At 64.8% G+C, this 114,591-nt stretch carries 103 protein-coding genes and 1 tRNA gene (2 of these 104 only partly in view); 35 read left to right on the top strand and 69 right to left on the bottom strand.

Annotated features, from left to right (window positions below; all coding sequences use genetic code 11):
• The 11 genes from ybeY to murJ form a co-directional block, all read right to left on the bottom strand.
• Positions 1-453, bottom strand: the 5' portion of a protein-coding gene (ybeY, locus tag IQ16_RS01475; RefSeq protein WP_020607940.1) for an rRNA maturation RNase YbeY. The gene continues 36 nt to the left of window position 1, outside the view; the window shows 453 of its 489 coding nt (coding positions 1-453); the start codon lies at positions 451-453; its stop codon lies beyond the left edge, outside the window.
• 82 nt (positions 454-535) lie between these two features.
• Positions 536-1,531: a PhoH family protein gene (locus IQ16_RS01470; protein WP_018644201.1), complete on the bottom strand. Its 996-nt coding sequence runs from the start codon at positions 1,529-1,531 to the stop codon at positions 536-538.
• A 64-nt stretch (positions 1,532-1,595) separates the two neighbouring features.
• Positions 1,596-2,981 carry a tRNA (N6-isopentenyl adenosine(37)-C2)-methylthiotransferase MiaB gene (miaB, locus tag IQ16_RS01465; protein WP_018644202.1) on the bottom strand — a complete coding sequence of 462 codons (1,386 nt, stop codon included), beginning with the start codon at positions 2,979-2,981 and terminating at the stop codon, positions 1,596-1,598.
• Positions 2,982-3,173: 192 nt separating this feature from the next.
• Positions 3,174-3,854: an HAD family hydrolase gene (locus IQ16_RS01460; protein ID WP_018644203.1), complete on the bottom strand. Its 681-nt coding sequence runs from the start codon at positions 3,852-3,854 to the stop codon at positions 3,174-3,176.
• 52 nt (positions 3,855-3,906) lie between these two features.
• Positions 3,907-4,362 (bottom strand): Fur family transcriptional regulator, encoded by a 456-nt coding sequence (locus IQ16_RS01455; protein ID WP_018644204.1) that lies wholly within the window; start codon positions 4,360-4,362, stop codon positions 3,907-3,909.
• 38 nt (positions 4,363-4,400) lie between these two features.
• A complete protein-coding gene (rimI, locus tag IQ16_RS01450; protein WP_018644205.1) occupies positions 4,401-4,886 on the bottom strand; it encodes a ribosomal protein S18-alanine N-acetyltransferase in 486 nt (161 codons plus the stop codon).
• Complete coding sequence (tsaB, locus tag IQ16_RS01445; protein ID WP_018644206.1) at positions 4,883-5,575, bottom strand: tRNA (adenosine(37)-N6)-threonylcarbamoyltransferase complex dimerization subunit type 1 TsaB; 693 nt, start codon at positions 5,573-5,575, stop codon at positions 4,883-4,885. Before tsaB ends, rimI begins: the two co-directional genes overlap by 4 nt.
• A 191-nt stretch (positions 5,576-5,766) precedes the next feature.
• Positions 5,767-6,336: a NifU family protein gene (locus tag IQ16_RS01440; protein ID WP_018644207.1), complete on the bottom strand. Its 570-nt coding sequence runs from the start codon at positions 6,334-6,336 to the stop codon at positions 5,767-5,769.
• A 297-nt stretch (positions 6,337-6,633) separates the two neighbouring features.
• Entirely contained in the window at positions 6,634-7,128 is a 495-nt protein-coding gene (locus IQ16_RS01435) for a universal stress protein (protein ID WP_026312176.1), read from the bottom strand.
• Between the two features lie 105 nt (positions 7,129-7,233).
• Positions 7,234-8,286: a tryptophan--tRNA ligase gene (gene trpS, locus IQ16_RS01430; protein ID WP_018644209.1), complete on the bottom strand. Its 1,053-nt coding sequence runs from the start codon at positions 8,284-8,286 to the stop codon at positions 7,234-7,236.
• 81 nt (positions 8,287-8,367) lie between these two features.
• Positions 8,368-9,900 (bottom strand): murein biosynthesis integral membrane protein MurJ, encoded by a 1,533-nt coding sequence (gene murJ, locus IQ16_RS01425; RefSeq protein WP_018644210.1) that lies wholly within the window; start codon positions 9,898-9,900, stop codon positions 8,368-8,370.
• A gap of 125 nt (positions 9,901-10,025) precedes the next feature.
• Between murJ and IQ16_RS01420 the strand changes: the two genes are divergently transcribed.
• A complete protein-coding gene (locus IQ16_RS01420) occupies positions 10,026-11,027 on the top strand; it encodes an adenosine kinase (protein ID WP_018644211.1) in 1,002 nt (333 codons plus the stop codon).
• A gap of 261 nt (positions 11,028-11,288) precedes the next feature.
• Here the strand turns inward: IQ16_RS01420 and IQ16_RS01415 are convergent, their stop codons facing one another.
• The gene (locus IQ16_RS01415) at positions 11,289-12,482 is read right to left on the bottom strand and encodes a serine hydrolase domain-containing protein (protein ID WP_018644212.1); all 1,194 of its coding nucleotides are present in this window, start codon (positions 12,480-12,482) and stop codon (positions 11,289-11,291) included.
• A gap of 344 nt (positions 12,483-12,826) precedes the next feature.
• Between IQ16_RS01415 and IQ16_RS01410 the strand changes: the two genes are divergently transcribed.
• Positions 12,827-13,147 carry a hypothetical protein gene (locus tag IQ16_RS01410; RefSeq protein WP_018644213.1) on the top strand — a complete coding sequence of 107 codons (321 nt, stop codon included), beginning with the start codon at positions 12,827-12,829 and terminating at the stop codon, positions 13,145-13,147.
• A gap of 110 nt (positions 13,148-13,257) precedes the next feature.
• Positions 13,258-14,751, top strand: coding sequence for an NAD-dependent succinate-semialdehyde dehydrogenase (locus IQ16_RS01405; RefSeq protein ID WP_018644214.1), 1,494 nt, complete (start codon positions 13,258-13,260; stop codon positions 14,749-14,751).
• A 188-nt stretch (positions 14,752-14,939) separates the two neighbouring features.
• On the opposite strand, the gene IQ16_RS01400 is transcribed toward IQ16_RS01405, so the two are convergent.
• The 3 genes from IQ16_RS01400 to IQ16_RS01390 form a co-directional block, all read right to left on the bottom strand.
• Positions 14,940-17,156 (bottom strand): SulP family inorganic anion transporter, encoded by a 2,217-nt coding sequence (locus tag IQ16_RS01400; protein ID WP_018644215.1) that lies wholly within the window; start codon positions 17,154-17,156, stop codon positions 14,940-14,942.
• 431 nt (positions 17,157-17,587) lie between these two features.
• A complete protein-coding gene (locus IQ16_RS01395; RefSeq protein WP_145831160.1) occupies positions 17,588-18,502 on the bottom strand; it encodes a phosphoribosylaminoimidazolesuccinocarboxamide synthase in 915 nt (304 codons plus the stop codon).
• Positions 18,503-18,579: 77 nt separating this feature from the next.
• The gene (locus tag IQ16_RS01390) at positions 18,580-19,497 is read right to left on the bottom strand and encodes a pirin family protein (RefSeq protein ID WP_018644218.1); all 918 of its coding nucleotides are present in this window, start codon (positions 19,495-19,497) and stop codon (positions 18,580-18,582) included.
• 298 nt (positions 19,498-19,795) lie between these two features.
• Here IQ16_RS01390 and IQ16_RS01385 point away from each other — a divergent pair, with 298 nt between their 5' ends.
• Positions 19,796-20,857: an AraC family transcriptional regulator gene (locus tag IQ16_RS01385; RefSeq protein ID WP_018644219.1), complete on the top strand. Its 1,062-nt coding sequence runs from the start codon at positions 19,796-19,798 to the stop codon at positions 20,855-20,857.
• A 320-nt stretch (positions 20,858-21,177) separates the two neighbouring features.
• Positions 21,178-22,605, top strand: coding sequence for a serine hydrolase domain-containing protein (locus IQ16_RS01380; protein ID WP_018644220.1), 1,428 nt, complete (start codon positions 21,178-21,180; stop codon positions 22,603-22,605).
• Between the two features lie 190 nt (positions 22,606-22,795).
• On the opposite strand, the gene IQ16_RS01375 is transcribed toward IQ16_RS01380, so the two are convergent.
• Positions 22,796-24,163 carry an MmgE/PrpD family protein gene (locus tag IQ16_RS01375; protein WP_018644221.1) on the bottom strand — a complete coding sequence of 456 codons (1,368 nt, stop codon included), beginning with the start codon at positions 24,161-24,163 and terminating at the stop codon, positions 22,796-22,798.
• Between the two features lie 124 nt (positions 24,164-24,287).
• On the opposite strand from IQ16_RS01375, the gene IQ16_RS01370 reads away from it, so the two are divergent.
• The gene (locus IQ16_RS01370; RefSeq protein WP_018644222.1) at positions 24,288-25,403 is read left to right on the top strand and encodes an FUSC family protein; all 1,116 of its coding nucleotides are present in this window, start codon (positions 24,288-24,290) and stop codon (positions 25,401-25,403) included.
• A 4-nt stretch (positions 25,404-25,407) separates the two neighbouring features.
• Here the strand turns inward: IQ16_RS01370 and IQ16_RS01365 are convergent, their stop codons facing one another.
• The 16 genes from IQ16_RS01365 to rpsT form a co-directional block, all read right to left on the bottom strand.
• Entirely contained in the window at positions 25,408-26,721 is a 1,314-nt protein-coding gene (locus IQ16_RS01365) for an SMI1/KNR4 family protein (protein WP_018644223.1), read from the bottom strand.
• Between the two features lie 71 nt (positions 26,722-26,792).
• Positions 26,793-27,452 carry a 2-hydroxychromene-2-carboxylate isomerase gene (locus IQ16_RS01360; protein ID WP_018644224.1) on the bottom strand — a complete coding sequence of 220 codons (660 nt, stop codon included), beginning with the start codon at positions 27,450-27,452 and terminating at the stop codon, positions 26,793-26,795.
• Positions 27,449-27,937 carry a DUF2867 domain-containing protein gene (locus IQ16_RS01355; protein ID WP_018644225.1) on the bottom strand — a complete coding sequence of 163 codons (489 nt, stop codon included), beginning with the start codon at positions 27,935-27,937 and terminating at the stop codon, positions 27,449-27,451. The genes IQ16_RS01360 and IQ16_RS01355 overlap by 4 nt, the downstream gene beginning before the upstream one ends.
• A complete protein-coding gene (locus tag IQ16_RS01350; protein WP_018644226.1) occupies positions 27,934-29,328 on the bottom strand; it encodes an MATE family efflux transporter in 1,395 nt (464 codons plus the stop codon). The genes IQ16_RS01355 and IQ16_RS01350 overlap by 4 nt, the downstream gene beginning before the upstream one ends.
• Positions 29,329-29,709: 381 nt before the next feature.
• Positions 29,710-31,005, bottom strand: a complete 1,296-nt coding sequence (gene murA / locus IQ16_RS01340; protein ID WP_018644227.1) for a UDP-N-acetylglucosamine 1-carboxyvinyltransferase — start codon at positions 31,003-31,005, stop codon at positions 29,710-29,712.
• Positions 31,006-31,272: 267 nt separating this feature from the next.
• Positions 31,273-31,740 (bottom strand): hypothetical protein, encoded by a 468-nt coding sequence (locus IQ16_RS01335; protein ID WP_018644228.1) that lies wholly within the window; start codon positions 31,738-31,740, stop codon positions 31,273-31,275.
• A gap of 167 nt (positions 31,741-31,907) precedes the next feature.
• The gene (locus IQ16_RS01330; protein WP_145831159.1) at positions 31,908-32,675 is read right to left on the bottom strand and encodes a phospholipid scramblase-related protein; all 768 of its coding nucleotides are present in this window, start codon (positions 32,673-32,675) and stop codon (positions 31,908-31,910) included.
• Between the two features lie 225 nt (positions 32,676-32,900).
• A complete protein-coding gene (gene gyrB / locus IQ16_RS01325; RefSeq protein ID WP_018644230.1) occupies positions 32,901-35,336 on the bottom strand; it encodes a DNA topoisomerase (ATP-hydrolyzing) subunit B in 2,436 nt (811 codons plus the stop codon).
• A gap of 284 nt (positions 35,337-35,620) precedes the next feature.
• Positions 35,621-36,355 (bottom strand): hypothetical protein, encoded by a 735-nt coding sequence (locus IQ16_RS01320; protein ID WP_018644231.1) that lies wholly within the window; start codon positions 36,353-36,355, stop codon positions 35,621-35,623.
• 30 nt (positions 36,356-36,385) lie between these two features.
• Positions 36,386-38,542 carry a hypothetical protein gene (locus IQ16_RS01315; protein WP_026312177.1) on the bottom strand — a complete coding sequence of 719 codons (2,157 nt, stop codon included), beginning with the start codon at positions 38,540-38,542 and terminating at the stop codon, positions 36,386-36,388.
• A 158-nt stretch (positions 38,543-38,700) separates the two neighbouring features.
• The gene (locus tag IQ16_RS01310; RefSeq protein ID WP_018644233.1) at positions 38,701-39,444 is read right to left on the bottom strand and encodes a hypothetical protein; all 744 of its coding nucleotides are present in this window, start codon (positions 39,442-39,444) and stop codon (positions 38,701-38,703) included.
• Positions 39,445-39,557: 113 nt separating this feature from the next.
• Positions 39,558-40,694: a DNA replication/repair protein RecF gene (gene recF, locus IQ16_RS01305; protein WP_026312178.1), complete on the bottom strand. Its 1,137-nt coding sequence runs from the start codon at positions 40,692-40,694 to the stop codon at positions 39,558-39,560.
• 87 nt (positions 40,695-40,781) lie between these two features.
• Positions 40,782-41,147: an endonuclease domain-containing protein gene (locus tag IQ16_RS01300; protein ID WP_018644235.1), complete on the bottom strand. Its 366-nt coding sequence runs from the start codon at positions 41,145-41,147 to the stop codon at positions 40,782-40,784.
• Between the two features lie 127 nt (positions 41,148-41,274).
• Positions 41,275-42,393 (bottom strand): DNA polymerase III subunit beta, encoded by a 1,119-nt coding sequence (dnaN, locus tag IQ16_RS01295; RefSeq protein ID WP_018644236.1) that lies wholly within the window; start codon positions 42,391-42,393, stop codon positions 41,275-41,277.
• A 368-nt stretch (positions 42,394-42,761) separates the two neighbouring features.
• Complete coding sequence (gene dnaA / locus IQ16_RS01290) at positions 42,762-44,174, bottom strand: chromosomal replication initiator protein DnaA (RefSeq protein WP_018644237.1); 1,413 nt, start codon at positions 44,172-44,174, stop codon at positions 42,762-42,764.
• A gap of 1,277 nt (positions 44,175-45,451) precedes the next feature.
• Complete coding sequence (gene rpsT / locus IQ16_RS01280) at positions 45,452-45,718, bottom strand: 30S ribosomal protein S20 (protein WP_018644238.1); 267 nt, start codon at positions 45,716-45,718, stop codon at positions 45,452-45,454.
• A gap of 372 nt (positions 45,719-46,090) precedes the next feature.
• Between rpsT and IQ16_RS01275 the strand changes: the two genes are divergently transcribed.
• From IQ16_RS01275 to IQ16_RS01265, 3 genes are all read left to right on the top strand, one after another.
• Complete coding sequence (locus IQ16_RS01275; protein WP_018644239.1) at positions 46,091-46,408, top strand: hypothetical protein; 318 nt, start codon at positions 46,091-46,093, stop codon at positions 46,406-46,408.
• 147 nt (positions 46,409-46,555) lie between these two features.
• The gene (gene msrA / locus IQ16_RS01270) at positions 46,556-47,212 is read left to right on the top strand and encodes a peptide-methionine (S)-S-oxide reductase MsrA (protein ID WP_018644240.1); all 657 of its coding nucleotides are present in this window, start codon (positions 46,556-46,558) and stop codon (positions 47,210-47,212) included.
• A 269-nt stretch (positions 47,213-47,481) separates the two neighbouring features.
• Positions 47,482-48,222 (top strand): polysaccharide biosynthesis/export family protein, encoded by a 741-nt coding sequence (locus IQ16_RS01265; RefSeq protein ID WP_026312179.1) that lies wholly within the window; start codon positions 47,482-47,484, stop codon positions 48,220-48,222.
• Between the two features lie 139 nt (positions 48,223-48,361).
• On the opposite strand, the gene IQ16_RS01260 is transcribed toward IQ16_RS01265, so the two are convergent.
• The 4 genes from IQ16_RS01260 to IQ16_RS01245 form a co-directional block, all read right to left on the bottom strand.
• Positions 48,362-48,838 (bottom strand): hypothetical protein, encoded by a 477-nt coding sequence (locus IQ16_RS01260; protein ID WP_018644242.1) that lies wholly within the window; start codon positions 48,836-48,838, stop codon positions 48,362-48,364.
• Positions 48,839-49,064: 226 nt separating this feature from the next.
• A complete protein-coding gene (locus IQ16_RS01255) occupies positions 49,065-49,739 on the bottom strand; it encodes a dienelactone hydrolase family protein (protein ID WP_018644243.1) in 675 nt (224 codons plus the stop codon).
• Positions 49,740-49,900: 161 nt separating this feature from the next.
• Positions 49,901-50,236 (bottom strand): hypothetical protein, encoded by a 336-nt coding sequence (locus tag IQ16_RS01250; protein ID WP_018644244.1) that lies wholly within the window; start codon positions 50,234-50,236, stop codon positions 49,901-49,903.
• Positions 50,237-50,255: 19 nt separating this feature from the next.
• The gene (locus tag IQ16_RS01245) at positions 50,256-51,020 is read right to left on the bottom strand and encodes an alpha/beta fold hydrolase (protein ID WP_018644245.1); all 765 of its coding nucleotides are present in this window, start codon (positions 51,018-51,020) and stop codon (positions 50,256-50,258) included.
• A 292-nt stretch (positions 51,021-51,312) separates the two neighbouring features.
• Between IQ16_RS01245 and IQ16_RS01240 the strand changes: the two genes are divergently transcribed.
• Positions 51,313-52,407 carry an HD-GYP domain-containing protein gene (locus IQ16_RS01240; RefSeq protein ID WP_018644246.1) on the top strand — a complete coding sequence of 365 codons (1,095 nt, stop codon included), beginning with the start codon at positions 51,313-51,315 and terminating at the stop codon, positions 52,405-52,407.
• 135 nt (positions 52,408-52,542) lie between these two features.
• Here the strand turns inward: IQ16_RS01240 and IQ16_RS01235 are convergent, their stop codons facing one another.
• Together IQ16_RS01235 and IQ16_RS01230 are read right to left on the bottom strand one after the other, a co-directional pair.
• Entirely contained in the window at positions 52,543-54,123 is a 1,581-nt protein-coding gene (locus IQ16_RS01235; protein WP_026312180.1) for an AMP-binding protein, read from the bottom strand.
• A 224-nt stretch (positions 54,124-54,347) separates the two neighbouring features.
• Positions 54,348-54,758: a VOC family protein gene (locus tag IQ16_RS01230; RefSeq protein WP_018644248.1), complete on the bottom strand. Its 411-nt coding sequence runs from the start codon at positions 54,756-54,758 to the stop codon at positions 54,348-54,350.
• Positions 54,759-54,882: 124 nt separating this feature from the next.
• Here IQ16_RS01230 and IQ16_RS01225 point away from each other — a divergent pair, with 124 nt between their 5' ends.
• From IQ16_RS01225 to IQ16_RS01200, 6 genes are all read left to right on the top strand, one after another.
• Positions 54,883-55,857: a Bug family tripartite tricarboxylate transporter substrate binding protein gene (locus IQ16_RS01225; RefSeq protein WP_018644249.1), complete on the top strand. Its 975-nt coding sequence runs from the start codon at positions 54,883-54,885 to the stop codon at positions 55,855-55,857.
• Positions 55,858-56,008: 151 nt separating this feature from the next.
• Positions 56,009-56,287 (top strand): DUF3551 domain-containing protein, encoded by a 279-nt coding sequence (locus IQ16_RS01220; RefSeq protein WP_018644250.1) that lies wholly within the window; start codon positions 56,009-56,011, stop codon positions 56,285-56,287.
• Between the two features lie 112 nt (positions 56,288-56,399).
• A complete protein-coding gene (locus IQ16_RS01215) occupies positions 56,400-56,654 on the top strand; it encodes a DUF3551 domain-containing protein (RefSeq protein WP_018644251.1) in 255 nt (84 codons plus the stop codon).
• Between the two features lie 100 nt (positions 56,655-56,754).
• Positions 56,755-57,207: an ArsR/SmtB family transcription factor gene (locus tag IQ16_RS01210; protein ID WP_018644253.1), complete on the top strand. Its 453-nt coding sequence runs from the start codon at positions 56,755-56,757 to the stop codon at positions 57,205-57,207.
• Positions 57,207-57,551 carry an SRPBCC family protein gene (locus tag IQ16_RS01205; protein WP_020607943.1) on the top strand — a complete coding sequence of 115 codons (345 nt, stop codon included), beginning with the start codon at positions 57,207-57,209 and terminating at the stop codon, positions 57,549-57,551. The genes IQ16_RS01210 and IQ16_RS01205 overlap by 1 nt, the downstream gene beginning before the upstream one ends.
• 18 nt (positions 57,552-57,569) lie before the next feature.
• A complete protein-coding gene (locus tag IQ16_RS01200) occupies positions 57,570-58,307 on the top strand; it encodes a DUF899 domain-containing protein (protein WP_018644257.1) in 738 nt (245 codons plus the stop codon).
• Positions 58,308-58,385: 78 nt separating this feature from the next.
• Here the strand turns inward: IQ16_RS01200 and IQ16_RS01195 are convergent, their stop codons facing one another.
• A complete protein-coding gene (locus IQ16_RS01195; RefSeq protein WP_020607944.1) occupies positions 58,386-59,627 on the bottom strand; it encodes a S1C family serine protease in 1,242 nt (413 codons plus the stop codon).
• 202 nt (positions 59,628-59,829) lie between these two features.
• On the opposite strand from IQ16_RS01195, the gene IQ16_RS01190 reads away from it, so the two are divergent.
• From IQ16_RS01190 to IQ16_RS01175, 4 genes are all read left to right on the top strand, one after another.
• Complete coding sequence (locus tag IQ16_RS01190; RefSeq protein ID WP_026312182.1) at positions 59,830-60,447, top strand: hypothetical protein; 618 nt, start codon at positions 59,830-59,832, stop codon at positions 60,445-60,447.
• Positions 60,434-60,808 carry a winged helix-turn-helix domain-containing protein gene (locus IQ16_RS01185; protein WP_018644262.1) on the top strand — a complete coding sequence of 125 codons (375 nt, stop codon included), beginning with the start codon at positions 60,434-60,436 and terminating at the stop codon, positions 60,806-60,808. The genes IQ16_RS01190 and IQ16_RS01185 overlap by 14 nt, the downstream gene beginning before the upstream one ends.
• 30 nt (positions 60,809-60,838) lie before the next feature.
• On the top strand, positions 60,839-61,579 hold the full coding sequence (locus tag IQ16_RS01180; RefSeq protein ID WP_018644263.1) for a di-trans,poly-cis-decaprenylcistransferase: 741 nt from the start codon (positions 60,839-60,841) through the stop codon (positions 61,577-61,579).
• A 102-nt stretch (positions 61,580-61,681) separates the two neighbouring features.
• Positions 61,682-62,167, top strand: coding sequence for a Crp/Fnr family transcriptional regulator (locus IQ16_RS01175; RefSeq protein ID WP_018644264.1), 486 nt, complete (start codon positions 61,682-61,684; stop codon positions 62,165-62,167).
• On the opposite strand, the gene IQ16_RS01170 is transcribed toward IQ16_RS01175, so the two are convergent.
• The 3 genes from IQ16_RS01170 to IQ16_RS01160 all read right to left on the bottom strand — a co-directional run bounded on the left by IQ16_RS01170 (position 62,106) and on the right by IQ16_RS01160 (position 65,321).
• The gene (locus tag IQ16_RS01170) at positions 62,106-62,933 is read right to left on the bottom strand and encodes a metallophosphoesterase family protein (protein WP_018644265.1); all 828 of its coding nucleotides are present in this window, start codon (positions 62,931-62,933) and stop codon (positions 62,106-62,108) included. The genes IQ16_RS01175 and IQ16_RS01170 overlap by 62 nt on opposite strands.
• 150 nt (positions 62,934-63,083) lie before the next feature.
• The gene (locus IQ16_RS01165) at positions 63,084-64,154 is read right to left on the bottom strand and encodes a hypothetical protein (RefSeq protein WP_018644266.1); all 1,071 of its coding nucleotides are present in this window, start codon (positions 64,152-64,154) and stop codon (positions 63,084-63,086) included.
• 3 nt (positions 64,155-64,157) lie between these two features.
• Positions 64,158-65,321: an MBOAT family O-acyltransferase gene (locus IQ16_RS01160; RefSeq protein WP_158646899.1), complete on the bottom strand. Its 1,164-nt coding sequence runs from the start codon at positions 65,319-65,321 to the stop codon at positions 64,158-64,160.
• A 507-nt stretch (positions 65,322-65,828) separates the two neighbouring features.
• Here IQ16_RS01160 and IQ16_RS01155 point away from each other — a divergent pair.
• The 3 genes from IQ16_RS01155 to IQ16_RS01145 all read left to right on the top strand — a co-directional run bounded on the left by IQ16_RS01155 (position 65,829) and on the right by IQ16_RS01145 (position 67,336).
• Positions 65,829-66,518, top strand: coding sequence for a DNA-3-methyladenine glycosylase I (locus tag IQ16_RS01155; RefSeq protein ID WP_026312183.1), 690 nt, complete (start codon positions 65,829-65,831; stop codon positions 66,516-66,518).
• 25 nt (positions 66,519-66,543) lie between these two features.
• A complete protein-coding gene (locus tag IQ16_RS01150) occupies positions 66,544-66,837 on the top strand; it encodes a DUF1330 domain-containing protein (RefSeq protein ID WP_145831157.1) in 294 nt (97 codons plus the stop codon).
• Between the two features lie 205 nt (positions 66,838-67,042).
• On the top strand, positions 67,043-67,336 hold the full coding sequence (locus IQ16_RS01145) for a hypothetical protein (RefSeq protein ID WP_020607946.1): 294 nt from the start codon (positions 67,043-67,045) through the stop codon (positions 67,334-67,336).
• Positions 67,337-67,392: 56 nt separating this feature from the next.
• Here the strand turns inward: IQ16_RS01145 and IQ16_RS01140 are convergent, their stop codons facing one another.
• Positions 67,393-68,805: a sensor histidine kinase gene (locus IQ16_RS01140; protein WP_020607947.1), complete on the bottom strand. Its 1,413-nt coding sequence runs from the start codon at positions 68,803-68,805 to the stop codon at positions 67,393-67,395.
• A 104-nt stretch (positions 68,806-68,909) separates the two neighbouring features.
• Positions 68,910-70,010, bottom strand: a complete 1,101-nt coding sequence (gene dinB, locus IQ16_RS01135; protein WP_018644271.1) for a DNA polymerase IV — start codon at positions 70,008-70,010, stop codon at positions 68,910-68,912.
• A gap of 483 nt (positions 70,011-70,493) precedes the next feature.
• Between dinB and IQ16_RS01130 the strand changes: the two genes are divergently transcribed.
• The 4 genes from IQ16_RS01130 to IQ16_RS01115 all read left to right on the top strand — a co-directional run bounded on the left by IQ16_RS01130 (position 70,494) and on the right by IQ16_RS01115 (position 73,477).
• A complete protein-coding gene (locus IQ16_RS01130; RefSeq protein WP_018644272.1) occupies positions 70,494-71,759 on the top strand; it encodes a glycosyltransferase family 2 protein in 1,266 nt (421 codons plus the stop codon).
• Entirely contained in the window at positions 71,756-72,802 is a 1,047-nt protein-coding gene (locus tag IQ16_RS01125; RefSeq protein WP_018644273.1) for an HlyD family secretion protein, read from the top strand. Before IQ16_RS01130 ends, IQ16_RS01125 begins: the two co-directional genes overlap by 4 nt.
• Before the next feature lie 31 nt (positions 72,803-72,833).
• Positions 72,834-73,091, top strand: a complete 258-nt coding sequence (locus tag IQ16_RS01120; RefSeq protein ID WP_145831156.1) for a TackOD1 domain-containing metal-binding protein — start codon at positions 72,834-72,836, stop codon at positions 73,089-73,091.
• Positions 73,092-73,267: 176 nt separating this feature from the next.
• Positions 73,268-73,477, top strand: a complete 210-nt coding sequence (locus IQ16_RS01115) for a hypothetical protein (protein ID WP_018644275.1) — start codon at positions 73,268-73,270, stop codon at positions 73,475-73,477.
• 27 nt (positions 73,478-73,504) lie between these two features.
• Here the strand turns inward: IQ16_RS01115 and IQ16_RS01110 are convergent.
• From IQ16_RS01110 to IQ16_RS01030, 16 genes are all read right to left on the bottom strand, one after another.
• Positions 73,505-73,581: transfer RNA gene (locus tag IQ16_RS01110), tRNA-Arg, on the bottom strand.
• A gap of 105 nt (positions 73,582-73,686) precedes the next feature.
• Positions 73,687-74,385: a metallophosphoesterase family protein gene (locus IQ16_RS01105; protein WP_018644297.1), complete on the bottom strand. Its 699-nt coding sequence runs from the start codon at positions 74,383-74,385 to the stop codon at positions 73,687-73,689.
• A 46-nt stretch (positions 74,386-74,431) separates the two neighbouring features.
• A complete protein-coding gene (locus IQ16_RS01100) occupies positions 74,432-75,343 on the bottom strand; it encodes a hypothetical protein (RefSeq protein WP_018644298.1) in 912 nt (303 codons plus the stop codon).
• Position 75,344: 1 nt separating this feature from the next.
• The gene (locus tag IQ16_RS01095; RefSeq protein ID WP_018644299.1) at positions 75,345-76,607 is read right to left on the bottom strand and encodes an MBL fold metallo-hydrolase; all 1,263 of its coding nucleotides are present in this window, start codon (positions 76,605-76,607) and stop codon (positions 75,345-75,347) included.
• 227 nt (positions 76,608-76,834) lie between these two features.
• The gene (locus tag IQ16_RS01090) at positions 76,835-77,896 is read right to left on the bottom strand and encodes a sensor domain-containing diguanylate cyclase (protein ID WP_145831154.1); all 1,062 of its coding nucleotides are present in this window, start codon (positions 77,894-77,896) and stop codon (positions 76,835-76,837) included.
• Between the two features lies 1 nt (position 77,897).
• Complete coding sequence (locus tag IQ16_RS01085; protein ID WP_018644301.1) at positions 77,898-81,008, bottom strand: bifunctional diguanylate cyclase/phosphodiesterase; 3,111 nt, start codon at positions 81,006-81,008, stop codon at positions 77,898-77,900.
• Between the two features lie 175 nt (positions 81,009-81,183).
• A complete protein-coding gene (locus IQ16_RS01080; RefSeq protein WP_026312186.1) occupies positions 81,184-82,269 on the bottom strand; it encodes a branched-chain amino acid ABC transporter permease in 1,086 nt (361 codons plus the stop codon).
• The gene (locus tag IQ16_RS01075; RefSeq protein WP_018644303.1) at positions 82,266-83,276 is read right to left on the bottom strand and encodes a branched-chain amino acid ABC transporter permease; all 1,011 of its coding nucleotides are present in this window, start codon (positions 83,274-83,276) and stop codon (positions 82,266-82,268) included. Before IQ16_RS01075 ends, IQ16_RS01080 begins: the two co-directional genes overlap by 4 nt.
• Positions 83,273-83,995 (bottom strand): branched-chain amino acid ABC transporter ATP-binding protein, encoded by a 723-nt coding sequence (locus tag IQ16_RS01070; protein WP_018644304.1) that lies wholly within the window; start codon positions 83,993-83,995, stop codon positions 83,273-83,275. The genes IQ16_RS01075 and IQ16_RS01070 overlap by 4 nt, the downstream gene beginning before the upstream one ends.
• Positions 83,992-84,756, bottom strand: coding sequence for an ABC transporter ATP-binding protein (locus IQ16_RS01065; protein WP_018644305.1), 765 nt, complete (start codon positions 84,754-84,756; stop codon positions 83,992-83,994). Before IQ16_RS01065 ends, IQ16_RS01070 begins: the two co-directional genes overlap by 4 nt.
• Before the next feature lie 169 nt (positions 84,757-84,925).
• Complete coding sequence (locus IQ16_RS01055) at positions 84,926-86,110, bottom strand: substrate-binding domain-containing protein (RefSeq protein WP_026312187.1); 1,185 nt, start codon at positions 86,108-86,110, stop codon at positions 84,926-84,928.
• A 105-nt stretch (positions 86,111-86,215) separates the two neighbouring features.
• A complete protein-coding gene (locus IQ16_RS01050) occupies positions 86,216-88,252 on the bottom strand; it encodes an acyl CoA:acetate/3-ketoacid CoA transferase (protein WP_018644307.1) in 2,037 nt (678 codons plus the stop codon).
• Positions 88,253-88,374: 122 nt separating this feature from the next.
• The gene (locus IQ16_RS01045; RefSeq protein ID WP_035666861.1) at positions 88,375-89,685 is read right to left on the bottom strand and encodes an MFS transporter; all 1,311 of its coding nucleotides are present in this window, start codon (positions 89,683-89,685) and stop codon (positions 88,375-88,377) included.
• A 196-nt stretch (positions 89,686-89,881) separates the two neighbouring features.
• On the bottom strand, positions 89,882-91,324 hold the full coding sequence (locus IQ16_RS01040) for a sigma-54 interaction domain-containing protein (RefSeq protein ID WP_018644309.1): 1,443 nt from the start codon (positions 91,322-91,324) through the stop codon (positions 89,882-89,884).
• A 259-nt stretch (positions 91,325-91,583) separates the two neighbouring features.
• Positions 91,584-93,320 carry a putative bifunctional diguanylate cyclase/phosphodiesterase gene (locus tag IQ16_RS01035; RefSeq protein ID WP_026312188.1) on the bottom strand — a complete coding sequence of 579 codons (1,737 nt, stop codon included), beginning with the start codon at positions 93,318-93,320 and terminating at the stop codon, positions 91,584-91,586.
• A gap of 220 nt (positions 93,321-93,540) precedes the next feature.
• Positions 93,541-94,506 (bottom strand): sensor histidine kinase, encoded by a 966-nt coding sequence (locus tag IQ16_RS01030; RefSeq protein ID WP_018644312.1) that lies wholly within the window; start codon positions 94,504-94,506, stop codon positions 93,541-93,543.
• A 179-nt stretch (positions 94,507-94,685) separates the two neighbouring features.
• Between IQ16_RS01030 and IQ16_RS01025 the strand changes: the two genes are divergently transcribed.
• A complete protein-coding gene (locus IQ16_RS01025; protein ID WP_018644313.1) occupies positions 94,686-95,525 on the top strand; it encodes an SDR family NAD(P)-dependent oxidoreductase in 840 nt (279 codons plus the stop codon).
• Between the two features lie 255 nt (positions 95,526-95,780).
• Here the strand turns inward: IQ16_RS01025 and IQ16_RS01020 are convergent, their stop codons facing one another.
• The 3 genes from IQ16_RS01020 to sthA all read right to left on the bottom strand — a co-directional run bounded on the left by IQ16_RS01020 (position 95,781) and on the right by sthA (position 100,476).
• Positions 95,781-97,157: a cytochrome P450 gene (locus IQ16_RS01020; protein ID WP_018644314.1), complete on the bottom strand. Its 1,377-nt coding sequence runs from the start codon at positions 97,155-97,157 to the stop codon at positions 95,781-95,783.
• 277 nt (positions 97,158-97,434) lie between these two features.
• On the bottom strand, positions 97,435-98,670 hold the full coding sequence (locus IQ16_RS01015; RefSeq protein WP_018644315.1) for an LLM class flavin-dependent oxidoreductase: 1,236 nt from the start codon (positions 98,668-98,670) through the stop codon (positions 97,435-97,437).
• A 414-nt stretch (positions 98,671-99,084) separates the two neighbouring features.
• Positions 99,085-100,476: a Si-specific NAD(P)(+) transhydrogenase gene (gene sthA, locus IQ16_RS01005; protein ID WP_018644316.1), complete on the bottom strand. Its 1,392-nt coding sequence runs from the start codon at positions 100,474-100,476 to the stop codon at positions 99,085-99,087.
• 149 nt (positions 100,477-100,625) lie between these two features.
• On the opposite strand from sthA, the gene IQ16_RS01000 reads away from it, so the two are divergent.
• Complete coding sequence (locus IQ16_RS01000; RefSeq protein WP_018644317.1) at positions 100,626-102,038, top strand: MFS transporter; 1,413 nt, start codon at positions 100,626-100,628, stop codon at positions 102,036-102,038.
• A 141-nt stretch (positions 102,039-102,179) separates the two neighbouring features.
• A complete protein-coding gene (locus tag IQ16_RS00995; RefSeq protein ID WP_026312189.1) occupies positions 102,180-103,358 on the top strand; it encodes an extracellular catalytic domain type 1 short-chain-length polyhydroxyalkanoate depolymerase in 1,179 nt (392 codons plus the stop codon).
• 225 nt (positions 103,359-103,583) lie between these two features.
• Here the strand turns inward: IQ16_RS00995 and IQ16_RS00990 are convergent, their stop codons facing one another.
• A complete protein-coding gene (locus tag IQ16_RS00990; RefSeq protein ID WP_145831151.1) occupies positions 103,584-103,886 on the bottom strand; it encodes a hypothetical protein in 303 nt (100 codons plus the stop codon).
• A 142-nt stretch (positions 103,887-104,028) separates the two neighbouring features.
• Between IQ16_RS00990 and IQ16_RS00985 the strand changes: the two genes are divergently transcribed.
• The gene (locus tag IQ16_RS00985; RefSeq protein ID WP_018644320.1) at positions 104,029-104,403 is read left to right on the top strand and encodes a winged helix-turn-helix transcriptional regulator; all 375 of its coding nucleotides are present in this window, start codon (positions 104,029-104,031) and stop codon (positions 104,401-104,403) included.
• A gap of 4 nt (positions 104,404-104,407) precedes the next feature.
• Here IQ16_RS00985 and IQ16_RS00980 read toward each other — a convergent pair whose 3' ends face one another.
• A complete protein-coding gene (locus IQ16_RS00980) occupies positions 104,408-105,100 on the bottom strand; it encodes an MBL fold metallo-hydrolase (protein WP_018644321.1) in 693 nt (230 codons plus the stop codon).
• 136 nt (positions 105,101-105,236) lie between these two features.
• Positions 105,237-106,349 carry a vWA domain-containing protein gene (locus IQ16_RS00975; RefSeq protein ID WP_018644322.1) on the bottom strand — a complete coding sequence of 371 codons (1,113 nt, stop codon included), beginning with the start codon at positions 106,347-106,349 and terminating at the stop codon, positions 105,237-105,239.
• A 257-nt stretch (positions 106,350-106,606) separates the two neighbouring features.
• Between IQ16_RS00975 and IQ16_RS00970 the strand changes: the two genes are divergently transcribed.
• Complete coding sequence (locus tag IQ16_RS00970) at positions 106,607-108,205, top strand: alpha-amylase family glycosyl hydrolase (RefSeq protein WP_018644323.1); 1,599 nt, start codon at positions 106,607-106,609, stop codon at positions 108,203-108,205.
• Positions 108,206-108,379: 174 nt separating this feature from the next.
• Here the strand turns inward: IQ16_RS00970 and IQ16_RS00965 are convergent, their stop codons facing one another.
• Entirely contained in the window at positions 108,380-110,080 is a 1,701-nt protein-coding gene (locus IQ16_RS00965) for an alpha-amylase family protein (RefSeq protein ID WP_018644324.1), read from the bottom strand.
• A gap of 241 nt (positions 110,081-110,321) precedes the next feature.
• On the opposite strand from IQ16_RS00965, the gene IQ16_RS00960 reads away from it, so the two are divergent.
• A complete protein-coding gene (locus IQ16_RS00960; protein ID WP_018644325.1) occupies positions 110,322-110,810 on the top strand; it encodes an MmcB family DNA repair protein in 489 nt (162 codons plus the stop codon).
• A 404-nt stretch (positions 110,811-111,214) separates the two neighbouring features.
• Here IQ16_RS00960 and IQ16_RS00950 read toward each other — a convergent pair whose 3' ends face one another.
• Together IQ16_RS00950 and IQ16_RS00945 are read right to left on the bottom strand one after the other, a co-directional pair.
• A complete protein-coding gene (locus IQ16_RS00950) occupies positions 111,215-111,769 on the bottom strand; it encodes an ActR/PrrA/RegA family redox response regulator transcription factor (RefSeq protein ID WP_018644326.1) in 555 nt (184 codons plus the stop codon).
• A gap of 103 nt (positions 111,770-111,872) precedes the next feature.
• Positions 111,873-113,195 (bottom strand): ActS/PrrB/RegB family redox-sensitive histidine kinase, encoded by a 1,323-nt coding sequence (locus IQ16_RS00945; RefSeq protein WP_018644327.1) that lies wholly within the window; start codon positions 113,193-113,195, stop codon positions 111,873-111,875.
• A 107-nt stretch (positions 113,196-113,302) separates the two neighbouring features.
• Between IQ16_RS00945 and IQ16_RS00940 the strand changes: the two genes are divergently transcribed.
• Positions 113,303-114,106, top strand: a complete 804-nt coding sequence (locus IQ16_RS00940) for an ABC transporter ATP-binding protein (RefSeq protein WP_018644328.1) — start codon at positions 113,303-113,305, stop codon at positions 114,104-114,106.
• Positions 114,107-114,311: 205 nt separating this feature from the next.
• On the top strand, positions 114,312-114,591 hold the 5' end (the start) of the coding sequence (locus tag IQ16_RS00935) for an ABC transporter permease (protein ID WP_018644329.1). 539 nt of this gene lie beyond the right edge of the window; only the first 280 of its 819 coding nucleotides appear in the window; the start codon lies at positions 114,312-114,314; its stop codon lies off the right edge, out of view.

Raw genomic sequence — 114,591 nt, 5'->3', positions numbered from 1 at the left:
GATGCCGAGATGGGCGAGGATCTCAGTTTCCAGCGCTTCCATCTTCTCGGCGTCGGCGTCGTTCTCGTGGTCGTAGCCGATCAAATGCAGGAAGCCGTGCACGGCGAGGTGGCTCAAATGATGGTCGAACGGCTTGTGCTCCTCGTCCGCCTCGCGCCGCATGGTCTCGTAGGCGATCGCGATGTCGCCGAGCATGCGCGGCGCATCGCCTTCCTTCCATTCGCCTTCCGGCTGGAGCGCGGGAAACGAAAGCACGTTGGTCGGCTTGTCGATGCCGCGCCAGTTGCCGTTGAGGGTGCGGATGCCGGCATCATCGGTCAGCATCACCGCCACTTCCGCGTCGGCAACATCTTCGTCGACGCTCTCGGCGGCGGCGGCGACCGCGCGCTGGATCACGGCTTCGGAATCGGGCTCGCGCTGCCAGCAATCGGCAACGACAAGGACCTCGGTCATGGGAAGGTTCGGATGTGACATTGTCTTTGTTCGGAACGATCAGGCGCCGCGTTCGCGCCCGTCTGGTCCGGCTGTTGTCCCGTCAGGATTTATCGGCGGCCGGCCGCTGCGGCGAACCTTCATAGGCGGCGACGATCCGCGCCACGAGCTCATGGCGGATCACGTCCTCGGCTTTGAAATGAACTTGGGCAATGCCTTCGACGCCGCCGAGCAGGCGCGTTGCCTCGGCAAGACCCGAGGTCTGGCCGTTCGGCAGGTCGATCTGCGAGGGGTCGCCCGTCACGATCATGCGGCTGTTCTCGCCGAGACGCGTCAGGAACATCTTCATCTGCATCGACGTGGTGTTCTGCGCTTCGTCCAGGATGATGGCGGCATTGGTGAGCGTGCGGCCGCGCATGAACGCGAGCGGCGCGATCTCGATCTCGCCGGTCTGCAGCGCGCGCTCGACGATGCGCGCGTCCATGAGATCATAAAGCGCGTCGTAGATCGGGCGCAGATACGGATCGACCTTCTCGCGGAGGTCGCCGGGCAGGAAGCCGAGCCGTTCGCCGGCTTCCACCGCCGGGCGCGACAGGATGATCTTGTCGACCTCCTTGCGCTCGAACAGCTGGGCGGCGTGCGCGACCGCGAGCCAGGTCTTGCCGGTGCCGGCGGGGCCGATGCCGAACACCAGCTCGTGGCGCTTCAGCGCGCGGATGTAGGAGTCCTGCGCGGCGGTGCGCGCGCGCACCGGGCGCTTGCGCAAGTTGATGCTGTCGAAGGTCGATTTCGCCGACTTCGCGTCGAACTCGAACAGCGATCCCTGCGCGATCACGGCGCGGATCGCGCCTTCGACCTCGCCCTGGTCGAGGTCCTGCCCTTTCAAGGCCTGCGCGTAGAGCATCTCCACCACGCGGCGGGCGGCGTCGCAGCCGTCGCGGGTGCCGCCGATGGTGATGTGGTTGCCCTTGGAGTCGACGACGACGCCGAGCCGTCGTTCGATCTGCGCGAGATTCTGACCGTAAGGGCCGACCAGCGCGGAAGCGGCGCGGTTGTCGTCGAGGTCGATGACGACCTGGGTCTCGGGCGGAACTTGCATGTCGCGGTCAAATTTGCGGCTGGGAGCGATAGAAGACGAATCCGATGCGCTTTTTGGCAAGGGTTCAGGCTCCAGTGGCTTGCGATAAAGCGGGCTCGCGCGCGGTGGCGAGCTCGCCGAGGAAGCTGTAGCGCTCGAGGCTGTCGATCCTGACAGGCAGGATTTGTCCGATGATGTCGGGCGAGGCCATCACATGCGCGGGCTGGAGAAAAGCGGTGCGGCCGACGATCTGGCCGTCCTTGCGCGCCGGACGCTCGAACAGCACATCGACCATCGAGCCAATCGCGGCCTTGTTGAAGGCCGATTGCTGGCTGTCGATCAGTTCCTGGAGCCGCTCCAATCGCTGGTCCATCTCGGCGGGGGACACCGTCTCCTGCATGTCCGCGGCCGGCGTTCCCGGCCGGGCGGAGTATTTGAACGAATAAGCCGCAGCGTAACCGATTTGCGTGACAAGCGCGAGGGTGGCGAGAAAATCTTGCTCGCTTTCGCCGGGGAAGCCGACGATGAAATCTGATGAAAAAGCAATGTCTTGGCGCGCGGTACGAAAACGGTCGATGACACGCCGATAATCATCGGCGGTATGTTTCCGGTTCATGGCGGCAAGAATCCGGTCAGAGCCCGACTGCACCGGCAGGTGCACGAACGGCATCAGGGCATCGAGATCGCGATGGGCCGCGATCAGGCTGTCATCGACGTCGCGGGGGTGGCTGGTCGAATAGCGCAGCCGCGCGATCCCCGGGATCGCCGCCAGATGCTCGAGCAGCCGGCCGAGCGGCCAGGTTTTTCCGTCCGGCCCCTCGCCGTGATAGGCGTTGACGTTCTGCCCGATCAGCGTGAGCTCGCGCACGCCGTTGTCGGCGAGCCGCTTCACGTCGTCGACGATCTTCGCCACGGGGCGCGAGACTTCCGAGCCCCGCGTGTAGGGCACGACGCAGAAGGTGCAGAACTTGTCGCAGCCTTCCTGCACCGTGACGAAGGCGGAAATGCCGCGTGCGCGGATTGCGTCGGGCTTCGGCTGGGCCAGGAAGCCGAACTTGTCCTCGGCGGGGAATTCGGTCTCGATCGCACGGCCTTCGCTGCCGGCGCGCTTCAGGAGCTCCGGCAGATGATGATAGCTCTGCGGTCCGACTACGACGTCGACGACCGGTGCACGGCGCACGATCTCCTCGCCCTCGGCCTGCGCCACGCAGCCGGCAACCGCGATCTGCATCGCGCGGCCCCCGCGCGCCGCCTCGTCCTTGGCGACGCGTAAGCGCCCGAGCTCGGAATAGACCTTTTCCGAGGCCTTCTCGCGGATATGGCAGGTGTTGAGGATGACGAGGTCGGCGTCCTCGGCGCTCGCCGTCTCCACGAATCCTTCCGGAGCCAGCGTGTCCACCATGCGCTGGGCATCGTAGACGTTCATCTGGCAGCCATATGATTTGATGTGCAGCTTGCGCGGCGGCGTCATGGAACCCGAAAATGGCGGTGGAGGACGGCCCTCAGATATAGGCTGGAGGGCCGAAAATCCAGCGAATGGGGGCCTGAAGCCGTCATTCCGTGGCGCGACGCAGTCGTGAACCCGGAATCTCGAGCTAATTCCTCCAGATTCCGGGTTCACGCGCGGTGCGCGTGCCCCGGAATGACTGTGAGGGGGTGGGAATCAGCCCGCCAAGGCCTCCGCCTCGACCCGCCGGACCAGTTCCGGGAGCTGGTGCATATCGGCAAAGGTCAGATTGGCGCCGGCCTGGCGCAGGGTCTCGGCATGGCCGTCCCCGCAATGGCTGCCGCCGTAGAAGCCGAACACGATCATACCTGCCGCCCGGGCGCCGGCGATGCCGGCCAGGCTGTCCTCGATGACGACGCAGCGCTCGGGCGGAACGCCCATTTCGCGCGCGGCGAACAGGAAGAGGTCCGGTGCCGGCTTGCCGTTCATCACCTGCGAGGACGAGAAGATGTTCGGCGCGAGGCGTTCGTAGAGTCCCGTGCTTCCGAGGCTCACCTGCATGCGTGAATGCGAACCGCTCGAGGCAACGCAGACACGTTGCGTCACGACGTCGAGCACGTCGTGGATGCCGCGGATCGCCTCGAGGTCGGCCTCGAATGCGCGAAACAGCTCGTCCTGGAGATCGCCGTGATAGGCCTCGGGCAGCTTGCGGCCGAGCTCGGTTTCGATCTCGAGGTTGGCCTGTTTTGTCGAGCGGCCAAGGAAGCGCTCGGACACCTGCTCCGACGTGATCGGATAGCCGTGCCGGGTCAGCACATCCGCATGCGCGCGACAGGAGATCACCTCGCTGTCCACGAGCACGCCGTCGCAATCGAAGATGATGAGATCGATGGGCACTAAGGCATGATCCGGAAAAGTGTGGAGCGGTTTTCCGACAAGATCATGCCACTTAAGACGTCGGCTTGTCGTCGTCGAGCGGGACGCAATAGAGCTCGAGCCGGTGGTCGACCAGCTTGTAGCCGAGCTTGCGGGCGATCTCCGCCTGCAGCTTCTCGATCTCTTCGGAGGTGAATTCGATCACCTTGCCGTCGCGCAGATTGATGAGGTGGTCGTGGTGGCTGTCGCGCATCGTCTCATAGCGCGCGCGGCCCTCGCGAAAATCATGACGTTCGATGATACCGGCGTCCTCGAACAGCTTGACGGTGCGATACACGGTCGAGATCGAGATCTTGTCGTCGACGGCAACGCAGCGCCGGTACAATTCCTCGACGTCGGGATGATCGACCGCCTCCGCGAGCACGCGGGCGATGACGCGGCGCTGCTCGGTCATGCGCATGCCGGTGGCGGCACAGCGCGCCTCGATGCCGGACGCCTTGGTTGCGGAAGAGGGTTTCAGTGCGGTCATGATCTGTCTGCCTGAGGGGGCGCTTTCTGCCATCGATGTTACGACAAGTCACGTCGCATCAGAAGGGCGTTCAATTGTTCCCCGTTGGGCTGCTTATAGTAGCGTTCGCGGCGTCCGACCACCATGAATCCGGCCCGGTCGTAGAGCCGCCGCGCCGGCTGGTTATTTTCCTCAACTTCGAGAAATATCGTGCGCACGCCGCGCCCCGCGAGATGGCCGAGATGGGTCATCAGCAGCGTGCGGGACAGGCCGCGGCCGCGATGGGCCTGGTCGACCGCGACCGAGAGGATCTCCGCCTCGTCCGCGCCGATCCGCGAGACGGCAAAGCCGATGATCTTGCGACCGAGGCGCAACCGATGCACGAGCGTGTTGCGCTCGCCGATCATGCTCTCGAACTCGCCTTCGCCCCAGCCCTGCGCAAAGGAGGCGCCGTGAAGCTGCGCCAGCCGCGCGGCATCGCGCAAGGAAACCGGCTCGACGGCGGCCGTGCCGCCGCGCCACCATTCCGACAGCCATCTCATCATGAGCTTGCGGCTTGTGCGAGCGGCGGAGTTGCGGCCGGTTTTGCGTCGGGCGCCTTCAGATAGAACGGCCGCGCCGGATTCGTCTCGGGATCGGCCGCAGCGCCGAGCCATGCGACCCAGCCGATGTCGGGCGCGGGCTGCGCGTCGACCGCGACGGGCGGCGGCGCATCCTTCGGCCAGCGATCGGCGAGGATGTTCGCGGCATTGCCGACCAGATGCGGCGCGCCGAATTGCGAGGCCGCGATCGCATCATTGATGGGCGCGATGCCCGGCTGCACCAAGAGGCTGCCGTCGCCGGCGACGATCTGGAAATAGACGTGATCGTGCCGCGCATCGATGGCGGAGATCACCGGCGCCGTTCCGCTCTGGCCGACGACGGTGGCCGCATAGGCCGACAGCGTCGTCAGCCCGACCGCCGGCCGTTTCGCCGCAAGCGCAAGGCCGCGCGCCGCCGAGATGCCGACGCGCAGGCCGGTGAAGCTGCCGGGGCCGACCGTGACGGCGACGCGGTCGAGCGAGGTGAAGGCGAGATTGGCCGATTGCATCACGCGCGCGATCATCGGCATCAGCGCTTCGGCATGGCCGCGCTTCATGAGAAGCTGCTCCTGCGCAAGGAGCTCGCCGGCGTCGGTGTCGAGCACGGCCGCCGCGCACGCCTCGAGCGCAGTATCGATAGCAAGGATCAGCATGGAAGAGCGAATGACGAGTGGCGAATGGAAAGCAGTCTAGCGAACCGAGCGCCTATCCGCCATTCATCGCGCACGATTTGCAGACCCCCAAATGCCTTACTTCGTAGGGTGGGCAAAGCGAAGCGTGCCCACCACAACCGTTTCGGTGGGCACGGCGCAAGCGCGCCTTTGCCCACCCTACGACAGCTCGCCTACATCGGCCGGACTTCGACCACGTCGGGCACGAAGTGCTTGAGCAGGTTCTGAATACCGTGCTGGAGCGTTGCCGTCGACGACGGGCAGCCGGAGCAGGCGCCCTTCATGTTGAGATAGACGATGCCGTCCTTGAAGCCGCGGAAGGTGATGTCGCCGCCGTCATTGGCGACCGCCGGCCGCACGCGGGTCTCGATCAGGTCCTTGATCATGTCGACCGTCTCTGCATCGGCCTCGTCGAAGAACTCGTCCTCGTCGTCGAGATCGGCATCGCTGTGCGCTTCGCCGCCGGCAAGCAGCGGCGCGCCGGACATGTAGTGCTCCATGATGGCGCCGAGAATTGCGGGCTTGAGCTGCTGCCATTCGCCGCTCGCCTTGGTCACGGTGATGAAGTCCGATCCGTAGAACACGCCGGTGACGCCGGGCACCTCGAACAGCTTTTCGGCCAGCGGCGAGCGCGCGGCCGATTCGCGGCTCGCAAACTCCATCGGGCTGCCGTCGACCACGACGCGGCCGGGAATGAACTTCAGCGTGGCGGGATTGGGGGTGGCTTCGGTTTGAATGAACATGGTTTTCTCCAGACGTCGCCGGTTCAAGGCCGGCGCGTGCTCTATCACCTAGCAGATGGCGACGGGGAACGCACGGTCAAGGGGAGGAAAGGGCGTTCCGCAGTTATATCAGCGGGTTAGGTGCTTTCTTACCCTCCCCTGGAGGGGAGGGTCGATCGCGCGAAGCGCGAGCGGGGTGGGGTGATCTCTCCCCACGGGCAGCGTTCGAGGTGGAGAGACTGTCACCCCACCCCGTCTCATGTCTCGCTTCGCTCGACATGAGCCGACCCTCCCCCTCCAGGGGAGGGTAAGTGGCAGCTACGACAGCGAATCCACGCTTTGGTCGCTCAGCGCGCCGGAGATGATCGTCACCGGCACCGGGAATGTGCCCAGCTCATGCGCGAGCAGCGCGACCAGAGGTCCCGGGCCCTCCGCGCCGGGACTGGCGGCGAGCACCAGCATGGCGATGTCAGGATCCTCGTCGATGACAGCGAGCAGCTGTTCCATCGCGGCGCCTTCGCGGATCACCCGTTCCGGCGTGATCGCGGCGATGCCGTTGGCTCTCCCGGCGGCGCGGTCGAGCGCGGCCTCCGCCTCCTCCTGCGCCTCGGCGCGCATGATGTCGGCGACCCCCAGCCATTCCTGGGTCTGCTCCTCCGGCTCGATGATGCGCAGCATCACCACGCCGCCGCCGGCTCGGATCGCCCAGCGGCTGGCGTAATAGACCGCGCGATCCCATTCGGCGCTGTCGTCGACGACGACGAGGCATTTGGGCTTGTGACCCGGCTCGAAGCAAAGTCGCTTGCTGGTCATGCATGTCCCGGCGTGTGCACGGCTGGCATGCTGCCACACTCCCGCAATGTTTGGGAGAGGCGAAGCGGCCGGCGCCATGGCGCCGACCGGTTTTGCGATCGTGCCTTAGCGCCGACGGATGAAGCCGACGATGTCCTTCGAGAGCTTCATGGTCTCGTCGGCAATGGCGCGGGCCCGGTCGGAACCGTCGTTCAGGATCGTGTCGATATGGCCGGGGTCGGCGACGAGGCGCTTCATCTCGCCGGCGATCGGCGCGAGCTTGGTGACGCACAGCTCCGCCAGCGCGTTCTTGAAGCTGGAGAACTGGCCGCCGCCGAACTCGCGGAGCACGTCGGCCTTGGCGCGGCCGGAGAGCGCGGCGAAGATGCCGACGAGATTGTCGGCCTCGGGACGGGCTTCCAGGCCCTTTTCCTCTGACGGCAGCGGCTCCGGATCGGTCTTCGCCTTGCGGATCTTCTGCGCGATGGTGTCGGCATCGTCGGTCAGGTTGATGCGCGAATTGTCGGAGGCATCCGACTTCGACATCTTCTTGGTGCCGTCGCGCAAGCTCATCACGCGCGTCGCCGGGCCCGTGATCAAGGGTTCCGGCAGCGGGAAGAACAGGCCGTCATTGGCGCCGTGGCTGCGGATCGAGTCGCCGAAATCGTTGTTGAACTTCTGCGCGATGTCGCGCGAGAGCTCGAGATGCTGCTTCTGGTCCTCGCCCACGGGAACGTGGGTGGCGCGGTAGAGCAGGATGTCGGCGGCCATCAGCACGGGATAGTCGAACAGACCCACGGACGCGTTCTCGCGGTCCTTGCCGGCCTTCTCCTTGAACTGGGTCATGCGGCCGAGCCAGCCCATGCGCGCGACGCAGTTGAAGATCCAGGCGAGCTCGGCGTGTCCCGAGACCTGGCTCTGGTTGAACACGATGTGCTTGTTCGGGTCGATGCCGCTGGCGATGAACGCCGCCGTCACCTCGCGGGTGTTGCGCGCGAGCTCGACCGGTCCGCCCCAGACGTCGACGCCTTGCGTGATCGCGTGCATGTCGACGACGCAATAGATGCAGTTGTGGGTTTCCTGCATCTTCACGAAGTTGACGATCGCGCCGAGGTAATTGCCGAGGTGCAGATTGCCCGTCGGCTGGACGCCCGAAAAGACCCGTTCAACGAATGGCATGGTCAGCCTTCCCAAAGGTATTTGGCCGTCGTTTCCAACAGCGGCGCTGCTCCGTCAAGGGTAATTCGCTTGTCCCACCCGCTAGGCCGGCCGTTTCAAGGCCGCAGCCGCCTCGCGCCAGGAGGCGGCGCCGAAGGTTTGCAGCAACAGGCCGTAGACCGCGATCCCGGCAGCGATCTGCACGCCCAGCACGATGAAGCGGATCAGGCCATGCGCCTCGGCGGGCATCAGAGCCGCGGACAGCCAGAGCAGGGCGCCCATCGCGGCCGCGGCGAGCACGATCCGCGGCAGCCGTTTTCGTGCGGCGGCATCCACCGAGAAGCCGAACTCGCTGGTGCCTTTCCGGAGCAGCGAGATCGCACTGCTCCAGGCGCCGGCCGCGATGCTCGCCGCGATCCCGCTGGCGCCGAAGAAATGCCCGAGCAGGACGGCGAGCGCGATTGCGACCACAAATCCTTTGGCCGTGGCCATGAGCGGCGTCATCGTGTCGCTGCGGGCATAGAACGCCGGCGACAGCGCCTTGATCAGCACATGGGCCGGCAGGCCCAGCGCCAGCCACATCAATGCATGCGCAGTCGCCGTGCTGTCGTCCGCGCCGAAGGCGCCGTGCTCGAACAATAGCCGCACGATCGGCTCGGCCAGCACGACCAGGCCGAGCGTCGCCGGCAGCGCCAGCCCGGTCGCAAGCTCCAGCGCCCGCGATTCAGCATGTGCGACCGCGTCGCGGTCGCTGCTGGTGACGGCGCGCGTCAGCTCCGGTACCAGCACCGTGCCCATGGCGACGCCGACGATGCCGAGCGGCAGCTCGATTAGGCGGTTGGCGAAATAGAGCCAGGACACCGCGGACGGCGTGGCGGAGGCGATGATCGCGCCGGCCACCATCAGCCATTGCGGGCCCGAGCTGGCGATCATGCCGGGAACGGCCTTGGCGAAGAAGCCGCGCATCTCCTTGTCAAAGCTGACGCGCAAAGGTGTCGCAAGATCCGCACTGCGCTGCGACAGCAGCATCAGCAATTGCAGCAGGCCGGCGACACCGACGGTCGCCGCCAGCATCCACGCCGCGAAGGTCGCATCAGTATGCCCGACCAGGAGCACGCCGATGGCGACGATCAGCGCGATGTTGAACAGCAGCGGCGAGAAGGCGGTCAGCGCAAAGCGCGCTTGCGCGTTGAGCAGTCCCATCAGCACCGTGACGGGCCCGGCGAAGGCGAGATAGGGCAGCATCAGCCGCGCATTCGCGACGGCGAGATCGAGCGTGGCGCTGCCGAGAAAGCCCGGCGCGATGACCGTGATGATCAGCGGCATCACCAGCGCAATCACCGCCGAGCTCGCGATCAGGGCCACGCTCACCGTTCCGAGCACGCGTCCCGCGAATGCGGAAGCAGCCGCTTCGCCATCGCGGTCACGCACGCGCAGCCAGGCCGGGATCAGGGCCGCATTGAGTGCCCCCTCGCTGAGCAGCCGTCGCACCACGTTGACGAGCTGGAACGCCGCCAGAAACGCATCCGCCACCGCGCCGGTGCCCAGCAGGGCGGCAATCATGGAATCGCGCGCAAAGCCGAGCAGGCGCGAGGCCAGTGTTCCCGTCGAAACTGTCAGGAAGGAGCGGATCATTGCTCGTTTATAATACCGTTGCTTGCCCGCGAAGGCCCGGTCGTGATAGGCCGCGAGCCAGATTTCAGGCCGACAGGAAGCGGATTTCCGCAGGGATCGCAATCCGCCAAACAGGATCAAGGTGAATGGCTGACGTGAAATATGACGTTCTCGGGATCGGCAACGCGCTGTTCGACGTGCTGGTCAGGACCGACGAGGCCTTTTTGGCCAAGCACGGCATGACCAAGGGCAGCATGTCCCTGATCGACGAGGCGCGCGCCGCCGCCATTTACAAGGACATGGGGCCGGCGACGGAGGTCTCGGGGGGATCTGCCGCCAACACCATCGTCGGCATCGGCAGCCTGGGGGCACGCGCCGCCTATGTCGGCAAGGTCAAGGACGACCAGATCGGCAAGCTCTACGTCCACGACATCCGCGCCGCCGGCGTCGCCTTCAACACCCCCGCCGCGACGGACGGCCCCGCCACCGGCTGCTCCTACATCCTCGTCACCGATGACGGCGAGCGCACCATGAACACCTATCTCGGCGCGGCGCAGGACTTGTCGCCCGCCGACATCGACCCGGCCGAGATCGCGAGCGCCGGCATCGTCTATCTCGAAGGCTATCTCTGGGACCCCAAGAACGCCAAGGACGCCTTCGTCAAGGCGGCCAAGATCGCCCATGATGCCAAGCGCAAGGTTGCGCTGACGCTGTCGGATTCCTTCTGCGTCGATCGCTATCGCGACGAGTTTCTCTCGTTGATGCGGGGCGGCACCGTCGACATCGTGTTCGCCAACGAGTCCGAGTTGCACTCGCTCTACACGACCTCGGATTTCGACACCGCGCTGAAGCAGCTGCGCAACGACGTCAATCTCGGCGTCGTCACCCGCAGCGAGAAGGGCTGCATGGTGGTGTCGTCGGAAGACGCCGTGGCGGCGCCGGCCTTCCCGGTCGACAAGGTCGTCGACACCACCGGCGCCGGCGACCTCTTCGCCGCCGGCTTCCTCTATGGCCTCGCGCGCAATCTTGCGTACAAGCAGTGCGGCGAGCTCGGCGCGCTCGCGGCCGCCGAAGTGATCCAGCACATCGGCGCCCGTCCGCTGGTGTCGCTGAAGCAGCTCGCCGGCCAGCGCGGGCTGACGGTTTAGTCCTCGCTCGCTCCCCCGTCATTGCGAGCGAAGCGAAGCAATCCAGAATCCCTCCGCGGAGACAGGCTGGATTGCTTCGCTACGCTCGCAATGACGAGTTTGTTGCGCGCGCTTCCCTCGCTCTCCACTGTCATCGCCCGGCTTGACCGGGCGATCCAGTGCTCCGCGGCTTCTCGATTTATCATTGCCGTCTCTGGAATACTGGATCCCCCGCTTTCGCGGGGGATGACAGTCGTCGCGTGGCGAGACCCTTGTGCCCCCTCACGCCGCCTTCTGCCCGCTCCCCGCATCGAGCCCGGCATAGACCCCGCGCTCGAAGCCCGCGAACGCCTCCAGGCACTTTCCATCCGCGAACGGCAGCAGCTGCATCAGGATCACGCCGGTGACGTCGCGCGAGGGATCGATCCAGTAATAGGTGTTGGCGAGGCCCGCCCAGGCGAGGCTGTTGGCGCTGCGGCCCTCGGGTGTCTTGGCGGTGTTGATGAGGAAGCTGAGCCCCCATTTCTTCACCTGGTCCGGATAGAGGTCGACGTCGTTGGTGTACATCGGTGCCACCGAGGTCATCTTGGTGACGTTGAGATCGCCGATGTGGTTCTGTCCCATCGTCGCGACGGTGTCGGCCTTGAGCACCTGATTGCCGTTGCCGCGGCCCTTGTTCAGGATCATCTGGGTGAACTTGATGTAGTCGGCCGCGGTCGAATAGAGGCCGCCGCCGCCCATGCAGAATTCCGGGTTCTGCTCGAGCTCGAACGGCATCGCGCCAAGCTGGCCGCCCTCGCCGCGCGCATGCATGCCGACCAGCCGCTTGCGCATGTCGTCGGTGATCTTGAAGCCGGTGTCAGACATTCCGAGTGGAGCAAAAAGATTGTCGCGCAGATAGGCGTCGAGCCGCTTGCCGCTGGCGGCTTCCACCGCCTTGCCGACGAAATCGATATTGGTGCCGTATTCCCAGCGCGTGCCGGGGTCGGACGCGATCGGCGTCTTCAGCGCGGCATTCTGGCAGGTGATGATCCCGGGCGTTCCGGTCTTCTCGAGATAGGCGCCGATGTCGCCGTTCCACATGTCGTAGCAGAAGCCGGCGGTGTGGGTCATGAGCTGGCGCAGCGTGATCGCGCCCTTGGCCGGCCGCAGCTTCGGTTCGCCCTTGGCATCAAAGCCCTCGAGCACCTGCGGCTTGGCGAGATCGGGCAGCACGTCGCCGATCGGCGCATCCAGCGAGAGCTTGCCCTGTTCGACCAGCTGCATTGCGCCTGCCGATGTCACGGCCTTCGTCATCGAGGCGATCCAGAACACGCTGTCCAGCGTCATCGCGTCGGGCTTGGAGAGGTCGCGTTTGCCGAACGCGCCCTGATACAGCACGTCGCTACCGCTCGCGGCGATCGCGACCACGCCGGGAATCTCCTTGGCATCGCTGGTCTTGCGCAGAACCTCGTCGATCTGGGCCTGGCTTTGCATGCGCGTTTCCTCCGGTTTGATTATTGTTGGAAGTGATCGATTGTCCTCCTGGAGGTCGCGCGCGGCAAGCGCCTCAACCTTCACCCCGGTCGCGATGTCGTGACTTGACGGCCTGCGCCCCACGCAGGACGACAAGGCGGCTGGACGGCAACACTCCGTCACAATCTGCGGTGGATGACCGCAACGAGCCGTGACCATGGATGGTTCCTGGCGATATGTTTTGCGTGTTTGGAAGCACTTGAAACATTTTGTGCGTTGCGACGTTCAGCACTCGGCCGATCGACGGCCGACGTTAAGAATTGATGCAAATTTGGCGGCCGGCTCCCGGCCGCGGGGGACCTCAAATGATTTCGACCTGGAGCGAATGGAAGCGCTATCCCCGTCCCGGACGGGGCGACAACCTCGAGGCGCCGATCGCGCCCGGCATTTATGAGGTCCGTGTCGCCGGCACCGGCGCGCTCTATTCCTTCGGCGCGGTCGACAATCTGGCGCAGGCGCTGGCGCTGCTGCCGGTCGGCTCGAAGAGCTGGTTCGGCCGCCGCGACACCTCCGACGTTCCCGATCTCGAATACCGGACGTGCGCGACCTCCTCCAAGGCCGACGCCAAGGCTGCCGCCGAGCGCATGATCGGCCGGCGCGAGACCTATATGAGCGGTGCGGCGTAGCCCCACCGACCCGAATTTAGCTCCCATCAGCTGTGCGTTGCGGGGCGGTGCATTGCGCACCGTCTCTCCCTATATTCCGGGCCAATCCGATCGCCCTGAGGGAGAACGCCATGACCCCGACTGCCGCCGCCCGCGCCACGCAAGCCGCCGCCACCCTGCGCGACCGGTTGAAGGACCCCTCGCTGCTGAAGGAGGCCTGCTACATCGACGGCGCCTGGGTCGGCACGCCGGTCTTCGCGGTGAACAATCCCGCCACCGGCGTCGAGCTCGCAAAGGTCCCGCAGCTTGGTGCGGCCGAGACCACCAAGGCGGTTGAAGCCGCCGAGCGCGCCTTCCCGGCCTGGGCCAAGCACACCGCCAAGCAGCGCTCCAACACCTTACGCAAATGGTTCGAGCTGATTACGGCCAACCGTGAGGACCTCGCGCTGATCCTCACCTCCGAGCAGGGCAAGCCGCTCTCCGAGGCGCTCGGCGAGGTCGACATCGGCGCCGCCTATATCGAGTTCTTCGCCGAGGAAGCCCGCCGCGTCTATGGCGAGACCATCCCGAGCCAGCGCCCCGATGCGCGCCTGCTCGCGATCAAGCAGCCGATCGGCGTCTGCGCCGCGATCACGCCGTGGAATTTCCCGAACTCGATGATCACGCGAAAAGTCTCGCCGGCGCTGGCGGCCGGCTGCACCGTGGTGCTCAAGCCCGCCAACGAGACGCCGCTGTCGGCGCTGGCGCTGGCCGTGCTCGCCGAGAAGGCCGGCATCCCCAAGGGCGTGCTCAACATCATCACCGGCGATGCGCCGCCGATCGGCAAGGTGCTGTGCGAGCATCCCGCGGTGCGCTTCGTCGGCTTCACCGGCTCGACGGCGGTCGGCAAGATCCTCTATCAGCAGGCCTCCGTCGGCGTGAAGCGGCTTGGCCTCGAGCTCGGCGGCAACGCGCCGTTCATCGTGTTCGACGACGCCGACATCGACGCCGCGGTCGAAGGCGCCATCGTCTCGAAGTATCGCAACATGGGCCAGACCTGCGTCTGCGCCAACCGCATCTACGCCCAGGACAAGATCTACGACGAGTTCGTGCAGAAGCTGTCGAAGAAGGTCGCGGCGATGAAGATCGGCGACGGCACCGAGAGCGGCGTCACGCAGGGGCCGCTGATCAACATGAAGGCGATCGACAAGGTCGAGCGGCACATCGCGGATGCCGTGAAGCGCGGCGCCAAGGTCGTCACCGGCGGCAAGCGCAGCGAGCTCGGACGCTCCTTCTTCGAGCCGACGGTGCTCGCCGACGTCAAGCCGGACTCGCTGGTGTCGCAGGAGGAAACCTTCGGCCCGCTCGCGCCTGTCATCCGCTTCAAGGATGAAGCCGACGTGATCGCGATGTGCAACGCCTCGCCGTTCGGTCTTGCCTCCTACTTCTACTCCCGCGATCTCGGCCGCGTCTGGCGCGTCGCCGAAGCGCTGGAGTCGGGCATGGTCGGTGTCAACACCGGCCTGATCACCACGGAAGTCGCGCCCTTCGGCGGCGTCAAGGAAAGCGGCCTCGGACGCGAAGGCTCGCGTCACGGCATGGAAGAATATGTCGAGATCAAATACGTGATGATGGCGGGGGTTTAGGCCCGGCTCTCACTCCACGTCGTTGCGAGCGAAGCGAAGCAATCCAGGAAAGTCTCCGCGGAGACAGTCTGGATTGCTTCGTCGCTTCGCTCTTCGCAATGACGGGGGCTAACTTCGTAGCCCGGATGAGCGTAGCGACATCCGGGGCCTCAAGTCCCGCATATCGCTTCGCTCATGCGGGCTACGGCCTACCGCCGCAGCACCGCAATCGTCCTGTTCGCAAAGCTCAGCCGCTCGGCCATGACCGACACGAAATAGGTCAGCAGCTTGTGGCTTAGCGCGGGATCCTCGGCCTTGATGGCGTCGAACTGGTGGATATTGAGCACGTAGAGCACGCTGTCGACCTCGGCCTGGATCGTGGCGCTGCGCGGCGTATTCGACACCAGGCCCATCTCGCCGATCGTGGTGTAGCGGCCGAGGCTGCGCACGCGCGTGGTGCGGTCGTCTTCGGCGGGGACCATGATGCCGACGCGGCCGTCGAGAATGAAATGCATGGAATCGGCGGGGTCGCCGGCCTGCACGATGATCTCGCCGGCCTCGACCTCGATGCGCTGGCAGCGGCGGATCAGCTCGTCGGCGTTGTCCTCGCTGTCGAGGATGCGCGTGAACCAGTCGCGTAAGGAGGCTTCTTCCTGCGCCAGACCCTGATGCTGCGAGATGATCTCGTTCTCGCACCATTCGAGTGCGTGATCGAGCTCGCCGATGATGATGACGCCTTCGCCGATGAAATCGCTGGAGCGCAGCACTTTCTCGGCACTCGCCGACAGATGCACCAGGATCAGCTCGACACCGAGATCGGCCGCGCTGCGCTTGATCTGCGCGAAGCTGTAGGCGGCCGACGAATCGACGCCGGTGACGAGCTTGAAGTCGAACAGCAGATAGCGGCACGCCGGGCGCTCTTGGAGCAGTCGCTTGACGTGCTGGTAAAGCCGGTTGGCGGAGCCGAAGAACAGATAGCTCTGCAGGTTGAGGCCCTGGATCTTGCCGCCATGGGCCAGCAGCACTTCCTGGTCGTCGCGCGAGCGGTCGAGCGAGGAGCGATATTCCGAGCCGTCGAAACTGTACTTGATCGATTCCACCCGCGCCGCGCTGAAGGCGAAGGTGGCGCAGCCGATGATCACGCCGATCAGGATGCCCGGCACGAAGCCCCAGACCACGATGATCGCGATGATGGCGATCAGCGAGAGATATTCGAGCTTCGACAGCCGCTTGCGCGACTCGATGATCCATTTGTGCAGCTGGTCGGCGCCGAGATAGAGCAAAAGGCCGCCGAGCACGAATTTCGGAATGAAGCCGAGCAATTGCGGCGCCACCACGAGCATCAGCAGCGACATCGCCGCGACCGTGAGGCCGGACAGGCGGCCGCGGCCGCCGCTGCTGAAGTTCAGGATCGAGCGGCTGACCGAGATGCAGCCGGCATAGCCGCCGAGCACCCCGGTCAGCATGTTGGCGGTGCCGGTGACGTTCAGCTCGCGCTCCAGATTGGCCTCGCGATGAACGGCGACCTCGATGCCGGTGGTGTTGAACAGCGTGCTCGACGCGGTGACGAAAATCACGGCGACGAGATTGCCGAGCAGGTCCGGCACGGCGAACCAGGGATAGTGGACGAGGCCGTCGGTGTGCCAGGGCACCATGAAGGCCGCCTGCGGCGGCGGCTGGAATGTCCAGCCCAGACTGCGGGCCTCACCGAGCGAGATGCCCGTGATCCAGAACGCCAGATGCGCCGTGAGCACGCCGCCGACCAGGATGATCGGCAGCCCGAACGGGCTGCGCGAGCGATGCCAGGTCAGATACAGCACCAGCGCCATGGCGCAGGCGGCACCGAGCTCCAGCAGCGTGGTGCCGTTGGTGAAATGCAGCAGCGTCGCAAATTGCACGGGGTGATCGGTAATGACCCTGATCGCACCCATGACGATCAGGAGCCCGGTGGCGCCGAGGAAGCCGCCGACCACGGGGTAGGGCACGTAGCGGATGGCTCGGCCCATCCGCGTCAGGCCCAGTCCGCACAGCGCCACGCCGGTCAGCACCGTCGACAGGCCGAGCGTGATCAGGACCGGTGACAACAACGGCGCCGACGGGCTCGCCGCCTCGATCCGTTCGACCAGCGAGGCTGCCAGGATTCCCGTCACCGCCGCGGTCGAGCTGTCGGGGGCGGCGACCGCGAAGGGCAGGGAGCTGCCCAGCGCGACGATCGCCGCAAGCACCGCAGAGCTGATGAAGGTCGCCGTGATCGCGTAGGACAGATAGGGTGACAGGGGGCCTGCGAAGATCAGCAGCGCGTAGGAGAGCCCGAACGTGACGGTCAGGACGCTGGCGGCGCTGCCGCCCAATATGTCATTCAGCGCACGCTTGAGCGTCGGATTGAACCGCGGAGCCGGACTGAAGGTAATCGCTGGATCGGTCACGCCGTTGCGCTCGCTCCTTGGGAAACTCCGTCCGAGACGTAGACGATTGGAGGCTTAGCGCAACAGGATTCGTGGAACTATGAAGTATCCGACAGTTTTTGCGGGCACTGCCGCTCACGGCGTGTGAACGCTCAATCATATGGTGGACGGGAAAAACCGAAGCCATCGCCTTCATCGTCGTCCCGGCGAAGGCCGGGACCCATAACCACAGGGAGAAGTTTGACGAAGACTTGCAGTGAAATGGTCGGTACCGGGAACGAGCTTTATCGATAGATTCCGCGGTATGGTCCCGGCTTTCGCCGGGACGACGAGGAACACCGACCTCTCCACGTCATTGCGAGCGTAGCGAAGCAATCCAGTCTGTCTCCGCGGAGGGACTCTGGATTGCTTCGCTACGCTCGCAATGACGGAGCGAGAGGCGAGGCCGAAGCCTAAATCTTCAGCTCCGTCCCCGTCACGCGCCGATACGCTTCCAGATACCGCTTGCTGGTCGCCTCCACCACGCTCGCCGGCAGCGGCGGCGGCGGGGCGTCGCCGTTCCAGCGGCCGGCGCGGCGCTCGACATCGAGATAGTCGCGCAGCGGCTGCTTGTCGAAGCTCGCCTGCGGCTGGCCGGGCTTGTAGGCATCGACCGCCCAGAAGCGCGAGGAATCCGGTGTCATCACCTCGTCGATCAGGATGATGCGGCCGTCCTTGTCGCGCCCGAACTCGAACTTGGTGTCGGCGATGATGATGCCCTGCTCGCGGGCCAGCTCCTCGCCGAGCGTGTAGATCGCGCGCGTCATGCTCTCGAGCGTGTAGGCGACCTCGTCGCCCACCACTTCGCGCATCTTCGCGATGGTGATGTTCTCGTCATGGCCGGTCTCGGCCTTGGTCGCCGGGCTGAAGATCGAAGGCTCCATCTTCTCGCTTTCGACGAGGCCCGGTTTCAGCTTCTCGCCGGCAAGCGCGCCGGAGCCGGCATATTCCTTCCAGGCCGAGCCCGAGAGATAGCCGCGGATCACGCATTCGATCGGAAACACGGTGGTGCGGCGGGACAGCATGGCGCGGCCGAGGATCTCGGCGCGGTGCGGCTTCAAGGCCGGCACGGCCGCGATGATCTCGTCGGTGTCGGCGCTGATCATGTGATGCGGCACCACGCCCTCGAGCTTGCCAAACCAGAACGCGCTGATTTGCGTCAGCACCGCGCCCTTCATCGGAATGGTCTCGCCCATCACGACGTCAAAGGCGCTGATGCGATCGGTGGTCAGCAGCAGCAGGCGATCATCGTCGACGGCGTAGATATCGCGCACCTTGCCGCGGCCGATCTTGGTCAGGGGCAGGTCGCTGGAGAGCATGGCGGTCATCGGCAGAGCTTTCGGGCAGAAGGCTGAAGACAGGACATCCGGCCGCGCCTGATGGCACGGCCGGAGACCGGATTAGCCTATTCCGGCAGCGGAATGAACTCATGTTCCTGCGGAACTGCGGCGAAGCGGCCGGTTTTCCAGTCCTGCTTGGCCTGCTCGATCCGCTCCTTGCTGGAGGAGACGAAATTCCACCAGATGTGGCGCGGGCCTTCCAATGCATCGCCGCCGAGAAACATCATCCGCGTCGCCTTGAGCGCCTTCACGGTGATGCGGTCGCCCGGCCGGAAGATCAGGAGTCGCGGCCCCTCATAGCGCTCGTTCGCAATCTCGACCTCGCCGTCGACGAGGTAAATCGCGCGTTCCTCATGGTCGGGGTCGAGCGGCACGCTCGCGCCCTGGGCCGCCGTGACCTCGGTGTAGAACCAGGGCGACACCATCGACACGGGCGAGGCGATGCCGAAGGACGAGCCCGCGATCACGCGAGCGGTAAAATCGCGCTCGGAGATCATCGGCAGATCGCCCGCCGCATAATGCTGGAACGACGGCACGATCTCTTCGGACCCGGCCGGCAGTGCGATCCAGCTTTGCAGGCCCAGCATCTTCTGGCCCGCGGCGCGCTGCGCATCCGGCGTGCGTTCGGAATGCGCGATGCCGCGCCCGGCCGTCATCAGGTTCATCGCGCCGGGCGCGATCTCCTGGACATTGCCTTCGCTGTCGCGATGCATGATCGCGCCGTCGAACAAATACGTGACGGTGGCGAGCCCGATATGCGGATGCGGCCGCACGTCCATGCCCTTGCCGGAGACGAACTGCACCGGCCCGAAATGATCGAAGAAGATGAAGGGCCCGACCATCTGCCGCTTGCCATGCGGCAGCGCGCGCCGCACCGCAAAGCCATCGCCGAGGTCGCGGGTGCGCGGCACGATGACGAGGTCGAGCGCGTCGCAGGATTTGGGATCGCCGAGCACGGGATCGTTGTCGGGCATCCAGCTCATGGGGTGGCTCCTTTTTGACTTTCTTGGCCGCGATGGTAGCAGGAATTCGCATCGCCGTCGCGAGAAAGGCTCCGTTGTCATGCCCCGCGGCATCCAGCCGTAGGGTGGGCAAAAGGCGCGTCAGCGCCGTGCCCACCATCTTTCTCCGATCGAGAAGAACGGTGGGCACGCTTCGCTTTGCCCACCCTACGATCTATGAAACCGGGCGATGACAGTTGTGGATGCGGATGGTCCTTGAAAAAATGAGCCCAACGACCGATGTTCGGCTGATTTCAACCGCGACCAATCGCATCGCCCGATGACACTCGCCGCAACCGAGCTTGCCTTTCGCGCCGCGTCCGTTGCGCTGCTGCTGATGCTGGCGGCGTCGCTGTTGCAGGACTTTCGCAAAGTGCTCACAGCTCGTCTCGCCGCGGCGTTCGCGCTGGGCTCGGCCGCGCACGCGGCGAGCTATTCGGTGGACGTCACGTCACCGATCCCGCTCCTGCATGCACCGCTGATTGCGTTGTCGACCGGCGGCATCGTGGTGTTCTGGCTGTTCACACGCTCCCTGTTCGACGACGAGTTTCGCCTCCGCTGGTGGCACGGATGGGTCTGGGCGCTGGTGACGGCCTTCAGCTTCGCAGGCTGCGTCTGGATTGCACCCAGCGGCCATGTGCGGTTCTCGGTGACGGTGGTCAATCTGATCGTGCTCGGTTTCATCGCGCTTGCGGTCGGGCAGATGATCGCCTCCTGGCCGGCCGATCTGGTCGAGCGCCGCCGCCGCGTTCGCGTCTTCATCGTCTGCGCAACCGCGCTCTATGGCGGGCTGAACGCGGTGCTCCAGATCGCCGTCGCCGGCCACCACGTCGGCGATGTTGCCGAAACCATCAATGCCGGCGTGCTCGCCTGCATCGTCGCGGGAATCGTCTATGCCATGATGCGCGTTGACGGGGCGGATCTGTTTCCAGCCGCGGCCGAGCCGGCGCCGCCGATTGTTTTCAGTCAGCCCGTGGCCGAGGACGCCGCCGACCAGAAACTCATCGATGCCCTGATGCGGCTGATGGCGGACGAGCGGATCTATCGCCAGGAGAACATCACCATCGGCGTGCTGGCTGGCCGGCTGAAAATTCCCGAATACCGGTTGCGCCGGCTGATCAACCAGCGGCTCGGCTATCGCAACTTCAATGTGTTCCTGAACAACCACCGGATCGAGGAAGCCAAGGCCGCGCTCGCCGATCCCGCCCAGGCCGAGGTCCCCGTCATCACCATCGCCATGGACGCCGGCTTCCAGTCGCTGGGGCCGTTCAACCGCGCCTTCAAGGCGGTCACCGGCGTGACGCCGACGGAGTACCGGCGGCTCAATATCGGCGCGGCTTGAGGCCTCTTAACCTCTCCCCGCCTGCGGGGAGAGGTCGGATTGCATCGAAGATGCAATCCGGGTGAGGGGGTACAGGTCTCACTGCCGTCTCATGCGCGGAGAGAGGCCCCTCACCCCGACCCTCTCCCCGTAAGGACGGGGAGAGGGAGCGCACCACCGTCCCGGCGACATCGCGACTCTATGGAGTTGAAATAGCGCACTTATTCCAAAATCAACCAGCCCGCGCCCAATTCCGGCCAACCCATTTTCCAAATCCGGCGAGCATCCACCGTCCGCATCCCGCTTCCTCTCGCCACACCTCTCGAAGCCGGAGAAAGCCCGTGACCCGCCGCCGCAAGATCGTCCTCCTCACCGCCACCATCGCCGCTGCCGGCCTCGCGCTCGGCGTCGCCCGGGCCCGCGACGTGCCCAGGATCGCCACCGGCTTCGTCGCCGACATCCTCTGCTCCGAGACGTTCGTCTCCGGCCTCGATCCCAGGCGCAACTTCACCGAGACCACCGACGCCATGCCCGGGACCAACCTGATCACCTGGGCGATGGAGTACAGGGTCGATCGCGTGCGCAAGGACGTCACGGTGACGCTGTTCGGCCTTGGCCGCAGCCATGCCGTCTATCGCGAGGGCCTCGGCTGCACGCTCGAGCACGGCGCTGGAATTGCCGCCGTCGAGCCGCCGGCGGACGACAGGCAGCCGGCGTTGTTGCCCGAGATAGCCGCGCCTTCGATCGTGCCGCCGCAAAGCCCCGAGCTGGCTGCCGCGCTCGACCGTGCCTTCACCGAACCCGCGCAGCCGCCTTACCGCCGCACCCGCGCGGTCGTCGTGATGAAGGCCGGCCGCGTCATCGCCGAGCGCTACGCCGACGGAATCGGGCCTGAGACGCCGCTGCTCGGCTTCTCCATGACGAAATCGGTGATCTCGGCGCTCACCGGAATCCTCGTGCGGCAGGGCAAGCTGAAGCTCGACGGCCCCGCGCCGGTTGCGGCCTGGAAAGATCCCGATGATCCGCGCCATGCCATCACCGTCGATCAGCTGCTGCGCCACACCGCGGGTCTCGCGCTCGGCAGCTCATTGGAGGCCTCGCTCGGTTCGATCTTCGAGCCGGTCAACCGGATGAAGTTCGTGGAGACGGACATGGCCGCCTATGCCGAGACCATCCCGCTCGAGACCGCGCCCGGCACCGCGTGGAACTATCACGACGGCAATAGCCTCATCCTCTCGCATCTGATCCGCATTGCCGCCGGCGGCACACCCGAAGCCGCGCTGCGCTTCGCGCACCGCGAATTGTTCGCGCCGCTTGGCATGCGCCATGTCGTCCTTCAGCTCGATGGCTCCGGCACGATCGAAGGATCAGGCGAGATGCTCGCCGCCGCACGCGACTGGGCGCGCTTCGGCCAGCTCTATCTCGATGACGGCGTCGCCGGCGGCAAGCGCATCCTCCCCGAGGGCTGGGTGAATTACACCGCTACGCCCACGCCGAACGCGTGGGTCGGCATCGGTGCCGGCTTCTGGACCAATCAAGGCAACAGCTTTGGCGCAAAATTTCGCATCGAACACGGCTGGCCGCGCGATGCCTTCTTCGCCAAGGGCACGATCGGGCAGTACACCATCGTGATCCCGTCGGAGAAGCTGGTGATCGTTCGGCTCGGCCGCTCGCCGAACTGGCCGCCGCAAGCCGACGGCGTGTTCGATCTCGTGCGCGATGTGGTGGCGGCGACGCGCGAGAAGGGCAAGGTGGCAGGGATGAATTGAGGTCTTTCTTACCCTCCCTGGAGGGGGAGGGTCGATCGCGCGAAGCGCGAGCGGGATGGGGTGACGGTCTCTCCGCGACGAACACTGCCCGAGTGGAGAGATCACCCCACCCCGTCACGCAATCTCGCTTTGCTCGATCACGTGCCGACCCTCCCCCTCCAGGGGAGGGTAAGAAACGGCCGCGGCTCTCCTACCTCCCCAATTCCGTCGCCTTGGCCACGCGATCGAACCGCTCCAGCGTCATGATCGCGTCGGCGAACTTCTCCGCACGCGCGTTCAGCACGGGTCGCGCCAGCGTCAAAAACTTCTGCTGCATCGCCTGCGTATCCGGAAACGAATTCGGCTCTCCGGACGGATCGGCATAGAGCCGCTCATGCACGCCGTCATCCGTGGTGATACTCACCCGCGCGCCGAAGGGATGGGTGCGGCCGATCTCGAGGCGGTCGTCCTGCACCACGTCGAATTTGTCGGCGAGCGCGTCGATGGCGGCGTCCCCAAGGCGGCCATAGTCGTCCCAGCCGAACGAGCCCTGGTCGAGCGCGAGCGCACCGGTGAAGAACATCGAGAACTGGCCGCCGACGATCGAGCGCGGATGCCGCTTGGTCGCGGCATCGCCGGTGAGCGTGATGCCGTTGCGGTGCAGGCCGATCTCGACGCGCTTGACCTGGTCCGGCGTCAGATTGTGCTCGCGCCGCATCGCGATCAGCGCGTCGATCGCGGCATGGGTGTAGCGGCAGCTCGGATAGGGTTTTACGCCGATCTTCATGGTCTCGTAGGTCCTGCCGAGCTCGGCGACGGCCTTGTCCGGATGCGCATCGTCGGTGTAGCCGGCGAGCAGGCCGTGCTTGCCCTCGACCGATTCGGTCGCGCCGACGAAATCGTTGCGCGCCAGCGTCGCGGCGATCACGCCGTTCATCGCGGCGGCGCCGACCTGGTAGCGCTTGTTCCAGGCGCCGTTCATCAGGAACTGCAGCGAGCCTGCGGCCTGGCTGCCGGAGACGCCGAACGCGGCGATCAGCTGCTGCTCGGACAGGCCGAACAGCTTGCCGGCCGCCGCGGCCGCGCCATAGGTGCCGGCGGTCGCGGTCGGGTGGAAGCCGCGCGCATAATGCGAGGTCGGGTCGAGCGCATTGCCGAGCCGGCAGCAGACCTCATAGCCCGCGACGATCGCGGTCAGCACGTCGCGGCCCGACGCGCCGACCATCTCGCCGACGGCGAAGGCGGCCGGAACCACCGGTGCGCTCGGATGCAGCGAGGAATCGGCGTGGGTATCGTCGAAGTCGAGGGAATGGCCGAGCGCGCCGTTGAGCAGCGCCGCGACCGCGGGCGTCCAGGTCTTGGCATCGCCGAACACGGTGGACTCGCCCCGGGTGTCGAGCGCCAGCGCCTCCAGCATCTTCAGCATCGACGGGGTCGATTCCGCCTCGCGCCGTGCCCGGATCGCGCTGCCGAGAAAGTCCAGCGTCAGCACTTTTGCGCGCTCCAGCACTTCCGCCGGAATATCCTGGTATTTCAGATTGAAGACATAGGCGGCGAGCGTTGCGGTTTCGTGGGCCATCGTGTTTCCTCGTTTTGGCGGGCAAGTTAGGCGGGCTGATTTGGCCTTTCAAGCGGCCTTGCGGCCGCGGGCATCAGCTATGCTTTTGCTTGGGCGTATGAGGATCGGACCGGGGTAGTCGAGCATGGCATTCGCAGGAAAGGTGTTCGAGCGGATCCGGTCGCGGCGAACGCAAATAGGGCTCGCGATCCGGGTCACGGTGGCCGCGGTTGCCGCCTATGCGATCGCCACCGCGCTGCATCTGCTATTGCCGCTCTGGGCGGTGCTGACCTCGCTGATCGTGACCCAGATGAGCGTCGGCCGCTCGCTGAAGGCGACGCGCGACTATGTGCTCGGCACCATCGGCGGCGCCATCTATGGCGGCGCCATCGCGATCCTGATTCCTTATTCCACCGAGGCGGGCCTGTTGGGGCTGCTGGTGCTGGCGGTCGCGCCGCTGGCCTTTGTCGCCGCGATCAACCCAAGTCTCAACGCGGCGACGGTGACTGCGATCATCGTGCTGCTCGTCCCGACCATGCACCACTCCGATCCCATGACCTCGGCGATCGACCGCGTCAGCGAGGTCGGCGTCGGCGCCATCACGGGCCTCCTGGTCTCGTTCCTGGTGCTGCCCTCGCGCGCCGTGCGGCAGATCCGTGCCGCCGCGGCCGCGCTGCTCGAACTGATCGCGGATGCCTTGACCGAATTGCTCGCTGGCCTGACGCGCGGCCGCGACAACGACGCGCTGCACCGGATCCAGGACGGCATCGGCACGGCCATGGTCGGCATGAATGCCATCGGCGCCGAAGCCGAGCGCGAGCGCGCCGCGCGGCTGTCGAGCGGACCCGACACCGGCCCGCTGCTGCGCACCGTGCTGCGGCTCCGCCATGACGTCGTGATGATCGGCCGCGCCACGGTGGTGCCGCTGCCGGTCGAGGTGCAGATGCGGCTAGCTGCGCCCCTGACGGAAGTCTCGACCGTGATCGCGCGCTTCCTGCGTTCGGCAGCTAGCGCCTTGCGCGAAGGCGCGGGCGCACCGCCGATCCATCCGGTCCACGTCGCGCTCCAGCATTACGCCGAGGCGGTCGCGTCCGTCCGTCATGACGGACTGATCCGCGGCCAGCCCGGCGACACCGCCGAGCGCTTCTTCGCGCTCGGCTTCTCCCTGGAGCAGATGCACCAGAATCTCTGCGATCTCGACCGCGTCGTCGGCGAATGGTCGGAGGCCGCGAGAGACAAGTCCGTGCGCGTGGCGGAGTGATTCTCTAAAGATCGAAGAACGCGAGCTGCGTTGCATCGCGGCGCTCGATGCCGTCGGTCAGCGCCTTCAACGCAACGTCGAAACTCGGCTGCTTCTGCTCCAGCTCCCAGGCGCCGTCGTGATCCCATTGGAAGCACCAGCCGTAGCGCTCGCCGGGCTCGAGATGGAGCAGCAGGCAGCGGCTGAGCTGCGAGGGTTCGGCGATCGGAATCAGGTGCTTCAATGAAACGCCGTACGCCTTCCGGAAATAGGCGCAGGCCTCTTCGAGCTCGTCCTCTGAATAGGCGATGAAGTCGAGGACATTGCGCAGCTGCGTGGCGAGCTCGCCCGGCGCATAGAAGCGCAGCTCGGAAGAGGATTCGGGCAGGCGAACCAGCAGTTCGGTCTCGCCCCGGGTCCGCAGGAAGTCGCGATAGTCGTCGGGCAGCCGGACGCCGAGCGTCTGCTCCGCGGCGCTGATGTCCGCGTCGTTGATCGGTGTGGCGGGCCTCCAGCGCCAGCCCTTGGCCGATGCCCCCGCCTTGCGCCGCGCTACATATTCCGCATATTCGGGAAACAGCAGGATGACGTCGTAGCCGCCGAAGCGCGACCATTGATAGGCGTCGTCGAAGGCCTCCTCCCGCCGTTCGGGAAAGAAGCCGCAGAGAAGGTCGGCGCGCTGGCGAATGCGATCATGGCTCGGGGCGGTCCGGCACAAATGCTCGATGATCGCCAGCGAAGCGGCCGGGTTGCTGGCGAGAAGATAGAGGCCGCTCAGCAATTCCAGAATCTCTCCCTCGAGCTCTTGCTCTGTGATGGACCATGCATAATGCGCCTGTCCGGAAGCCCGCCGTGCGTTGAGCGCGTCGCGCGCCTGCTCGGCATAGCGCAGGGTCTGCGCGAAGTCCTCGCCTGCGGTCTTGCCGTGATCGGCGGCGAGCAACAGATAAAGCGGCTCGTGCTCGGCCGGCGTGCCCCTGAGCGCTGCGATCTGCTTCGCCTGCTCGGCCAGCGGCGAACCGAGCACCTGGATCATCAGCTCATCGAGGCCCTTCTGCCAGCCCGGCTTGGCCTGAGGATCAGGTCCGAGGTCGCGCAGCGTGTAGTTGGTATGGCTGGTCTCGACATAGCCGGACGCAACGAGCTCGGCGGCATGGCGGCGGAAGGCCGCGGCGGCGTCGTCAATGTCGGAAAATTCCTCGCGCAGATATTGCTCCGAGTCCGGGTCGTCCTCCCGGTTCATGCGGACGCCGATCACCCTGGGATCGTCGCCCGGGATCAGCACCAGCTCGCGATCGTCGTCGCCGGGCGGGCGATGGAAGAATTTTGCCAGTTGCATGCGACCTCCAGAGGCGCCGCCGGCATCGGGGCGCCACGTCTCAGTCGCTAGCTCGAAGAAACCGGTTCACGTCAGCCGGGCTGGCGCCGCGCGAGTCCCTTGCCCTGCATGCGCCAGACCAAGAGGTCGATGCGGTCCTGGCCGAAGAACGGCTCGTTCTCGAACACGAAGGTCGGCACGCCCCAATGGCCTGACGCGGCGTGGTTCTTCTCGTTCTCCGCGATCACCTGCTCATAGCGATCCGGATCGGCGGTGATCGCTTCATCCATCGCGGCGAGATCGAAGCCGGCCTTCTCGGCCGCGCGCGCGAGGTAATCGCCCTCGTTCCACCCCAAGACCGAACCGTCCCACAGCACGCGCGCGATCGCGTCGGTGAAGGCGAGCGAGCGTCCCTCGAGCTGCGCCATCGCGCCGAGCCGGGTCAGGCGGTGGATGTAGGGCTGCTCGGCCGCGACATCGAGCGTCATCATGTCCTGCACGATCGGATCGGGCCGGGGAAAGCGGAACGGAATGCCTTCGTGCTGCGCCACGCGCGTGCTGTCGAGCACCACGTAGCGAATGAAGTTCGGGCTGGCCTTCTTGAAGAATCCGGGCACGCGGACCGCGAGCGGATAGACCGGCCGCAAATTCACCGCGAGGTCGTACTCCGCGACGAGCTTCAGTGTCTTGGGCAGGGCCAGATAGCTGAAGGGACTGCGGTAGGAGTAGAAGAGGTCGATGGACAGCGTCATCGCGCCGGCTCCACGATGCGTCCCATCATGCCGCGGACCACGATCTTGTGGAAGGGCATGATGAGGGTGAGATAGGTGCGGCCGAGCAGATTATGCGTGCGCACCAGCGTGGTCGAGGTCACCTGGCGGCTGGCGGCATCGCCCGCGACATCGACGACGAGGCGGAAGTCGAGATGAGAATCGTTGAAGCCGGCGACCAGCCGCTCGGGCGTCTCGCTCACCACCGGAAACAGGCCGATCAGGCCGTGCGGCGCCGGCGCGCCTTCGCCCGATGTCTTCAGCCCGAACGGTGTCACCAGAATGTTGCGGAGGCGCAGCAGCACGTCGATCCAGCGCGGGCCGTGCAGCACCATGCGGATGCAGGCCTCGCGGGCGCTGACTGTCGCCGTGCCGATCTCGACGCGAAACGCATCGATGAACTGCGCGCCTGCCAGCACCGCACCGGCGTCGACATTGGGGGTGACTTCGCGGACCGTCCCGATCATCCCGCCAGTTTGCGCGTCAGCATCCGGAAGCGCAAGATCAGAAGGCCGGCATAGACGAACGAGCCGATCGAGAATCCGATCCAGACCCCGACTGCGCCAAGGTGGGCGTTGAAGGCCAGCACCCAGCCGATGGGGAAAGCGACGCACCAATAGCCGATCGCCGCGAACACCAGCGTCATTCGTGTGTCGTTGATGCCGCGCAGCGCGCCGCCCATGATGGTCTGCAGGCCGTCGGCGATGAAGAAGCTCGCGCCGACCAGCAGCAGCGTCGCCGTCAGCTCGACCGTTGCCGCGCTGGCCTCGCTGCGGCCGAAGAACAGCCGTCCGAGCTCGTAGCGGCCGAGAACGATCGCGATGGTCAGGGCCGAGACGAAGGCGATCCCGAGCACGGCTGCGACGAGCCCCGCGCGCCTCACCGCGACCATGTCGTCGCGGCCGAAGGCATGGCCGACCCGCACCGTTGCCGCCATGCCGATGCCGAGCGGCACCATGAACAGCACGGCGGTGACCTGGAGCGCGATCTGGTGCGCGGCGAGCGCCGTGGTCGAGATCAGCCCCATCAGCAGCGCGGCCGAGGAGAACAGGCCATATTCCAGCAGCAGGGAGAACGAGATCGGCGCGCCGACCGCGACGAGCTGGCGCATCAAGGGCCAGTCGATCCGCCAGAGACGGGCAAGCGGATGATAGTCGGCGAACGGTTTGCGCAGTCCCGCGATGGCAAGCGCTGCGAGGAAGGTGCCGAGATTGACCAGCGTGGTCCCAAGGCCCGCGCCGAACAGGCCGAGCTCCGGCAGCCCGAACCGGCCGTGGATCAGCGCATAGACCAGCGCGGCATTGATCGGGATCGCCGCGACCGTGATCCACAGCGGCGCCTGCGGCCGGTTCACCGCGCTCATCATGCTGCGCAGCGCGATGAAACCGAGCGCCGGCGCGATGCCCCAGGCGAGACCGTTCAGGTAGCGCTGCGCCAACGCGGCCGATTGCGGCACCTGGCCGAGCGCAAGCAGGATCTGCTCGCCATAGAGCGGCGAAGCCATCATCGGCAGCGAGATCAGCAGCGCGGCCCACAGCCCGACGCGCAGGGAACGGCGGATCCGCCTGACATCGCCGGCGCCGAACGCCTGCGCCGCCAGCGGCGACACCGCGGACATCAGCCCGAGCCCGAAGGTGAAGCTGACGAAATAGACCGTATGCGCCAGCGCGGCCGCGGCGACCGCGCTCTCGCCGAGGTGTCCGATCATCGCGAGATCGGTCGTGATCATCGCGATCTGCCCGAGCTGCGTCAGCATCATCGGCACGGCCAGCCGCAGCGTCTCGCCGAACTCGTCGGCGAGATGGCCCTGCGGCACGCCGGCTTGCGGCTGCGCACGATGTTGGACGGTGTCGAGCATGGCGGCTCATTAGCACAGCCACACGTCGAAAACATGGCCCCGGCTCTCTCCGCTTGCTCGATATCGTAGGGTGGGCAAAGGCGCACTTGCGCCGTGCCCACGTCCTCTCCAATATTGCAACAGAAGCGTGGGCACGCTTCGCTTTGCCCACCCTACGATACTGTGCGAGGTGCGGCTTTCCCTCTCCCCTCGTGGGAGAGGGTGGCTCGCCGCATAGCGGCGAGACGGGTGAGGGGTCTCTATCCTCACGAGCTATCTTGCGAGTGGATAGAACCCCTCATCTGGCGCCGTAGCCGATGCAAAGCATCGGCGTTCTTAAGAACGGCGGCCAAAGGCCGCCTATGCCATCTTCTCCCGCAAGGGGAGAAGGAAGAAAGAGCCTCAGCTCTTCCTTTCAGGCACGCGCTTGATCTTGGCGCCCAGCGCGTTAAGCCGTTCCTCGATGCGCTCATAGCCGCGCTCGATCTGGTCGGCATTGTTGATCGTGGAGGTGCCCTCGGCGCAGACCGCGGCGAGCAGCATCGCCATGCCGGCGCGGATGTCGGGCGAGATCATCGAGGCGCCGCGCAGGCGGCTCGGGCCTGCGATGATGGCGCGGTGCGGGTCGCACAGCACGATGCGCGCGCCCATCGCGATCAGCTTGTCGACGAAGAACATCCTGGATTCGAACATCTTCTCGAACATCAGGATCACGCCCTCGCATTGCGTGGCGGTGACGATCGCGATCGACATCAAATCGGCAGGAAAAGCCGGCCAGGGCTGGTCCTCGAGCTTCGGCACATGGCCGCCGAAATCGTCCTGGATCTTCAATGTCTGGTTCGAGGGCACGATGAGATCGTCGCCCTCGACGCGGCAGACGATGCCGAGCCGCTCAAAGCCCATGCGGATCGAGCGCAGATGCTCGACGCCTGATCGTACGATGCGCAGCTGTGAGCGCGTCACGGCGGCAAGGCCGATCAGCGAGCCGACCTCGATGTGGTCGGGCTGGATCCGGTAGGTCGCTTCTCCCAGTGTCGCCGGACCATGGATAACCATGGTGTTGGTGCCGATGCCCTCGATTCTAGCGCCGAGCGCGACCAGGAAGTTGGCGAGGTCCTGCACATGCGGCTCGGAGGCCGCGTTGCGCAAGATGGTGACGCCGTCCGCGGCGACCGCCGCCACCAGCGCGTTCTCGGTCGCGGTCACGCTCGGCTCGTCCAGGAACACGTCGGCACCGGCGAGCCTGGCCGCGCGGAATTCGAGCCGGTCGGTCGCGGTGACCTTGGCGCCGAGCTGCTCGAGCGCCAGCACATGGGTGTCCAGCCGTCGCCGGCCGATGACGTCGCCACCGGGCGGCGGCAGCATCACTTCGCCGCAGCGGGCCAGCAGGGGACCCGCGAGCAGGATCGAGGCCCGGATACGGACGCACAGCTCGGGGTCGAGGTCGGCGGCGCGGATGCTCTTGGCGTGGATGTGAAGCGTGTTGCGCCCGGTCCATTCCGCGGACGCACCGACCGAGCGGATCAGCTCGACCAGCGTCTCGGTATCGCGGATCCGCGGCACGTTCTCCAGCGTCACCGGATGCTCGGTGAGCAGGGCGGCGGCGATGATCGGCAGCGCCGAGTTCTTGTTGCCGGACGGCTCGATCGAGCCCGAGAGCCGGTGACCGCCCTCGACGATGTACTGGATGGGCGCCAAATGGATTCTCGCTGTCCTGATGGGGTGGGCGGGCCTGTTTCGGGCGGAAACTACAGAGATTTGACCGCGGTAGCAATTGCGCTGGCTACGCTGGAGAGACCGGTGAACCCCAGCGAGCCTGTAAAACCCTCATGGTGAGGAGCGCGGAACGCGCGTCTCGAACCATGCAGGCCCGGATGTCGTCCCCGGCCATCCTTCGAGACGCCCGCTGTCGCGGGCTCCTCACAGGATGAGGACGGTGCTTGTGGTGGCCAGGCCTTCGGTCACTCAGAACAGCCCGATGATATTCCCGATCACATAGAGGATCGCGATCAGGATCAGCGCCCCCATCATGAAGAAGGAGATTTCGATTGCGATGGCGCCGGTGCCGAGCGTGGCGGCGACGGCGGCAAGGAGCCGTTCTTCCCGGAAGATCAGCGAGAGCACCGAAAGCAGGATGGCGAGCAGGCCGAGCGAGATCGCGGTGACTGATGCGGTTTCACTCCAGCTTCGTCCAGCCGATTTTTCAGGCTTGGGAGCCTGATACTCCACGCCCTTCACCTTCGCGACGATGCGGTCCTTGATACGATGCCCGGTGTCGACGATCACTTTGTCCGCCGGCGGCGGCGGAAACACGATCGGCACGACCCAATGCGGCAGCACAGCCGCCATCAGCGCCAGCACCCCGACAATGCTGCCGATGATACCGAGACGGCGGGATGGCACGGCGGAACTGGTCGTTGCAGAGGCGGTCATGGCGTGACACTTCCCGGCCGAAATGGGCCTTGCGGGTTATGCCACTTCGTCGCGATGGCGGGTGGTGAGGTTCAGGGGGGCGAGAACGGGTGGGAATGGGGCTCGATTGTTGCCGCGAAGGCGGTCTGCTCTCCCTCTCCCGCCAGCGGGAGAGGTTACACCGCGCTTCAATTGCGGAACAAATTGATTGCGCCGCCCTCGCCTTTGGCTTCGAAGTACATGAGATCGATGTAGATCGCAGCTGCGAGAACCAGCGCTCGCTCATCTTCTGTCAGGCTGCGTTCCAAATACTCCACCAGAAAATTATCACGGTCGGTGAAAAGTTCAGCGCCGAGGCCGGACCATTTTTTCGCAACGCGCGCGTGTTCTCGCCCTCCGCGCATGAACGGAAAGGTCCATACGCGCCAAAATGGCGAACTGACTTCGAGCACCACTCTCCCCTGCGCATCGTGCACGTGGAAGGTCTTGGTGAGAATCGAAAACTGGCGCTCGATGGTTCCGATGAGGCGGCCGTCGCGCGAACGCAGCTCCAGACATTGAAAGAACCAGCGGAAGGGATGAATCCCGCGCATGACCGGCTGTCGGGCGCCGTCGAAAAAGTGAACCTCAAAGGAGCGCCAATGCCCAAATGCCTGGCGCCCGAGGAAGCCGAGAAATCCCTTTTGCTGTTCGGCCGCATAGAGCAGATCGCGGCCATTTTCATCGCGGATGCGATGCTTGTTGCGGGTTTCGAAGCCGAAGAGTTCGGCCATTTCGAAGACCTGCTGCACGTACATTTGGCGCTGCTCAGCTAAAATCCGCAACATGTCGCTCGGACCTCTTCCAAGATCTGCCTTCAGGTTCATCGCGCCGGCTCTCACCTTGGCTCCGGCGCTTTCGTCAGCGAGCTGCGTGAAATTCGCGTCGGGCAACGCGGCAGGCGGCCGATGGGGCACGCTACTTCGTCGCGATGGCGGGTGGGGAGGTTCAGGGGAGTGATGTTTGCCGCAAGCGCAGGTGCGCTCCCTCCCCCGCTTGCGGGGGAGGGCTGGGGAGAGGGTGTCGCCGCAACGGGACAATCCCCAAGCGGTGAAAGCCCTCACCCGGCGCTACGCGCCGACCTCTCCCGCAAGCGGGAGAGGTTGCACCGAGGATGACGCCCCATCGGGGGTCAACCAGCCTCAGATATCGATCGTCGCGCTTAGCGAGTGTTCCTGGATGAAATCGCGGCGGGGCTCGACCACGTCGCCCATCAGCTTGGTGAAGATGTCGTCGGCCTCGTCGACCTCCTTGACCTTCACCTGCAGCAGCGAGCGCACCTCGGTGTCGAGCGTGGTCTCCCAGAGCTGCTCCGGGTTCATCTCGCCGAGACCTTTGTAGCGCTGCAGCGTGATGCCCTTGCGCCCCGAGTCGGTCACCGCCTCGAACAGGTCCGACGGGCCATGGACCACGTGCTCGCTGTCCTTCCGCCGCAGCTTGCCGGAGCGCGCATAGACGTCCTGGAGCTTGGTCGTGTACTCGTCGAGCTTGCGGGCCTCGGCGGAGCCGAGCAGCGCATCGTCGATCATGGCCGCTTCCTTGACGCCGCGCACGGTGCGCTCGAACAGGAAGCCCTGGCCCTCGACGAATTGGCCCACCCAGCCGCGTTCGACTTCCTCGGCCTGGTTGTCCAGGCGGTTCGCGATGTATTGTGCGGCGGCCGCGGCATTCTCCGGATTGCCGTAGATCGACTTGTTCAGCACGCCGGTGATGGCGGCCTGCTCGACCACCTTGCGGTTATAGCGGCTGTGCAGATTGCGCAGGATGCTGCGGACCACGCGGGCATCGTCGACCAGCGCGCGCAGATCGCGCCCCGAGCGGTCGCCGCCGGTGCCGGGGATGTACACGCAGTCATCGAGCCCGGCGTCGATCAGATAGTCTTCCAGCGCGCGCTCGTCCTTCAGATACTGCTCGGACTTGCCGCGTGAGACCTTATAGAGCGGCGGCTGGGCGATATAGAGATAGCCGCCGTCGATGATGTCGCGCATCTGCCGGTAGAAGAAGGTCAGCAGCAGCGTGCGGATGTGGGCGCCGTCGACGTCGGCGTCCGTCATCACGATGATCTTGTGATAGCGCAGCTTCTCGACCGAGAAGTCGTCGCTGATGCCGGTGCCGAGCGCGGTGATCAGCGTGCCGATCTGCTCCGATGACAGCATCTTGTCGGGGCGGACGCGTTCGACGTTGAGGATCTTGCCGCGCAGCGGCAGCACCGCCTGGAATTCGCGGTTGCGGCCCTGCTTGGCGCTGCCGCCTGCCGAGTCACCCTCGACGATGAACAGCTCGGACTTGGCCGGATCCTTTTCCTGGCAGTCGGCGAGCTTGCCGGGCAGCGATGAGACCGACAGCGGGCTCTTGCGCGTCAGCTCGCGCGCCTTTCGCGCAGCCTCGCGGGCCGCCGCGGCCTGGATCACCTTGCCGACGATCATCTTGGCTTCGCTCGGGTGCTCCTCGAACCAGGCCTGGAGCGCCTCGTTGAGGACGTTCTCGACCACGGGACGCACTTCCGAGGACACCAGCTTGTCCTTGGTCTGCGACGAGAATTTCGGATCGGGCACCTTCACCGACAGCACGGCCGTCAAGCCTTCGCGGCAGTCGTCGCCGGTGAGCGCGATCTTCTCCTTCTTCGCATTGGCCTCGGCATAGCCGTTGACCTGGCGCGTCAGCGCGCCGCGGAAGCCGGCGAGATGGGTGCCGCCGTCACGCTGCGGGATGTTGTTGGTGAAGCACAGCACGTTCTCGTGGTAGCTGTCGTTCCACCACAAAGCGGCCTCGACGCCGATGCCGTTGGCTTCCGAGCGCACCATGATGGGCGTCGGCACCAGCGCCTTCTTGTTGCGGTCGAGATATTTGACGAACTCCTCGACGCCGCCGGAATAGTGCATCTCCTCGCGCTTCTCGACCGCATGTCGCATGTCGGAGAGGGCGATGTTGACGCCGGAATTGAGGAAGGCGAGCTCGCGCAGACGATGCTCGAGCGTCGCGAAATCATATTCGATGTTCTTGAAGGTCTCGGTCGAGGCGAGGAACGTCACCTCGGTGCCGCGCTTGCCCGGCGCATCGCCGACCACGACCAGCGGTGCCACGGCATCGCCGTGGGCGAACTCGATGTAGTGCTCCTTGTCGTCGCGCCAGATGCGCAAGCCGAGCTTGCTCGACAGCGCGTTGACGACGGAGACGCCGACGCCGTGCAGGCCGCCGGAGACCTTGTAGGAGTTCTGGTCGAACTTACCGCCGGCGTGCAGCTGGGTCATGATGACCTCGGCCGCGGAGATGCCTTCGCCCTTGTGGATGTCGACGGGAATGCCGCGGCCGTCGTCGCGGACGGTGACGGAATTGTCGGCGTTGAGGATCACGTCGACGCGCGAGGCGTGGCCCGCGAGCGCTTCGTCGATCGCGTTGTCGACGACCTCGTACACCATGTGGTGCAGGCCCGAGCCGTCGTCGGTGTCGCCGATATACATGCCCGGGCGCTTGCGGACGGCGTCGAGACCCTTGAGCACGCGGATCGATTCCGCACCGTATTCGCTCGGATTGGAGGGCTCGTTTTCGGCAGCGGGCTGCCGAGCAGGTTCTGTCATGAGAGGCCTTCGAAATGTCGCCCGAATCAGCGGCGCAAAAGGCGCTGATTTGCGAGCCTATTTGTGCCATGAAAGACCGCTTGCGCCTAGCGCAAAGTATCTTCCGGCAACCCTTTGAGCAGATAGGGTTTTTCTGCCGGTTTTCAAGGCGCGTGAAGGCCGATTCCGAGGCTCGCGAAAAGCCCGATTCGAGACCCTGTTTTTGGCCCTCGAAGGCGTGGATTTTGCGGGGGGTAAGGAGCGTGTTCCGAGGCGCCATGGCGCCCCGGGATTGGCCTCCGGGGTCAGTAGATCTGGGACGGCTTCTTGTCGTCGCTGAGGCTCCAGGCCTCGCCTGAGGCGAGGGTGACGGTATCGGTGCGCAGCAGGAGGCCCCACGCGCGCAGCTCGTAGGAATACGTGCCGGGCGGCAGATCCAGCGTTTGTGGATGATTTTCCCCGCCAGCGATCTTGATGGTCTGACCGTTGATCGTGAGCGTAGCTACGTCTGGCCTTAGATAGCCGAATATCAGCCGCGCTTGTCCTGGCATCGGCAGGAAATTGGCCTTGGCCACAGCCTCCGTATTCCGTTGCACCAGGTCGACTGTGGTCTCGCCCTTCGCGCGGCCGAGCTCCAGGGTGGCCGGCCCCTTCGGGGAAACGAAGGCGAGCCGGGCGTGATCTGCAGCAACCACAGCGCCATCAGGCTTTTCCTCCCAGCCGCGCCTTGCGAGCTCCGTGCGGTAGAAGGCGAGCACGGCGCTGAGCTCGGCCGGCACATGGGCTTCGAGTCCGACCCGCAGCGGGATTTCGATGCCGGTCACATGGGTGGTGTTGGAACTGGAGGAGTTGTGTTGCTTCGGCACCGGCAGGTCGGCGTCGGGATCCGCCGGTGTGAGTGCGGTCGAAGTTTGCGGTGATGGATGCGGTATCCATCCGCCGGCGCTTGCGGCGACCAGACCGCCCGCGAGGAGAGCGAGGCCGCACAGCGGCAGCAACCACCGTGCCGGACCTCTCATCGCACGCCTTACCGTCGTCATGTTCGGTCTCCGCATCAGGGGCCCGATGGATCAATACATCTGCAGCGGGAGCACCTCGCCGGTCGGACCCACCATCAGGCCCCAGGCATCGCCTGCGGCGACCGTGAGGGTCTCGGTGCGGGCCGGACGGCCGGGCATGCGCAGCGCGTACTGGTATGTCCCGGGCGCGAGATCAAGCATCGGGCCCTTCGGCGATTGCGGGCCGCCGGCGCCGGCCGCGATCTTGATGGTCTGCTTGTTGATGGTGAGCGATGCGTCCTTCGGCCCGATATTGCCGAGCATGACCCTGGCCTGGCCCGGCTTGGGCATGATGTCCGCCTTGGTCGCGGCCTCCGGATTCTTCTGCGCCAGATTGACTGTGGTCTCGCCCCTGGCGCGGCCGAGCTTGAGCACGGCCGGGCCCTGCGGCGAGGTGAAGTCGATCTGCGCAAGCTCCGCGGAGACCGTCGCGCCCTCGGTCTTTTCCTGCCAGCCGAGCTTGCCGAGCTCGGTGCGGTAGAACGCCAGCACGTCGCTGAGCGGGGCGGGGATGCTGGCTTCCAGCTCGCGGCGGAACGGGGTCTCCGTGCCCGGCAGTCTTGTGGTTGCGAGCGAGGTCGACGACCGCTGCGTCGGCGCCGGCAGCTGGGATTCGCTGTCGGGCTTGAGCGGCTCGGACGACTTGGCCTGGACCTCCGCAGGCTTATCCGCAGGCTTGGCGGCGGCGACCTTGAGGCCCGTTCCCTCGGCGCTGACCCTCACCCTGGGGCCCATCTGCAGCACGGTGAAGGAGATCGATTTGCCGCTTTTGGCAAACTCCAGCATCGCCATGTTGGGCTGGTTGATGACCGAAGGCCGCTCGGTCCAGCCCAATGGTTTCAGCGAGGCGCGGTAGAACGCGGTCAGCGCCTTCACGCTCGATGTCGACGAGAATTCGAGGCTGCCGTCACTGCCTTCGAACTTCACGCCCTCGGCGTTCTCCGGCAGCGGCACCGGCGTGTTGCTGCCCGCAAGTGCATTGAGCGGCGCATCGGACAGCGCGGCTGCCTGCACCTTGCGCCGCGCTTCGTCGGCAGCGATGAGCTGCTTGGCTGCACCTAGCGCATCCCCAAGGAACTTCTCGTCGGCTTCCTTCTTCGCCTTGGCGCGGGCGGCGAGGGCGGATTCCTTCACCTGCGCGGTCAGGCTGACCATGGTGAAATCGTATTTGCGGCCGAGCCGCAGCACGCCGGTTTCATCAGTGTTGGAGATCTTGATCGCCACCTCGTCGCCGGGCGCGAGCGGCGCGCTGCCGTCCTCCTGCCAGCCGCGCGCGGCGAGCTCGCGATGATAGAAGGCCAGCACCGCGGGCAGCTCGGCCATCGCGGCCGCCGACATCTCGCGCTTGTTGGAGGTTGCGCTGCCAAGGCTCTTGGCCGTCTTGGTCGGGCTAGGCCGCGGCAGGCCGGCAAGATCGTCATCGGCCTTGAGCTCGCCGGGCAAGGCGAACGGCGCGACGCGGATGTCGACATTGGTCCGGCCATCGTCACGGCGCGTCAGCGTCAGCATGACGGGCTTCTGCCTGTAGAAGCCGGTGACCTCGCTGTCGGCATGCTCAAAGAACGCGCGCACGCCGTTGGGAACGGTCTCATCCAGGCTGTTCGTCCAGCGCGCGGCCGTCTCGGGCGTGAGCTTGCGCCAGCCGATCGCATCCATCTGGCTCTTGTAGAACTCCGCCGTCGCATCGAGCGCGCTGGGCGCGATGCAGCCGAGATAGGGCCTCGTGCCGTCGAACACGATGTCGCTGGCGCCTTCTGGAAACGGCACGTTCGAATAGATCCGGTCAGTCGAGTAATAGACCACGGACTGGTCGGGCCGGCCGAGGGCTTGCGTGAAATGAACGGACAGGCCCTGCCGTCCCTTCCTAAAATTCAACGTGGTGCTCTTCTCCTCCAGCGGGCGCACATAGGGCACCCAGCCGGCCGCGCTGAGGAGCTTCTTCACCGCCGGCGATGTCACGGATTCCGGCGTCGGCATGCGATATTCGACGCGGTAGAGATCGGGCCGCGAATTATTCTCCACCGCGCCTTCGAGCTGCGGCAGCGCGTGGACGTCGACGATACCGTCGTCGGCGCGCGCCGGCAGCGAAGCGCTCGCCATCAGCAGAAGGCCGCAGGCAAGCAGCCGCCAGCGTGCCGGGACCTGCGTCCCGCGCTTGATCATCGACATCGCCAAAACTCCTGGATTTCGCGCGGGTCGACCCCTCGCGCAATTGCAGGCTGCGACACCGTCGGCGCGGCCTCGGATGAGAAGTCGCGGCAGGAACCGGGCAGGTTCAACCGGGTACCCTGGTAGCGGGCGGGGAGGGCTGACCGAGAGCAGGCGGCTCAATAAAGATGAAGCGGTGACCACGCATCGCCGTCGCGTCCGACCGTGAGCTCCCAGGTATCTCCGGCCGCGATGACGAGGATGTTGGTATGGGCCGCATGCCCCGGCACGTTCACTTCGTATGGATATTTGCCGGGCGGCAGATCCAGTGCGACGGCGTTGGCGCCACCGGCGCGCGTGATGGTCCGCGCGTCGATCGTGAGCGCGGCATCCGTCTCGCCGATATTGGAGAACACCACCTTGGCCTGGCCGGGTTCGGGCATGACGTTCGCCCTGGTCGCCGTATCCGAATTCTTCTGCACCAGCTCGACCGCGGTGCTGCCTTCCTTGCGGTGGAGCTCCAGCAGTGCCGGTCCCAACGGGGAGGCGAAGGCGAGCTGGACACGATCGGTGGCGATCACCGCGCCGTCGTGCTGCTCCTGCCAGCCGAGCTTGCCGAGTTCGGTGCGGTAGAAGGCGAGCACGTCGCCGAGGTCAGCGGGTACGGTCGCCTCCAGCCTGGTGCGGAGCGGGGCTTCGATGCCGCTCACCACGGTGGTGTGGATGCCCCTGTAGCTGTAACGGGTCGGCGCGGGCAGTTTTGTCTCGGGATCCGGCGTGAGCTCGGCCGAGAACAGCACGGAGACATGCGGCGCCCAGGCGCTGGCGGTTGCCGCAAGCAGGCAGCTTGCGAGGAAAACGAGGCCGCACGCAAACGCCCGCCATCGTGCCGGGGTGTGCGCCCCGGACCTTACCGTTCGCATCTCACTCTCCAAGAGATTGCGCGTCATCTGATCGCGCGGTAACGGCTGCGACACCGTCGGCGCGGCCTCTGGCAGCTAGTCGCTGACGGAACCGGGCGGGTTCAATGCGGCGGCTAGCGCCGGGCCGATACGCGTCCGCTCTCGACGTCAAACACTTCGCCGCCGGCGCCAATCTCGGCGAAGGCGGCCGGGTCCGCGCCGGTCAGCCAGACCTGCGCGCCGAGCTTGCGCAGCTCGTCGAACAGCGCGGCGCGCCGGTTCGGATCGAGATGGGCGACGACCTCATCGAGCAGCAGCAGCGGCACGATGCCGGTCATCTCGGCGACCAGCGTGGCGTGCGCCAGCACGAGGCCGATCAGCAGCGCCTTCTGCTCGCCCGTGGATGCGTCGCGCGCGGCCATGCTCTTCGGCGCATAGATCACCTGGAGATCGGTGAGGTGCGGGCCGTCGGTGGTGCGGCCGGCGATGGCATCGCGCGGACGGTTGTCGCGCAGGATCTGGCGATAGCGGTCCTCGACCGAGGTCGCGGTCTCCTGGAGCAGCGCGTTCTCCATCCAGCCGTCGAGCGCGATCTGCGCCGACGGGAATGCGGAGGCTTGCGCGCGCGTGTTGAGCATGCCGGTCAGCCGCGCCGCGGTCTGGCCGCGTGTTGCGGCGACCGCGACGGCGAGCTCGGCGGTCTCGCGCTCGATCGCGTCACACCAATGGTCGTCGTAATTGCGCGTCTCGAGCAGACGGTTGCGCGAACGCAGGGAGCGTTCGAGCGCGTTGATGCGACTGGAATGCTCGTTGTCGATGGCGAGCACCAGGCGGTCGAAGAAGCGCCGCCGCTCGGAGGCCGCGCCCATGAACAGCCCGTCCATCGCCGGCGTCAGCCACACCATGCGGATATGGTCGCCGAAGCTGGCGGCGGAATTGACCGGCTCGCGGTCGATGCGGCAGCGCCGGCTGACGGCGCTGTCCGCCCGCGGCGCATCGATGCCGGTGCCGAGCGTCGCCAGCCCCAGCGCGCCCTGGACCTGCGCCGACACCGCCCAGGAGCCGTCGCCCTGGTTGTCGGCGACGTCTTCCAGCGTGGCGCGCCGCAAGCCGCGGCCCGGCGACAGGAACGAGATCGCCTCGATGCAATTGGTCTTGCCCGCGCCGTTCGGCCCGACCAGCGCCACCATGTCAGCCGCCGTCTCGAGCTCCGCCGCCCGGTAATTGCGAAAATGCGTCAGCGTCAGGCGATGAATACGGGAGGGGGTCATGATGTTGTCGCGAACGGGACTCTTCACCCTCTCCCCCTGTGGGAGAGGGTGGCGCCTCACGCAGTGAGGCGACGGGTGAGGGGTATGTTACCGCCCGGCAAGCTTTGCAAGGATATCCTCCAATACAGAGACGGGCCGCTGTAGCACGTCATTGTTCCAGTAGCGCTCTACCGAGAAACCCTCTGCCGAAAGTGCGTCGTCACGAGTTGCGTCACGGTGCGATTCTGCATGCTGGCTTCCGTCGATTTCGATCACCAGGCGCTGATCGAAGCAGACGAAATCCAGGATGTAGTTCTTGAACGGAACCTGTCGGCGAAATTTGTATGCCGACAGTCGACGGTCTCTGAGCAGGCGCCACATCGCCGCTTCAGCATCCGTCGGCTTGTGCCGCATGTTCTTCGCAAACTGGCGGAGATGTTTGGGGACCGGCCGATGGGACGGTTCCTGCGGCACTAACCCCTCACCCGATCGAGTATGTGTCCGCCAGCGGAGCTGCCCTCTCCCACAAGGGGAGAGGGCACAATAATGCGCATCGAGCTTGGTTCTAGAAACAGAGTGGGCTGTCGAGGGACCACGTCCCTCACACCCGCATCGGCATCAGCACGTACAGCGCGCTCTTGTCGTCGCGGTCCTGGACCAGGGTCGGCGAGCCGGGGTCGGCGAGCCTGAGCGTTGCGACGTCGCCTTCGATCTGGGCGGCGATGTCGAGGAGGTAGCGGGAGTTGAAGCCGATATCGAGGGCGTCGGAGGCGTATTCGACCTCGAGCTCTTCGGTCGCGCTGCCCGAATCCGGATTGGTCACCGACAGCACCAGCTTGCCCGCCGACAGCGACAGTTTCACCGCGCGGCCGCGTTCGCTGGAGATCGTGGAAACGCGATCGACCGCGTTCTCAAAATCCTTCTTGTCGACGACGAGCTCCTTGTCGTTGCCCTGCGGAATGACGCGGCCATAGTCGGGGAAGGTGCCGTCGATCAGTTTCGAGGTCAGCACGACGTTGCCGATGGTGAAGCGGATCTTGGCCTGCGACAGCTCGATCGTCATCTCGGCGTCGGTGTCCTCGATCAGGCGCTGCACTTCGCCGACGGTCTTGCGCGGCACGATCACGCCGGGCATGCCCTCGGCGCCCTTGGGCTGCACCAGGTCGAGCTGGGCGAGGCGGTGGCCGTCGGTGGCAACGCCGCGCAGGGTGGCGGCCTTGGCGGTGCCGGCGGCATGCAGATAGATGCCGTTGAGATAGTAGCGCGTCTCTTCGGTCGAGATCGCGAACTGGGTGCGGTCGATCAGCCGCTTGACGTCCTTGGCGGCCAGCGAGAACGAATGCGACATGTCGCCGGCGGCCAGATCCGGGAAATCATTCTCCGGCAGCGTCTGCAGCGTGAAGCGCGAGCGGCCGGCGCGGATCGCCAGCACGGCGCGGTCGCCGTCGGCTTCCAGCACGATCTGCGAGCCGTCAGGCAGCTTGCGCACGATGTCGTAGAACATGTGCGCCGGCACGGTGGTGGAACCGGCGGTCGCGGTTTCCGCCGCGAGCGTTTCCGTCACCTCGAGGTCGAGGTCGGTCGCCTTCAGCGACAATTTGGCGTTCTCGGCCCGGACCAGCACGTTGCCGAGGATCGGGATCGTGTTGCGGCGCTCGACCACGCGGTGGACATGGCCCAGTGATTTCAGGAGTTGCGCGCGTTCGACCGTAACCTTCATTGCACTACTCGCCCGATCCCCAAGATGAGAAGGCCGGGCGGCGGGACGCGCGCCACGGCACCGAAGACCCCGAAAAGCCGGGTCATCCAGCCGATATGACCAAAGCCGTCAGGGTCGCGCAAGGTGTCTCGGATGGCCCCCGGATTCAAGGGTTGGGAGGCAGTTCCCCACGATTTACAGGCAGAAGCGTAACCGTCGCCCAGACACAGGTGCGCTCCCTCGCCCCGTTCTTACGGGGAGAGGGTTGGGGTGAGGGGCCTCTCTCCGCGGGCGAGCCTGCCGATGGACCTGTACCCCCTCACCCGGATCGCAAGGGCGATCCGACCTCTCCCCGCAAGCGGGGAGAGGTGAAAATAAGAAATAGGCCTTTATTCCTGAAGCTGGCGCTTCAGCGACTCCACTTCCTCCGACAGCGCGGTGTCCTTGGAGACCAGCGCCTCGATCTTGCGCACGGCATGCAGCACCGTGGTGTGATCGCGTCCGCCGAAGCGGCGGCCGATCTCGGGCAGCGAGCGCAGGGTCAGCGTCTTGGCGAGGTACATCGCCACCTGGCGCGGGCGGACCACGTTGGCGGTGCGGCGCGAGGACAGGAGGTCGGAGCGGCTGACATTGTACTGCCGGGCCACCACGCGCTGGATGTCCTCGATCTTGATCCGCTTCGGCTCCTGCGGCCGGACCAGGTCGCGCACCTCGCGCTCGGCCATCTCCAGCGTCACCGGCTGGTTGTTGAGCTTGGAGTGCGCCAGGAGGCGGTTGATCGCGCCTTCGAGATCCCTGCCGTTATGGGTGATGGTGCGCGCGAGATAATGCAGCACCTCCTCCGGCACGTCGAAGGTCGCGTGATGGGTGCGGGCCGCGGCAACGCGCGACTTGAGAATGCCGTGGCGCAGCTCCTCGCCGAGCGAGCCCATCTCGACCACGAGGCCGCCGGCAAGGCGCGAGCGCACGCGGTCATCCAGGCTCTCGAGATCGGACGGCGGACGATCGGCCGCGATCACGACCTGGCGGCCGGCATCGATCAGCGCGTTCAGCGTGTGACAGAACTCGGCCTGCGTCGACTTGCCCTGCAGGAACTGCAGATCGTCGATCACGAGCACGTCGATGCCGCGCAGCGCTTCCTTGAAGGCCAGCGCGGTCTGCGTCTTCAGCGCGGCGACGAAGCCGTACATGAATTTCTCGGCCGTGAGATACAGCACCTTGCGCTCGTTGCCGGAATTGCCGGCCCAGGTCACGGCCTGAAGCAGATGCGTTTTGCCGAGGCCAACACCGGCATGGATGTAGAGCGGGTTGAACATGACGGGGTCGCCGCGGCGTCCCTCGGCGACCTGGCGCGCGGCCGCATGGGCCAGCGTGTTGGAGCGGCCGACGACGAAGCTCGCAAAGGTCAGGCGCGGATCGAGCGGCGAGCCGCCGAGCGCATCATGATTGGCCGAGACCGGTGCGGTCGCGGTCGAACGCAGCTCCGGCGCAGGCGCGCGGCGCGCCTCGACCGGCGCGGGCGCTTCCTTCGGCGGCGCCACCGGGCGCACCGCGGAGCGAACGGTGAGATCGATACGATGCACTTCCGGCATCTCGGCCTGCCAGCACGACAGCACGCGCTCGGCATAATGGGCCTGGATCCAGCTCTTCAGGAAGCGGGTCGGCACCGAGAGCCGCACACTCTCCTCCTGCACGCCTTCGAGATCCATGCGTGCAAACCAGCTGGTATAGACGTCTTCGCCAACGCTCGAGCGCAGCCGACCCTTCACGCGTGACCAGCGATCCTGTTCCGATGTGTTCATCGTCAAAACTTCTCTTGAGAGCTCAGATTGAATTTGTGAGCGCCATGCAGGGTTCCTGCCGGAATCCCCGGATGACGCGACCTCGAGCGAGTCCATCGTCAGGCATGGCTCGACCGTTCGGCGCGAAGCGCCGCGGGTCAGATCAGCGATGTCTTTGATGGAGGGGTCGCGAGGTCAGCGCGTACTCGACGCGCCCGTGCATGTAGGAGGCTGAACGCAGGACGGATCGGAAACGGCATCGTCGAACGATGGAACTTGAGTCAATACCGCGTTGAATCCGTAGGACATGATACCCTCCCCGTCCTGCCGTGATCGCTCACGGCAAGGTCCTGCGTAAAAGACAACCGCGCCGTATACCTGTCGCGGATGCCTGCCCGTCTGCACTAGTCGTCCGTTCGGCTTCGCCATCACGAATATCGGGGTAGCCGCAAGATGTCTCTCATTTGCGCTTGGCGCGAGCGGGGTGCTTGAGATCCCGCTTGGAGACATTCAGACAAAGAGCTACCGTTCCCACATCGCTATGGGTTTTGTACCGACAATCGCTTGTTGAAGCGTCGCCAACGTGCACACCGCCGCCGATTTGCACGCTCGCCCCGTTTCCGATACCGCGCTGGTCTCAAGATCGTGGGCGCCGCGAACGACTTAAGGAATACACTAAGCGGAAAGACTCGCAACGGAATTGATTCACACTTGAGGCATCAAAAAACTTGACCTCGGTTAACGCCGCGCGGGACTTGTGCACAGGCTCTGAAGCAAGTTTTTGGATTCGTGCACAGATTCGAAAATGCGGCGCCTCATGTGACAAATCCCCGCCAACGCCAAAAAATTTTTACAAAAGCGTCACGCACCCGACGCGCGAGCGAATTTTCCAAATGCTTGTCGCAGCTATGTCGATAAGTGATTAGCGAGACATCGTTTTTTGAGTCTCGTTTCACAGGGTAACTCCACCTGTGGCAGCAACCCGGTGAATCTACGGTGTGCAGAACTTTTCCGCGCGAGAACTCATCTTAGCCCCGCGCCGCAGGGGTTTTTCGCAACGCGGTGAAAGTTTCCGCTGTTGCAAAATCACCCGCAGGTAGAACCGCGGAACGCATCATAGTGCGCACGATGCAAATCTTCCACGTGGAGATTGCGAGGTGCGTGACCGCTTGCGTGAATATGACAGGCAACAAAAAAGCCCGGCGCGATGCCGGGCTCTTTGTCGTGCTGATCGGATCAACCGATCAGATGATGTCGCAAGCTCACTTGCGAGCTCACTTGCAAGTTCAGTTGCAAGCTTACTTGGCGAGCTTGGCGATCTGCGCGGTGAGGCGCGAGACTTTGCGGCTGGCGTTGTTCTTGTGAACGATGTTGCGCTGCGCGGCGCGCATCAGGGCGGGTTCGGCATTCGCCAGTGCCTTGATGGCGGCGGCGCGGTCGCCGGTCGCGATGGCTTCTTCGACAGTGCGCACGGCGCCGCGCATCTGGGTGCGGCGCGACTTGTTGACGGCGGTGCGGCGGGCGATCTTGCGCGTCGCTTTCTTGGCGGAAGTGGTATTGGCCATGGTCTCAATATCCTTTGCGGGTACCGGTCGCGTCTTGGTCGGGTAGCGCCGGCTTGCTTGACCGCGGAATCGACGCTCGGATTTAGGGTGTTCGGTTGCTGGGCCGTTCCCGGAACATGAGGCTCAAAAAGCCTGCAACCGCTCAAAGAACAGCGGCGGCAGGATTGCGCCCACCGCCAGTTGGCGCCCTTATAGAGAGGGTCTGTGGCACCGTCAACGCTTTCCGGGCTGGAAAACAGGCCTCAGGCGGGCCGAACGGGGGTCGTAACGCCCTGAACAGGTTGAATTTCTGCCGTCCCCCGGCTATTGGCTGGCGGCATTTCATCGGCATTTCCAGGGCTCGTCCGATCGGACGACCGTATAGGGTGAGGCATGATCCGCGGCTTTTTCCGACTGATTGGGCTGTTGCTGCTCGCCGGCGGGTTCATCTTCATGGTCTATGACGGCGCCCGCTGGGTCGCCGACCAGACCCTCAAGTTCACCCGGTTCGGCCAGTTCTGGAACGACATCAACCAGGCCAGCCAGACCGCCTTCCGGACCTGGGTCGAGGCCAAGGCGCCCTGGCTCTGGACCTCGGTGATCCGCCTCGTGCTGGACCAGCCGGTCTTTGCGGTCCTCGGCATTCTGGGCATCCTGCTGATGGTCCTGTTCCGGCCGCGCAAGCCGCTGATCGGCTATTCCAGGGATTGATCTTCAATTCCCGCCGGGATTGAGGCAGAGAGCGCGGCGTAACAACGCTGCCCCTTCCTGCGTAAACACCTATATTCCCACCTGATCGCGAGCACGCCGCCTGAGCATCTGGCTCACGCGACGGCCAGCTCGTTTCGGAGACCCATCATGCTGTTCATGCGCAAGACCACCGCATTGCCGAGCGCAGCTGAAGCGCTGCCGGGCCGTGCGCAGGCCATTCCGACCGCGACCATCCATTTCGTCAACGGCAGCAAGTTGAAGCCGCCTTATCCTGCCGGCCTCGAGCAGGCGGTGTTCGGGCTCGGCTGCTTCTGGGGCGCCGAGCGCAAATTCTGGGAGCTCGGCGATGGCATCCATACGACCGCTGTCGGCTATGCCGGCGGCCACACGCCGAACCCGACCTATGAAGAGACTTGTTCGGGACGCACCGGCCACACCGAAGTGGTGCTGGTCGTGTTCGATCCGAAGAAGATCTCTTACGAGAAGCTGCTGAAGACGTTCTGGGAGAGCCACAACCCGACGCAGGGCATGCGTCAGGGCAACGACGTCGGCACGCAGTATCGAAGCGCGATCTACACTTACTCGGATGCGCAGAAGAAAGCGGCCGACGAGTCGAAGGCGCTCTACCAGAAGGCGCTCGCCGCAAAAGGTCTCGGCGCCATCACCACCGAGATCGCGCCGGCCGGCGAGTTCTATTTCGCCGAGGACTATCATCAGCAATATCTGGCGAAGAATCCCGCCGGCTATTGCGGCCTGGGTGGCACCGGCGTGTCCTGCCCGATCGGCGTCGGCGTGAGCGCGTAAGTCAGCCGCGATTGAGGTGTCGCTTACCCTCCCCTGGAGGGGGAGGGTCGGCTCACATTGAGCGCAGCGAAAATGTGAGACGGGGTGGGGTGACGGTCTCTCCACGTCCACACCGCCCGTGCGGAGAGATCACCCCACCCCGCTCGCGCTTCGCGCGATCGACCCTCCCCCTCCAGGGGAGGGTGCGGACGTCATTACCGTTCGCTCAACGCTTTATTAACCATAACCGGTGCATCACTGGAGCCATCTCGTTTCGAGGGACAGGTCCGGTGCCGGTTGCACGCGCGTTTCGATCGTCGATCTCGGCAGTTGCATTGGCAGCGTCCGCCGCGCTGACCCTTGGCGGCTGCATGCAGACTGCCGGCCCCGTCGCTATGGTACAGCCGCGCCCCGATCTCGACGCGATGGTCTATGGCCAGCCCTACAGCGCGCCGCAGCCTGTTGTCGTCGCCGACGGCGGCGGCGCCATCGGCGCGCTGCGCAATTCCTTTGCCTCCGCGCCGATGCCGGTCGGTTACGCCGCGCCGATGGCGGGGCCGGTGCGCTACGACGCCTCCTATCATCTCGACGCCGGCGACAAGCTCCGCGTCGTGGTCTACGGCCAGGAAGGTCTCACAAACAGCTACGCCATCGATGCCGGCGGCTCCATCACCATGCCGCTGATTGGCGCGGTGCCCGCGCGCGGCCGCACCACCGCAGGGCTCGCTGGCGAGATCGGCGCGCGCCTGCGCAACGGCTACATCCGCGAACCCTCGGTCGCGGTCGAGATCGACACCTATCGTCCGTTCTTCATTCTCGGTGAAGTCTCCGCGCCCGGCCAATATCCTTATGTGCCGAACATGACGGTCGAAAGCGCGGTTGCGATTGCCGGCGGCTTCTCGCCGCGCGCCAAGCGCGACGTGGTCACCGTGACGCACAGCGAGAACGGCGGCGCCATGCGCGCCGTGGTGCCGCTCGGCACACCCTTGGCGCCGGGCGACACCGTGTTCGTCGGCGAGCGCTGGTTCTGAAATTCGCCGTCATTCCGGGATGGTGCGTTAGCACCAGACCCGGAATCTCGAGCTTCTCAGGTGCGCAATTGCGCACCTGAGTTCGCGCTTCGCGCGCCCCGGAATGACGGCGGGATAGAAGAGCGCGCTACGTCCGGGCTCATCTCCGAAAATCGAGCCGTCCGTTCGGGAAACATCCGTCGATCCTGGTGGCATCGACCACGCGCCCAACCCATGGCCGCATGATTGCCGGCGTGGTCAGGTTGATGTACTTCCCGACCAGGCGCGCGCCGTCGCGCGCGGCGTCGATCAGGCCGTGTCGGCGGCCGTTGTCCCAGTCGAAGCGCAGATAGATCCGGCTTCCCGCGATGCGGATTTCCGCGCGCCCCTGTTTCCATTTGTCAGGCATATCGCCGGCAATGGTCGGATCGGCGCCGCCGTTCCAGCGGCTCGCCCAGACGCCTTCGAGGGGATCGGGCGCGGCAATGGTTGCCCAATGAGCCGCGTTATCGTCTTCCGCATCGCCTGCCAGCGCGGCCGTCGCGGCATAGTCCATGACCTCTGGATCGTCGGGCTCCGGCACGTCCATGGTTCCGAACGGATTATGGATGATGAGGTGCGTGATGGCTTGCTGCATGGCGGTCTCCGGCGTGAGTTGGCTTGATCGGCAAGCTCTATCGCCGGGCGTCAGGCTGCAGCCACCCGATTCCTGCTTTGAGGGATGGCACAACTCTCTGCTCCGTCATTCCGGGATGCGCCGCGAAGCGGTGCAGGCCCGGAATCCATAACCACGAACTGGGGTTATGGATTCCGGGCTCGCGACTTCGTCGCGCCCCGGAATGACAAGAGGAGAGATCCGCGCGCTACTTCTTCAAATGCTTCGCAAAGAACTCCATGCTCCGCGGCCAGGCGAGGTCGGAGCTCGCCTTGTCGTAGCTCGGCCGCTCGTCGCAATGGAAGCCGTGCTGCGCGTTCGCGTAGATGAAGACTTCGACGTCCGGCCGCTTGGTCTTGATCGTCTCGACGTCGGTCAGCGGAATGCCCGCATCCTTCTCGCCGAAATGCAGCTGCGTCGGAACCTTCGGCGTCTCGTCGGCGAAGCGCACGACAGCGCCGCCGTAATAGCCGATTGCGGCCTTCAGTCCCGAGAGCCGCGTCGCCGCGACGAAGGCGATGCTGCCGCCGAGACAGAAACCGATGATGCCGACGGGGCCGACAGTCTTCGCCGCATCGATCGCAGCTTGCGTGTCGCGCAGCATCGCGGCCCAGTCCGGATTGGCGACGAACTTGCGCGCCTCGGCGATCTCGTCGGGCGTATAGCCCGACTGAAAGTTCGGCGTAATCCGGTCGAAGATGGACGGCGCGATCGCGACATAGCCTTCCTTGGCGAGGCGATCGCAGACCGAGCGGATGTGATGGTTGACGCCAAAAATCTCCTGGATCACCACGATAGCGCCCTTCGGCCTGCCTGCGGGATCAGCGCGATAGGCGCCGAACTGGAAGTTATCGGAAGCCGTCAGCTTGATGTCTTGTCCCACGCGGGTTGTCCTTCTTGGTTGATCGTCAATCCACTCTCTCCCCTCATCCTGAGGAGCGCGCCCTTCGCGCGCGTCTCGAAGGATGCAAGGCCGAATGCAGCAGCAGGGCCTTCATCCTTCGAGACGCTTGCTGCGCAAGCTCCTCAAGATGAGGGCAGCACCTACTCCCACATCCAGTTCTCGCCGTAATCCTCCTTCCAGCCCGCCAGCCGCCCGTGGCGGAATTGCAGGAACAGGCGATGGCGGTAGGGGATCAATCCGCTGCCGCCGAGATTGCGCAGCGCGAGGTAGATCTCGTTGCCGGGGCGCCCGCGCACATATTGCAGGGGCTGCCCGAGAGCGCGCGCGGTCTGCTCGGCATCCATGCCGAAGGCGAGCGGCGTGTTGTTCGACAATGTGGTGACGAAGGGCTGGCGCGGCGGCACGGTGCCGAACGGCTCGGCCTGCGCAGACATCGACAGCAATACGGCGCCCGCAACCACCATCGCCCGCTTCATGCCCAAAGATCCTTCTGGCCTATCCCGGCAAGTTCTTCAGGAAAGGCGCGACCGCGTCAACAAAAGCCTGGGGCTGATCGATGTTGACGGCGTGCCCAGCGGCGGAGATCACGACCTTTTGTGCGCCTGGGATCTTGGCGGCCATGTAGTCGGACGCGGCGAGGAACGGCATGTCATCGGCGCCAACCACGATCAACGACGGCACCTTGATATCAGGGAGCAGTTCGATCACGCGCGCATCGCGCTGGGTCAGCATGCCGCGTGCAGCAAGCGCCAAACCCTTGGCGTTGCGATGACTGGCCGTGGCGCGTTCGCGCGTCGCCTGCTTCAGCACGTCGAGGCCTTCGCGGTCGAGCCTGTCGGCGGTGGCGAGCGCCCGTGCGTTCCAGGCCTCGCGCGCATCATCCTTCTTGAAGCCGGGGCCGGTGTCGATGATCAGCAGCGCGCGAGCGCGTTGCGGATAGGCGCGATAGAAGGCGAGCGACATGTAGCCGCCGAGCGAAAGGCCGCCGATGATGGCGCGCTCCGCGCCGACGGCATCGAGGATCGCTGCCATGTCGCCGACCGTGAGCGCTTCGCTATAGGCCGCGGGATCATCGGGATAATCGGACTGGCCGTGGCCGCGCATGTCCCACAGGATCAGCTTGTGATCCCTCGCGAGCGCATCGACCTGGCCGTGCCACATCGCCGAGGTCGAGGAGTAGCCGTGGGTGAGCAGAAGCGGCGGCCCCTCGCCATGGACTTCGTAGTAGATGCCGACGCCGTCCCGATTGATCCCAGGCATTGTTTCCCGCCCCTTCTTGTTTCGCGTTCATTCTAGCCGGGATCAATTCGGTCGCGCGACACGCCCTTGCGCATGAACCCGATGTGTCTCGATAGCCCTCCCTCCCGGCGCTCGAAAAAATCCAGTATCATGGGGTTGTTTTCGCCGCTTTTTTTGTTCCGGTCCCGGAACCCGGATTCCCTAAAATTGCTCCTAAAGCTGAAGGGTTCCATTGAGCACGCCTCTTAAGGCCCGGAGAACCTGATCCGGCTTAGGCTGACGCCAAATCCCGACCCGTGCCTTTGGGGAAGCCATGAACGCGCCAGCCAAAATCGCCGCCAAACGCCGGCTTCTGCTCGCCTCCGACCGGAGCGACGAGAGCACCGAGCTCGCCAGCATTTTGAAGGCGGTCGGTGAGGTCTCGACGGTGACCACCCAGGACATCCCCGAGCAGCCGGCGCGCGATCTCTCCGGCCTCGTCGTCGACATCAACCTGCGTTCGCCTGAGAGCGTGCAGCGGGTCCGCAACAAGCTGCGCGGCGATGCCTATCGCTCCATGCCGCGGCTGTTCGTGCTTGCGGACGCCCTGCACCACGGCACCATGCAGGCGTGGGCGCTGGGCGCCACCGACACGATCTCGCGGCCGCTGCAGCCCGATGCCATCCTGCAGCGCATCCGCGCCGCGTTCCCCGACACCGCCACCTATGACGCGACCGATCGCGGCAAGACGCTCAATCGCGGCGTCGAGGCGGCGCATGCGGTGCTGAAGAAGATGTTCGAGAAGCTGCCGCTCGGCGTGCCCCTGACCTTCGACGACGTCATCGCCGCCGAGAGCAAGATACTGAAGGCGATCAAGCATTCCTCGCTGCGTGAATGGCTCACCACGGTCGGCTGCCATCATGTCGGCAGCTACCGGCACTGCCTGTTCGTCACCGGCTTTGCGGTTTCCTTCGCCCAGCATCTCGGCATGCGCGAGGACGACCAGCGCCGCCTGACCCGTGCCGCGCTGCTGCACGACGTCGGCAAGGCTTTCGTTCCGTCCAATCTACTCGACAAGCCCGGCAAGCTCACCGACGAGGAGATGGCCGAGGTCCGCCAGCATCCGCGCCGCGGTTATGACGCGCTCGCCGCGCAAGGCGGCTTCCCGCCGGAGATGTTAGATGTCGTGCTGCATCACCACGAATTCCTCGACGGCAGCGGCTATCCGAACGGCCTGTCGTCGAACCAGATCAGCGACATCGTGCGGCTGACGACCATCGTCGACATCTACGCCGCCCTGGTGGAGAAGCGCGCCTACCGCATGCCCTTCACCCACTCCCGCGCCTTCACCATGATGGAAGGCATGGGCGGCAAGCTCGACCAGCAGCTGCTGCAGGCGTTCCGCCCGGTGGCGCTGGGGTCGTTCTGATGCAACGTTCTCCGCTGCCGTAGGGTGGGCAAAGGCGCGAAGCGCCGTGCCCACGAGCTTTCTCCGATCATACTCAGCATGGTGGGCACGCTTCGCTTTGCCCACCCTACGGCAGCGTGCCGTTTGGCGACGTCGCTACCCCACCATCTTCCGCAACTCCGCCTTCGCCACCTTCTCCAGCGTCGAGCGCGGCATGTCGTCGACCAGCCTGATCTCGCGCGGCAGCTTGAAGTCGGCGAGGCCGGCGCGGCAGGCGGCCATCACGCGGTCATGGAAATCGAGCGGCGCAGCCGCGACGCCGCCATGCGGGATGATGAAGACGACAGGCACCTCGTCCAGCATCGGGTGCTTCTTCGCCACCACCGCCGCCTCGCGCACGCCCGGCACCACTGCGATCACCTGCTCGATCTCGGAGGCCGCGACGTTCTCGCCGCCGACCTTCAGCATGTCCTTGGCGCGGTCGCCGAACTTGATGAAGCCGTTTTCCAGGCGCTCGACGCGGTCGCCGGTGAGGAAGAAGCCGTGCTCGTCAAAGCTCTCGCGCGTCGCCTTTTCGTTGTGCAGATATTCGGCGAACAGCGACAGGCCGGGGATGCCCTTGATTGCAAGGTTGCCGGTGTCGCCGACCTCGGTCGGCCGTCCGTCATCGTCGGAGATGCGGATCTGATATTCTGGCGCGGCGCGGCCGATCGACATCGGTATGTTGGGCTGGTCGACCTCGCCGACGATGCCGTGTGTGATGGTCTCGGTCATGCCCCACCAGCCGATCATCTTGACGCCGAAGGCGGCAAAGGCCGGCGGCTCGTTGATCGCGGTGCCCCATAGGCGGAATTTATGGTCTTTCGGGATCTCCTGCTCGAGCAGCGCCTTCATGCAGAACGGGATGGTCGAGGTCCAAGTCGCGCCGTGCTCGCGCGCGACGCCCCAGAACCGGCTCGCGGAGAAGCGCGGCTGGATCACGCAGGTGGCCCCGACCCACAGCGTCGCCAGCATGGAGTAGGCCAGCGCATTGGTGTGGAAGAGCGGCAAGTATGCCTGGTGCACGTCGCTCGCATGCAGGTCCTCATGCGCAGCGTTGATCTTGGCGCCCCACAGCGCGTTGGCATGAGTCCACAGCACCGCTTTGGGCCGAGACGTCGTGCCTGAGGTGTACTGCACGCTGCACGGCGCCAGCGGGTCCGTCACGCGCTTCGGACGATCGGCGCTGTCGGCGAACAGCGATTCGAAGCTGTCGCCGCGCGAGACCGCTTGCGCAGCCGCCGCGCCGGCATCATGCGAGGTCACCGCCATCCAGCGGATGTTGCGGCAGTTCTGCGCAACGACCTCCGCATAGGCCGGCTGCGTGATCGCAGCGACCGCGCCGCAATGATCGGCGAAATATGCGATCTCCGCCGGCGCCGAGCGCGTGTTGGTCGTGACGGCGATGGCGCCCAGCTCGACGCAGGCGAACCAGGCCAGCAGCGCCTCGATGCAATTGTCGAGATGAATGAGAACATATTCGCCCGGCCTGACGCCGCGCCTTCCGAGCCCCGCCGCGAGCGCGCCGACCCGCTCGTGAAACTCGCCATAGCTCCAGCGCCGCGCCGGCGCGTCGAACGGCGCCCAGATCAGGAACGGATGATCACGCCGGACCTCGGCGCGCATTCTCAAGAGCCAGGGCACGTCGAGCCCGTCGAATGGACCCACGATTCCGGCTGCGGTGTGTTGAACAGGCATGGCGACCTCCCGTGCAGCCTGCATCTTGCTGGCGGCTGCTTTTCGATTATTGCGTCTTCCTGCCATCGGATGACGCGGGGAGCAAATCGGGGGGCGAGCTCTCTCCGCCGTCATTGCGAGGAGCCCTTGCGACGAAGCAATCCAGACGGCTACCGCGGAGGCGGTCTGGATTGCTTCGCTTTGCTCGCAATGACGATGGGGCTGGCTGCGCAGCGCTCCCAGCCTCAATCCTCGTACGACGAAATCTCGATCAAACTGCCATCGGGATCCCGGCAATAGACCGAGCGCAGCGTGCCGCGGGCGCCCTGCCTGGGGCCCGGGCCTTCCTCGATGGCGACGCCATGTGCCTTCAAATGCGCCACCACCTCGTCCGGAGCGGAGGAGGTGAGGAAACAGAGATCCTCGCTGCCGGCGGTCTGATGTTCCGCGGTGAACCACTCGACTTTGTCGGCATCGCGCGGACGGACGTTGATCTTCTGGTTACCGAACTGAAGGGAAGTCCGCGGCGCTTTGCCGCCGCCGGGGTCGAACACCTTGACTTCCATGCCGAGAATCTTGCGGTACCACTCCGCTGTCACCACGACATCGGCGACGTTGATCACGAGATGATCGAGGGCTTCGACCTTGACCGGCATGCCTTATCCTTTCGTCGCGATGCGCCCCGCGCACTTTCCGCCCGCAGCAAGCTTTGTTACAACCGCGCGGACGCCGCTTTCAAGACATCCGGCTTTCAAGAACAACACTGGGAGAACCCTTGAGATGATCACTCGCCGTACCGCGCTGGGCCTGCTCGCCGCCAGTCCGCTTGCAGCCACCCCGCTGTCGAAGGCCCTTGCCGCCGATTATCCGGCCCGTCCGGTGAAATGGGTGGTCGGCTATCCGCCGGGCGGCGCCACCGACATCCTGGCACGGCTGATCGGCCAGCGCCTGTCGGAAAAGCTCGGCCAGCAATTCGTGATCGAGAACAAGCCGGGCGCCGGCAACAACATCGGCACCGAATCGGTCGTCAATGCCGAGCCCGACGGCTACACGCTGCAGCTGGTCAATCCGGCCAACTACATCAACGCCTCGCTGTACAGCAATCTCAAGTTCAACTTCGTGCGCGATATTGCGCCGGTGGCCTCGTTCCAGCGCGTGCCGAACGTGATGACCGTCAACAAGGACGTGCCGGCCAAGAACGTCGCCGAGTTCATCGAATATGTGAAGGCCAATCCCGGCAAGGTCAACATGGCCTCGTCCGGCAACGGCACCTCGGTGCATCTGTCCGGCGAGATGTTCATGGCGATGACCGGCTGCAAGATGCAGCACGTGCCCTATCGTGGCGCCGCGCCCGCGATCACCGACATGCTCGGCGGCCAGGTGCAGGTGATCTTCGACAACATGCCCTCGATCATCCAGCACATCCGTTCCGGCTCGCTGCGCGCGATCGGCGTCACCACCGCGGAGCGCTCGCCGCAGCTGCCCGACGTGCAGCCGATCGCCGACACCGTGAAGGGCTACGAGGCCAGCGCGCTGTTCGGCATGGGCGCGCCGAAGAACACGCCGAAGGAGATCATCGCCAAGCTCAACAGCGAGATCAACACGCTGATGAAGGAGCCCGACATGACCAAGCGTCTCGTCGAGCTCGGCGGCGAGCCGCGGGTGCAGACTCCGGAGGCATTCGGCGAGGAGATCAAGGCCGAGACCGAGAAGTGGAAGAAGGTGGTCGAGTTCGCCGGCCTGAAGGTCGAGTAGCGATCTTGTGATGATCGAAAATGGGAGCCCTGCCATCCGGCAGGGCTTTTTTTCTTGCGTGCGTTGTTTCATTGACCTGGAATAAAACGCTGCGGCGAAACCTGATGATAGGTGGCGCGTATCTCGCGCCGTGAGCAAAGGAGTTGGGATCATGCGCAAGACGCAATTGGCACTCCTGACGTTGGGTGCGACGATCCTTGCCGGCGTTGTCACCGTCACGCCCGCCGCTGCCCGCGACTATCCCTGGTGTGCCCAGGGCGGGGAATATGACTATCCCGGCGAATGCGCCTACAGCACCTATGAGCAGTGCCTGGCCAGCGTCTCCGGCCGCTTGCTGTATTGCGGCCGCAATCCTCTCTTTGCCTACGGCCAGCAGCAGGTGCCGCCGCCGCGCCCGCCGCGGCGCACGCGGCCCGTCGCCCCGTACTAGCCGCGCACTCCCGAAGCGGTGCGTTTTCGCCGGACCGCTCTGGAATAAACTCGCTCCGCCAGCCTTTCTCTCTGTGAGGTCGCATGTCGCGCGGCGAACATGGAGGTCGGTCATGCGCAAGGCGCAATTTGTGCTGGGCACAATAGTCGTCGTTTGGCTCGCTGGCGGGAGCACGGCGCGCGCGGACTACGCGTGGTGCATTCAGGATTCGGAATACGGCTATCCCGGCGACTGCTCCTATCAAACCCGCGAGCAATGTCTGCTGAGCGCCTCCGGCCGCAAGGGCTTTTGCGGTCAGAATCCTGCCTTTATCACGCGGGCGCCACCTCAGCCGGCCCTGCGAGCCCGGCGCACTCTGCCATACTAGCGGCGCCTCTCACCGACGTCTGCCTGATCACCTGATCGTACAGATCCGAGCCCGCGGGTTCCTGCTTGACACCCTCTCGTTCACACCTATACTAAACCATATGGTTAAGTATCAGGACGAGACGCTGGACCGGACCTTTGCGGCGCTGTCCGATCCGACGCGGCGCGCATTGCTGGCGCGCCTTGGCGAAGCGGACGGCCTGTCGGTGAGCGAGCTGGCTGCGCCGTTTCCGGTCTCGCTGCCGGCGATCATGAAGCATCTCGACGTGCTCACGGATGCGGGCCTGATCGTGCGCGAGAAGACTGGACGTACGGTCTCTTGCCGGCTCACCGCGCAGCCGATGGAGCAGGCGATGAACTGGCTCAATCGCTACGCTCAATTCTGGTCCGACAAATTCGATCGTCTTGCCGCCTTTGTGGAGGAAGAGACATGGCCAACACAGCCGTCAATGCCACTGAGCGACCAGCGGAGCGGCCAAGCCTCACGCTCACGCGCCGGCTCCGCGCGCGGCCGGAAAAAGTCTTCACCGCCTGGACGCAAGCCGAGCAGCTAGTGCAGTGGTTCGGGCCGCCGAATATGAAGCCGGCGACGATGGAAGCCGAGCTTGACGTCCGCACCGGCGGCAGCTTTCGCATCAGCTTCGTCCGCGACGACGGCGAGTATTTCGAGGCCGGCGGCACCTATCGCGAGGTGGTGCCGAACGAGCGCCTGGTCTTCACCTGGGCCTGGCACTCGACGCCGGAGCGTGAATCGCTGGTCACGATCTCGTTCAAGCCGGACATTTCCGGCACCTTGATGGTGTTCCACCACGCCCAGTTCGCCGACGAGACGGCGCGCGACAATCACCTGCGCGGATGGAGCTCGTTCTTCGACAAGCTCGATGCCTTCGTCGCCTGAATTCCAAAGGAGAACGCCATGCAGCAACATCAGGTCGTTTCGCGCGAGCAGTGGATTGCGGCGCGCAAGGCTCATCTCGCTCGTGAGAAGGAGTTGACACAGGCTCGCGAACGGCTTGCCGACGAGCGCCGCCAGCTTCCCTGGGTGAAGGTCGACAAGACCTGCGTCTTCACCGGGCCGAGCGGCAAGGTCACGCTCTCCGATCTCTTCAAGGGACGTCCGCAGCTCGTCGTCCAGCACGTGATGTTCGCGCCCGACTGGGACGCGGCCTGCAAGAGCTGCTCGTTCTGGGCCGACGGTTTCGAGCGCATGGTGCCGCATCTGGCCGCGCGCGACACGTCGATGGCGGCGGTGTCGCTGGCGTCAAGCGCAAAGCTCGAGGCCTTCAAGAAGCGGATGGGCTGGACCTTCGACTGGGTCTCCTCAGGCGACAGCGATTTCAACCGCGATTACGGCGTAACCTTCTCGCCGGACGAGATCGCGACCGGCAAGCCGATGTACAATTTCGGCACCACGCCGATCTACGGCCCCGAGCTGCCCGGCATCAGCGTGTTCTATCGCAACGAGGCCGGCGAGATCTTCCATACCTATTCCTGCTTCGCCCGCGGCCTCGACATGATGAACGCCGCCTATCAGTATCTCGATCTCACCCCGCTCGGCCGTCACGAGGACGGTCTGCCCTATCCGATGGATTGGGTCCGCCTGCGCGATCAGTACGAGCCGCAGGCGGCGAAGGCGGCGTGCTGCCACGGGTGAGGGGAGTGGCTCGTTCCTCGATGTTGTCCTGGCGAAAGCCAGGACGACATCAGAGGTAAGGGGCGGACAGCGCCCGCCTCACCGCTTCGCGTCGGCCTGCTCTGTGCCGTTGCACGAGATCAGCATCGTATACGGCCGGGCGTTGCCGGCGATGTCGGTGGTCTTGAGTTCGCTCTTCGGCTCGGCGGTCTGGTAGGGCACCACGGAGTTGTCGAGGAAGTCGCGCAGTGCGCCGGTCTTGATGGCGAAGTTGATGTTCTCGGGGATGTTGCCGGTTGCGACCGCGATCCGCAGATTGTCGAGCTTTCCCGTGACCACGCCGACGACCTGCCCGGTGGTGTCGAACAGCGGGCCGCCGCTGTTGCCGGGCTGTACCGGTGCGCTGATCTGCAGAAAGCGCGAATCGTTGCGCATGCCGCTGAGCGAGCTGACGATGCCGGTAGTCACCGTGAAGTCCGAGCTCAGCAGTCCGTGGTAGGGAAAGCCGATCGCGACGACGGAATCGCCGGAGCGGATCGAGCGGTCGCGGATCCGCGCAAAGTCCTTGAACGTCGCCGTCAATGGCGCCTGCAAGAGGGCGAGATCGTTGTTCGCATCGCTCGAGACGAGGCGCAACGCCATTGCGGCCTCGCCTGTGAGATTGCCCTTGAGGTCGCTGCAGCCGTCGATCACATGGTTGTTCGTGACAATGTGCCCATTGGCGCTGACCACGAAGCCGGTACCGCTCTTTGACTTGGCGGGCTTGCTGGCCGGCGGCGACGCCTGCTTGTCCGCCGTGGCCGCCGGCTTCGCGGTACCCTTGGTGAAATCCCCGGCCTTGCTGAGCCCGTCTGCCTTCACCCGCGTGACGCAGTTCGCCAGCGCCGCGATCATGGGCGCCGTCGACGTCAACACGAATTGGAGTGGTTTGCTGCCGTTGGTCGTCACCACCATCAGGCTTGCCTTCTGGAAGGTGCGAGCGAAGTTGAGGGGCAGGATGGTCGTCACCATGTTGGGGGCGCCGGCGGTCGCAAACAACCTGGCCTGCTCCTGGCCGTCGAAGATGAAGTCGACGGGCGCGGTATCGCCCTTGTTGAAGCGAAAGCTGGGGCTGGCAAAGCTCAGCAGCCAGGAGCCGGCCGCATTCTGCGCAACGACGAGACTCACCCCGTTGGCGTAAGGCGCGGTAGCTGCACAATGCGAGAATACGCCCGTCTCGTCATTGCTGAAGGCACCGCCGATCCAGTTGCCGACGTTGACGGAGCCGTACGGCCCTGCCGCATGCGCCGCGATGACACCCACCTGCAACGCGGACGCAACGATCAACGACTTAAGCCACATGCCAGCCCCCGGAACGCTTTTGCGTGCATCTTATCTGCGGGGACGGGCGCCGCGCAACCGACAGTTGTCTGGACGGATCGAATTCGCCGGCCGCGACTTTTCGCGCTTGCCATTACTTTGCAATCCTATATACTTTGCAATACAAAGTAAGAGGGCGTTTGCCCTCGGAAACCTGGGGCGGAGCGAGGTTTTGGCGTTGCCGATGCGCGATCTCGACAAGGCACTGGCCGACATCGTGGCGATCCGCAGCCAGATCGCGGCGGGCACGGCATTCCGCGGCTATGGCCCGGCGACGATGGCGGCAACGGGCGCCGTCGCGCTGATCACCGCGATCCTGCAATTCTGGCTGCTTGGCGATCCGACCAGCGAGCCGGTCGGCTTCTTCCTCGGCTGGCTCATCGCCGCCGTGCTGTCCGGCCTGATCATCGGGATCGAGATGCGGGCGCGCTCGCGCCGTCATCATTCGGGCCTGGCCGATGCCATGATCCACCAGGCGGTCGAGCAGTTTCTGCCCGCCGGCGTTGCCGGCGTGCTGCTCGCGGTGGTGATGTGGAAGTTCGCGAGCGAGACGCTGTGGCTGCTGCCGGGCCTGTGGCAGATCCTGGTGTCGCTCGGCATCTTCGCCTCGGTCCGCTCGCTGCCGCGCACCGTCGCGCTCGCCGGCGCCTGGTATTTCGTGTCCGGCTTCGCGGTCGTGCTGCTCGCAAGCCGAACCCATACGCTGTCGCCATGGACCATGGGGCTGCCTTTCGTGATCGGGCAGTCGGTGATGGCGGGCATTCTGTATTTCGCGTCCGGAGACAACGATGTCGAAGACTGACAGCGCGCCTTTTTCCTATGAAGGGCTCGACCGCGTGATCCACGAGAAGGCGAGGCTCGGGCTGCTGACCTCGCTGATGGCGCATCCCAAGGGCCTGGCGTTCGCCGATCTCAAGCAGCTCTGCGGCCTGACCGACGGCAATCTCAGCCGGCATCTTGCCGTGCTTCAGGAGGCCGGCCTCGTCGAGGTGACCAAGGGCTATGAGGGCAATCGCCCGCATACCACCTGCCGCCTGACCAAGGCCGGCCGCCGTCGCTTCCTCGATTATCTCGCCGTGCTCGAACGCCTGGTGCGCGACGCGGCGAAGGCCGCCGGCCGCGAGGCGCCGCCGCTCGGCCGCCTCGGCATCATCTCGACCTGATCCTTCCCTTTTTTGACCGGAGACTTTGCAATGCAAAGTGAAACCACGTCCCGCAACGAGAAGCTTCATGTCGGCATCATCATGGACGGCAACGGCAGATGGGCCACCCGGCGCGGCCTGTCACGCGTGCGCGGTCACGAGGCCGGCGTCGATGCCATCCGCCGCATCGTCGAGGCCGCGCCCAAGCAGGGCATCGGCACGCTGACGCTCTATGCGTTCTCCACCGACAATTGGCGGCGACCGAAGGCCGAGGTCGCCGCGCTGATGACCTTGCTGCGCTTCTATCTCGCCAACGAGGTGCAGAGCCTCGTCAGGAACGGCGTGCGCCTCACCGTGATCGGCCGCCGCGACCGGCTGCCTGACGGCATCGCCGCGGCGATCACGCGCGCCGAGGAGGCGACCGCCCGCGGCAGCACGCTGCATCTGCGTATCGCCGTCGACTACTCCGCGCGCGATGCCATCCTCAACGCGGCGGCCAAGGCGGCGGCGCTGACCAGCCTCACCCGCGAAGCTTTCTCGCAGCTCGTCACCGGCGAGGCTGGCCTTCGCGACGTCGACCTCATCATCCGCACCTCGGGCGAGAAGCGGCTGTCGGACTTCCTGCTCTGGGAAGGCGCCTATGCCGAGCTGCACTTCACCGAGCGGATGTGGCCCGAATTCGAGGCGAGCGATCTCACCGAGGCGCTCGCCGCATTCCACAACCGCGAGCGCCGCTTTGGCGGCCTGCAGGCCATCCTGCCCGAAGAGGTGCCCTCGCTCTCGCGTGTGTGACGTGCGGCACGGGAAAACGAGCACCCGCGTTGATTTGCCGCGTGGCACGGATCGTGCTCTAGTATCGGTCGGGGTATCCCCAGCGATGGGAGCTTTCGCAAGATGCGCGCAGTCCTGGATTATTGCACCGGCGGAACGGAACGACAGGTTGCAGCCGGCACGCACCTTGTCACCGAAGGCGGCGCCTCCGGCCATCTCTATGTGCTGATGCAGGGCAAGCTCGAGGTGCTGAAGGGCGAGATGGTGGTTGCCACCGTCACAGAGCCCGGCGCGATTCTCGGCGAGATGTCCGTGCTGCTGGGCCAGCCCCATACGGCGACCGTGCGCGCCTGTTCCGATGCCGTCATCTATGAGTTCGAGGACGCCGCCTCGTTCCTCAAGCAGGAGCCGGGCATCGCGCTGCTGATCGCAAAGATGCTGGCGCAGCGGCTCAACGTCGCCAACACCTATCTTGCCGATCTCAAGCGGCAATATGCCGGCCACGGCACGCATCTGGCCATGGTCGGCGAGGTGCTCCAGAGCATGATCAACCTGCCGCCGCTTGAGGTCTCGCCAGGCTCGGATCGGCAATCTGATCCAAGAATGTGAGCCAGTCGGGCGGCGACTCGATCGGAGCGGCGGGCCGCTTCAGCGAAGTGGCAAGGTCGATCCACTGCGCTTCGCCGGCCGCCAGCCAGAATGCCTTGTCCTCATCGAAATCCAGCACGATGTAGGTCGGGGGACGCCCGGGCTGCAGGCCGGTGTTGAAGACCCAGGTCAGGCCCAGCCGGTCGAACCACGATCCATTGCTGATGAAGGGCGATTGATGCACATGGCCCGAGATCACCATCGACGGCTGGTACTGCATGATCCACTGCACCAGCTCGACATCGCCGAAGAAGCGCTTGCCGCCCCAGCTCGTCGGTGAGTCCGCCGGCGGCGCATGATGCGCCCAGATCCAGCGCTGCGGCCGGCTGGCGGCGGCTTCGCGCAACTGCTCGACGAGGCGCTGCTTGACCTGGGGCCCGTCCCACCACGGGCACACCGTGAAGAGAGTGTCGCCGATGCTAAGGCTGTCGCCGTCGCAGGCAACGCCGAGCTCGCGCACCTCCGAGATCCAGCGCGAGATCTTCTCGCCCTCCGCATTGCGCTCGTCGAGGTCGTGATTGCCGGAGCAGAGGATCACGCGGGTCTTTGCGGCGAGCAACGAGAGGTATTTCTTCACCACCACGATCTGCGCGCGAAAATCCACCATCGAGCCGATGTCGAGCGCATCGCCGGCGAAGATCACGAGGTCGAATTGCGGCGCCGCGCTGACCAGCCAGTCGAGCTGCGGCAGCGAGTAATGCAGGTCGGCCACGACCAGGCAGCGCATCGAAAATCCGTCAGGTCAGCGCAATCCAAATCTTGCGAATAGGAGAATATTGCCAAGACTAACGTCCGAAGCAAGAAACAAACCAACCCTGCCGCACCGGCGCCGCGACAAATTGGCCGCGCGGTCAGCTGCTCGGGCCGAAGCCGTCGGTTAGTCGTCTGTGGCGCTGCCAAGGACGCCGCGATCGGCCAGAGCCTTGGCAAGCTCCTCGGTGTAGATGATCCGGCTCCATCGATGGAGATGTGCTGGGTAATGGGCATACATGATGTCCAGCATCATATCCGGGGTGTCCAGAAATTGGGATCTGTCGATACCGAGCAGGGCGGCAATCCTTTCACCTGCCTCTGTATGAAAGCTTTGTGGACCACCCTGGGCGTAGAGGGAATTGACCGGCGTGATGACGAGATAGACCTTCGAGCGGTCGAACTTCGAGAGCGACTTCGACAAGGCGAGGAGCGCCATCTCGAACTCCGCATTCATCACGTACGGTTTTATCTTGGGGTCGGGCTTGAAGAAGACGTGCCCGGGCAGCGTGGCCTTGTAGGCCTGCAGCGATGGAATATCGAGCATCCGATTGGGATCGATCGCGCTGCCGTGCTCGCGCCAGATCGTTGAAATGAACTGGTCCTTGCCGCCGTAGTAGACCGCGTAACCGCCGGGCAGCGGATTGTACACCGCTCGCTCCATCAGCAGGCGGATGTATTCGAGGCCTCCGGCAGGAAACGACAGGCTGGAAGGAGCTTCGAAGTGGTCGGTCCGGATGAAATTCGCCCATTCATTCCATCTTGGATCGCGCTCGTATTGAATCGGATTGAACACCAGAACCAGCTTCCTGGGCTGATGTCCGCGGGCGATCATCTTGTCGAGCATCGCGCCGTAGCCGTCCGGACCGACGAATCCGATGGTGCAAAACGACTCGACATCGGATCCCGGGAACGCCTGCAACAGCGTCGGAATGTGGATCCCCATCAGGCACGAGCTGTCGCCGAGAAACGCGAGATCCGCTGCAGGCAGCCGCTCCGCACGTCTGATCTGTTCCAGGACGATGTAGGTCTCGACGCCGCGAGACCATTGATGCTTGCCTTGCTGGTAGATGTAATGCGCGACGCCGAGAACGAGTGCCGCCAATGCGGCAACCGGAACGAATTTGCGGGCGACGATTCGAATGGCATCGATGAGCGGCCAGCTCGCAATCGCCTGGATCGTGCGCTTCAGGGGCATGGGCTAGAACTGGAAATAGATGAAGGTTGCGTTGACGTGCCCGGATGCCGCGGCCGTCACAGCCACGAGTACCGCAAACAGCGGATACTTCATCCAAGCAGGCCAGCGCAGCAGGAAATAGTCTCCGCGTGACTGGAGTTGCCACTCGAGCAGCATCAACGGGCAGGTCAACGACAGAATGGCGAGTACGACGGCGCCGTGCACCGGTGCCCATTCCCATCTCTTGAGTGCGCTGAGCATGCCTATCAGCAAATTCCAGTCTGCCGCACGAAAGAGGAACCAGCCGACGAATACGACCAGCATGGTGAGAGCCCAGCCGGCCGCGCGATCAGCTTTCGAGCCGGGCTCGTCGCCGCCGGAGAACTTGCGCCGTATCGCAAGCGCTGCGCCGTGGAGCAGTCCCCAAAGAACGAATGTCCACGACGCTCCGTGCCAAAGGCCTCCCAGTGCCATGGTCAGCAGCAAGTTCCGGTTCGTGATCAACTCGCCGCCGCGGTTGCCCCCAAGGGGGATGTACAAATAATCCCGTAGCCAGGTGCTGAGGCTGATGTGCCAGCGGCGCCAGAACTCGCTGATCGAGACCGACCAGTAGGGATAGCGGAAATTCCAGATCAACTCGAAGCCGAAGAGCAGTGCGATGCCTTTGGCGATGAGGCTGTATCCATTGAAGTCGGCATAGATCTGGATGCCGAATGCGAGCGTGGCGAGCACGACCGACCAGCCGAAGGGCTGCTCTGGAATGAAGAGCGTGTCGACGATGGGCGCGAGATTATCCGCCACCACGACCTTCATGGCGTAACCGTAGATCAATAGCCAGAGCGCGCGGTCGGCGTGATCGGAGGTGAAGCGTCGCGGCGCCGAGAACTGATCGAGAAGATTGCTGGCTCTTTCGATCGGCCCCGCCACGAGTTGCGGGAAGAACGCCTTGAAGGCGAGGAACTTGACGAGGCTTTTCTCGGCGGCATGCTTGCCGCGATAAACGTCGACCACATAGGCGATGCCCTGGAACGTGATGAAGGAAATGCCCAGCGGCAGGACGATGCGCAATGTCGGGAGGTTCGGATTCAGTCCCGCGCGGTGGACGATCGCCCCGAACGAATCGACGAAGAAGTTGAAGTATTTGAATATTGCGAGAACGACCATTGCCGCCGCAACGGCGACGAACACCAGAAGCTTTCGGACTGGTTGCCGAGCAGTCGCGATCAGGATCGCGGCGACATAGTTGACGATGGAAATTCCGACAAGCAGAGGCAGAAAGCGCCAGTCCCACCAGCCGTAAAATACGTAGCTCGCGGCCAGGATGATCAGATTCTGAACCGCCAGCCTCGAAGTGGCATGATAGAGCAGGAACGAGGCGGGGACCAGGCAAAGGAACGCCACGGAAACGAAGGACATCGCAGGAGAGGCTCTCGGGTCTGAGCGGTGGGGCGGGGCCGCTTACAATTCAGTTGGTCTGGACAATGAAACGATCGAAGCGTGTGGCGGGGCTCGTGCACGGAGGCCGAGAGCGATATAAAATAACAACGTTGAAGTGGAATCAACAGAATGTCGCCGGCGGTCTCGTCGGCAAGCCCGCAACATGCTCCTGGCGCGCCGGTGCCGCCCGACCTCCCGGGGCTGGACCGGATCGCCGAATTCTGGTGTCGTGGCCTGCCCTCAACACCCCGTGTCCACATGACCTCCTTCAAGACCATTCGTGCCCGCGCCGAGAAGCGCAAGGGCGGGCCCAAGGCGCTCGACAAGCTGATGCCTGACAAGCCCGACCTGAAGCGTCTGGCGAGGCTCGGCGACGACCGCATCCTCGCCGAGATGACCAAGCGGGTGTTTTGCGCCGGCTTTGCCTGGAGCGTGATCGATTCGAAATGGGACGGCTTCGAAGCTGCCTTCCTGCATTTCCAGCCGGCCAAGCTCAGCTTCCAGCCCGAGGACTATTGGGAAGGCCTGCTGCGCGATGCGCGCATCGTGCGCAACGGCGCCAAGATCATGTCGGTGCGCGACAACGCCGCCTTCGTGCAGGAGATTGCGAAGGAGCACGGCAGCTTCGGCAAGTTTCTGGCGAAGTGGCCGCCGTCGAACGAGGTCGGCCTGCTCGATCTGCTCACCAAGCGCGGCAGCCGGCTGGGCGGCAATACCGGCCAGATGCTGCTGCGCTTCGTCGGCTGGGACGGTTTCGTCACCTCCAAGGACGTCGTCGCATGCCTGCGCGATGCCGGTCTCGACATCGCCGAGGAGGTGAAATCGAAGGGCGATCTCGCCAAGGTGCAGGCGCAGTTCAACGCCTGGGCCGATGAGACCGGACTGCCCTACACATATCTGTCACGCATCTGCGCGCTGTCGGTCGGCGAGAACCGCAGCGAGCATTAGGTCACGAAAACATCGGAGAAACAAAATGGCCAAAGCCTATTGGGTTGCCACCTATCGCGCGATCAAGAATCCCGACGCGATGGCGGCCTACGCCAAGCTGTCGCGGCCGGCGATCGAGGCAGCGGGAGGCCGGGTGCTCGCGCGCGGCGTGCCGGCTGTGGCCTTCGAGCTCGGCCAGATGGAACGGGTCGTTCTCATCGAGTTCGACAGTGTCGGGCAGGCCAAGGCGGCCTATGCAAGCCCGGCCTACCAGGCCGCGCACGACCTGCTCGGCGACGGCGCCGATCGCGACATCCGGATCGTCGAAGCCGCCGATTAGCGCGGTCCGCCGCCGGATCGTGTGCATCGTGTGGCGATCTCGTGCCGCCAGCGCGGCAGATGCAACGCGCGATCACGAAATGCATTTCGCAGGAACATTTGTGCGCAGCACCCGTTCGGAAGTCTGAGCCAGGCGGCACAGGCGCAGGGAACGCCCGCTCTGGCCCAAGCCGATGAAACCGGACAGGACAGCAACGGAGCAGCGCATGAAGCTAACATCCGAACAGGTGAAGCAGACCGTTCATCAACTCGGCGCCCAGGTGCTGCCCGACGAGCATCCCGCCATGCCTCAGCTCAACAGCATGTTCGGCGAGCACACTTTCTTCGTCGACGAGATGGGCCTCAAGGTGCTCGAACCCACCCCGTCACTCGGAGCAGATCGTCAGAGCGGCGAGGTCGTCAGTCTCGCCGACTGGAGCGATTCGGACCTGACGCGCCTGATGGCGCACGAGCCCGAGCCGACCGGCGTGATCGTGGTGTTCGAGCAGATGAGGCATTGAACGGTCCGCCGAGGCCGGCGCTTTCGTCGGTGACGGGCTCGTACATCCCGTCACCGTCATGCCTCGACCGGGATCTCGATGGCGATCTGGGTGCCCGGACCAGTCTTGCTCTCGAGCCGCAGGCGCCCGTTGAGCGATGACGCCACCAGGTTGAACGCGATGTGCAGGCCGAGGCCGGCATTGCCCCGCTCGCGCCCCGTCGTGACGAACGGATCGAAGATGTGCGCCTGCAATTCGTCGGGGATGCCGACGCCGTCATCGGTGCAGACGAGGCGGACCGATTTCGGTTCCACCTGGCTGACCGTGATCGCAAACCTGCCGCCCCTCTTGTCGGGATAGGCGTGCCCGGCCGTATTGAGCGCGAGGTTGCTGATCACCTGCGCCAGTGCACCAGGGTAGCTGTTGAGCCTGATTCCCGCCGGACACCGGACATCGACCGCCAGAGCATGGTGCGACAGCAGCGGCCCGAGCCTGGACATCAACTCCGACAGCCAATCCCTGAGCTCGAATGTGCGCCGGTCCTCGTCGGCCTGGTTGACGGCGACCTGCCTGAAGCTGTGCACCATTTCCGATGCGCGGTGCAGATTATCGAAGGTCAGGTTGAGCCCCTGCCTGAGCCGGTCGATTCCCTTCGTGAGATCGGATCGCCGCACCGACGTTCCACCCAACGCGTCCGCCATGGCCTGCAGGTCGGTCTGCATGGTGGTCGAGGTCGTCAGCGCCAGGCCGAGCGGGGTGCTGACCTCGTGGGCGACACCTGCCACCAATTGACCGAGCGAGGCGAGCTTTTCGGCCTGCACGAGGTGCTCCTGGGTTGCGCGCAGATCGCGCAGCGATTTCTCCGAGCGCTCCTTTTCCCGCTGCAGCGCCTCGGACGTCCGGAACTGCTTTCGTGCCCGGTACTCGCGCGCAGCCACGGCGTAGAGCGATAGCGCATAGGCGTTTCCGACCAGGGAGTGATTGATGAAGCGCAGGCCCATCGGCAGCGTCGGCGCGAACGTCTCGGCGACGATCAGCGCCACCCAGGACAGCAGGCAGAAGATCGCCAGCGAGCCGATCCGCAACGGCAGCATGGTCGAGACGAACAGGATGATCATCATCATGCCGGGCGCGGCAAAGGTAAAGCCCGACGGCAGGACGAGGTAGATGCTGGGCAGGATGCAGCCGGGAATGACGCAATAGACGAGGAAGATCGTCTCCGCCCAAGGCTTCATCCACCGCCGCGACAGCAGCGCGGTCAGCGGCAGCAGGATGAACACGGCCGTGCCGCCGCGGATGGCCAGCGTGGTTGGGACCACCTCGGGGTAGAGCACCCAATCCCACAGCGTGTAGCCGGCATAGGTGGCGGCGCCGAGCAGCATCGCGATCTGCGTCCACCCGAGGCTGCCCCGGACGTATTGGTCGACAAACCGCCGCTCCTCGATCCGGTCTTCGAAGCGCAGTCCCAGGCGTATCAATAAGGCAAGCATTCCGGCATCAATGGCAAAAAGGCATATCCGATGTCTCTACGACAGGTCGGCCGCCGCGTCGCGGATAAAGATGTCGCGTTTGCCGAGCGCCGGCCGAGCCCGGTTCAGATGCCCAGAGTCAGCTGCGGCTCCGCATCGTTCCCGTCCTGGAGGGAGGATAGCGACACGCCCAGCAGCCTGACGCGCTTGGGCAGGGGCATTTCGATTTCGAGCAGACCGCAGGCCAGCCGCTCCAGCTCGTCCCGGCCAGCAACCGCCGCGGCGACGGACCTGCTCCGCGTGATGATCTCGAAGTCGGCGAACTTGATCTTGAGGGTGACGGTGCGGCCGCGGTTGCCGGTCGCCTCGCAATGGCGCCAGACCTTGTCGACGAGCGGCTTGAGCTCGGCCGCCAGCGCATCGAATGCGTCGAGGTCGATCGAGAACGTGGTCTCCGCACCGATCGACTTGCGGATCCGGTTGGCCCGGACCGGCCGCTCGTCGACGCCGCGCGAGATCCAGTAGTAATACGCACCCGACTTGCCGAAATTCGCGTTCATGAACTCCAGCGTCTGGTTGCGGATGTCGAGGCCGGTGAACAGGCCGAGTGCGTTCATCTTCGCAGCCGTCGCCGGACCGATGCCGTGGAACTTGCCGACGGGCAGCGTCTCGACGAAGGCCGGGCCCATCTCCGGCGAGATCACGAACTGGCCGTTGGGCTTGCGATGATCGGAGGCGAGTTTTGCCAGAAACTTGTTGTAGGAGATGCCGGCCGAGGCATTGAGGCCCGTCTCGGATTTGATCTTCTCGCGGATTCGCCGCGCGACGTCCCGTGCCAGCGGGATGCCTTGCAGGTTTTCGGTCACGTCGAGATAGGCCTCGTCGAGCGACAACGGCTCGATGACAGGCGTGTGCTCGGCAAAGATCTCGCGGATCTGCCTGGAGATCGCCTTGTAGACCTCGAAGCGCGGCTTGACGAAGATCAGGTCGGGGCATTGCCGCTTCGCGGTGACCGACGGCATCGCCGAGCGCACGCCGAACTTGCGCGCCTCATAGCTCGCGGCCGCAACGACGCCGCGTTCGGCGGAGCCTCCAACCGCGACCGGCTTGCCGCGCAGCTCCGGATTGTCACGCTGTTCCACGGACGCATAGAAAGCATCCATGTCGATATGGATGATCTTGCGCACGGGCGAGGCGTCGCCCGTCACCGTGTCGGAATCGCTCATGCCATGATGATACAATCGCGCAAAGCGAAGCGCGAGGTGATGGATGCTTCAGTTGCCCATGTTCGTCGTCGTCGTGGTCGCGCTAGGCGTTCGGTCTCGACGGGTTCAAGGAGCAATCTCGGCCTTGTGAGTGGCAAGCCAATCGGTCCTTCGCCCGCCTGCTCCAGCGTGCGGCGCGCCTCGGATGCTCGGCCGCCCGCGCCTTGCTCGCCTCAAAGCCTCCGCGGCCGATTTCATATCCCTACAGATTTTCCGCGAATTCTAACCGATCGGGTTCCCGCGCGGTCGCTCTTCGCAAAGCCCTTCGCCCGGTTGCCGCAAAGGGATATGCTAAACTCCGAGTTGACGGTCCCGTCTTCGGAATTGACGCAGACGAAGGAGGGCCGGTCCACCGATATGTCCTCGGTCTCGTGCGGGTCGCTGGCTTCTTTTCATCCAGGTGCGGATCTGGCACGGCTCGCTATCCGGGGAGGGTAGGTCAGCATGCCCGAGGCATTGCAGTTGATCGCCGATATGAACTGGATTCAGCTCGCGCTCGCGGTCATCATCTTCGATATTCCCCGCTATACGTTTTCACTGCTGTCGCTCTCTCTGCTCGGCCTGACCGGCGCGCTGTCCCAACGGGAAACGCCGATCCGCGCATCGGTCAGCGTGATCGTGCCCGCTTTCAACGGTGGTCCCGGCCTGCTTCGTTCGATCGAAGCGCTGCGCCGGCAGACCCTGGCGCCGCTCGAGATCATCGTCGTCGATGACGGCTCCACCGACGACACGCGCGCCATTGCCGAGGAGGCACGCGCGGCGGGGCTGGTGGATATGGTCATCTGCCACGGCACGCGCTGCGGCCGGAGCGCCGCGATCAACGCCGCCGCCCGGTTCGCCAGCGGCGAGCTGCTGCTGACGGTGGATGCCGACACGCTGTTCGAACCGGCGGCCGTCGCCGGGCTCGCATCCGCATTCACGGATCCGCGTGTCGCGGGCGCGAGCTGCAATATCGCGATCAGCAACGAAACCGCTTCGATCTGGACGCGGCTTCAAAGCATCGAATATTTGATGTCGATCAGCGCTGGCAGGACCATCCTCGACACCGTCGATGCGATCGCCTGCCTGTCCGGCGCCTGCTCCATGTACCGCCGCGATGTCTTCATGCGGCATGGCGGGCTCGACGTTGGTCCGGGCGAGGATCTGGAGTTCAGCCTGCGGCTGCGCCGGCTGGGTTATCTCGTTCGCTTCGTGCCCGAAGCCTGGGTCGCAACGGCAGGGCCCGCCAGTGGCCTTGGCCTGCTGCGCCAACGCGCGCGGTGGGATCGCGACGCCTTGCGAATCCGCCTCATCATGTACGGCGAATTGCGGTTCTTCCATCGCTTGGAGCGGTTGCCCGATACGCTGCAGAGGCTGGATTTCATCCTGTTCGACCTGATCCCCACGCTCAGTTTTCCATTCTACCTCGTCTATCTCATGGCTTTGCTCGGCATCGACGCCTTCCGGCTTCTCGCCGCGATCTACGTCCTGCTGACGTGGATTTCGTTCTTCAATCTCGGCCTCGCCTTCGCCCTGTTCAAGCGCGCGCCGCGTATCCTCGATCTCGGGGCCGCGCTGGTCTTCCCGGTCTATCAGAGCGTCTATCTGAAATGCGCCCGGCTGGTCTCCTACTCCTCCGAGATCATCTTCGCCGCGTCCAGGGACGATGACTTCGTGCCGCCGCGCGTACGTCGCGCACTGTTTTCCGGTCCTGAAGGAGCACGCCGATGAATGTCGCGATCAACAGGCTGGACCCGAATGTCCCCGATCCCGTGGAAAGCCGTCGGAGCGCCGCGGGACGGCTCGTGCGCCTTACCTATGCGACGGCCGTTTTCGGCGTGCTCGCCTTTCTGGTCGTCTATTTTGGCGCGCCACTGGTCTATCTGAGCGGACCGGGGACGGTCTCGTCCCCGCCGCACGTCGTTTCACTTCCCTATCTGGTGCAGGTCGCAGAAGTCATGGTGACGCCGGGCACCACGGTCAAGGCCGGGGACCGGATCGCACAGATCCGCTCGCCCGAGCGCGACAACATCGTGGCGACCTACATGCGCGCATTGGCCGACATCGCGAGCCGGCGATCGGAGTTGCGCATCAGGGCCCGCGTCGCGCAGGAAACGCTGGAAGCGGCGAAGGCGTACAGGACGTTGACGGAAGAGGCTGTCGACCAGATCGAAGCGTCGAGCGCGGCGAGCCTGGCGTTTCGCCTCGAATTGCTGCGTGAACGCGGCCTCGCTCGCAAGTCCGTCATTTCGCAGGAGGCGGAGATCGCGGAGTCCATCACACAGCTGGCGGACCTGAACGATTTCGGCCAGCAGCTGCGCGACCATCTCGACGAGGTGGAGCGGAACTTTGCCGGCGGCCAGGTGCTGGCGCCCGTCGCCGGTATCGTTTCGACCAATCTCGCCAATGTCGGGCAATCGCTCGTGGCGGGCACGGCGATCGCCGAAATCCTCGATCCCGCCGACATCTTCGTCGATTGGTACATTCCGAATGCGCGCCTGGTCGAGCCCAGGATCGGCAATCAGGTGCTCGTGGTGTTCGGCAACCGCCGCATCGCCGGAACGATCGCGGAGATCCTGCCGGTCTCGGTCGTGTACGCCGCAGGCCGGCAAACCCTGACGCGCGACCGCACGGCTGCCCAGATCGCGCGCATCCGCTTCGTCGCGGACGCCGTTCCGCCGCCGCTGAATTCAACGGTCAACGTTCACATGTACTACACGAGCCTGACGTCCCGGTTTGCCGCAGCCTTGGTCCGCCTGCTGGGCCTGCAATAGGGCGAGGATGTGCTATCGAAAGGAAACGACGGTGCAGATCAGCGCGGATGAAACGATGTGCCCGGTCTGCCGAAATCGTCTCGCATTCGATCGGATCCTGCATCACATGATCTGCGCCTATGTCGGGCCGTCCAGCGATTTCGTCGAGACAGCCGACGGCTATGTCTGTCCGAAATGCCGGCGCAGCATCGCCTCAGGCGACCCGGCTTGCGAAGTCGTCGGCACGAGCGCGCGGTGCAGCACCTGCGGCAAGGAGATGATCGTGTCACCGGTCGCGGGCGCGATCTGAAATGCTTCAGACGTCGCCGGTCGTCGTCGCCACGGTCGCGTTTGCCGGCGTGCTCAATGCGGCCATCTGACGTTTGAATTGAGACGTTCAGTCTCGACGCATTCAAAGAGCAATCTCAGGCTTGTGAGTGGCAAGCCCAGGGATGTGGTCCCATATGAGCCGACGGAGGACAGCCCATGCAGTACAGCTCCGAGCTCATTCAGACGATGCGCCAGGCACTCGAGACCGTGATGGCGAGCGTGCCGGCCCATCAGTCGGTCTTCGGCCTGAAAGCGGCCGTCGCCGAATGCATCCTGAAGGCCGCTGCGCATGGTCAGACGTCCTATGACGGGCTGGTGGCGTCCGCCTCCGACCAGATCCAGGCGATCGTTTCGATGCTGACGTAGATGCCGGTAGGAATACGACGGCAAGACTGGCGCACCCGACACGATTCGAACGTGTGACCTTTGCCTTCGGAGGGCAACGCTCTATCCAGCTGAGCTACGGGTGCTAGTCGAGGTTCATTTAGCCGATTGGCGAGGGGTGGGCAACCGCTAGCTTTGCCCGGGCCCAGATGCCCGGAATCGGCCGAATTCGTGGGCCTGCGCTTCGCTGTTCAATGCCGGAGGGCGGCCGGTCCCGAGATCTCGCCGGAATCGTTCACAAACATCAACGGGCCCGCCTCCGAGGTGGCGAACACGGCTGCTGTGAGCGGGCCGCCGAAGCAGGCGCCGGTATCCAGGTTCAACCGGTTCGCGCGCAGATCAGGTGTCCGGGACCGGATCGGCGTATGGCCATGGACAATGAACAGTCCGTGGTCGAGATCGGACGACAAGAAGGGTTCCCGGATCCAGAGCAAATCCCGCTCGGACTGCGACGCCAGCGGCACCGCCGGCCGTATTCCCGCGTGGACGAAAAGTCGTCCATGCTCGATCTTCATGAGCGGAAGTGCGCGGATCCAGTCGAGATGCTCGCTGGGAAAATCGACGGGATCGTCGATCCCGTAGCTGTCGAGCGTCTGCTCGCCGCCGTTTCCCCACCAATTCATGAGGTCCTGGTCGGTGCGCTCCATGTCGGCCGCGCGAAGCAACATCTCCTCATGGTTGCCCTGGAGACAAACGAAGGGGCGGTTCTGCTCCCCTTCGCTGCCGACGAGAAAATCCATCACCTCGCGGCTCTGGGGGCCCCTGTCGATGTAGTCTCCGACAAGGACGAACTGGGCGCTCCGGTGACCGCGAATCTCGTCGCAAGCGGCGAGCAGCGACACCAGCTTGTCAAAGCAGCCATGGATGTCGCCGATCGCGAAGGTGAGCAATTCGTGCTCGGGAAGGGGCAAAATAAGATTCCTCCCTCTTGCCAGCTCAGATGGTGAGACCCCTTGGCGTGCCTTTGAACTTGATCCGCTCCTGACCCACGCCCACCTCCGCAAGCGACTCAGTCACTCTTTCTTTTAGCGTCTTGCCGCTCTTGTCTTTGCGATCGCTTTGATCCGCAGTGTAATCATAAACGAGCAGCCCGACATTGGCGCTGTTCACGTTGAGTTTGGCCCCGCCCTTAACGGCGCGGATTGCCGCAGCCACACTGCGACGGTCGTTGCTCCATCTCGCCATGTCGGCCAAATTCTCCGCAACACATCGATAGCTCTTATCGATCTCCGTCTGGTGAAGGTCGATCACTGTCCGATAGTCCTTGATCTGATCGACAATCTTGCCGTTCTCCAGTTCGCGGTTGCTGAACGTCTTGGCCTCCCAGAATACCAGATCCACGCCGTTCGCCGTCATTTCGAAGTTCGCCAGGTCCATGCGGGGAAGGTTCCGCTTGATGTCGGGGATGCCGGAGGCGTTGATCGCAATCTCGACGTCCACGACGGAGGGATTGGATGTCGCGATCTCGTGAACGCCTTCCTTCTCCTGTCCGGAATAGAGCGATGCGGCTCTTTTGAGCTTCGCCAGGGTCGCTGCGCCCTCGTAATCGCGCGTCAGCATTCTTGGCTCGGCCTCGCCGAAGGCGAATTTCCCCTCGACGAGCGAGATCTGATCCTTCAAGTCCGGGTTCAGTAGATATTTTTCGTGCGTCGAGGCAGCCACTTTCCCGCCCTTGAACGACACTTTGAAGATGGATTGCCCCTGCCAATAGATGTTCAAGTAGTCATCCCGAACACCGATGATGAGCGACGGATCGGCGAGAACGTCTTTCCACCAGCCATCCTGCTGCGCGAGTGCTTCGAGTGCCCTCAGAAAGTCGCCGTTCCAGATTCCACGTTTGAAGCTCATCTCATACCTCCCACCATTCGCCATCGCGGCGTCGCGTGACGTTGTTAAAATATTTGCCGAAGCTGTCGCCTTCGAACGTGTGAATGGGCACCAGCTTCTCCGGTTGTATTGCGTTCGAGAGCCGCTTGAGATCCGGGATGCTGGCGTGACCCGAGGTATGGATGATTTCCATGGGAACGCCGCGTGTCGCGAGATCCGCCTTCAGCCCGGCGCCAGGACCATCCTTCAGGTATCCGTCCCATTGCGACCAGATCGCCCTGGTGCCGGTCCAGAGATTTGCGGTCTCCACGTCGCGGGCCATTGCCGGGCGAAACAGCATCACCGTGCGATCGGCGATCTCGGTGATGCGCTCGCGGTAGATGCGTGCAGATCTGTACGGCTCCAGAAGATCGAAGCGCTTGTTCCGTGCGATCTGTCGCCGCTGATATTCCGGCACATAGACCGACAGGTTGGGCCAGCCGACGCTCGGCAGGCGCTCGTTGCCGGTGGCCCGCAATATCTCCATCGCGTAGAGGTCCAGCAGCAGCGTTCGGTCGCTGCGCTTGCAGGCGCGGTAGATGCTGACGATGCGATCGATGTTCTGCGCGGACGCCGAGAGGATGACGAAGCCCGGCGGCCTGAGGCTCTCGGTCAGCCTCGCCTCGATGTCGTCTTCCGTCGGAAATTGCGTGTCTTCGTCAAGGCGGCCGAGGCTCGACCCCTCCATCAGCATCGTATCGACGCCACGGGGCGGATTGCTCACCAATCGCTCGAACAGACCGCCCTTGCGGCCATGCGCACGGATGTCGCCGCTATAGAACAGTCGCCGGCCGGCGGCGTGGATCAGCAGCGCATAGGCATCATAGGCCGAATGATCGACGAGATAGGGCGTGATGCTGAACGGGCCGATCTGGAAGGTCTTGCGATCGACCAGCTCGAACGAAACGAAAGGCACGAAGGCATTGGGCACGAAAGGAGCTGCCGCACGCATGATGCGCGCCGTCGCGGCGCCCATGGCGAGAGGGACGTTGGGTCTGCACAGCGGCAGCAAGCCCCAATGATCGCCGTGCCCGTGCGACAGGACGATTCCACGCAAGGCTGTATCCTCGGCGCGAAGCCCGGCCACGGGCGGGAGCAGATCATCGGACGGGCCGTCGGCATCGAGCGGAAGTCCGAGGTCGAGCAGGATTCGCTCGCCTGCGGCCTCGAGCTCAATGCAGGTGCCACCAATTTGCTGCGTTCCGCGGTGGACACGTCCGCGAAACGAACCGGCTTCCTCGGACATCAGCGGTTGGTCTTGATGGCAGGGCCGGGTTCGGCCGGGCAGGTGAGGGCACTGCGCGATGGATTGGGAAACTTCAAAGCGAATTCGGCTCCAGGCAACGGCTTATCTATATTCAAACGAGCGCCCGAGAAATTGCGGCTGTTCGAGAAGAAAATGTGCGTGTTGTACCGGTGCAACATCACCCGTTGGCGCGCCCGAACGCAATACAACCTTCGGTGGGATGAATGTCAGCCTCGGCTGGAGCGGCGATTTGCGACGATTGGAAGCCGGTGCGCGCCGCGATCGGTTCGCACGAACTCGGCCAGCACCCTGTCGGCGCAGATGACCCGGTTGCGGCCGAGCCGCTTGGCGACATAGAGCGCTTCGTCGGCCTCGCCCAGCAACCGGTCGGGGCCGCCGTCGGCGGCGCCGGGCATGCGGCTGGCGACACCGACGCTGAGGGTGACGTGCTCGCCGGCGCCATTGGCGCCATGGACCATCCGCAAGGCCATCACGGCGATGCGGATCTCCTCGGCGATGACGCAGGCGGCATCGCAATCCATGTCGGGCAGGATCAGCGCGAATTCCTCGCCGCCATAGCGGCTGGCGAGGTCGAGCGGGCGCACGGCGTGCCGGCTGACGACGGACGCGATCGTGCGCAGGCATTCGTCGCCGGTCTGGTGGCCGTGGTGGTCGTTGAACAGCTTGAAATGATCGACGTCGACGAACAGCAGCGCCAGCGGCTTCTGCGTGCGCTCCGCGCGGGCCCATTCGCTCATCAGCATCTGGTCGAACGAGCGGCGGTTCGACAGGCCGGTGAGCCCGTCCTTGGTGGCGAGCTCCTTCAACGCCATCTCGGCGCGCTTCTGGTCGGTGAGGTCGCGCAACGTCTCCACCACGGCGATCAGCTGGCCGGCCTCGTCGTGGATCGGGCCGGCGTCGATGGCGAGATAGAGCTGGTTGCCGAGCTTCGGCATCACGCACCAGTTCTCGGCGGAAAAGCCGAGCCCGTTATGGCCGCGCGCGGCATATTCCGAGTAGAACTCCGGCAGCTGCTCGGGACGGTCGAGCGCGACGAGGTCGGCAAGGCAGGGGCGCCTGGTCTCATAGAAGGCCTGCCAGTGCTTGCTGGTGCCGATCACCTCGGAGGCGGCGACGCCGGTCAGCCGCTCGCAGGCCCTGTTCCAGATCACGACGCGGCGCTTCGGGTCGATCACGAAGGTCGGCACCACCAGGTGCTGCATCAGCCGCGCGGCATAGGATTCCGCAACGTTGACGCTCCCGGTCTGCGTCTTGCCTGGCTTCGCCATCTCAGGCCACCGCCGCCACCGGCGCGGCATCGCCCTTGCCGAACAATTTTCGCACCTCGGCGGCGGGCTTCGGCGCGCTGAACAAATAGCCCTGCATCTCGGTGCAGCCGAGGTTACGCAGCATCTCGCGCTGGGCCTCGGTCTCGACGCCCTCGGCGACCGTGGTCATGCTGCTGGCGGCGGCGATGTTCACCACCGCCTGCACGATGACGGGCGCGCCGCTGGTCTCCGCGATGTCGGCGACGAAGCAGCGGTCGATCTTGATCTTGTCGAACGGGAAGCGCTTGAGGTAGCTGAGCGAGGAGTAGCCGGTGCCGAAATCGTCGAGCGCGATGCGCACCCCGATCGAGCGGAGCTGGTGCAGGATCGACAGCGCCGCCTCGTCGTCGCGGATCAGCACGGCCTCGGTGATCTCGAGCTCGAGCCGGCGCGGATCGAGTCCGGAGGCGGCGAGCGCGCTGGCGATCCTGAGCGCCAGCGTGTCGCATTTGAGCTGCACCGGCGAGACGTTGACTGCAACGCGTATATGCGCCGGCCAGGTCGCGGCTTCGTTGCAGGCGGTGCGCAGCACCCAGTCGCCGAGCTCGTTGATCAGTCCGGTATCCTCGGCGATCGGAATGAACTCCGCCGGCGACACCATGCCGCGCTCGGGGTGGCGCCAGCGCAGCAGCGCCTCGCAGCCGGAGACCTCGCCCGAGCGCAGATCGACCAGCGGCTGATAGTGGATCTCGAAGCCACCATTCACCAGGGCCTGGCGCAGATCCTGCTCCATGGTCAGGCGCGCCTTGGCGCTCGCATCCATCTCCGGCTCGAAGAAGCGGTGGGTGCGGCGCCCCTCGGCCTTGGCGCCGTACATCGCGAGATCGGCATTCTTGATGAGCTGGTCGAGATCAGCTCCGTCCTGCGGCGCCAGCGCGATGCCGATGCTGGCGTCGGTGGAGAGCTGGTGGCCGAGGCAGTTATAGGGCTGGCGGATCGCCTCGTAGATTCGTGTCACGAAGGACAGCACGTCGGCGGAGGACCGGATTCCGGTCTGGATCACCGCGAATTCGTCGCCGCCGAGCCGCGCGATCAGGTCGCCCTTCTTGAGGCAGCCGCGCAGGCGGGTCGCGATCGCCTTCAGCAGTTCGTCGCCGACGTGATGGCCGAGCGAATCGTTGATGCCCTTGAATTCGTCGACGTCGATATAGAGCAGCGCGAACTGCGCGCCGCTCGCGACCTTCTCCAGCTCGCGCTCGATCTGCTCGCGGAACAGCGTGCGGTTCGGCAAATCGGTCAGCGCATCGTAATGCGCCATATGCGCGATCTTCTCGTGGGCGCGCCGCCGCTCGGTGACGTCCTCGACGACACTGATGAGGTAGCGCGGCTCGCCGGACTTGTCGCGAATGCGGATCCGGGTCGAGGTGATGTAGCGCGCTCCCTTGGTCTGGCTTCGCCAGGCATGCTCGTCCTTGAACAATCCCTCGGCGGCCTGCAGCGCCTTGCTGTCGTCCTCGGTGACGAGCCTGGCCTCCTCGTCCGGGTACAGGTCGAAGGGGGTCTTGCCGACGATCTCGTCACTGGACTGGCCGAACTGCTCCTCGGCGGTCCGGTTCACCAGCAGATATTGCCGCGTGCCGGCGTCCTTGACCGTGATCTGGGAGGGGATGTGGTCGATGATCTCGCGCAGGAACATGTAGTTGCGGTCGCGCTCCTGCTCCAGATTGCGCCGCTCGGTGATCTCCTCGATCGTGGCGACCCAGCCGCCCTGCGCGAGCGGAGTGTTGATGACCTGGAAGGCGCGGCCGTTGGGCAACTCGTGGATCCTGGTGGAAACCGTACCTTCGGCGACCACCCGCATCACATCGGCGCAAAACGCCTCGACATCGCCGCCGAACGCGCCACGCTCCTTGCGATGAGACATCGCCTCGCGGATGTGACAGCCGGGCTTGATGACGTCGTGAGAGAGGCCGAACATGTCGGCGTAACGGCGGTTGCAGGTGACGATGTAGCCGTTCGCGTCGTACAGGATCAGCCCTTGCGACATGTTGTTGAGGGCGGTGTCGAGCCGCAGCCGCTCCGCCTCGATCCGTTCCTGGGCCTCGCGGTTCTGCCGGTTGATCTGGCGAATGATCAGATAGAGGATCAGCGCGATCGCGGTGGCCGAAAGCGCGGCCGTGGTGACCATGAAGCCGGTCTGCTGCCGCCAGTCCGCAAGCGCTGCAGCCGTGGTGTTGGTGGCGACGATGACCAGCGGGAAATGCTTCAGCGACGCTGCCGAGCCGAGCCGCTCCTCGTGGTCGACCGGGCTCTTGACGCGAAGCGTGTGCTGGCCGCCCTTGGTCAGCACTCTCCGCATCAGCGGTGCATCCTTGAAGCTCCTGCCGATCAGCTCCTCGACATGAGGGTAGCGGGCCAGCATCTTGCCTTCGCGGTCGAACAGCGAGATCGCCGTTCCTTCCGCAAGTGCCACGGATGCGAAATAGTTCTGGTAGCTGTCCGGATCGATCCGGCGGACCATCGCGCCGAAGAAGGTGCCGTCGGTGCCGTTGAGCCGGCGCGCGACGACCGTGGTCCATTTGCCGATGATGAAGCTGCGGACGGATTCCAGCAGCACCGGCTCGGACATCGGGTCTGATTTGAGCGTCTGGAAATAGGCGCGCGAGGAAATATTGATCTTGGGGAGCGGCTGGCTCCGCGACCAGTTGATCAGCTCGCCATCGGCGTCGTAGATCGCGATGTCGCCGAGATAGGAGATCGAACTGATCTTGCTGCGCAGCATCTGGTTCGTGGCGGGACTGGACATGCGCTCGCGGAACATCGCCGGCGAGTTGATCTCCGGCAGGTTCATCTGCCCGATCAGATCGGCGGCGACGACGTCCGAATCCACGAATTGCTGATCGAAGTGGCGCGCGATCAGCTGTACCGTGTTTTCCAGCTCGCGCTCGCGGTTGACCAGGGTCCGCTCGCGGAATTCGCCGACGGCCATGGCGGTCACGGCGAAGATGCCCGCGACCAGCAGCACGCCGCACAGGGTCAGCCACAGCACCGGACCACGCCGCGTCGCTGCCTCCCAGCCGCCTTTGGCGGCCCGGAACATTCCGGTTGCGACCCTAGCAATGACCTGGCGCATTCCCCCTCCCTGGAGGAACACGAATACACCGCACAAATGGCCCAAACCTTAGGAAAACCAGTTACCTAAGGATTAAATCCGGTTGCGCTGCCCTACCCGTGCGCCGCAGGGCGCGAAGCACGCCGCAGTTGCGTTGCGCCCGCGGCAATCGCTGCGCTGCATCATTAATCAATGCTTAATGCGAGGCGCCTGCGGCCTTCTTGCCGCCGCCATGGCGCAGCCGTCCGACCACGCCGGTCGGAAAGAAGTAGACGCTGGCGATGAAGAGCAGCCCGAGCCACAGCAGCCAGCGGTCGGGATGCAAAAGTCCCGGCAGCAGCGGCAGGCCGGCTTCCGACGCCGCCTTGGAGGCGACGCCCATCAGCGACTGCAGATAGTTCTGCGCGAGAATGAAGATGGTGGCGCCGATGATCGCGCCGTAGATCGTGCCCATGCCGCCGATCACCACCATCAGCAGGATGTCCAGCATGATGGAGAAGCTCAGGGAGGTGTCGGGACCTGCATAGCGCAGCCACAGTGCATTCAGGATGCCGGCGCTGGCGGCGACGAGGGCGGCGAGGCAGTTGGCGTAAGTCAAATGGAAGACGGTACGGAAGCCGAGCGCCTCGGCGCGAAACCGGTTCTCGCGGATCGCCTGCAGCACGCGCCCAAACGGCGAGTTCACCACCCGCAGCAAGGCGAGGATCATCAGCGCCGAGATCGCGAACACCAGATAGAAGGTCAGGATGCGGCCGTTGACCTCGAAGCCAAACAGGTTCTTGGAGATCAGCACCGTGCCGGGACGCAGCAGTTCGGGGAGCTGGAAGCTGCGCCCGTCCTCGCCGCCCGTGAGCCATGAGAGCTGCGAGGCCAACACCTGGAAGGCGGAGGCGACCGCGAGCGTGATCATGGCAAAGAAGATCGCGGCCACCCGCAGCGAGAACAGGCCGATGGCAAGCGCAAGCAGCGCGGCGAGCGGCAGGCCGGTGACGATGCCGGTGGCAACCGCGGCCCAGTTCGGTCCCATGCCGTACAGTGCGATCGCGATGGCGTAGCTGCCGATGCCGTAAAACATGGTGTGGGCGAACGACACCGAGCCGGTATAGCCGAGCAAGAGGTCATAGGAGGCGACCAGCGCGGCGAAGACGCAGATCTTCGCCGCGACGTTCAGCGCCTTGGCGCCCGGGAACAGGAACGGCGTTGCCGCCAGCGCCAGGATGATGACGACGAGGAGGAGCGTGAGAACGCGGCTGCGCGGCGGATCGCCGGAGAGGATCATCATCGGCTGGTCACCGCATAGAGGCCGCGCGGCCGCCACATCAGAATGGCGACCATCAGCAGGATGTTGGAGACGAGGGCGAGTTTCGGCACCAGGAAGCCGCCGTAATTGGCAACCATGGCGACCAGAATGGCGCCGATGAAGCAGCCGCCGATCGACCCTAAGCCGCCGATGATGACGACGATGAAGATCAGGACGGTGAGGTCGTCGCTCATGGAGGCGTGCACCTGCTCGCGATAGAGCGCCCACATCACGCCGCCGAGTCCGGCCAAGGCCGATCCGGTCATGAACACGCCGAGGAACAGCCGGCGGATGCGATAGCCGAGCGCCTCGACCATCTCGCGGTTCTCGACGCCGGCGCGGATCAGGAGGCCGAGCTTGGTGCGGTTGAGCACGAGCTGGATCGCGATGAAGACGGCAAGCCCGATCAGCATCGCCAGCACGCGGTACTTGGCGATGGCGACGTCGCCGAGAATGAAGGAGCCGCGCAGCGAGGCCGGCAGCGGCATCGGGATGATCTGCGGTCCCCACAGCGCATAGAGCGTCTGTTCTGCAACAATGAGGCCGCCGGTCGTCATCAGGATCTGCTTCAGATGCTGGCCGTAGACCGGCAGGATCAGCACGCGCTCGACGATCAGGCCGAGCGCGCCGGATACGGCCATCGACAGCAGCGCGGCCGGGGCCAGCACCGCGAGGTTGATCCAGAGCGAATCCGCCTGGATCGACGCCGCGAACGGCGCCAGCACCAGGGTCGCGACATAGGCGCCGACGGCAATGAAGGCGCCGTGGCCGAAATTCAGCACGTCCATCAGGCCGAACACCAGCGTGAGGCCCGAGGCCATGATGAAGATCATCATGCCCATGGCAAGGCTCGCGGCGGTCAGCGTCAGCCAGGAAGAAGTCGATCCGATCAGCGGGATCATCAGCAGCGCGAGCGCGATCGGCAGCAGCACCGGCGCGATGTCGCGCTTCGGCTTCGGCAGGGGATCGTTTGCGGCAAGGTCAGTCACTGATGTGCCTCCAGGCTCAGGCCGAGCAGCCGCTCCTGCAGCGGTACGTCGGCGGCGAGCGCCGCCATCTCGCCGCGATGGACGATGGTGCCGTTGTCCATCACCAGCACGTTGTCGCCGAGTTCGCGAGCGGCAAAGAAATTCTGTTCGACCAGCAGAATCGTAGCGCCCTTGCGCTTGATCTCCTTCAAGCACTCGATCAGCGCCATCACGATGGCCGGGGCCAGCCCCTTGGTCGGCTCGTCGATCAGGAGCAGCTTGCGCGGCTCGATGATGGCGCGCGCGATCGACAACATTTGTTTCTGTCCGCCCGAGAGGCTCCCCGCCCGCGACAGCCAGAACCGGCGCAGCGCCGGGAAGAAGCCAAAGATCCAGTCGAGCTGGGTGTCGTCGAGCGGCCCGTCGCGCGCTGCCAGCACCAGGTTCTCTTTTACGGTGAGGTCGGAGAACACCGCCATGCTCTCCGGCACATAGCCGACGCCGAGCCGCGCGATGTCGGGCGTGGCGCGGCTCTCGATGCGCATCCCGGCGAGGCTGATCTCGCCGCTGGAGGCCTGCCACAGGCCCATGATGGTGCGCAGCGTCGTGGTCTTGCCGGCGCCGTTGCGCCCCAGCAGCATCGTGACCTGTCCTTGCGGGACGGCGAGGTCGATGCCCTGGAGGATGTGATAGCGGCCGATATGCGTGTGCACGCTGGAGAGTTTGAGGAGATCGGTCATGCTGCGCTCTTCGGTGCAACGCCGAGATATGCCTCCTGCACGATCGGCGAGGCGATCACTTCGGCCGGCGGACCATCGGCAACGAGTTGCCCGTTATGCAGCACGATGATGCGGTCGGCGAGGGAGCGCACCACATCCATCTTGTGCTCGACCAGCAGGATGATCTTGCTCGTGTCCTGCTTGAGCTGCGCGATCAGGTTGAGGACAACAGGCACCTCGTCGATGCTCATGCCGGCGGTCGGCTCGTCGAACATGAACACCTTCGGCTCCAGCGCGATCATCAGCGCCACCTCGAGCTTGCGCTGGTCGCCATGCGACAGCGCGGTCGCAGCGACGCCGCGGCGATTGCCGAGTGCGACCTGGTCGAGGATGGCGTCGGCGCGCGCGATCAGGTCGCCGCGCACCGTCCAGGGCCGCAGCATGTCGTAATGGGTGCCGTTCGCCGCCTGCACCGCGAGGCGGACGTTCTCCTCCACGGTGAGGTTCGGAAAGAGATTTGTCAGTTGGAACGCGCGCCCGAGACCCGCGCGGGTCCGCATCGGCGCGGAATGCTGGGTGATGTCGGTGCCGTCGAACAGGATGCTGCCGCTCGATGCGCGCAGCTGCCCCGAGATCAAATTGAAATAGGTGGTCTTGCCGGCGCCGTTCGGCCCGACGATGGCGGTGAGCTCGCCCGGGCGAAAGCTGCAGGTGACGTTGTTGACCGCGACATGTCCGCCGAAGCGGATGGTGAGGTCGCGAGTTTCGAGGGTGAGCGTCATTGAGAGTCTGGCAATTGATGAAACGGGATCTATCCGCGGGTCACGCTGCACTCCCTCCCCCGCTTGCGGGGGAGGGTCGGGGAGAGGGTGCTTCCGCTGGCGAGAGCCCCCAAGAGGTGAGAGCCCTCTCCCGGCCTCTCCCGCAAGCGGGAGAGGTGAAGTAAGGCGCCTACCGCTTGTTCTTGACCGGAACGTCCATGTCCTCGATCTTCAGCTCGCGCACCGGCTCGAGCACGGCCCAGGCGACGTTCGGATCGACCTTGACCTTGAAGTGATACATGCTCTGCAGCGCCTGATGGTCTTCTTTCCGGAACACCATCTTGCCCTTCGGCGTATCGAACTCCAGGCCTTCCATCGCGCTGATCAGCTTCTCGGTGTCGGTCGACTTCGCCTTGGTGACGGCAGCGACGACGGACATGGCGGCGGCGAAGCCGCCCGCGGTGAAGAAGTCCGGCGGGGCGTTGAAGCGCTTCTGATGCTCGGCGACCAGCCAGTCGTTCACCGGGTTCTTCGGGATGTCGTAGAAGTAATAGGTCGCGCCTTCCATGCCGGGCAGACCCTTATAGGCGGCGAGCGCCGGCAGGATGTTGCCTCCGGTGGAGAGCTCGATGCCGTAGCGCTTCGGGTCCATGTCCTGGAGCTTTGCCAGCGGATTGCCGGCGCCGGCCCAGATCACCCAGATCACCTTGCGGCCCGGCTTGTCCTTCAGCGCATCGAACAGGCGCTGGCCGACCGCGGTGAAGTCGGTGGTCGAGGTCGGGGCATATTCTTCCGCAGCGAGCGTCGCGCCGGTCTTGGCCAGCGCCTCCTTGAAGGCGGCGACGCCGTCGCGGCCGAAGGCGTAGTCCTGCGCCAGCGTCGCGACGGTGACGCCCTGCTTGCCGATCGCGACCGCGTTGGAGATCGCGTCCTGCGAGGAATTGCGCGCGGTGCGGAAGATGTAGCGATTCCACTTCTCGCCGGTAATCTGGTCCGCGACGGCGGGCTCGACGATCAGGATCTTCTTGTTCTCTTCGGCCACCGGGAGAATCGCCAGCGCCGCAGCCGACGAGGTCGTGCCGATCGCGATGTCGGCCTTGTCGTCCTGATAGGCTTCCGCGAGCGCAGCCTTGGACAGGTCCGGCTTGCCCTGGTCGTCCTTGGTGATGACGACGATCTTGCGACCGTCGAGCGTCATGGTGCCCTTGGTGGCGTATTCAAAACCCATCTGCAGGCCGGTCTCGGTCTGCTTGGCATAGGCTTCCAGCGGACCGGTCTTGCCGTAGATCAGCGCGACCTTGAGATCGTCGGCCCGTGCGGAGGTACTCGCGGCGAGGGCGAGGATGGTTGTTGTTATGATGAATGATCGACGCACGATGGTCCCTCCTGATTCAAAGTTTCTCGGCAACAGCGATTTGCACAACACTACGAACATTGCAATTGAACCTCCGGCCGAGCGTGTCGGCCTTTCGAGCCTGCATCATTTTTGGGCTTGCCGCATGGTGCCCGATACGTCGGCGCCCTCGGCCTGACGTCGATCCGACTGCGCTTCCTCCGCGCTCTCGAAAATATGCGGTGCGACGCCGCGCTTCTCCAGAGCTTCGCCGAGCTTGATGCGCAGGAAGCCCGAGGTGGTGTAGCGCGACACGCCGGAATAGAAGCGGTCGACCAGGCTGCGCACCATGGCAGAATAATCGTCCATCAGTTCCGGCAGGATGGAAAAGTTGTCATAATTGACGATGGCGTAGACCCGGCGACCGAGCGGTGCGAGCTTCGCCTCGACGATATCAGCGATGGTGTAGATCTCCGCCTTGCTGCGCAGCGGATAGCGCTCCAGATTGACGAAGAACAGGTTCTGCTGCTCGTCCAGTGTGAAGCGCTGGTCGAGCGGGATGGTGAGCAGGCGCTCGCGCAGCTCCATTGGGCCGTCGCGGAAGATGCGGGCGTCCATCAGGGCTGGGTCGCGCGGGATCAGCGGCTTGAAGTCCATCAGGCGCAGGATGTCGCGCTCGACGTCGATGCCGGGCGCGACTTCGGTCAGCTCGAGCCCGTCGGGCCTGAGCTCGAGCACGCAGCGTTCGGTGACATAGAGCGTGCGTTGCTTGCGCGCGGCGGCGAACGGGCCGCTGAAGGTGACGTGCTCGACCTTGTCGACGAACTTGCGCGACTTCGCCTCGTCGAGGATGACGAGCTTGCCGTCATTCACCGCGATGCGCTGCTTGCCCGCGCCGAAGGTACCGACGAACACGACCTCCTTGGCGTTCTGGCTGATGTTGATGAAGCCGCCGGCGCCGGCAAGCTTCGGCCCGAACTTGCTGACATTGAGATTGCCGGCACGGTCGACCTGGGCGAGGCCGAGGAAGGCGGCATCCAGGCCGCCGCCGTCGTAGAAGTCGAACTGATTGGGCTGGTCGATCACCGCCTGGGTGTTGATCGCCGCGCCGAAATCGATGCCGCTCGCGGGGATGCCGCCGATCACGCCCGGCTCCGCCGTCAGCGTGATGAGGTCGATGATCCGCTCTTCATTGGCGACCGAGGCGATGCCCTCGGGCATGCCGATGCCGAGATTGACGACGCTGTTGGCCTTGAGCTCGAGGGCGGCGCGCCGGGCGATGATCTTGCGCTCGCTGACCGGCATCACCGGCAGGGAGGCGGCGCGGACCCGAATCTCACTGCTGAAGGCAGGATTGTATTGCGTGCCGAAGGTCTGCCAGTGGTTCTCGGGTCTCGACACCACGACGCAGTCGACGAGGATGCCGGGAATCTTGACCTGGCGCGGATTGAGGCTACCGCTCTCGGCAACGCGCTCGACCTGGGCGATGACGATGCCGCCGGAATTATGCGCCGCCATGGCGATGGCGAGCGCCTCCAGCGTCAGCGCCTCTTTCTCCATGGTGAGGTTGCCGTCGGGATCCCCTGTGGTGGCGCGGATGATCCCGACATTGATCGGGAACGTCTTGTAGAGCAGGCACTCCTCGCCGCGCAGCGTGATCAGCTCCACCATGTCCTCGGTGGTGCGCGCATTCAGCTTGCCGCCGCCGTGCCGGGGATCGACGAAGGTGCCCATGCCGACGCGGGTGATGTGGCCGGGCCGGCGCGCCGCGATGTCGCGGAACAGGTGCGTGATCACGCCCTGCGGCAGATTATAGGCCTCGATCTGGCCCGCGATCGCGAGCTGCTGCAGCTTGGGAGCAAGGCCCCAGTGCCCGCCGATCACGCGCCGGACCAGGCCTTCATGCGCGAGATGATTGAGGCCGCGGTGCTTCCCGTCGCCCTGACCGGCCGCATAGACCAGCGTCAGGTTGCGCGGCTTGCCCTGCGTGTAGGGCGCATCGCCCTCGTTGGACAGATAGAGCTCCTCCAGTGCGATCGCGATCTCCTCGGCAAAGCCGATGCCGACGAAGCCGCCGGTGGCCACCGTGTCGCCGTCCCGGATCAGCATGACGGCTTCCGCCGCGGTGACGACTTTGCCCTTCTCGGCGTTGCGCAAATAGGGCAAGGCAGGATGCTGGCTCATGGCATTCCCTCCCATGTCTGGTGCGGACCGCATGCCGGTTCTTCTCGCTTGCCTCTATTCCTATCGCGCGGAGCGGCTGGCGACCAGCCGCTCCGGCGTCGCGGGGGGAGCGGTCAGCCCGTTCAGGGCTGGGCGACCTTGCGTGTTTCTGTGGCGAAATAGACCGAGACGATCGTGATGACCGCCAAGGCGATCATGTAGAGCGAGATCGGCCAGGTCGCCGGCGCATAGGCCGTCATCAATCCCGTCGCGATCAGCGGCGACAGCGCGCCGGCGAAGATCGAGGCGAGGTTGTAGCCGAGCGAGACGCCGCTATAGCGCACCTTGGTGCCGAACAGCTCCGACAGGAAGCTCGCCTGCGGGCCGTACATCGCGGCATGGCCGATGGCGAGGCCGAGCACGATCGCGATCCAGGCGTATTGCGGGTTCTTGGTCCCAAGCAGCATGAACAGCGGGAACGACATCAGCGCCGAGAACACAGCGCCGAAGATGTAGATCGGCCGCCGCCCGAGCCGGTCGGAGAGCGCGCCGAAGGCGGGGATGGTGAAGGTCTCGATCGCGGCGCCGATCAGCACGCCGTTGAGCATGTCCTGCTTGTTCATGCCGAGCGTTTGCGTGGCATAGGCGAGCACGAAGGTCGCGTAGATGTAGAAGAAGCCGTTCTCGGCGAAGCGCGCGCCCATCGCGAGCAGGATGTTCTTGGGATACATCCTGATCGCCTCGAGGATCGGCATCTTCACCTCCTGCTTGGTGTCCTTGACCTTCTGGAACTCCGGCGATTCCGCGATGGTGAAGCGGATCCACAGGCCGACCAGCACCAGCGCGATCGAGAACAGGAACGGAATGCGCCAGCCCCAGGCATAAAGCTGCGCGTCGGTCAGCAGCGCCGACACCACCGAGAACACCAGCGTGCCGAGCACGAGGCCGAGCGGCGCGCCGAGCTGCGGCCAGCTTCCATAGAAGCCTTTCTTGTCCGCGGGCGCATGCTCGACCGCCATCAGCACCGCGCCGCCCCATTCGCCGCCAAGGCCAAAGCCCTGGATCAGCCGGCAGGTGACGAGCAGGATCGCGGCCCAGATGCCAGCGGTCTCGTAGGTCGGCAGGAAGCCGATCGCCGCCGTCGCCGCGCCCATGATCAGCAGCGTCAGATAGAGCATGGTCTTGCGACCGATCTTGTCGCCGTAATGCCCGAACACGACGCCGCCGAGCGGGCGGGCGATGAAGCCGAGCGCGTAGGTCGCGAACGCCAGTAGCGTTCCCATCATCGGGTCGAAGGTCGGAAAGAACAGCTTGTTGAAGATCAGCGCCGCGGCCGTGCCGTAGAGGAAGAAGTCGTACCACTCGATCGCCGTGCCGATCAGGCTCGCGGTGGCGACCGTGACGTGCGAGGGCTGTCTCGTCTGAAGCTGATGGACCGAGATCGCTTCACTCATCTTGCGTCCTCCCTGGTTGCGAATGCGCATGTGCAGCATGCGTCATTGTGCAAAAGCGAAGAGCAAGCTCCGCGCCAGATGCCGCAGGTTTGCGCAAATTGGCCGAAAACCCAGCAGATTCAGCGAATGCTTCGGGGCGAAGCGGCCAGATCGCGTGTCAGGAATCCGAGACTCCGGACACCCTGAGTCTCGAAACTCAGACGGAGGCTGGTCCCGCGGCGAGGCCGAACTTGGCGAGCTTCTTGTAGAAGGTCGCGCGCGAGATCCGCAGCATCTTGGCGGCCTCCGAGATCTGGCCGTTGCTGGCGGCGAGCGCCTGCTCGAGCGTGTGCTTCTCGAACTCGGCCTCGGCCTCGGCATAAGGCACCACCGTTCCGGCCGGGCGCTCGGCCGGTGCAAGCCTGACCTCGGCGCCGACGGGGAGGATACGGAGGAAGTCGTCGCCGGTCAGCCGCCCGGAATCGCTGAGGATCAGCGCGCGCTCGAGGATGTTGCGGAGCTCGCGGACATTGCCCGGCCAATCGTAGCGGGCGAGCGCGGCCAGCGCGCTCGGCGTGATCTTGGCCTTGACGTAGTCGCCGGACGCGCTGATGTCGTCGAGCAGCCGGGCGCAGATGTCGGGGAGGTCGTCCAGGCACTGACGCAGCGGCGGCAGGTCCACTGAGAGCACGTTCAGGCGGTAGTAGAGATCGGGCCGGAATGCGCCGTCGCTGACGCGCTTGCGCAGATCGACATTGGTTGCGGCGATGACGCGGACGTCGACCTTGCTGATCTTGTCCGAGCCGAGCGGCTCGATCTCGCGCTCCTGCAGCACGCGCAGGAGTTTTGCCTGGAGCTGCAGCGGCATCTCGCCGATCTCGTCGAGGAACAGCGTGCCGCCATCGGCGATCCGGAATTTGCCCTCGCGCCCTTTGCGGTCGGCGCCGGTATAGGCGCCGGGAACGGTGCCGAAGAATTCGGACTCGATCAGCGTTTCCGGGATCGCCGCGACATTGACGCTGACGAACGGCTTGTCTGCGCGGGAGGAGGCGTTGTGGATCGCCTGCGCCAGCATTTCCTTGCCTGTTCCGGTCTCGCCGGTGAGCAGCACCGTCACGCTCTGCCGTGCGGCGCGGCCCGCGAGCTCCTTGGCCTGCGCGATTCCCGGCGTCGTGCCGACGAAATCGGCGAAGGTGAAGCGCGCGGCGCGGGCATTTGACAATTGCCGGCGCGCCAGCCGCAAATCGCTCTCGAGCTGGGCGACGCGGGCGAGCAGGGGTTTCAGGCTCTCCAGATGGTCATAGAGCACGAAGCCGATCGCGCCGATGACCTTGCGGTTCTCGTCCTCGATCGGCATGCGCGTCACCACGAGCTGCTCGCCGCCGAGCTCCATGATGTCGAGCAGGATCGGCTCGCCGGTCTCGGCCACCTTCCGCATCAGGCTGTTCGGAATGATCTCCTCGATCGGCCGGCCGATCGCTTCCGCCGTATGCCTGAGGCCGAGCGAGGCCAGATATTTCTCGTTGACGTAGACGACGCGCCCGCCGCGATCGATCGCAATCGCGCCTTCGCAGAGGTTCTCCAGCCGCTCGAACAGCGTCACCATCGCGCGCGCACGGAGATAGGCGGGATCGCTGACGGCAGAAGTAGGGACGGACATGGCGTGCCTCGCGGGAAGCCCGCCTGTGTATTAGCAAAAGGACAGTAATTTCAAAGGGGGAATTGAGGGATGGGCATTCCCCATTCTCCGCTGTCGTCCCGGACAAGCGAAGCGCAGATCCGGGACCCATAACCATAGGAAGTGGTTTGGCGAAGACTCGTGGTTACCAACTCGCTCCGTCACTTCTTCCTGTGGTTATGGGTCCCGGGTTCGCGCTTTGCGCGCCCCGGGACGACGGCGGAGATTGTGGAGCGGCCCCCTACCGTCGATACCCGCTCGCCCGCGAATAGCCCTGACGGTTCTGTTGCATCGGGCGGCTGGCGACGCTGCCGCGGGCTTCGCTGGAGACCGGTGTTGCGAGCTTCAGCTCCTCCAGGAAGATCGGGCGGGAGAAGTAATAGCCCTGCGCGTAGCGGATCTTGGTCGCGGCCTGGAGATAAGCCAGCTCCTCGTAGGATTCGAGGCCCTCGGCGATCACGGTGATGCCGAGCGCTTCGCTCAAGGATTCGATCGCGCGCAGAATGCCCTGGCTGCGCGGGCGCTTGTGGATATCAGTGATGAAGGAGCGGTCGATCTTGATCTCGTCCGCGGTGATGTCCGCGAGCGCCGAAAGCGAGGAGTAGCCGGTGCCGAAATCGTCGATCGAGATGCCGACGCCGAGCTTGCGGAACATCGGCAGGATCTCGGCCTGGAAATGATTCTTGGCGACGAAGGCGTCTTCCGTCACCTCGATCATGAAGCGCTGCGGAAAGCCGGTCTCCTCCAGCGCCCGCGCGAAGCTGCGCATGAACTCGGGATTGCCGGCCTGCTTGGCGGCGACGTTGATGCTGATGGTCGCTTCCGCGCCGAAGGTGTCGTTGATCAGGTCGATCGACTTGACGATCTCGGCGAGCACGAGATGGGTCAGCTCGTCGATCAGGCCGAGCTCGCCGGCGAGATTGATGAACGAGCCCGGCGCCTGAATCACGCCTTCGTCGTCGCGCAGGCGCACCAGGGCCTCGATGCCCTTCACGGCCTGCGTGCGGATGTCGACCTTGGACTGGAAGGCGCAGCAGAAGCGCTTCTCCAGGATGGCGAGCCGCAGCGACTGCTCGATCTTGCTCCGCGCCAGCGCCTCGCGCTCCATGCTGGCGTCGAAGAACGCGGCCAGACCCTTGCCGTTGTTCTTGATCCGGTACATCGCGATGTCGGCGTTCTGCCGCAGCGTCTCGAAGCTGCGCCCGTGGTCGGGATAGAGGCTGATGCCGACCGAGGTCGAGGCGAAGACTTCCGAATGGTCGATGAAGAACGGCGCGGTCAGCCGCTCCAGCGTCGATTGCATGAACTCGGCGACTTCCTCCTGGCTCTGGATCGGAGAGAGCAGCAGCAGGAATTCGTCGCCGGAGATGCGCGACAGCATGTCGGAATCGCGCAGGTCCCGCCCGAGCCGCTTCGACAGCTCGACCAGCAGCGCATCGCCCACGGCGTGGCCGTAATAGTCGTTGATGTGCTTGAAATTGTCGACGTCGAGAAAGGCCAGCGCAAAGCGCTCACTGCTGCGATCGTGTGCGAGCAGGCTGTTGGCGCGATGCTCGATCACGCGGCGCGAGGGCAGGCCGGTCAGCTCGTCGAAATAGGCCGAGCGGAACAGCTGGTCCTCGAAATTCTTCTGCTCGGTGATGTCGGAGGAGGCCGAGATCAGGAGCTCGCGTCCGGCGAGGCGAACGGGACGATGGGTCGTGAGCAGCACCTGGCGTGCGGCGCCGTCGTGAAGCGCTTCCTCGGTGACGATGGCCTGGCCGGCGCTCAGCGCCTTGCGGCAGGCTTCGCGGCGCGGCGCCAGATCCGGCGAGGGACGGCTGCCGTCCATGCCGAGCTGGGCGGCTGCAGCATCGTTAACCAGCAGAAGCTCGCCATGGGCGTCCTGCACGGTCAGGCCCGCCGGCAGCATTCTAACGATTTCCTTGAGAAATCCGAGTTCGGCTTCATTCGCGCCGGAATATTTGTTGTCGTTCATAGAAGTCATGAATCTTGTTGTTCAGCGCGCCTTTGCAATGCACGCAATCATGCGCAGTTCCCTCTTAAGTTTGGTTAAGGGGTGCGGAGAAATACGGGGGTGTCGTTGACGAAACTTGCGGCGATGCGACGCGCGCAGAAAATCGTCATTAACAGAGCGTCAACGGCACGCGCGAAAGCGCGCGTGACCTGCGCGCGCTCCTCTTTCGTTTGTTTCGAGTCTAGCCGCCCTTGGGGATGCGGCATTGCATGATGCAATGCAGGCCGGACTTGAGATAGGAGATCTCGGTCCTGCCATCGAAAGCCGAAAGGGCCGATTTCAGCAGCTTGGTGCCGAAGCCGGGCTCGGACACCTTGTCCACGCTCGGCCCTTCGGTTTCGTCCCAGGTGACGGTCAGGCGGTCCTCGCTGACGGTCCATGACACCTGCAACAGACCGCGGGGCGCGGAGAATGCGCCATACTTTCCTGCATTGGTGGCGAGCTCGTGAAACATCAATGACAGCGTGACCGCGAGCTTCGGCGGCAGGAACAGCCGGTCGCCGTTGAGGGTGAAGCGGACATGGCCGTAGGGCCCGAGCTCGGCGATCAAGAGGTCGCGGATATCGCAGCCCCCCTTGTCGATCCTGGAGATCAGATCGTCGGTCGTGGCCAGCGAACGCAGCCGCGGATCGATCCGGGCCCAGACCTGTGGCTGGTCGTGCAGCACCTGATGAATCACGGCGTGCACGGTCGAGAGCTTGTTCTTCAGCCGGTGCTGGAGCTCGTCGACCAGCAGCTTGCGATACTCTTCCTCCTCGATCAGGCGCTTCGAGATCCGGCGCTGCTCGATCAGGAGCGTACGATAATGTTCGACGCCCCAGATGGTGAGCGCGCAGACCACCCAGTACAGCGCCAGCAGGGCAAAGCGGGCGTTGTCGGCAATGGCATCGCTGAAATTCAGGACCACGCCGAGCACGCCGCCGACGATCGCGGTCACGATGCCGATGCGGAAGCCTCCGAAGGCGGCGGCGAAGAACACGGCCGGAAAATAGGGGGTGAAATAGACGTCGGGCCGGACATGCGCGAGGCCCCAGCGCGCCAGCGTCGCAACCAGCAGGCAGGTGATCGCAAAGCCAATGCTCAGGCCGAGCGACGGCGGCGCCACGCCCTGCCAGCCTTTGCGGAACTCCTCGATCAGCTTCTCCATGCGCAGCCCGGTTGCGACGTGCGGCCGCCTTGAATGTTACGCATGTCGGGCGCGCAAGCAAAGCTTGCCTTGTCGGAAGCCGGCAGGAATAGTGACCGTCGCGGCGCCGACTGTCGCGGTGCCGTCGTCGATCGGTGTTCGCCGTTTGGCGTCAAGGGGTTCGAAAGCAGGGACATTCCATGGGCAGGCTAGACGGCAAGGTGGCGGTGATCACGGGCGCAACCAGCGGGATCGGACTGCGGACTGCTGAAGTCTTCGTTGCCGAAGGTGCCAAAATTGTGATCGCCGGGCGGCGCATACCGGAAGGCGAGGCGCTGGCGAGGCAGCTCGGGGAAAACTGCGTCTTCCGCCAGACCGACGTGACGGTCGAAGCGCAGATGCAGGCGCTGATCGCGCTCGCGGTGGAGAGGTTCGGCCGGATCGATTGCCTGTTCAACAATGCCGGCGGCCCGGCGCAGACCGGCGGCATCGAGGGTCTCGAGGTCGACCGCTTCGACGCGGCGATGGCGACGCTGGTGCGCAGTGTCATGCTCGGCATGAAGCACGCCGCGCCTTATATGAAGAAGCAGGGTTTTGGCAGCATCATCAACAATGGCAGCATTGCTGGCCGCCTCGCCGGGTTTTCCTCGTCCATCGTTTACGGCGCGGCCAAGGCTGCGGTGATCCATCTCACAAAATGCGTGGCGATGGAGCTCGGCGAGTCCAACGTGCGTGTCAACTCGATCTCGCCCGGTGCGATCGCGACCGGCATTTTCGGCAAGGCGCTGGGGCTGTCGACCGATGCCGCGGAGAAGACGCCGGCCGTGATGCGCGAGGTCTACAAGACCGCGCAGCCGATCCCGCGCGCAGGTCTTCCTGATGACATCGCCCATGCCGCGGTGTTCCTGGCGAGCGACGAATCCAGCTTCATCAACGGCCACGACCTCGTCATCGACGGCGCCATGACCGGCGGCCGCAACTGGAGCCAGCAGCAGCAGGGCTTGAGCGCCTTGCGCAAGGCATTCGATCAGGGGGCGTAGGAGCTACGGGCGGCGAAGCCGTAGCGCCGTAGGGTGGGCAAAGGCGCGCCCTTCGCGCGCCGTGCCCACCATCGTGTTCAAATAGAGAGAGAGGGTGGGCACGCTTCGCTTTGCCCACCCTACGAGACTCTCGTGCCCCGGACGCTCTGCGGCGCGAAGTGCCGCACCGCAGAGCCGGGGCCCATCCAGCCGCAACTTACCCTCTGGCTTTCTGGGTCCCGGCTCGCGCTTCGCGCGTCCGGGACACGAGAAATCTCACACCGCCTTCACCGTCACCCGCAGCCCGTCTCGCGGCTTCGGGATCGGCCACATCTGCCAGTCCGGCTTGTACCCCGGCGCCAGCGACACCTCGATGTTCTGTAAAAAGTGCCGCGCGAAGCACTTCGCCTGCATGTAGGCGAAGTGCAGGCCGAGGCACATATGGGCGCCGCCGCCGAACGGGACCCAGGCGAAGCGGTGGCGGCCACGCTGGGCTTCCTCGGTGAAGCGCAAGGGATCGAAGCGATCCGGCTCGGGCCAGATGTCCTTCATGTGATGGGTATAGAGTGGATTGACGCCGACCGCAGTGCCGGCGGGAATCGTATAGCCCTTGAAGGTGAAATCGCGCATCGCCCGGCGCGGCATCGAAGGCACCGGCGGCTTGATCCGCAGCGCTTCCTTGAACGCCATCTCCGACAGCGGCATCTTTTCGAGATCGTCGAAGCTGCTGGGGGCATCAGGGGCAAGCCCGAGCGCCAGAACCTCCGCGCGCAGCCTGTCCTGCCAGTCCGGGTTCGCGGCGAGCTCGCCAATGAAGGAGGTGAGCGACGAGGTCAGCGTGTCGTGCGCGGCCATCATCAGGAAGCTCATATGGTCGATGATGTCCTGCTCGGACAGCAGCGCGCCGTCTTCATGGGTGGCGCGGCAGAGCTGCGAGAACAGGTCGTCGCCGCCGTGATTGCCGCGGCGGAGCGGGATCTGCTGACGGAAATAGGCGACGATGCGCTTGCGCCCCTTCACGCCCGCGGCCATCTGCGTGCCGGGCAGGGGCTTGCGGATCGGAGCGACGGCGGCGGCGACCATGTCGACGAAGGCGCGGTTGATCTCGTCGACTTCCGGCCCGATGTCGGCGCCGAGGAAGGATGCGGCGGCAAGATCGAGCGTCAGCTGCTTCATCGCCGGATAGAGCTGCATCTCGCCGGGCTTCGCCTTCCACTGCGCGACGCGCGCGGCAATGCCGCGGTCGAGGTCGCTGAGATAGGATTTCATCGGCCCGGACTTGAACGCGACCGACAGCGTCTTGCGATGCAGACGGTGCTCGTCGAAATCGAGCAGCATCAGCCCGCGCGGAAACAACAGGCCCAGCACCTTGTTCCAGCCATGGGTCGAGGAGAACAGTTTCTGCTGGTCGAACATCACGAGCTCGTTGGCCTCGGGTCCGAGCAGCACGACGTTGGTCTCGCCGAACACATGGGTGCGGTAGACCGGGCCGTACTTGGCGCCGTTGGCCTCGATATGCCCCTTGGGGTCGGCGAGCACCTGAAAGGTCTTGCCGATGATCGGCCAGCCCTCGTCGCCGGGAATGTGCGTCAGCTCGTTACGCCTCGGTGCGGTGAACGGAAGCGCAGGGGCGGCCACATTCTGCATCGACATGAGGATTGCTCCGGTTGGCCCTGCCTACATAGCACAATCCGCGAAGGATGACGTGACAGTTGTCTTGCGCGCAAATCACAACACGCACCGTCGTCCCGGCCTAGTGCGCAATTGCGCACGGGGGCCGGGACCCATAACCACCGAATTGTGTTTGGCGAAGACTCGCGATTGTCAGCTCGCGACAAATTGCTCCCTGTGGCTATGGGTCCCGGATCTGCGCGCGCTTTGAGCGCGCTTGTCCGGGACGACGAGTGGAGATGGGCCTTGCCGATAAAACCTACCGCTTCGCCGCTTCCTTCTGCAGATCCGGCGCGTTGACGGCGGGAATGGCGACGCGGCCGACGCCGGTGACCTTCAGCGCCTCGGCGGCCTTCTCGTTCTCCATGATCTTGGCCATCACGGCCTGGCCCGCGCGCTCGAAGATCGCGCGGTTCTCGATCACGAATTTTTGCGACTTGCGCAGTCCGTCGATATAGCCGTTGATCTCCGGCACGACGTAGCGCGCGACCATGTCCCAGCTCCGGCGTGTATTTTCCGGATTGGCCCAGTCGTGCACGAAGCCAATGATGGCACCGACGCCGCCGGACACCTCCATCACGTTCTTGATGGTTTTGACGAGATCGTCCGGCGTGCCGATGGTGGACGCCGCGCCCTCGACGAAAGCGGTGTTGTCCACGGCTTCATCCGGCGAGGAGAACGCGGTGAGGCCCGGCCGTTGCAGCGTGCCGACATTATATTCGTTGTGCCAGCGCATCAGCCCGGCGCCGGCCTCGCGGCGGGCCTGCTCGCGGGTCTCGGCGATATGGAAGGTCAGCAGCACGCGCCAGTCGGCGCGGTTGACCTTGGTGCCGTGCTTCTTGGCGGCATCCTCGGCGAACTGCCATTGCTGTTGCAGCGACATCAGGCCCTGCGTCGTCATCGAGCCCAGCGAGATGATGCCGATGCCGTATTTGCCGGCGAGCGTCATGCCCGACGGCGAGATCTGCGACGCCACCACGAACGGCATCTCCTCCTGCAAGGGGAGGATCTGCAGCGCCGCGTCGTTCATGGTGAACCAGTCGCTCTTCGCCGTGACCCGCTCGCCGTTGAACAGGCGGCGGATCACGCCGATCGCCTCGTCCTGGCGGTCGCGCTGCGTCATCGGGTCGATGCCGAGCGTGTGCGCGTCCGAGGCGAGCGCGCCGGGACCTGAGCCGAAGATGGCGCGGCCGCCGGTCATGTGGTCGAGCTGGACCATGCGCTGGGCGACGTTGAAGGGATGGTGATAGGGCAGCGAGATGACGCCGGTGCCGAGCTTGATCCGCTTGGTGCGCTCGCCGGCGGCCGCCAGGAACATCTCGGGCGAAGCGATCATCTCCCATCCGGAGGAATGATGCTCGCCGCACCAGAACTCATCATACCCCAACGCGTCCAGCTGCTCGACGAGGTCGAGATCGCGCCGGAACTGCAGCATCGGATGCTCCCCGATCGGGTGATGCGGGGCAAGGAAGGCTCCGAACTTCAGGCGCGCCATGGCGTTCTCTCCGGCTGAATTTTCTGTTTGTTGAGACGGTGAAGCTACGTGCTGGGACTAGCGAACGCAATCACGCGATGTCCCGCGCAGCGGAATGCAGCTATGTGCTGACGTTGCCGCTTCTCCCTCTCCCCGTTCTTACGGGGGGAGGGTTGGGGTGAGGGGGAGTCTCCCGGGGACGGAGGTAGTTCGGTTTCGAGACAGCCCCAACACCGTCATTGCGAGCGCAGCGAAGCAATCCAGAGTCTTTCCGCGGAGGGATTCTGGATTGCTTCGCTGCGCTCGCAATGACGTGCTGAGGGGGCGACGTTCCAATGGACAGCGCGACTCGCGGAGAGTCCCCCTCACCCGGAATTCAAACTGCGTTTGAATTCCGGCCTCTCCCCGCGTGCGGGGAGAGGCGAAAGCCCGCCGCTACCGCGTCATCCTGTTCCACGCATCCAGGCCGGCGATCTTGTAGGCCTCGGCCAGCGTCGGATAGTTGAACGTGTTCTGGATGAAATAGTCGATCGTGCCCTTGAGGTTCAGGACGGCCTGACCGATATGGATCAGCTCGGTGGCGCCTTCGCCCAGAATATGCACGCCGAGCAGGCGGCGGGTCTTGGTCGAGAAGATCATCTTCATCATGCCGCTGTTCAGCCCCATGATGTGGCCGCGCGAGGTCTCGCGGAAGCGGGCGATGCCGACCTCGTAGGGAATGCCGCGCGTGCGCACCTCTTCCTCGGTGAGACCGGCGGTCGAGATTTCCGGCACCGAATAGATGCCGTAGGGAAAGAACTCCGGCGGCGCCAAGGGCTCCATGCCGAGCGCATGGCAGGCCGCGACGCGGCCCTGCTCCATCGACGTCGAGGCAAGGCTCGGAAAGCCGATCACGTCGCCGGCGGCGTAGATGTGCGGCACGCTGGTCTGCAACGTGACAGGATCGACCGTGATGCGGCCGCGGTGGTCGACCGCGATGCCGGCGGCCTCGAGGTTGAGCCGGTCGGTGGCGCCGACACGGCCCGCGGCGAACAGCAGCATTTCCGTGGTGACGTGGCGCCCGTCCGACAGATGCGTGACGATGTGACCCTGCGCATTCTTCTCGATCGACGTCACCTTGGAGCCGAGCCGCAGCGCGACATTGCGATCGCGCAGCTCGTGCATGAACTCGTCGATCAATTCCTTGTCGATGAAATCGAGGAAGGTCGGCCGCGGCTCGATCAGGGTCACGGGCACGTCGAGTGCGCTGAAGATGGTGGCGTATTCGACGCCGATCACGCCGGCGCCGATCACGGCGAGGCTGCGTGGCAGTTTCGGCAGCTCGATGATCTCGTCGCTGTCGAGCACGCTGGTGCCGTCGAACGGCACGTAGTCGGGGCGGAACGGGCGCGTGCCGCAGGCGATCAGGATGAAGGCGGCGGACACCACCTTGGTCTCGCCGATTGAGCTCGTGATCTCGACCTCATGCGGCGAGACCAGGCGCGCCTCGCCATTGGCGGTGCGGACGAGGTTGCGGCTGAACTGATGCTCGAGCACCTCGACCTCGTGATCGAGCGTCTTCTGCAGCCGGGTCATCAGGTCGCTGGCCGCGATGTCCTGCTTCACCCGATAGGAGCGGCCGTAAAAGCCGCGCTCGCGCCAGCCGGACAGGTTCAGCACGGTTTCGCGCAGTGTCTTCGAGGGGATGGTGCCGGTGTGGACGGAGACGCCGCCGACCCGCCGGCCTTTCTCCACCACCAGCACGGACTTGCCGAGCTTGGCGCATTGCACCGCGGCCCGGCGCCCCGACGGGCCCGAGCCGATCACCACCATGTCGTAGTCGTACATCGGAAGACTTCCGAACCCCTGCAAATCCAGCGGGAACCGACATGCAGCAATCGGGCCAAAGCGACAAGTCCTACCTCCGAGGTAATCGCGCGGATGACCGCGATTTGCGAGGCTTGCGCGCAAATAAATCGCCGAAGGTTCGCGCGAAAATGCATCAAACCGTCACAAAGCCAATCGACTCGACCCGCCGCTGGTGGGTGCTGGCGATCGTCGTCGCCGCCCAGTTCATGTTCGGCGTCGATGCCTTCATCGTGAACGTCGCGATCCCCACCATCGCGGTGGATCTGAAGGCGTCGCCGGCGCAGATCGAATCCGTCATCGCGATCTATCTGATCGCCTATGCCACGCTGGTCGTCACCGGCGGCCGGCTCGGCGACATCCACGGCACCAAGACTGTCTTCCTGGCCGGCGTACTCGGCTTCACGGCGACCTCGCTGTGGTGTGGCCTTGCGCAATCCGGCGTCGAGCTGATCATGGCGCGGCTGGCGCAGGGCGCGACCGCGGCGCTGATGGTGCCGCAGGTGCTGGCGACGTTGCATCTTTTGTTCACCGACGAGACGCGCAGCCGCGCCTTCGCCGTCTACGGTATCGTGCTCGGGCTTGCGGGCGCCGCGGGCTTCCTGCTCGGCGGCGTTCTCGTGTCGCTCGATCTCGCCGGCACCGGCTGGCGGTCGGTGTTCTTCGTCAACGTTCCCTTTGGCCTCGTCATCGCCGCGGCCGCCTGGCGCATCATGCCGTCGGTGCCACGACGGGCCGGGACCAGGCCCGACGTCAAGGGCAGCATGGTGTTGTTCGCGGGATTGTTGTGCCTGATCGGGCCGCTGCTGTTCGGTCATGATGTCGGCTGGGCGCCATGGCTGTGGGCCGTGATGGCGATCGGGGGCGTGATCCTCGCGGCCTTCCTGAAGCTCGAACGTGCGGTCGCGCGAGCCGGCGGCATGCCGCTGATCGACCTCACGCTGCTGGCGGACGCGGCTTTTCTGCGCGGGCTTGGCGCAGCCTTCTTTTTCTTCGTCGCCAACCTGTCGTTCTATCTGGTCATGACGCTGTTCATGCAGCGCGGCCTGAAGATTCCGCCGCTTGTGGCCGGCATGGCCTCCATTCCACTTGCCATCGCTTTCGTCGTGGCCTCGCGTCACAGCGGCGCGAGGGCGCGGCATCGCGGCACCAAGGTGCTGATCGAAGGCTGCGCGTTGCAGATCGCAGGCCTCGGCGCGCTCGCGCTTCTTGTGCTCTATGTTGACACGCCGTCGCCGCTCGCACTCGCGCTCACCATGAGCATCTTCGGATATGGCCAGGGACTCGTGATGGCCCCGCTGTCCGGCGCCGTGCTCTCGACTGTCAAACCTGTCGCCGCAGGCTCGGCCTCCGGCATGTACGGCACGACGGCACAGATCGGAAATGCGGCCGGAGTGGCCGCAATCGGCGCGGTATTCTTTGCGATCGAATCATTGCAATCAGCGCGCGCAGGATTTCTCGTCTCGCTCGCGCTGTTTGTGACGTTAATCATGATCTGCACCGTATTTCTGACGTGGATGCGCCGCGCATCTGCATCAAGTTGAAGCATTGCGGTTAATGCGTGCGGATTTCTGCTGAATTTCCAGTGATTTTCGCGAGATCGACAGCACACGGCCTTTTTATTTCGCAATGCAGCAACTATCTGGTTGGGCTGTACGTTGAACGTCGCCCACCAGGAAATTGCCGTGTCGTTAGCAAGAAATGTCGATTTGTTGAGACGTCTGCCGAAGCTGGACGGTCTGCGCCTTGCCGAGTTCGGCCGGAGCCCTGATTCATCCAGCCCGCTGGAAGAGATCACGGGCTTCGGCGACAATCCCGGCGCCTTGCGCATGTTCGCGTTCGTGCCGGCGCAGCTGCAGAAGCCGCGCGCGCTGGTCGTCGTGCTGCATGGCTGCGGACAGACGGCGGCGGGTTACGATCTCGGTGCCGGCTGGTCGACGCTCGCGCGGCATTACGGCTTTGCGCTGCTGATGCCCGAGCAGCAGCGCGTCAACAACGGCAACACCTGCTTCAACTGGTTCAATCCGGAAGACACCGCGCGGGACAGCGGCGAAGCGCGCTCGATCCGCGAGATGATCGCGCATATGGCGGATGCACATCGCATCGATCCCAGGCGCATCTTCATCACCGGCCTCTCCGCCGGTGGCGGCATGACGTCGGTGATGCTCGCGACCTATCCGGAAGTCTTTGCGGCTGGCGCGATCATCGCCGGACTGCCTTACGGCATCGCGTCGAACTTGCGCGAGGCGCTGGACGGTATGTTTTATTCGCCGCAGAGGCCCGATCGCGAACTCGGCGATTTCGTGCGGCGCGCCTCGAACCATCGCGGTCCCTGGCCGAGGATCTCGGTGTGGCACGGCAGCGCCGACCGCACCGTCAATCCCGGCAATGCCAACGAGATCGTCAAGCAGTGGCTCGACCTGCACGATCTGCCCGCCGTGCCGATGGCCGAGACCAATGTCGACGGCTATCCGCGCCAGGCCTGGTGGAACAAGGACGGCGAGACGCTGGTCGAGTCCTACGCCATCACCGACATGGCCCACGGCACGCCGCTTGGGCTGGCCGACAACGACCAGCGCTACGGCATAGAGGGCGCGTTCCTGATCGAGGCCGGCATCTCCTCGTCCTATCACATCGCGAAGTTCTTCGGCCTGACCGGCTGGATCGCGGAGGCGAAGAAGGCGGCGAAGCCTGCTACTCCGGCAAAAGCGGCTCCGGCGCGCTCACCCGCTCCGCATCTCGCCCGCTCGATCCGCGCGAAGGTCGCCGAAGAAGCGGCCGAGCCGAAGCAGGAGGCATCCCGCGGCTTCGATCTCGGCCAGATCATCACGCGCGCCCTGACGGCGGCGGGATTGATGAAGTAGCTCCTCTGTCGTCCCGTAAGCGATACAAACTGCGCTGTCGTCCCGGACAAGCGCGCCCCAAGCGCGCGCCGATCTGGGACCCATACTCCCAGAACCAAGTGAGGCGCGAAGGCGTAACTCCTAGTCCCCGTAACCACATCTCCTTGTGGTTATGGGTCCCGGATCTGCGCTTGCGCTTGTCCGGGACGACGGCGGAGTTTGTAGCGGCGCCAATCGCGTCAGCGACTACCCCGTCTGATCGATCACCTCGATCGGCGTCACCGTCACCTCGCCGCCGGCGACTTTCCGCGTCGTCTCCTGATAGGCCCTGAAGAAGTCGCGCGATTGCAAAGCCTTCTGCGCTGCATCGTCGCTGACGCTGGCGAGGTGGAAATAGCTGCCGTCGTCGCGGGCCTTCAGGACGCGATAGCCGATCCGACCCTTCAGTTCCGGATCGCCGTCGATCGCCTTGATGAAGCGGCCGATCTCCCGGTGCCATTCCTCCGTCGTACCGTTCTTGAACTGGTATCTGATCATGAAGTGCTTCATGTGACGCTCCCTGTTCGTCATGTGCGTCATCATCTGCGCCTTGCGCGCGTTCTCGCAAGTATGGACAAAATTGATAGTATGGACTTTTTCGCGATCGATCCTATCCTCGCATCTGGCTTGGCTGGCGCATGGAGGAGACGACATGGCGAAGGCAAGAGCGATCCCGCCGCGCGCCTGTCCGGTCGCGGCGTTTCAGAAGATGATCAGCGGCAAGTACAAGCTGCGCATCGTCTGGGATCTCAAGGACGGCCCGCGCCGCTACGGCGAGATCAGGAGCGGCCTGCTGCGCGGCGCTGAAGGCAGTGCCGAGATCACCCCGCGCGTGCTCAGCCGCGAATTGAAGGCGCTGACGATGAGCGGCCTGATCGACCGCAAGGATTTTGGCGAGGTGCCGCCGAAGGTGGAGTATCGCCTGACGCGGAAGGGTAGGAGCTTCGTCCCCGTGGTCGCAGCGATCCGCGAATGGGGTGAACGAAACCTCGGCGAGACAGCGGCGCTCGCAGACGCCGCTGAGTAAAAAGCTACATCTCGCCGGTGATGAACGGATTGGTCATCCGCTCCTGGCCGATGCTCGAGCCGGCGCCGTGGCCGCAGATGAAGCCGACATCGTCGCCGAGCGGCAGCAACTTCGTCTTGATCGAGTCGATCAGCGTCGCGTGACTGCCGCCGGGCAGGTCCGTGCGTCCCACCGAGCCCGCGAACAAGACGTCGCCGACATGGGCAAAGCGCAGGTCCTTGTTGAAGAACACCACGCTGCCCGGCGAGTGGCCGGGGCAGTGCAGGATGTCGAACGACAGGCCGCCGATCGACACGCTGTCGCCTTCCTCGAGCCAGCGGTCCGGCGCGAAATTGCGCACGCCGGTCATGCCGAAGCGCGCGCCGCTCTCGACCACGTTGTCGAGCAGGAACTTGTCGGCCTGATGCGGCCCCTCGATCGGCACCTTCAGCGCATCGCGCAGGTCCGCCGCGCCGCCGACATGGTCGATATGGCCGTGGGTCAGCCAGATCTTCTCCACGGTGACGCCGGTCTGCTTGATCGCATCCAGGATCTTCGGCACATCGCCGCCGGGATCGATCACCACGGCCTTCTTGCTGGGCTCGTCCCAGATGATGGTGCAGTTCTGCTCGAACAGCGTCACGGGAACGATGATCGCGCCCGCCTTGGCTTGCGAGGAGTCCTGCGAGGAATCTTGGGTGTCATTTTGCTCGGTCATGGCGCCACAATGCCGATTTTTGCTGCGGCGCCAAGCAAAATAGTCGTGCGTGCCCGCCGGGGAACGGCAGACCGTCCCCGAGGGAACGGCAGACCGCCCCCGAGGGAACGGCAGGCCGTCCCCGGGGGCGCCGCTGTTACCGCTTGATCTGCGCCTTCAACGTCTCCTGCACGACCCCGTCGAAGGACGACGTCTTCGGTGACTTCACCGCCTGATCGGCGATGTACTTGTCACGCTTGGCGACCAGCGCAGCGAGCTTCTCGTTCAGCGCCTTTCGCTGCTCGATCTGCTTGGATACCTCGGCCTCACGCTGCTCGGGTTTCATCGCGCGCAGATTCTCGGGCAGGTCGGCCTCAGCGACCGCGGTAACGCTTGTCCTGCCCTTGGCGGCATCGGCGACGAGATCGCCGCCGCCGGTCACGGCTTCCGCGGTCGATGCGGATCGCTTGCCGATATAGCTCGCCATGTCGGCGGCCGTTGACGGTGCAGAGGCCGCCACGCTGGCCGACTGCCGCATCTTCAGCTCGGTATGCTTCTGCCGCTCGCGCGGGCCATAGGGGATCACCGTGCCGTTGAGCTGCTGCTGCAGGATGATGATGTCCTGGTCGTACGGGGTCTCGATGATGACGATCTGCCCGCCGTCCTGCGGAATCGGGATGAAGCGGCCGTTGCCGATCTGCGCGATGTCACGCCACACCCGCTCGGTGTCGCGGGCATCGCCGGCGAGCACGGCATTGACGATGATGTCCTTCTGCTTGGCGACCGCGAGCGTCGTCGGATATTTGGTGTCCTGCGCATAGTCCATGTGCGGCGGCGCATCGCCGACCAGAAACACGATGTGCCTGACGTCGCTGCCCGTCGTCCATTGCAGCTTGTTGACGGCAACATCGAGCGCCTCGTTGACGCTTTCCGGCCAGTCGCCGCCGCCGCGCGCCTTCAACTCCAGGAGATTGGCGTAGAGATCCTGAATGTCGCGGGTCAGCTCGATCTTCGACGTCACGTAATCGTCACCGATGTCGCGATAGGCGACGAGGCCCATGCGGATATCGGCGTCCGGATTGGAATCGACGATCGTCGTGGCGATCGACCAGATTTTTCGCTTGGCGCCCTCGATGAGGCGCGCCATCGAGCCCGTGGTGTCGAGCACGAAGGCGACCTCGACGGTCGGCTTGGCGAAGGCAGGAGAGGTCGAGAGCGGCAGGGTGGCGAGAGCGAAGGCGAGCGAGCACAGTGTGATGCGTGACCTCATGGGTCCCTCCAGTGGTTTCGTCCCTCGGAACCAAGGTTCCACTGGCATCGCGGTGGGTTGTGGCCGGAACGTAGGCGCAACTGCCGCGAAATTGCGGCGTTTCCCGGGGAACCCTGGGCCTGCGGCGTCAGAGGACGGCCTGCCGCGCTGCACGCGTCACATCGCCGTCCCAAAGCCCTGTTGGTTTGTCCCCTTCTCGTGAACCGTTGGCGCGATCCGGCGTTGCTGTCCGCGCGAAGTACATTCGGGGGACGATCTTGGCTCAGAGCGACGACAATTGGTGGCGCGACGGCGTCTTCTATCAGATCTATCCGCGCTCCTTTCAGGACAGCGACGGTGACGGCGTCGGTGACCTCGCCGGCATCCTAAGGCGGCTGCCTTATGTGAAATCACTCGGCGTCGACGCGATCTGGCTGTCGCCGATCTTTCCCTCGCCGATGGCCGATTTCGGCTACGACATCTCCGACTATACCGGCATCGAGCCGCTGTTCGGCACCATGACGGATTTCGACGCGCTGCTCGCCGCCGCCCATGACAGCGGCCTCAAGCTGATCCTCGACCTCGTGCCGAACCACACCTCGGACCAGCATCCCTGGTTCGTCGAGAGCCGCTCTTCGCGCGACAATCCCAAACGCGACTGGTACATCTGGCGCGATCCGAAGCCGGATGGCAGCGCGCCGAACAACTGGCTCTCCGAGTTCGGCGGCAGCGCGTGGGCGTTCGACGAGACCACGGGGCAGTATTACTACCACGCCTTCCTCGCCCAGCAGCCGGACCTCAATTGGCGCAATCCCGATGTCCGCGCCGCGATCTACGACGTGATGCGGTTCTGGCTGGAGAAGGGCGTCGACGGCTTTCGCGTCGACGTGATCTGGCACCTGATCAAGGACGCCGAATTCCGCGACAATCCGCCGAACCCGCATTATGTCGAGGGTCGGCCGCCGAACGAGAAGATCCTCACGCAATATTCCACCGACCAGGACGAGGTGCATGACGTCATCGCCGAGATGCGGCGCGTCACCGATGCATATCGCGCGCGCGTCTTGATCGGCGAGATCTATCTGCCGCTGCACCGCCTGATGGCCTATTACGGCAACGACCTCACGGGTGCGCAGATGCCGTTCAATTTCGCGCTGCTCTCGACCTTCTGGAGCGCGCGCTCGATCGAGACGATCATCGAGGATTACGAGAAGGCGCTGCCGAAGAGGGCCTGGCCGAACTGGGTGCTCGGCAATCACGATCGCCCGCGCGTGGCGAGCCGGGTCGGTTCCGAGCAGGCCCGCGTCGCCGCCATGCTGCTGCTGACCTTGCGCGGCACGCCGACGCTTTACTATGGCGACGAGATCGGCATGCATCAGCTTGCCATCGCGCCGGAGGACGCGCGCGATCCCTTCGAGAAGAACGTGCCCGGCATCGGTGTTGGCCGCGACGGCTGCCGCACGCCGATGCAGTGGGATTCGTCGCAGACCAGCGGCTTCTCCGGTGTAAGGCCATGGCTGCCGCTGCCGGAGGACCATATCCACAACAACGTCGCCAATCTCGAAGCCGATCCGCGCTCGATCCTCAGCCTCTACAAGCGTCTGATCGCGTTGCGAAGCGAATGCCTGCCGCTGGTCGCCGGCGACTATCATCCGATCGCGGCGCAAGGCGATCTCCTGATCTATCGCCGCGTAGCCGGAGACAGGGCGGTGATCGTGGCGCTCAATCTGGGGCCGGAGCCGATCGCGGTGACGACGAGTGCGATAAGGTTCGGCAGCGAGATTTTGATTTCGACGTTTCTGGATCGCGAGGGGGAGCGGCTGGAGGGTGTGCTGGATCTGCGCGGGAATGAGGGGGTGGTGGTGCAATCACCCTAACCGTCGTCCCGGGGCGCGACGCAGTCGCGAGCCCGGGACCCATAACCACAGGGAGTAGTTTGGCGAAGACTCGGAGTGACCGCTTGTGCCTCAAACAACTCCCTGTGGTTATGGGTCCCCGCCTTCGCGGGGACGACAGTGGAGGATGTGACTACAGCGATGCACGCAGCGTCATCACCCCGCACGCTTCTTCCCCCGCACCGTCGCTTCGTCGATATCGCTTCGCTTCAGCAGATAATCCAGCCCGCCGACGCGGTACCAGCGATAGCCATAGGGCTCCAGCACCACGCGGTGCTGGCCGCGCTTGTCGGCGTGGCTGTGGTCTTCCGCGAGCAGATTGATGAGGTGCGCGCCGGTCTCGCCTGATAGTCCCGCCGAGAACGCGATCTCGCGCGGCTTTTCGTCGAGATTGTGCACGAACAGCACGGAATTGTTGCGCCAGTCGTAGCGCATGATGAAGACCGCGGGATCGCGAACGGGAATCACCGTGAAATCGCCCCAGCCGACCTCCGGCACTTCCTTCCGCATGCGGACGATGCGCTCGGTCCAGTTCAGCATGGAGTTGGGATCGCGCCGCTGCTTGGCGACGTTGACGTGTGGAAAGCCGTAAGGTCCCCCGTCGATGACAGGGCAGGCCGGCTTGTCGCTCTTGGTGAAGCCGCCATGCGGCTCGGTCGACCATTGCATCGGCGTGCGCGCGCAATTGCGCTCGGGCTGCGAGAGATCGTCGCCCATCGCGATCTCGTCGCCGTAACGGATCACAGGCGTTCCCGGCAGCGTGCACATCAGGCTGTAGGCGAGCTCGAGCCGCCGCCGGTCGCCGCCCAGCATCGGCGCGAGGCGGCGGCGGATGCCGCGGTCGTAGAGCTGCATGTCCTTGTCGGGACCGAAGCATTTGAACACCGTGTCGCGCTGCGCCTTGGTCAGCCTGCCGAGATCGAGCTCGTCGTGATTGCGCAGGAACAGGCCCCATTGCGCCGAGGCCGGCCGCGGTTTCGTTGCTTTCAGCGCCTTGGCCAGCGGACGGGAATCCGCGGACGCCAGCGCATAGAACAGGTGCTGGTTGACGTGGAAGTTGAACATCATGTGCATGCGGTCGGCATCGCGGCCGAAATATTCCATGTCGGTTTTCGGCAGCACATTGGCTTCGGCGAGGATGATCGCGTCGCCCTGCCGCCATTGCAGGAATTCGCGGAAGGCGCGCAGCATCTCGTATTGCTCGACCGGCTTCTTCACCTTCGCGCCCTTGGTTGCGATGATGAAGGGCACGGCGTCCATGCGGAAGCCGGAGACGCCGAGCTGAATCCAGAAGCCCATGATCTTGAGGATCTCGGCCTGCACGTGCGGATTCGACGTGTTGAGATCGGGCTGGAAATCGTAGAAGCGATGGAAGTAATACGCGCCGGCTTCCTTGTCGCGCGTCCAGGTGGATTTCTGCACGCCGGGAAACACCATGCCCTTGTTGGCGCCGGCCGGCTTCTTGTCGGACCAGACATACCAGTCGCGATAGGGCGAGCTCTTGTCGCGCCGCGCCTCCTTGAACCAGTGATGCTGGTCGGAGGTGTGGTTGACGACGAGGTCGATGATGATTCGGATGCCGCGCTGCTTGCAGCCGTGGGCGAACTCGACGAAATCGCCGAGCGTGCCATAGCGGGAATCGACGCTGTAATAATCGGCGATGTCGTAGCCGTCGTCGCGGCCGGGGGAGGTCTGGAACGGCATCAGCCAGATCGTGGTGATGCCGAGGCCGTGCAGATAATCGAGCCGGCGCAAGAGGCCCTTGAAGTCGCCGATACCGTCGCCGTTGGAGTCCATATAGGAGCCGACGGAGAGGCAATAGATCACGCCGTTCTTGTACCAGAGATCGTCGATCATGCGCGCGCAGCCGGTGGTTCCGCCGAGGTACGGCGGCTGCGTGATAAGTGCGTGGGGAAGGGGAGGTTCCCGAGTGTCGTCCCGGCGCAGGCCGGGACCCATACCGCGTGATCTATCGATGGAGCGCGGTATTCGTACCGCGGAATGGCCCACCACAAGTCTTCGCCAAACTCTCCCTGTGGGTATGGGTCCCGGCCTACGCCGGGACGACATCGGGAATGGAATCGGCTAACCTCCCGCCATGGACAACACCGCCCGCATCGCCCTCGTGCCGCCGCCGGACCGCCGCCAGTCGGAAACGGCGCTCGCGATCGCGCGCGGCACGGCGCGGCTGTTACGTTCGCTCGGCTTCACCTGCATCAGCGAATTGCCGCTGCCCTCGGGCCGGCGCGCGGATCTCGTGGCGCTGAACGAGCGCGGCGAGATCTGGATCGTCGAGATCAAGTCGTCGGTCGAGGATTTGCGCGCCGACCAGAAATGGCACGAATACCGCGCCCATTGCGACCGGCTGTTCTTCGCCTTCACGCAGGATCTGCCCTGCGAGATTTTTCCTGAAGACACCGGCCTGATCATCGCAGACGCCTACGCTGCGCACATGCATTGCGAGGCGCCCGAGCACAAGCTCGCCGCCGCCACGCGCAAGCAGATGACGGTGCGGTTCGCGATGGCGGCGGCGCTTCGGATCAATCGCCTGGTCGATCCGCAAGGGCATGCGGATTTCTGGGAGTAGGACGCTCTCGTGTCCCGGACGCGCTGCAACGCGTAGCGTTGCTGCGCTGAGCCGGGACCCAGAAGGCGGCAACTCAAACTGAAGCGTGGGCCCCGGCTCTGCAGCGCATCACTTCGTGCTGCGCCGCGTCCGGGGCACGAGCTGCCGTAGGGTGGGCAAAGCCAAGCGTGCCCACCAAACCAGTCGATCATGATCGGAGAGAAATGGTGGGCACGGCGCTGCGCGCCTTTGCCCACCCTACGAGACCTGTTTCCTACGCGATCTGCCGACCCGTCATCCTGAGGTGCGAGCGCAGCGAGCCTCGAAGGATGCACGGCCCCGATGCAGCCGGGCCGTCGCCCTTCGAGGGCCGCCGAAGAGGCGGCCACCTCAGGGTGACGGTGAAAGAGAGTGGAGCGCGGAAATTACCTTGGCGCGCGCTTGGCCAAAATACGTTGCAGCGTGCGCCGGTGCATGTTGAGCCGGCGCGCCGTTTCCGAGACGTTGCGGTTGCACATCTCGTAGATGCGCTGGATGTGCTCCCAGCGCACGCGGTCGGCGGACATCGGGTTGGTCGGCAGCTCGGACTTCTCCGCGCTGGTCGAGAGCAGTGCCGCGACGACGTCGTCGGCATCCGCGGGCTTCGAGAGATAATCGATCGCGCCCATCTTCACCGCGGTCACGGCGGTGGCGATGTTGCCATAGCCGGTCAGCACGATCGCGCGTGCATCCGGGCGCTTCTTCTTCAGCGCCGAGACCACGTCGAGACCATTGCCGTCACCGAGCCGCAAGTCGACAACCGCGAATGCGGGTGCTGCCTTGCCGATCTGCGCGAGACCGTCCGAGACGGTGTCGCACGACGTCACCGAAAAGCCGCGGGTCTCCATCGCGCGCGACAAGCGCTCCAGAAACGGCTTGTCGTCCTCCACGATGAGAAGCGAGCGGTCGGCCTGTTCATTCAGTTCGGCGATGGCGTTCAAGGTGTTGTCCTCTCTCCAGCGCGTTTACATATGGCCTCGCAATCGGGCGGTGCCAAGGCCGCCAATGGTCGATCGGCCCATTTGTGCGACGCAAGGTCGCGGTCTATCCTATTGTTTCTTCGAGCGTCTCGATAGCCTCAAAACGCGGCCTGGGCCACGTGATGTGCACCACCGCGCCGTGTTCCGGGAAGATCCGGTTGGTAAACGAGACCTTGGCGCCGGTGCGTTCGAGCAGCGTGCGTGCGATGAACACGCCGAGGCCGAGGCCGCGCCGCTCGCCGCCGCCGTCATCCTGGGTGCGTCGCCGCGACAGATACGGCTCGCCGATCCGGTTGAGGATGTCCGGCGGAATACCCGGGCCGTCGTCGGAGATCAGGAGTTCGATCGTGTCCTTGTTCCACCAGGCGTTCACCTCGACGGTGGTGTGGGCGAAATCGACGGCATTCTCGACGATGTTGCCGAATCCGTAGAGGATCGCCGGGTTGCGAGAGCCGACCGGCTCGGCGGCCGCGGCCACTGCGATCCGCACCTTGATGTCGACGCCGAAATCGCGGTGCGGAGCCACCACCTCCTCGATCAGCTCCGACAGCTTCATGCGGTCGAACGGTGCGCCGGTGGAGGAGAGCTGGGTGATCTTGCTGAGGATGTCGCGGCAGCGCTGGGTCTGCTCGCGCAGCGTCTTCAGGTCTGCGGCAAAGATCGGATCCTTCACCGTCTTTTCCAGCTCGCGCGAGATCAGGAAGATGGTCGCGAGCGGCGTGCCGAGCTCGTGCGCGGCCGCGGCGGCGAGGCCGTCGAGCTGGGTCAGATGCTGCTCGCGCGTCAGCACCAGCTCGGTCGCGGCCAGCGCGTCCGCGAGCTTGCGCGCCTCCTCGGTCACCTGGAACGAGTAGAGGCTGGTGACGCCGATCGCGAGCACGATCGAGAGCCAGACGCCGACGAGATAGATCGGCGGCAGCACCAGCGGATCGTCGGAATCCCAGGGCAGCGGCAGATGGAAGAAGAACAGCACGGAAGCGCAGGCGACGGCGAGCAGGCCGAGGCCGAAGGTGAAGCGGGCCGGCAGCGCCGTCGCCGAGATCAGCACGGGTGCGAGAAACAGGAACGAGAACGGGTTCTGCAGTCCGCCTGTGAAGAACAACAGCCCCGCCAGCTCCACGATGTTCAGCGCCAGCAGGCCGGCCGCCTGCATCGGCTCCAGCCGCTGCATCGGATTGGCAGCGGTCTGGAGGCCCAGATTGAGCGCAGCCGACAGCGCGATGATGCTGACGCAGGGGACGATCTCGACGTTGAACTCCAGCCCCTGCGCCACGATGAAGATCGCAGCGAGCTGGCCCAGCACCGCGAGCCAGCGCAGCCGCAGAATGGTGTCGAGGCGGATGTGCCGCTGCGCGTGGCGGAAGTCGGATGCGGCAATTTCGGTCATATCGGCCAATGTGGCGGTGCCCTCTCGATCACAAACGCTGGGCTCACGGAACCACCCCGATTACAAGCCTTGCGCTATCAGCTGCAATAGCAGAAGAACGGCCCAGCATGACCGAGAATGACAAGGCTTCAAGTCGGCCGACTGTCGCGGAGCACGTTTCCTCCGCGGCGATTGCGGTCGATCACCTCGTCAAGGTCTACAAGCAGACCCGCGCCGTCGACGACATCTCCTTTTCGCTGCCGCGCGGCAGCATCACCGGGCTCCTGGGCGGCAACGGCGCCGGCAAGACCACGACCATCGCGATGATCATGGGCCTGGTGCTGCCGACCTCCGGCCGCGTGCAGGTGCTCGGGCATCGCATGCCCGAGGAGAGCGCTGCGGTGCTGGGGCGGATGAATTTCGAGAGCCCCTATGTCGACATGCCGATGCGCCTCACGGTGCGACAGAACCTCACCATCTTCGGCAAGCTCTATGCGGTCAAGAATCTGTCCGACCGCATTGCGGAGCTCGCCGACGATCTCGACCTCACCGATTTCATCGACCGCGCCAACGGCAAGCTCTCGGCCGGCCAGAAGACCCGCGTTGCTCTCGCGAAAGCGCTGATCAACCAGCCCGAGCTGCTCTTGCTGGACGAGCCGACGGCATCGCTCGATCCTGACACGGCCGACTGGGTCCGGGCGCATATGGAGCGATATCGCAAGCAGAACAACGCCACCATCCTGCTGGCCTCGCACAACATGCTCGAGGTCGAGCGGCTCTGCGACCGCGTCATCATCATGAAGCGCGGCCGCATCGAGGACGACGACACGCCTGCAGCCATCATGACGCGCTACAACCGCACCACCCTGGAGGAGGTGTTTCTGGACGTCGCCCGCGGCCGCGTGAACGGTGCGAAGGAGGCGGCAAGATGAGGCGTAGCTGTAATCGTAGCTGCCGTAGCCCGGGTGGAGCCCCGTCATTCCGGGGCGCGCGGAGCGCGAGCCCGGAATTCATAACCACAGGCTGCGGTTGTGACGCGAGACGGTCAACTCCGAGCCTTCGCCAAATTCAATCCTGTGGTTATGGATCCCGGGCTCGCGACTATGTCGCGCCCCGGGATGACAGCGGGAGGGCGCCTTGACCGAGCTCTCCCTCCACCGCGGCATCTCGCCCCACCGCATCGGCGCGATGATCCTGCGCTACTGGTACCTGCTGCTGTCGTCCTGGCCGCGGCTGCTCGAGCTCCTGTATTGGCCGGCGCTGCAGGTCATCACCTGGGGCTTCATCCAGTACTACATCGCGGAAAACGCCAGCTTCTTCGCGCGGGCCGGCGGCACGCTGATCGGCGCCGTCATCCTCTGGGACATCCTGTTCCGCGGCCAGCTCGGCTTCTCCATCTCGTTCCTGGAGGAGATGT

The organism is Bradyrhizobium huanghuaihaiense, assembly GCF_007830635.1.
Lineage (GTDB): Bacteria > Pseudomonadota > Alphaproteobacteria > Rhizobiales > Xanthobacteraceae > Bradyrhizobium > Bradyrhizobium huanghuaihaiense.
Note: the sequence above shows the minus strand (reverse complement) of the source record. Positions and strands in the feature narration are given on the sequence as shown.

Bases quoted from the DNA above. Each gene is read 5' to 3' on its own strand.
- IQ16_RS01470 (WP_018644201.1), bottom strand. From the start codon at position 1,531: ATGCAAGTTCCGCCCGAGACCCAGGTCGTCATCGACCTCGACGACAAC.
- miaB (WP_018644202.1), bottom strand. From the start codon at position 2,981: ATGACGCCGCCGCGCAAGCTGCACATCAAATCATATGGCTGCCAGATG.
- IQ16_RS01455 (WP_018644204.1), bottom strand. From the start codon at position 4,362: ATGACCGCACTGAAACCCTCTTCCGCAACCAAGGCGTCCGGCATCGAG.
- rimI (WP_018644205.1), bottom strand. From the start codon at position 4,886: ATGATGAGATGGCTGTCGGAATGGTGGCGCGGCGGCACGGCCGCCGTC.
- tsaB (WP_018644206.1), bottom strand. From the start codon at position 5,575: ATGCTGATCCTTGCTATCGATACTGCGCTCGAGGCGTGCGCGGCGGCC.
- IQ16_RS01440 (WP_018644207.1), bottom strand. From the start codon at position 6,336: ATGTTCATTCAAACCGAAGCCACCCCCAATCCCGCCACGCTGAAGTTC.
- IQ16_RS01435 (WP_026312176.1), bottom strand. From the start codon at position 7,128: ATGACCAGCAAGCGACTTTGCTTCGAGCCGGGTCACAAGCCCAAATGC.
- trpS (WP_018644209.1), bottom strand. From the start codon at position 8,286: ATGCCATTCGTTGAACGGGTCTTTTCGGGCGTCCAGCCGACGGGCAAT.
- murJ (WP_018644210.1), bottom strand. From the start codon at position 9,900: ATGATCCGCTCCTTCCTGACAGTTTCGACGGGAACACTGGCCTCGCGC.
- IQ16_RS01420 (WP_018644211.1), top strand. From the start codon at position 10,026: ATGGCTGACGTGAAATATGACGTTCTCGGGATCGGCAACGCGCTGTTC.
- IQ16_RS01415 (WP_018644212.1), bottom strand. From the start codon at position 12,482: ATGCAAAGCCAGGCCCAGATCGACGAGGTTCTGCGCAAGACCAGCGAT.
- IQ16_RS01410 (WP_018644213.1), top strand. From the start codon at position 12,827: ATGATTTCGACCTGGAGCGAATGGAAGCGCTATCCCCGTCCCGGACGG.
- IQ16_RS01405 (WP_018644214.1), top strand. From the start codon at position 13,258: ATGACCCCGACTGCCGCCGCCCGCGCCACGCAAGCCGCCGCCACCCTG.
- IQ16_RS01395 (WP_145831160.1), bottom strand. From the start codon at position 18,502: ATGACCGCCATGCTCTCCAGCGACCTGCCCCTGACCAAGATCGGCCGC.
- IQ16_RS01390 (WP_018644218.1), bottom strand. From the start codon at position 19,497: ATGAGCTGGATGCCCGACAACGATCCCGTGCTCGGCGATCCCAAATCC.
- IQ16_RS01385 (WP_018644219.1), top strand. From the start codon at position 19,796: ATGACACTCGCCGCAACCGAGCTTGCCTTTCGCGCCGCGTCCGTTGCG.
- IQ16_RS01375 (WP_018644221.1), bottom strand. From the start codon at position 24,163: ATGGCCCACGAAACCGCAACGCTCGCCGCCTATGTCTTCAATCTGAAA.
- IQ16_RS01370 (WP_018644222.1), top strand. From the start codon at position 24,288: ATGGCATTCGCAGGAAAGGTGTTCGAGCGGATCCGGTCGCGGCGAACG.
- IQ16_RS01365 (WP_018644223.1), bottom strand. From the start codon at position 26,721: ATGCAACTGGCAAAATTCTTCCATCGCCCGCCCGGCGACGACGATCGC.
- IQ16_RS01360 (WP_018644224.1), bottom strand. From the start codon at position 27,452: ATGACGCTGTCCATCGACCTCTTCTACTCCTACCGCAGTCCCTTCAGC.
- IQ16_RS01355 (WP_018644225.1), bottom strand. From the start codon at position 27,937: ATGATCGGGACGGTCCGCGAAGTCACCCCCAATGTCGACGCCGGTGCG.
- IQ16_RS01350 (WP_018644226.1), bottom strand. From the start codon at position 29,328: ATGCTCGACACCGTCCAACATCGTGCGCAGCCGCAAGCCGGCGTGCCG.
- IQ16_RS01335 (WP_018644228.1), bottom strand. From the start codon at position 31,740: ATGACCGCCTCTGCAACGACCAGTTCCGCCGTGCCATCCCGCCGTCTC.
- gyrB (WP_018644230.1), bottom strand. From the start codon at position 35,336: ATGACAGAACCTGCTCGGCAGCCCGCTGCCGAAAACGAGCCCTCCAAT.
- IQ16_RS01320 (WP_018644231.1), bottom strand. From the start codon at position 36,355: ATGACGACGGTAAGGCGTGCGATGAGAGGTCCGGCACGGTGGTTGCTG.
- IQ16_RS01315 (WP_026312177.1), bottom strand. From the start codon at position 38,542: ATGTCGATGATCAAGCGCGGGACGCAGGTCCCGGCACGCTGGCGGCTG.
- IQ16_RS01310 (WP_018644233.1), bottom strand. From the start codon at position 39,444: ATGCGAACGGTAAGGTCCGGGGCGCACACCCCGGCACGATGGCGGGCG.
- recF (WP_026312178.1), bottom strand. From the start codon at position 40,694: ATGACCCCCTCCCGTATTCATCGCCTGACGCTGACGCATTTTCGCAAT.
- dnaN (WP_018644236.1), bottom strand. From the start codon at position 42,393: ATGAAGGTTACGGTCGAACGCGCGCAACTCCTGAAATCACTGGGCCAT.
- dnaA (WP_018644237.1), bottom strand. From the start codon at position 44,174: ATGAACACATCGGAACAGGATCGCTGGTCACGCGTGAAGGGTCGGCTG.
- rpsT (WP_018644238.1), bottom strand. From the start codon at position 45,718: ATGGCCAATACCACTTCCGCCAAGAAAGCGACGCGCAAGATCGCCCGC.
- IQ16_RS01275 (WP_018644239.1), top strand. From the start codon at position 46,091: ATGATCCGCGGCTTTTTCCGACTGATTGGGCTGTTGCTGCTCGCCGGC.
- msrA (WP_018644240.1), top strand. From the start codon at position 46,556: ATGCTGTTCATGCGCAAGACCACCGCATTGCCGAGCGCAGCTGAAGCG.
- IQ16_RS01260 (WP_018644242.1), bottom strand. From the start codon at position 48,838: ATGCAGCAAGCCATCACGCACCTCATCATCCATAATCCGTTCGGAACC.
- IQ16_RS01250 (WP_018644244.1), bottom strand. From the start codon at position 50,236: ATGAAGCGGGCGATGGTGGTTGCGGGCGCCGTATTGCTGTCGATGTCT.
- IQ16_RS01245 (WP_018644245.1), bottom strand. From the start codon at position 51,020: ATGCCTGGGATCAATCGGGACGGCGTCGGCATCTACTACGAAGTCCAT.
- IQ16_RS01240 (WP_018644246.1), top strand. From the start codon at position 51,313: ATGAACGCGCCAGCCAAAATCGCCGCCAAACGCCGGCTTCTGCTCGCC.
- IQ16_RS01235 (WP_026312180.1), bottom strand. From the start codon at position 54,123: ATGCCTGTTCAACACACCGCAGCCGGAATCGTGGGTCCATTCGACGGG.
- IQ16_RS01230 (WP_018644248.1), bottom strand. From the start codon at position 54,758: ATGCCGGTCAAGGTCGAAGCCCTCGATCATCTCGTGATCAACGTCGCC.
- IQ16_RS01225 (WP_018644249.1), top strand. From the start codon at position 54,883: ATGATCACTCGCCGTACCGCGCTGGGCCTGCTCGCCGCCAGTCCGCTT.
- IQ16_RS01220 (WP_018644250.1), top strand. From the start codon at position 56,009: ATGCGCAAGACGCAATTGGCACTCCTGACGTTGGGTGCGACGATCCTT.
- IQ16_RS01215 (WP_018644251.1), top strand. From the start codon at position 56,400: ATGCGCAAGGCGCAATTTGTGCTGGGCACAATAGTCGTCGTTTGGCTC.
- IQ16_RS01210 (WP_018644253.1), top strand. From the start codon at position 56,755: ATGGTTAAGTATCAGGACGAGACGCTGGACCGGACCTTTGCGGCGCTG.
- IQ16_RS01200 (WP_018644257.1), top strand. From the start codon at position 57,570: ATGCAGCAACATCAGGTCGTTTCGCGCGAGCAGTGGATTGCGGCGCGC.
- IQ16_RS01195 (WP_020607944.1), bottom strand. From the start codon at position 59,627: ATGTGGCTTAAGTCGTTGATCGTTGCGTCCGCGTTGCAGGTGGGTGTC.
- IQ16_RS01190 (WP_026312182.1), top strand. From the start codon at position 59,830: ATGCGCGATCTCGACAAGGCACTGGCCGACATCGTGGCGATCCGCAGC.
- IQ16_RS01185 (WP_018644262.1), top strand. From the start codon at position 60,434: ATGTCGAAGACTGACAGCGCGCCTTTTTCCTATGAAGGGCTCGACCGC.
- IQ16_RS01180 (WP_018644263.1), top strand. From the start codon at position 60,839: ATGCAAAGTGAAACCACGTCCCGCAACGAGAAGCTTCATGTCGGCATC.
- IQ16_RS01175 (WP_018644264.1), top strand. From the start codon at position 61,682: ATGCGCGCAGTCCTGGATTATTGCACCGGCGGAACGGAACGACAGGTT.
- IQ16_RS01170 (WP_018644265.1), bottom strand. From the start codon at position 62,933: ATGCGCTGCCTGGTCGTGGCCGACCTGCATTACTCGCTGCCGCAGCTC.
- IQ16_RS01165 (WP_018644266.1), bottom strand. From the start codon at position 64,154: ATGCCCCTGAAGCGCACGATCCAGGCGATTGCGAGCTGGCCGCTCATC.
- IQ16_RS01155 (WP_026312183.1), top strand. From the start codon at position 65,829: ATGACCTCCTTCAAGACCATTCGTGCCCGCGCCGAGAAGCGCAAGGGC.
- IQ16_RS01150 (WP_145831157.1), top strand. From the start codon at position 66,544: ATGGCCAAAGCCTATTGGGTTGCCACCTATCGCGCGATCAAGAATCCC.
- IQ16_RS01145 (WP_020607946.1), top strand. From the start codon at position 67,043: ATGAAGCTAACATCCGAACAGGTGAAGCAGACCGTTCATCAACTCGGC.
- IQ16_RS01140 (WP_020607947.1), bottom strand. From the start codon at position 68,805: ATGCTTGCCTTATTGATACGCCTGGGACTGCGCTTCGAAGACCGGATC.
- dinB (WP_018644271.1), bottom strand. From the start codon at position 70,010: ATGAGCGATTCCGACACGGTGACGGGCGACGCCTCGCCCGTGCGCAAG.
- IQ16_RS01130 (WP_018644272.1), top strand. From the start codon at position 70,494: ATGCCCGAGGCATTGCAGTTGATCGCCGATATGAACTGGATTCAGCTC.
- IQ16_RS01125 (WP_018644273.1), top strand. From the start codon at position 71,756: ATGAATGTCGCGATCAACAGGCTGGACCCGAATGTCCCCGATCCCGTG.
- IQ16_RS01115 (WP_018644275.1), top strand. From the start codon at position 73,268: ATGCAGTACAGCTCCGAGCTCATTCAGACGATGCGCCAGGCACTCGAG.
- IQ16_RS01100 (WP_018644298.1), bottom strand. From the start codon at position 75,343: ATGAGCTTCAAACGTGGAATCTGGAACGGCGACTTTCTGAGGGCACTC.
- IQ16_RS01095 (WP_018644299.1), bottom strand. From the start codon at position 76,607: ATGTCCGAGGAAGCCGGTTCGTTTCGCGGACGTGTCCACCGCGGAACG.
- IQ16_RS01090 (WP_145831154.1), bottom strand. From the start codon at position 77,896: ATGGCGAAGCCAGGCAAGACGCAGACCGGGAGCGTCAACGTTGCGGAA.
- IQ16_RS01085 (WP_018644301.1), bottom strand. From the start codon at position 81,008: ATGCGCCAGGTCATTGCTAGGGTCGCAACCGGAATGTTCCGGGCCGCC.
- IQ16_RS01080 (WP_026312186.1), bottom strand. From the start codon at position 82,269: ATGATGATCCTCTCCGGCGATCCGCCGCGCAGCCGCGTTCTCACGCTC.
- IQ16_RS01070 (WP_018644304.1), bottom strand. From the start codon at position 83,995: ATGACCGATCTCCTCAAACTCTCCAGCGTGCACACGCATATCGGCCGC.
- IQ16_RS01065 (WP_018644305.1), bottom strand. From the start codon at position 84,756: ATGACGCTCACCCTCGAAACTCGCGACCTCACCATCCGCTTCGGCGGA.
- IQ16_RS01050 (WP_018644307.1), bottom strand. From the start codon at position 88,252: ATGAGCCAGCATCCTGCCTTGCCCTATTTGCGCAACGCCGAGAAGGGC.
- IQ16_RS01045 (WP_035666861.1), bottom strand. From the start codon at position 89,685: ATGAGTGAAGCGATCTCGGTCCATCAGCTTCAGACGAGACAGCCCTCG.
- IQ16_RS01040 (WP_018644309.1), bottom strand. From the start codon at position 91,324: ATGTCCGTCCCTACTTCTGCCGTCAGCGATCCCGCCTATCTCCGTGCG.
- IQ16_RS01035 (WP_026312188.1), bottom strand. From the start codon at position 93,320: ATGAACGACAACAAATATTCCGGCGCGAATGAAGCCGAACTCGGATTT.
- IQ16_RS01030 (WP_018644312.1), bottom strand. From the start codon at position 94,506: ATGGAGAAGCTGATCGAGGAGTTCCGCAAAGGCTGGCAGGGCGTGGCG.
- IQ16_RS01025 (WP_018644313.1), top strand. From the start codon at position 94,686: ATGGGCAGGCTAGACGGCAAGGTGGCGGTGATCACGGGCGCAACCAGC.
- IQ16_RS01020 (WP_018644314.1), bottom strand. From the start codon at position 97,157: ATGTCGATGCAGAATGTGGCCGCCCCTGCGCTTCCGTTCACCGCACCG.
- IQ16_RS01015 (WP_018644315.1), bottom strand. From the start codon at position 98,670: ATGGCGCGCCTGAAGTTCGGAGCCTTCCTTGCCCCGCATCACCCGATC.
- sthA (WP_018644316.1), bottom strand. From the start codon at position 100,476: ATGTACGACTACGACATGGTGGTGATCGGCTCGGGCCCGTCGGGGCGC.
- IQ16_RS01000 (WP_018644317.1), top strand. From the start codon at position 100,626: ATGCATCAAACCGTCACAAAGCCAATCGACTCGACCCGCCGCTGGTGG.
- IQ16_RS00990 (WP_145831151.1), bottom strand. From the start codon at position 103,886: ATGAAGCACTTCATGATCAGATACCAGTTCAAGAACGGTACGACGGAG.
- IQ16_RS00985 (WP_018644320.1), top strand. From the start codon at position 104,029: ATGGCGAAGGCAAGAGCGATCCCGCCGCGCGCCTGTCCGGTCGCGGCG.
- IQ16_RS00980 (WP_018644321.1), bottom strand. From the start codon at position 105,100: ATGACCGAGCAAAATGACACCCAAGATTCCTCGCAGGACTCCTCGCAA.
- IQ16_RS00975 (WP_018644322.1), bottom strand. From the start codon at position 106,349: ATGAGGTCACGCATCACACTGTGCTCGCTCGCCTTCGCTCTCGCCACC.
- IQ16_RS00965 (WP_018644324.1), bottom strand. From the start codon at position 110,080: ATGATCGACGATCTCTGGTACAAGAACGGCGTGATCTATTGCCTCTCC.
- IQ16_RS00960 (WP_018644325.1), top strand. From the start codon at position 110,322: ATGGACAACACCGCCCGCATCGCCCTCGTGCCGCCGCCGGACCGCCGC.
- IQ16_RS00945 (WP_018644327.1), bottom strand. From the start codon at position 113,195: ATGACCGAAATTGCCGCATCCGACTTCCGCCACGCGCAGCGGCACATC.
- IQ16_RS00940 (WP_018644328.1), top strand. From the start codon at position 113,303: ATGACCGAGAATGACAAGGCTTCAAGTCGGCCGACTGTCGCGGAGCAC.